We start from the raw sequence: 94,243 nt of genomic DNA, 5'->3' as shown, positions 1-94,243 counted from the left end.
ACCCGCTACGACAAGTTAGCCGTCCGCTTCCAGGCCGTCCTGACCATCACCATCATCTGCGAGTGGCTCTGACCGGCTTATGAAACACGCCCTAGCCCGACAGGCCCGCGCGGACCTCGCAGACCTCGCCGAACGGGCGCTCGTAGACACGAACGGCAGGACCTGCTCCCAACAAGCGAGATCCGCAGGCCACATGACAGGAACTGACGAGATCTTGGTACGAAAGGGCCCCTATGGGGCCGTTTCCTACCAAGATCTGCGGGCTGGCTCCGGAGCGAGGCGGTCACGCGGTCGCGGTCCGCCGGAATGGGCGGCGGGTGGAGTGCATCCCGGGTGGGGCGGGACAGGGGCGGTGGCCGAGAGTGGAGCGGTGCGATATCTGCGCAGCGACGGCCGCGTCGCCATCCGCCGTCCCCGCCCCGCCGACGAGGCGGAGTTCGTCGCCGCCGCCCGGCGCAGCCGCGACCTGCACCATCCGTGGCTGTCAGCGCCGGACGACGCGCAGATGTACGCGGCGTACCTGCGTAAGATCCGGCGGCGGGACAGCTCCGGGTTCCTGTTCTGCGACCGGGAGAGCGGCGAGATCGCCGGGTACGCGAACATCAGCGGCATCGTGCTGGGCGCGCTGCGCGGCGGCTACCTCGGGTACGCGGCGTTCCGCCCGTACGCCGGGACCGGGCACGCCTCGGCCGGGGTGCGGCTGGTGATCGGGTACGCGTTCGGGCCGCTGGGGCTGCACCGGCTGGAGGCGAACATCCAGCCCGGCAACGAGCCGTCGAAGCGGCTGGCGCGACGGCTCGGCTTCCGGCTGGAGGGGTTCTCCCCGGACTATCTGTTCATCGACGGCGCGTGGCGCGACCACGAACGCTGGGCGATCACCGCCCCGGACCGGGCGGACCCGGCGCCGGGACGGTGACCGAGCGGCCTCAGCTACCGGGCTTCGGGAAGGCGACCGGGCTGCGGTGCCCGGCCCGGTCGACCGCGCGTACGCCGAAGAACACGTTGTCCTTGGACAGGTCGATGGTCACCTCGGTGACGTCGCCGACCGGCAGCACCTTCTGCCGTCGGCGCCGGGTGCGTCGCTGACCGCGTCCATCACGTCGGTGGCACGGGAGTCGTAGTGGCCGGTGATGACGTACACCCGCTCTGGTGTGACGTCGCCGCGCAGGGTCGCCACCACGTTGGTGATGGTGGTCGGCTCGGGAATGCGGGAGGCGGGCTGCTGCACGTACGACTGGAGTTCGACAGTCATCCGGCCGCCGGACGCGGCCGCGTACCCGGACAGTTGGGCGTGGATCCAGTCGCGGGCGGCGCCGATGCCGCGTACCGGATCGGTCTGGCTGGACAGGGTGTGGCGGGTGCCGAACGCGGCGAGCCGGCGCACGACGGCCTCGATCCGGCGGCTGTCGATCTCGCGCAGCAGCGCGGTCAGCTCGCGGCCGGGGCGTTGCGGCCGGGCGGGGCGGCCCGGACCCGGGGGAGCGCCGGTCGCGGCGGCGGCCGGGGCGGCGGTGAGCGGGGTCGCGACGGCGGCGGCGGTGGCCGCCGCTGAGGCGGTGAGGAAGGTACGCCGGCTGGGCCTTGTGGGCCGGCCCTCGGCGGTCTCGTGGTTTCCCATCCCGGCATCCTCGCGCCGCTCGCGTGGAATGTCCATATAGCTGCCGATGGATGGATCATGGGCACGTTTGTCGCAGGTCTGCCCGGGAACCGCAGAAGGCATGACGAAACCACGTGTGGTGATCGTGGGGGCCGGGTTCGCCGGGTACCACGCGGCCAAGACGTTGCGCCGGCTGGCCCGCGACCGGGCCGAGATCGTCCTGCTGAACACGACCGACTACTTCCTCTACCTGCCGCTGCTGCCGGAGGTGGCGGCCGGCGTGGTGGAGCCGACCCGGATCGCCGTGCCGCTGGCCGGCACGCTCGACGGCGTTCGCGTGGTGGTCGGCGAGGCGGACCGGGTCGACCTGCAGAACCGGTGGGTCGGCTACCGCTCGGTCGAGGGCGAGCACGGGCAGCTCGCGTACGACCGTCTCGTGCTCAGCGTCGGCAGCGTCAACAAGCTGCTGCCCATCCCCGGCGTGACCGAGTACGCCCACGGCTTCCGTGGCCTGCCCGAGGCGCTGTTCCTGCACGACCACGTGGTCCGGCAGATCGAGCTGGCCGAGCTGACCGAGGACCCGGCCGAGCAGCGGGCCCGTGCCACGTTCGTGGTGGTCGGCGCCGGCTACACCGGTACGGAGGTGGCCGCGCACGGGCAGCTGTTCACCGACCGCCTGATGGCCCAGCGCCCGCACCTGAAGGTCCGGCCGCGCTGGATGCTGCTGGACGTGGCGCCCCGGGTGCTGCCCGAACTGGACCGGCGGATGTCCGTCACCGCCGACCGGGTGCTGCGCAAACGCGGTGTTGACGTGCGGATGGGCACCTCCGTCGCCGAGGCCACCCCGGACGGCGTGATGCTCACCGACGGCGAGTACGTCCCGACGTGCAGCCTCATCTGGTGCGTCGGCGTACGCCCCGACCCGTTCGTGGCCGAGCTGGGCCTGCGCACCGAGAAGGGCCGGCTGGTGGTCGACGAGTTCCTCAACGTCCCCGGCTACCCGGATGTGTTCGCCTGCGGCGACGCCGCCGCCGTGCCCGACCCGACCCGCCCCGGGCAGGTGTGCGCGATGACCGCGCAGCACGCCCAGCGGCAGGGCAAGCTGGCCGCGCACAACATCGCCGCCTCGTACGGCCAGGGCGAGCGCAAGTCGTACAAGCACCACGACCTGGGCTGGGTGGTGGACCTCGGCGGCAAGGACGCGGCGGCGAACCCGCTGAAGGTGCCGCTCGCAGGGCTGCCCGCCAAGGCCGTCACCCGGGGCTACCACCTGCTGGCCATGCCGGGCAACCGGCCCCGCGTCGCGGCGGACTGGGCGCTGGACGCGACGTTGCCCCGCCCCGCCGTGCAACTCGGCCTGGTGCCCGCGAACGCGGTGCCGCTGGAGAGCGAGTCACCGGAACTGGCCCGCCGCCACTGAGCGCCGCCCGTACGCCGGCCGGCTCTCACCCGCCGGCCGGCGGCCGTTCGGGTGTTCTGGCGCTACCGGCCGGACCTGTGTCGGGCGGCTCGGCCGGATCGCCGTCGGCGGGCTGCGGCAGGGCCTGCCGCCCGGCCGGGACGAACTCACGCAGCAGCACCTGGACGATGCCCGCCGCCGGGATCGCCAGCAGCGCGCCCACCAGGCCGGCCAGCTCGACCGACAGCAGGACGCTCACCAGCACCGTCAACGGGTTCAGCCGGACCGCGCGGGCCATGATGACCGGTTGCAGCAGATGGTTCTCCACCTGCTGGTAGACCACGAAGAAGACAAGCACGACGAGGCCGGCGGTGGGGGAGTGCAGGAACCCCGCGCCGGCCGCGACGGTCGCCCCGAGCGTGGCGCCGACCAGCGGGATCAGGTCGAACACGGCCACCGCCAGCGCGATCACCGCGGCGAACGGCACACCGAGCAGGAACAGCACGAGGAACGTCAGGCCGCCGCAGATCACGCTGATCAGCAGGTTGCCGCTCAGGTAGCCGGTGACGATCCGGGACGAGTCACGCCCGATGCGCCGCAGCCGCGCCGCTGTGCCGTCGCCTGTCAAGCGCAGTGTGGCGGCCACGATCCGCGGCGCCTCCAGGACCATCAGGTATGCCAGCACCACCACGGTGACCAGGGCGGCGACTGCCTGCACCACGCTGCGGACCACCCCCACCGTGGGGTCGCCGAGCCGGGCGCCGTACCGGCGCAGCCGGCCGGGTTCGGCGTACCGGAGCAGGTGGAAGCGGTCCAGCAGCCGCCCGACCGGCCCCTGCCCGGCCTGCGCCTCGCGCACCAGGTCCGGCACCCGGTCGGCGAAGCGGCCCACCTCGTCCACCAGCGGCACCACGATCAGCGCGCCGAGGGCGGCGAACAGCGCGAACGCGGCCAGGAAGACGAGCAGGGTCGCCAGCGCCCGGCGGCGTACCCGGCGTTCGAGACGGTCCACGAGCGGTTTGAGGGCGACCGCGAAGAACACCGCCACCAGCCCCCACACCAGCACCCGGCGGGTGGCCCAGACCAGCGCCAACGCGACCACCGTCGCGAGGACGAGACCGATCACGATCAGCGTCCGGCGCGCGGTGGACCGGTCGTCGGCGGCGCTCATCCGGCGCGGCTACCCGCCGCACCCCAGGGGAAACCGGCTCAGCCCAGGTCGGCGTCGGTGACCGGGTGGGCGCCGGCGGCGAACGCGTCGAGCGTCGCGGCGTGCAGCACGGTCCCGGGCACCGGGTCGGCGGCGACGCGGTTGGCGAGCCGGCGTACCGGGAGACGGTCCGGCGCGGGCGAGGCGGCGAGCACCACGTTGCCGTACCGCCGGCCGCGCAGCATCCGCCGGTCGGCGATGAGGCAGACGTCGGCGAACACCGCGCGCAGCGTGGCCACCTGCGCCCGGGTGTGCGCCAGCGGCGGCAGGTCGGTGAGGTTGATCAGGTAGAGGCCGTCCGGGCGCAGCACCCGGGCCACCTGCGCCGCGAACTCGACCGCCGCCACCTGAGGCGGCATCCGGGCCGCCCGGTAGACGTCGGCCACCACCACGTCGTACGTCCCGGACGGTGCCTCGGCGACCGCCTCCCGCGCGTCGCCGAGCGCCACCACCACCGCGGGCGGCAGGGGCGGCAGCTTACGCCGGACCAGCTCGACCACGCCCGGATCGCGCTCGATCACCCGCTGCGCCGAACCGGGCCGGGTGCTCGCCATCCAGCGCGGCAGCGTGAGCGCGCCGCCGCCGAGGTGCAGCGCGCACAGCGCCGCGCCACGCGGGGCGGCCACGTCGATCGCGGCGGCGATCCGCCGCACGTACTCGAAGTGCAGGTACCGGGCGTCGGCCACGTCGACGTACGACTGCTCGACCCCGTCGGCCAGCAGCGTGCGCCCGGACGGACGGGCCGGGTCCACCACGATCTCCAGGGTCTCGGTGTCGTCGTGATCCACGGCGGGACACGGTACCGCGCGGTCGCGGGCGGCCCCGGCCCGCGTGGGACCGGGGCCGTTCCGCCGCCGGCTCAGCCGGCCGCCATCCCGGCGCCGGCCTCGTCGATCGCCGCGTCCACCCGGTGCGCGAGGTCCACGTCCGCCGCGGTCACGCCGTCGACCTGCTGGGTCCGGACGGTCAGCACGGCGTTGTCCGGGTCCGGCCGCCCGATCTGCGGCGACCGTCCGACGTCGGACTTGAGCCGGTCCAGCCGGTCGAGGACCCGGTCCAGGTTGCCGCCGGGCAGCTCGATCGTGCGCACCAGCGACCGCCTGTCGCTGGACCAGTAGGGCAGCGTGGCGAGCGCGTCACGCAGCTCCGCCTCGGTCAGCGGCGCGGTGGCCGAGGACGCGCCCACCAGGCCGCCGCCGAAGTCGGTCGGCCCGAGCAGGTCGCGCAACCCGTCGGGTACGCGCAGCGACTCGACCAGTTCCGCGTCGGCCTCGGCGAGCGCGGCGAGCGTCGCCTCGGCCTGGTAGCGCGCCTGCTCCGGGGTGAGGCGGCTGTACCGGCCGACCTCGGCCAGGAAGCCGGGCAGGTCGCGGCGGCGTTCCATGCCGTGCACCGGCACCACGTCGTGCAGGGTCAGCGGCACCGCCTCCAGCAGCCGCTCCCGTTCCGCCTCGTCCAGCGCCCGCGCCAGGGCCAGCACGGTGGCCTCCGCCGCTACCTTGGCTTCGCGGAAGTCCACCCCGGCGCGCCGGCTCACGTCGTCGACGAGATCCCGGTAGCCCATCGAGACTCCGGGTGACGGCACCGGGTCCGGCAGCGGGCGCGGACGCTCCGCGACGGCGACCGGCGGCGGCGCGGGACCACCCCGGGTGCTGTCCGGCTTGTGCCGTCCGGCCGGCGGCGGGCCGGACCGGTCGTGCTGGTCCAGCGAGGTGACCTGCTTGGACGCGCTCAGGCTGGCGCCGGTCTGGCTCGGCCGCCGCCCTCGCTCGCGGGCCTCGCGGGCCAGGGTCCGGCGGCGCTGGTTGTCGCCCTCCATCTGCTTGCGCATCGTCGCACCTCGTTCCTGGGTCGGTTGCGCTTGCGCCGATCGCGTTCCCGGCGCTGGCGGGAAGGTAACGGCGGACCGCCCGGCGGACGCTTCACTCGCTGCGGGTGAGGAGTGCTCACCCTGGCGGGCGGCAGGCTCGGACGGACCGGACAACTTCCGACGCACGCGGAAGGGCAGGTCGACATGAAACGGATCGTGGAGATCGTCCCCGCCCGTCCCGGCTGGTACGCCCGCTGGCGGATCGGCCCGGACGCCACCCGCTCGTACCCGGTGACCCTGTGGGCGCTGCTGGAGCAGCACGACGGCAGCGGACGCGAGGTCGTCGGCGTCGACTGTGTCGGGCAGTGGCCCGGAGCGGACGACGACGACATGAGCGGGGACTTCGTCCGTTATCTGTTCCAGACGCCCGATTCCGGTGCTCCGGAGGACGTCGAGGCGCCGGTCACGCCGCACCGGCAGGCCGCGCCCGCCGCCTGAGCCTTCCTCCCGGCCCCCGGCCCCTGGTCCCAGGGTCGGGGGCCACCCCTGTCCACCGGCTGGTCAGCCCGCTTCGCGGGGGTCAGCCGACCTCGCGGGCGCCGCGGGTCAGGTCGCGCGGCGGGGCGGCCAGCAACTCGGCCAGGCCGGTGCGGTCCAGCAGGTGCTTGATCTGCGGGTTCAGGTGCAGCAGGCGGATCGCCCCGGTGCCGGCGCGGTGGATCACCACGAGCGCGCTCAGGCCGGAGGAGTCGCAGAGGTCCACCCCGGCGAAGTCGAGTTCCAACTCCTGGTGACCCTCGCGGCGCAGGTGGGCCACGGCGTCGACGAGCTCGGGCGCGGTGTCGAAGTCCAGTTCCCCGGCCAGCCGCACCCGGGCGGAACCGGCGCCGAGCCGGTCCACCTCGATGGTCAACATCTGGGAGGGCACATGTCCATGTTCCCAGCCGGGCCCGGCCGGGAAACCCCCGGGGTCACGCGGACGCGGTCGATCCCGGCGCGGGACGGCCGGGCGCGTCGTCGACCGGCGAACGCTCGAGCAGGCCGGTGACGCCGGTCAGGTCGAGGATGGTCTCCAGGAAGCGCGGGACCGCACGCAGCTCGATGGCGGTGCCCGCCTGCTGGCCCTCCCGCCAGGCGTGCACGATCACGGACAGGCCGGTGCTGTCCATGAACTGCAGGTCGCCGAAGTCGAACACCAGCGTCGCGGGGCACCCGGCGAGCAGCCGGTCGATCTCGGCGCGCAGCGGGGCCGCCGTGGCGTACGCCAGGTCGCCGCCGACGACGACGACCGGGACGGCCGGGTCGGAGCGGTCCACGGAGACGCTCAGCGGGCTCGCCTCGGGCCTTCTCCGTTGAGGAACCACGTCACGCCTTTCCGCGGGCTGCCGGCCGGGCCGGGATTGACAGGATCGTAACAACAGCGGCCTCACCTCGCTGGACGCGCGAGCCGGCCGGCAGCGCCGCGGGGTGGCGGTCCCGGCACACCGGCGTAGGGTGGTCGGTGAGACGTGACCACAGGCGCCAGGTCCGGCGCCCCCGGGTGTCGACGAGGAGAGTGGGGCTCAGCTGGTGACTGCTGCCGACGTCAGGGGTGCCGACCCGGGCGACGGACGGATCTCCACGCCGAGCGCCGCACGGGCCCCGGCGTGGTCCTCCGCCGCGCCGGTGCCGTCCGCCCTGCCGCCGCTGGCAGCCGACCGCGACCTCACCGTGCCGAACTGGTCCGAGGTGGTCGAGCACTTCCGCGAGGGCCTTGTCGTGTGCGACGCCGACGGCGTCGTCCAGCACGTGAGCCCGGTCGCGGAGCGGCTGATCCCCGAGGTGACCCCCGGCGAGCTGCTGGCCGCAGCCGGGCCGGCCCCGCTGCGCGGCGACAGCCCGGCCGAGTTCACCCACCACGGGCGCCGGCTGCGCGTACGGCCGGTCGCGCTGTCCCACCGCCGCCGCTGCTGGTACGTCGACGACGTCACCGAGATCGTCAGCCGGGCCGACGCGCTGCTCGCCGAGCGGGCCCGATCCGCCTTCCTCGCCGTGGTCGGCGAGAAGCTCGGCAATCCGCTGCACCCGGATCGCGCCGCCGCCGCCGTGGTGCGCCTGGCGGTGCCCACCGCTGCCGACGTGGCGGTCCTCGTGCTCGCCCCGCGCTCCGGCCGGGCACGCTGGTGGCGGGCGGTACGCGCGGACGACCGGGCGCCGGTCGTGGACAGCGGGATGCTGGCCGCCCCGGCGCTTCCCGCGGCCATCGAGGCGGGCCTGGCCGGCACCGAGCCGCACGAGCTGGACTGGCTGGTCGAGCAGGCCGCCGAGGCGGGCTGGCTGCCCGGCCTGGACGCCTCCGGCGCCACCGCGCGGGTGGTGCCGCTGCCCGGCCGGGAGGCGCCGGCCGGTGCGCTGCTGGTGGTCCGGCGTGCCGACCGCTGGTACGACGAGGCCGACGTGGACCTGGTCCGCGCGTTCGCGGCCCGGGCCGGCGCGGCGCTGACCACCGCCATGCTCTACCGCGACCAGGCCGAGGTCGCCGACACGTTGCAGGCCAGCCTGCTGCCGGTCGAGCCGGCCGCCGCGACCGGCGTGCAGTGGGGCACCGCGTACCGGCCGGCGCAGGCGGGTCTGCGCATCGGCGGCGACTTCTACGGCTCGCACCGGCTCGCCGACGGCGGCTCGGTCTTCTTCCTCGGCGACGTGTCCGGCAAGGGCGTGGAGGCGGCCGTGTTCACCGGCCAGCTGCGTCAGTGCCTGCAGGCGCTGCACCGGGTCGAGACCCAGCCGGGGCGGCTGCTGAAGCTGCTCAACGACGCGCTGCTGGAGACCACGCAGGCGCACGGGCAGGGCCGGTTCGCCACCATGGTGCTCGGCGTGGCCCGGCCGCAACGCGACGGCGGCCTGACGCTCACCCTGGCCGGCGGCGGGCACCTGCCGCCGCTGGTGCTGCGGGAGTCCGGCGACGTCGAGGTGGTGCCGCTGCGCGGCATGCTGATCGGCGTGGTGCCCGATCCCCGCATCGGCGAGGTGACGGTGCACCTGGCGCCGGGGGAGACCTGCCTGTTCTACAGCGACGGGGTGACCGAGGCGCGCGGCGGCCGGCGCGGTGACGAGCAGTTCGGCGCCGAGCGGCTGCTCAACGCCGTGACCGGTTGCCACCGGATGCCCGCGCCGGCGCTCGCCGAGCGGATCGAGCAGGTGACCTGCGACTGGCTCGCGCACGGCGACCACGACGACATCGCGGTGCTGGCGCTGCGGGCCACCGGTCCGGCCGGTCGCGCGCCGCGACACCTGCACGCTGTGCCGGATCCGGCCGGGACCGAACGACCGAGGGAGTTGTCCGCGTGACAGTGCCGACCGTGGAGGCCGACCCGGGTCACGCCTTCGCCAGCTACCTGGAGTGCCTGGCCGACGCCGACGAGGCCGCCGCCGTGGCGGTGGCGCGTGGGCTGCTGGAGGCGGGCGTGCCGGCCGAGCGGGTGCTGCTGGACCTGGTCGCCCCGGCCCAGGCCGAGGTGGGTGAACGCTGGGCCCGCAACGAGTGGAGCGTCGCCCAGGAGCACGCCGCGACCCACATCAGCGAGCGGGTGGTGGCCGCGGTGGCCGCGTACGCCGATCCGCGCCCGACCCGGGGGCGGATCGTGATGGCCTGCATGGACGGGGAGTGGCACGCGTTGCCGGCCCGGCTGGTGGCCGAGGTGCTGCGGCTGCGCGGCTGGCAGGTGATCTTCCTGGGCGCCAGCGTCCCGGCCGCGCACCTGGTGTCCTACCTGCACCGCTACGACGCGGAGGCGGTCGCGCTGGCCTGCGCCCTGCCGATGCGGCTGCCGCACGCCCACCGGATGGTGGAGGCGTGCCGCCGCTCCGACGTGCCGGTGGTGGTCGGTGGCCGGGGCTTCGGCGACGACGGCCGCTGGGCGCGCGTGCTCGGTGTGCCCTGGGCGCCCGACGCGCCGGCCGCGGCGGATCTGGTGGCCGACGAGCGGGCGCTGCGCGAGACACCGCCCGCGCGGCTGGACCACCTGGCCGACGACGAGTACGCCAGCCTGGTCAAGCGGCGCGGCGAGCTGATCGACAGCGCCCTGGCCGATCTGCGGGAGCGGGTGCCGTCGACCGCCGACTACACCCCCGCGCAGCTCGACTCCACGATCAGCGACCTCGGCTACATCGTGGACTTCCTGGCCGCGGCGCTCTACGTGGACGACGCGACGCTGTTCACCGGCTTCGTCGAGTGGCTGGTGGAGATCCTGGTCAGCCGCGGGGTGCCGGCCGGCGCGGTGGGGTTGACGCTGGAGCACTATGGACACCAGCTTCGCGACTTCCCGCGCGCGGCCGCCTTCCTCGACCGGGGCCGGGCCCTGGTGGGCGGGTTGTCGGCGGCGGGCCGCTGACGGGCCCGCGGCTGGCCGTCGCATATACTTGCACCACTGCAAGGGTTCGCCTGCGGTGGGAGCGAGAGGGGCCACTGTGACGTTCACCGTCACGTACGCCCAGCGGGACGGGGGCGGCGCCCGCCTCCTGCTGGCCGGCGAACTCGATCTCAGCACGGCCGGCGAGCTGAACTCGACGATCGACCGGCTGGTCGCCGAGGGGCGGCGCGAGCTGCTGCTCGATCTCACCGGCCTGACGTTCTGCGACTCCACCGGCATCGCGGCGTTCGTCCGCGGGGACAACCTCGTCGCCGCCGACGGCGGCTGGCTGCGGCTCACCGGGGCGACCGGCCGGGTCGCCCGGGTGCTCCAGGTGACCGGGCTGGCCGAGGTGCTCCACCACGACCGCGACACGGTCGACCCGACCGCGTCGGCCGCCTCCTGATCCGGTACATTTCCCCGCCAGCAGCCGGCCGTGTGCCGGGCGCCCTCCTCACCACGAAGCAGGTAACCCGATGGGTCAGACCAGCCCCAGCCCCGTTCGCATCCTCGTGGTGGACGACGACCCGGGTGACGTCCTGATGATCGAGGAGGCGCTCGCCGACTCGGACGTCGACAAGGTCATCGACGTGGTCGCCGACGGCCAGGAGGCGATGGAGTTCCTCCGCCGCGAGGGCCGGCACGCCGAGGCGCAGCGCCCGGACGTGATCCTGCTCGACCTGAACATGCCCCGGATGGACGGGCGGCAGGTGCTCGGCGAGGTCAAGGGTGACGAGAGCCTGCGGACCATCCCGATCGTCGTGCTGACCACCTCCAACGCCGACACCGACGTGGTCAGCAGCTACACGTTGCAGGCGAACGCGTACGTGACGAAGCCGATCGACCTGGACGACTTCAACGACGTGGTGCGCCGGATCGACGAGTTCTTCGGCCGGGTGGTCGTGCTCCCGAAGCACCAGTAGGGGCGCGGAGTCCGGGCCCCCGCATCCTGAACATTTTGCGGGAACGGCCGCGCCGGGCGCGTACCGACCCGCAGGATCGGCAGGTGGGGGACGTACCGGCTGCCTGGGGGGCGACGCATGAGGTTCTCGGTGGTGGAGGCCGGCTACGACCGGCGGCAGGTCGACGCCTGCCTGGACGAGCTGAGCCTGCGGCTGGGTCGGCTGGCGGCGCGAGCGGAGGGCGCCGCCGGGGCCGGCCGGGAGTGGGACCAGATCCGGTCGGACGCCCTGCACCTGTGCGACTTCCTGCACCGTCGTACCGCCCCGGTCGAGGAGGGCGCGTCGCGCCCCTCGCCGGCCGAACGGGAGGCCGCCGAGCTGCTGGCGGCGGCCCGCGCCGAGTTGGAGGCCGCCCGCGAGGAGGCCCGCCGGTTGCGGGAGGAGGCGTACGCCGAGGCGGTGCGCGCGCGCCGCGAGTTCGAGGCGGCCCTGCTGGCCCGCCGCCGCCGGGAGTCCCGGATCGACGAGATCCTGGCCGGTGCGCGGGGCGAGCGGGTGCCGGTGGACACCCCGGCCGCCGCGGCGAGCGTGCGGCCCGCCGGCACCGGGCGCAGCGCCGCCTGACCCGGGTCAGACCAGCGCCGCCACCACCGTCGAGGCGCGCTTCTCGTGCCGGGCGTACGCGTCCGGGTAGGCGGACACCTGCACCGCCTGGGCGGCGGCGGTGACGCTCATGTCCTCCCAGCCCGGCACCTCGCGAAGCGCGGCGTAGAAGGCGCGGGCGGCGTACGCCGGTCGCATGAGCTGGGCGACGGTGCCCCAGCCGCTGCTGGGCCGCTGCTGGAACAGCCCGACCGAGTCGTGGTCGGAGCCGCTGCCCTGGTGCGGGTGGTCGAAGGACTGCGGCAGCGCGTCGCTGGCCAGGTTGTAGAGGTCGCTCTCCTGCATGGCGGTGGCCACCGCCACGACCATGGCCCGGCGGGGCATCCTCATGTCCCGTCCCACGTCGACGATGGCCTTGGCGTTGTCCATCTGCCGCTGGTCCAGGCCGGCGACCGGGCGGGGGCGCTGCGCGCGTACCGGCTTCTGCGGCGGCTTCGTCGTCGCCGGGGCCGTGCTGGGCGTGGGAGCCGGCGGCGGCAGGGCCGCGGCGGCCGGTGGCGCGACCCGGGTGAAGTCGCGGGAGGCCCGCTGCTCGGCGGCGGCCCGGTCGGCGACCGCCTCGCGTACCTCCAGGTGCGCCGGGCCGCTCTCGCCGACGCCCGCCACGCCGATCAGGCCGAGGCAGCAGGTGACGCCGGTGGCCACCGCGACCCGGCCGGACACGGTCCGGGACGGGCCGCGCCGGGGCGGTTCCGGGGCACGGTGACGTCCCACCCGCCGTTCGGCTGATGCCGGGTCAATCGTTCGGCGAACCGGGCGGTTGGCGGGCAGCGGCTGATGATCGGACTCGTCGGGATGCACCCGCCGAGGCTAGAAAGCCTGCGGGCCGTTGCCATCGGGGTGATTGGTGGCATGCGCCACAATCCGCCGCATTGGCGGGCGACATTAGGTACTGCCGATCATGAGAAGCGCTAATGGTGCGTACCCGAAAGAATGCCTATGTCGGTTTCGGCAGTACGAAACGGGCGTTCGGCGGCGCCGGTGGCGACTGACGCGCACCTCCACCGTTCGGCCGACGGTGCCGTGGTCGGCCGGCCCGCGCCCGCCGGCGGTCCGCCGACCCGCCGGATCGACCCCCGGCGATCCGGCGGCGCCCGCACCGGAGCCTCGTGGATCATGGCACGCCGCCGCGCGGCGTCCCGGGCGCTCGCTACGATTCCGACGGTGACGCAGCGGATGGCCGACGAGCGCCCGCCCGGCCCCCGCAGCCGGCGCGGCGCCCTCGTCATCGCCTGCGCCGTGCTGCTCGCGCTGCTGCTGGCCGGGCACCGGGCGGTGCCGAACGTACACGGCCTGGGCAGCCTGGTGGACAGCGTCACCCCGCTGCTCGGCGTCGCCGTACCGCTGCTCGCGCTCGTGGCGCTGCTGCGCCGCTCCCGGGCGGCGTTGCTGGCGGTGCTGCTGCCGGCCCTGGTGTGGGCGGCGCTCTACGGGCGCGCGTGGCTGCCCCCGGCGGCCGCCGCGGACGGCGTCACGGTCCGGGTGGCCAGCCAGAACCTGCGTGCGGGCAACCCCGACCCGGCCGCCACGCTGGGCGCGCTCACCGGCGAGGCCCCGGACCTGATCGGGCTCCAGGAGGTCGCCGACGGCGACCGGGTGGCGTCGGCGCTGGCCGGGCGCTACCCGCACCGGGCGGTGGTGTCGACTGTCGCGCTGTGGAGCCGGTGGCCGATCCGTGAGGCGCACGGCGTGGACACCGGGCTGGGCTGGGACCGCGCGCTGCGGGCCGTGGTCGCCGGGCCCCGGGGCGACCTGACCGTGTACGTGGTCCACCTCGGGTCCGCGCGGGCCGGGCACACCGCCACCCGGGACCAGACCGTCGCCGCGCTCGCCGACGCGGTGCGCGCCGACCGGTCCGACCGGCTGGTGGTGCTCGGCGACCTGAACACCGCCACCACCGACCGGGTCTTCGACCCGCTGACCCGGCTGCTCGGCGACGCGCAGGCCGAGGCCGGGCAGGGATTCGGCTTCACCTGGCCGGCGGAACTGCCTGTCACCCGGCCGGACCACGTCCTCTACCGGGGGCTGACCCCGGCCACCGCCGGGGTGCTGCACACCCCGGCCAGCGACCACCGCGCGGTGACCGCCGGCTTCCGCTGGTGAGCGCTCAGTGCCGGCCGTTCTCCGCCGGGGTCACGGTGAGCCGGTGCCGGCTCGGGTCGCCGCTGGAGAAGGGCCAGAGCCGGTCGGCGTACGCGACCAGGTCGGCCAGCTGTTCGCGGGTCAGTCCCGCCGAGGAGATCTCGGCGTGCACGTCGGCCCGGTAGCGGCCGTCGTCGTCGCGGCCCAGCTTCGCCTCGGCGGTCACCTGCACGGTGTGCGCCTCGTCGGTGATCTCCCCGGCCGCCTCCACCGCCGCGTGGTGCAGGCAGGAGGCGAACGCCGCGGCCAGGAGCTGCTCCGGCGTCAGGCCGGTGCAGTGCGGCGCCAGCGGGGACGCCAGGGCGGAGGAGAGCCCGCCGTCATCGGTGCGTACGTGACCGCCCGCCGCGGTCGCCGTGGCCGTCTCGGCCAGCCAGGAACTCGGATCCGGCATCGCGTTCCTCCCGTCACTCACCGGCCCGCGTTCCCGGACCCGCGGCGGCGAAACCGTGCCCGGGCCGGCAGTAGGAGCGCTCAGCCGACCCGGCCGCTGGTCGCGGCGTCGACGGCCATCGCCTCGGTGGCCTCGGCGGCGGCCCGGCTGGTCCACGGCGACACCTGCGGGACGCGCTGCCGGGGCAGGATCGCCGTCATCGGCACGTAGACCCGGGCGTCCACGGCCTCGGCCAGCAGCAACGCGGCCATCGGGCTGGTCGGCCGGGCACCCGGGTCGGCGTCGAGGCAGCTCCGGCACAGCTCGGCCACCTCGCCCGGCAGGCCGGGCACGTCGGGCAGCGGGCGGGGCGGCCGGCGGCGGCGCGACCCGAGCAGCTGTGTGGTGCTGGCGGCCTCGTACGGCAGTTCACCGGTGAGGCAGTAGTACAGCAGCACGCCGAGGGCGTACATGTCCGCGGCCGGGGTGGCCGGCTGCCGGTCGAGCTGCTCCGGAGCCAGGTACGCGGGGGTGCCCACCACGACGCCGTCCGGGGTGTGGTCCGGTGCGCCGGCCGGGGTGGCGATGCCGAAGTCGAGCACCTTCACCCCGCACGGGGTGAGGATCACGTTCGCGGGCTTCACGTCCCGGTGCACGATGCCGTGGGCGTGCGCGGCGGCCAGCGCGGCGCACACCTCGGCGCAGACCCGTACCGCGATGCGCCAGTCCAGCGGCCCGCCACGCAGGTGCGCGGCGAGGGTCTCGCCCTCGGCCAGCTCCATCACGATGTACGGCACCGGCCGCCCGTCCGGCAGCGTCGCGGTGCCGAAGTCGTGCACGCTGGCCACGTTCGGGTGCACCAGCCGCGCCGCCGAACGCGCCTCGGCCCGGATCCGGTCCACCGAGCCGGCGTCGCCGTCCAGCGCGGGGGAGATGAGCTTCACCGCGACGGTACGGTCCAGCACGCGGTCGTGCGCGCGCCACACCTCCGACATGCCACCCAGGCCGGCTCGCTGTTCGAGCTCGTACCGCCCGCCCAGCGTCCTCATCGCCCACTCCTCGCCTCGTCCGGTGTGCCCTCCGGTCCCGCTACCCGGCCCCGGAGCTGTGCAAACCGCCGGGGGCCGCCGCTCCGGCGGGGTAGCTTCGCGGCGGGGGACTCGACGGACGGAGGGCGGCGGTGGCTCTGGTGCGCGTACGGTTCGTCGGCGGACCGGCCGACGAGCTGACCCGGGATCTGCCAGCCGGTCCGGGCGGCGCGCCGCCGCCCCGGTGGGTGCTGCGGCATCCGGAGGAACCGGCCGAGGGTGTGGCCGACCATCTCTACGAGCGCGACGACCACGCGTCGCCCGGTGGCTGGACGATGCGGTACGTGCACACGTTCCCGTTCGGCGCGACCGAGTGAGGCGGCACGGCGGCGCCGCCCGGGACGTCAGGCCGGCCGGACACCTGTGGTGCCGAGGATGACCGAGGCGACCAGTTCCGGATCGTCGTGCATCGGCACGTGCCCGCAGCCGGGCAGGTCCAGGTGCCGCGCGGCGGGCAGCCGGGTACGCGCCAGCGCCGCCTGCCGGTAGGGCAGTATCCGGTCCCGCGTACCCCAGGCCACCGTGACCGGCACCGTGGGCGCGCCCGCGTAGGCGTACCCCCGGCCCGCGCGGGCGACGGCGCGGAACGCCCGTGCCTGGCGCAGCGCGCGGGCGTCGGCGAGCGCGTCGTCGAGCGCCATCCGGTTCGGCCGGGCCAGGATCATGCCCATCGCCAGCATCCGCAGCGCGGGCGCGGCGAACAGGCGGCGCAGCACCGGCTCGGGCAGCCGGGCCGCGTTGCGGTGCAGGGACAGCACGGTCAGCGCCCAGCGCAGTTCGCGTGCGGTGCAGAAGCCGGCCGGTGACAGGGCGGTCGCGGAGGTGACCGCGCCGAGCGCGGCCAGCTCCAACGCGATCGCGCCGCCGAGGCTGTTGCCCGCGACGTGCGGGCGTTCCAGCCCGAACGCGGCGAACAGCTCGGCCATGGCGGCGGCCAGGCCGGACATGTCGGCGGGCAGCCCGGCGGCGGGCACCGGGGAGCGGCCGAAGCCCGGCAGGTCGACGGCGATGACGTCGTGCGCCTCGGCGAGGCGGTCCAGCACCGGCCGCCAGGCGCCACAGTGGTGACCGATGCCGTGCAGCAGCACCAGCGGCGGTCCGGCGCCCCGCCGCTCGTAGACGACGTCCACCGGCGTGGTCACGACCGCGCCCGCGGGGTGCTGGCGCCGAAGCCCCGGCCCAGCGCCCGGGACTGTTCCTCGATCAGCGGCACGGTGGCCCGGGCGGTCCGGCCCACCAGCCGGTCGGCCAGCGGGCTGACCAGCACCGACCGCACGGCCTGCACGCCCGCTACGGCGCGCGGCACGTACACCCGGCGGCTGCGGCGCTCGATCGCCCGGACGAACGCCTCGGCGCACTCGGTCACGGTGGTGGTGCGGCGCAGCGGCCACGGCAGCTTCGCCAGGGCCGTGGAGAAGGCCGGCAGATCGGCGCGCGCCTCGCGGACCAGGTCGGTGTCCACCCACGACGGATGGGCGGTGCCGACCGCCACCCCCCGGTGCGCCAGCTCCAGCCGGACCGCGTTGCCGAACTGCTCGACGCCCGCCTTGGAGGCGCAGTACGCGGCCATGCCGGGCAGCGCGGCGAACGCCGCCGCCGAGGAGACGATCAGCAGGTAGCCGCCCCGGTCGACGAGCGCCGGCACGGTCGCCGCGGCGGTGCGCATCACCCCGATCAGGTTGACCTCGACGGTACGCACCAGCGCCTCGACGTCGCCGACGGCGATCGTGCCCCGGTTGGCGACCCCGGCGTTGGCGACCACCGCGTCGATCCCGCCCAGTGCCGCCACGGTGCCGTCGACCGCCTCGGCCAGCGCCTGCTGGTCGGTGACGTCGGCGGCGAACCAGGCGTGTCCCGGGCCCAGCTCGGCGGCGAGCGCGGCGAGCCGGTCGGGTTCCAGCCCGACCAGTGCCAACCGGGCGCCGCGTGCGGCGGCGAGGCGGGCGGTGTGCTCGCCGATGCCCCGGGCCGCCCCGGTCACCAGCACCACCTTGCCGGCCAGCCGGCCGGACAAACGACCGTCGATGGACATGCCGGGAAGTTACCACTGGGTAGCCGGGGTGCGGAAGACCTCGCCGGACCTGGCCGGAACGCCGCCGCGCGGCGCGCACAGCTGGTACACAGGATCGGGACAGCCCGGCGACAGCGGGTCCGCCCACGATGGGGGCATGGTCATGAACGCGCAGTCCGCGCAGGGTCGCATCGAGCTGCGCCGACCGGACGGCGAACCGGTGCGGGTGCTTGTCGTCGACGACGAGCCGACACTCACCGACCTGCTCTCGATGGCCCTGCGCTACGAGGGCTGGCAGGTCGCCACCGCCGGCAGCGGCATGTCCGCGGTCACCACCGCCCGCCAGTTCCGCCCGGACGCGGTGGTGCTCGACGTGATGCTGCCCGACCTGGACGGCTTCCAGGTGCTGCGCCGCCTGCGCGAGCAGTTCCCGAGCGTGCCGGTGCTGTTCCTGACCGCCCGCGACGCCGTGGAGGAGCGCGTCGCGGGGCTCACCGTCGGCGGCGACGACTACGTCACCAAGCCGTTCAGTCTGGAGGAGGTGATCGCCCGGCTGCGCGCGCTGCTGCGCCGCTCCGGCTTCGCGGTCGCCGCCCGCGAGGAGGCGGTGCTCACCGTCGGCGACCTCACGCTGGACGAGGACAGCCACGAGGTGCGCCGCGGCGACGACCTGATTACGCTCACCGCCACCGAGTTCGAGCTGCTGCGCTACCTCATGCGCAACCCGCGCCGGGTGCTCAGCAAGGCGCAGATCCTCGACCGGGTCTGGAACTACGACTTCGGCGGCCAGGCCAACGTGGTCGAGCTGTACATCTCGTACCTGCGCAAGAAGATCGACGCGGGCCGCGCGCCCATGATCCACACATTGCGCGGGGCGGGTTATGTCCTCAAGCCCGCCGAGTGACGGGCGCGGCCGGCTGCGCAGCCGCCTGGCCGGCTGGTCGCTGCGCCGCCGCCTGGTGCTGTCCGTGGTGGCGCTGCTCGCGCTGGTCAGCGTCGGCATCGGCGGCCTGACCACAGTCGCGCTGCGACACTTCCTGATCGACCAGATCGACAACCAGCTCAGCTTCGGCGACCGCCGGCCCGACGACCTCGAACGCTGGGCCCGGCGGGGCATGGACCCGCCGCGCCCGGGCCAGCGGCCCGGCCAACCGGACTCCGACGAGGTGGCGCCGGACCCCCCGGGCGGCTTCCCGCCGGGCTCGATCGCGGTCCGGGTGCCGGTCACCGGAGAACCCGTCGGCCGGGTCCGGTCGGAGAACGGCGACAGCGAGGAGGTGCCCAGCGCCGACCTGGCCGCGCTGGTCCGCGTACCCGTCGGCGAACGCCCGCGCACGGTCGTCGTCGGCGGCGACCGGGGCGAGTACCGGGCGGTCGCGCTGCGGTCGCCGCGCGGCGACGGCGACGTGCTGGCCCTCGCGATCCCGCTGGCCCAGGTGGACGACACGGTCATGTGGATGCTCGTCGCGCAGGCCGGGGTCATCGGCGCCGGACTGGTCATCGCCGGGGCCCTCGGCATGCTCATCGTCCGGGTCACGCTGCGCCCGCTCAACCGCGTCGCCGCCACCGCCGCCCGGGTCACCGAACTGCCGCTCGACCGCGGCGAGGTCGCCCTGTCCGTGCGGGTGCCGGCCGCCGACACCGACCCCCGCACCGAGGTCGGGCAGGTCGGCGGCGCGCTCAACCGGATGCTCGGCCACGTGGACGCCGCGCTCGCCGCCCGGCAGGCCAGCGAGACCCGGGTACGCCAGTTCGTCGCCGACGCAAGCCACGAGCTGCGCACCCCCCTCGCGGCCATCCGCGGGTACGCCGAGGTGGCCCGCCGGGGCCGCCAGGAGGTGCCGCCCGACGTGGCGCACGCGCTGCGCCGCGTCGAGTCGGAGAGCACCCGGATGACCAGCCTCGTCGACGACCTGCTGCTGCTGGCCCGGCTGGACTCCGGCCGTCCGCTCGCCGCCGAGCCGGTCGACCTGACCGCCACGGCGGTGAACGCGGTCAGCGACGCGCACGTCGCCGGACCCGACCACCGCTGGCAGCTCGACCTGCCCGACGAACCGCTCACCGTCACCGGCGACGCCCACCGGCTGCACCAGGTGCTGGCGAACCTGCTGGCGAACGCGCGGGTGCACACCCCGGCCGGAACCACTGTCACCGTCCGGCTCGCGCCCGCGCCCGGCGGCGTCGAGCTGCGCGTCACCGACGACGGGCCGGGCATCCCGGAGCAGCTACAGCCGGAGGTCTTCGAGCGGTTCGCGCGCGGCGACAGCTCCCGCTCCCGCGCCCAGGGCAGCACCGGCCTGGGGCTGGCCATCGTCGCCGCCGTGGTGGAGGCGCACCACGGGCGCGTCGACGTGGTCAGCCGGCCCGGCCACACCGCATTCACCGTCTGGCTCCCCGGATCCACAGCAGACGCATAGGCCACGCATGGCAGCGGGTCAGCGGGCGCTCCGAGGCTTGCCGGCATGGACAGAACCGAGAGCCTGCCGACCGCGCCCACGGCCGATCCACCCGGCGTCGAGCCGGCCCCCGCGCCCGTACCCCTGGAGACCCGCGCCGGCCGCGACCCGCGCTGGGCCCGGCCGGCCCTGCTCGGCCTGCTGGTCGTGACCACGCTGCTCTACCTGTGGGGACTGGGCGCCTCCGGCTGGGCCAACGCGTTCTACTCCGCCGCCGTGCAGGCCGGGTCGCAGAACTGGACCGCGTTCTTCTACGGCTCGTCCGACGCCGCCAACTCGATCACCGTGGACAAGACCCCGGCCTCGCTCTGGCTGATGGCGCTCTCGGTGCGCATCTTCGGCCTGAGCAGCTGGTCGATCCTGGTGCCGCAGGCGCTGCTCGGCGTCGCCTCGGTCGGCGTGCTGTACGCGACGGTCCGCCGCTGGCACGGCCCGGCCGCCGGACTGCTCGCCGGGGCGGTGCTCGCGCTCACCCCGGTGGCGACGCTGATGTTCCGGTTCAACAACCCGGACGCGCTACTGGTGTTCCTGCTGGTCGCCGCCGCGTACGCCACGGTGCGCGCGGTCGAGACGGCGAGCACCCGGTGGATAGCGCTGACCGGCGTGCTCGTCGGCTTCGGCTTCCTCACCAAGATGCTCCAGGCGTTCCTGGTGATCCCGGTCTTCGCCGGGGTCTACCTGCTGGCCGCGCCGACCGGCCTCGGACGGCGCATCCGCCAGCTCCTGCTGGCCGGGCTCGCCGTGGTCGTCTCCGCGGGCTGGTGGGTGGCGATCGTCGAGCTGGTGCCGGCGAGCGCCCGCCCCTACATCGGCGGCTCGCAGAACAACAGCATCCTGGAGCTGACGCTCGGCTACAACGGCCTGGGCCGTATCACCGGCGACGAGGTGGGCAGCGTCGGCGGCGGTGGTGCACGGCCCGGCGGCGGTGGACCGTTCTCCGGTCAGGCCGGGCTGCTGCGGATGTTCGACACCGAGGTCGGCGGGCAGATCTCCTGGCTGCTGCCCGCCGCGCTGATCCTGCTGGTCGCCGGGCTGTGGCTGGCCGGGCGGGCGCCACGTACCGACCGGACCCGGGCCGGTCTGCTGCTCTGGGGCGGCTGGCTGCTGGTTACCGGGCTGATCTTCAGCTTCATGTCCGGCATCTTCCACGCCTACTACACGGTCGCCCTGGCTCCGGCGGTCGGCGCGCTGGCCGGCATCGGCGTCACCGGGCTGTGGCGGGCCCGTTCCGGTGCGGCTTCGGCTGCGCTCGGCCCGGCCGCGCCGGCCCGGTGGCGTGGGTTCGCCGCCACGCTGGTCCTGGCCGCCACGCTCGCGGTCACCGCCTGGTGGTCCTGGCGCCTGCTCGGCCGCACCCCCGACTGGCATTCCTGGCTGCGCCCCACGGTGCTGGCCGTGGGCCTGACCGCAGCCGTCTTCCTGGCCGCGCCGGCGTTCCTCACCCGCCCCCACCGGCCCGTTCCGCCGTCTCCCACCTCCCCGCCGTCTCCCACCTCCCCGCCCTTGCCCGGCTCCCCGCCCTCCTCGTTGATCAAGGAGTCTATGTCCGGGAGCGGCGATCACGATGACGCGAACTCCTTGGTCAACTCGGGGGCAGGGGAGGGGGCGGCTGGGCCTCGGGGAGGGTTTGCCGGGCGGGTTGTGCGGTGGGTGGCGCCGGTGGTGTCCGTCGCCGGGATCGCGGTGGCGCTGGCCGGGCCGGCCGCGTACGCGATGCAGACCGCCGCCACCCCGCACAGCGGCTCCATTCCGAGCGCGGGGCCGGCCGGAGCGGGTGGCCTCGGTGGCCCGGGCGGCCCGGGCGGGCGGATGCCGGGCGGCGGGAACGGGCAGTTCCCCGGTGGCCCGGGCGGCGGGAACGGGCAGTTCCCGGGCTTCCCTGGCGGCCCGAACGGCACCGGCTCCAGCGGCACGGGCCCGGACGGCGGGGCGAACGCCGGTGGATTCCCCGGATTCCCGGGCGGTGGTTCGGCTCCGGGCGCGCCCGGCGGCACCGGCACCGGCACCGGCACCGGCGGCGCCGGTCCGGAGCGTGGCACGGGCCCGGACGGCCGGGGCCAGCGCGGCGGGGGCATGGGCGGGCTGCTCGACGCCCGCGAGCCGAGCGCCGAGATGACCGCGCTGCTCACCGCCGACGCGGACCGCCACACCTGGGTCGCCGCCACGGTCGGCTCGAACAACGCCTCCGGCTACCAGCTGGCCACCGGCCGGCCGGTCATGCCGATCGGCGGCTTCAACGGCAGCGACCCGTCGCCGACGCTGGCCCAGTTCCAGCGGTACGTCGCCGACGGGCGGATCCACTACTTCCTCGGCGGCGGCGGGTTCCGCGCCAACGGCGGCAGCAACGCCTCGGCCGAGATCGCCGCGTGGGTCGCCGACAACTTCACCGCGACCACCGTCGACGGCGTGACCGTGTACGACCTGAGCAGCGGAAAGCAGGGCTGAGCGGTGGCGGAGACGTACGCGCCCCGGGCGGCTGTGCAGGCCCGGCCCGCCGCTGGCAGCGCGGTGCTCGACGTGGTGGTTCCGGTCTACAACGAGGAGGCCGACCTCGGGCCCTGTGTCCGGCGGTTGCACGCGCACCTGACCGCGCACTTCCCGTACCCGTTCCAGATCACGGTGGCCGACAACGCCAGCGTGGACGGCACCCCGGCGGTGGCGCGGGCGCTCGCCGACGAGCTGCCCGGGGTGGGGGTGCTGCGCCTGGACGAGAAGGGACGCGGACGGGCGCTGCGCGCCGCGTGGTCGGCGTCGCCCGCGCCGGTGCTCGCGTACATGGACGTGGACCTGTCCACCGACCTGGCCGCGTTGCTGCCGCTGGTGGCGCCGCTCATCTCGGGGCACTCGGACCTGGCCATCGGCACCCGGCTGGCGCGGACGAGCCGGGTGGTCCGGGGCGCGAAGCGGGAGGTGATCTCGCGGGGCTACAACCTGCTGCTGCGGGGTGCGCTCGCGGCGCGGTTCTCCGACGCGCAGTGCGGGTTCAAGGCGATCCGCGCCGACGTGGCCGCCGGGCTGCTGCCGCTGGTACGGGACACCGGCTGGTTCTTCGACACCGAGCTGCTGGTGCTGGCGCAGCGGGCCGGGCTGCGCATCCACGAGGTGCCGGTGGACTGGGTGGACGACCCGGACAGCCGCGTCGACATCGTCGCCACCGCGCTGGCCGACCTGCGGGGCATCGGCCGGCTGGGCCGGGCGCTGGCCACCGGGGCGCTGCCGCTGGCGCAGCTACGCGCCCAGCTCGGCCGGGGACCGTTGTCGGCGCCGCCCGCGCGCGTGCCGGCCGGTCTGCCGCGCCAGCTCGTGCGGTTCGCCGCGGTGGGCGTGGCGAGCACGCTCGCGTACCTGCTGTTGTTCCTGCTGGCCCGCGGACCGCTCGGGGCGCAGCCGGCGAACCTGCTGGCGTTGCTGCTCACGGCGGTGGCGAACACGGCGGCCAACCGGCGACTCACGTTCGGGGTCAGCGGGCGGCGGCACGCCGGCCGCCACCACCTCCAGGGCCTGCTGGCGTTCGCGCTGGGCCTGGCCCTGACCAGCGGCTCCCTGGCCGCGCTGCACGCCGCCATCACCACCCCGAACCGCGCGCTGGAGCTGACCGTCCTGACAACGGCCAACCTGGCCGCGACAGCCCTGCGCTTCCTCCTGCTCCGCCTGGCCATGCACCACCGCCGGTAACCCCTTCCAGCCGTCGATCATGAGGTTGACGGCGCGACACGCCGGGCGCCGACACGGTCAACTTCATGATCGACGGGCGGGTGGCAGGGTTGGGGCGTGTACCGGGAGTGGGCGGCAGTGGGGGTTCCGGACGGGGTGCTGTGGAGCAGCGTGTCCGGCGGCAGCGAGACGCGGGTGCTGCCGGACGGGTGCGTCGACCTGCTCTGGTCCAGCCGGTCCGGGCTGCTGGTCGCCGGTCCGGACCGCACCGCGCACCTGTCGCGGTCGGCGCCGGGGGACCTGTGGATCGGGCTGCGCCTGCCGCCGGGCACCGGCCCGGCCGTGTTCGGGGTGCCGGCCGAGGAGCTGCGGGACCGCCGTGTACCGCTGGCCGACCTGTGGGGCCGTGCCGCCGCCGAGGTGACCGAGCGGGTCGAGGCGGCGCTGGCCGCGCCGGGCGGCGAGGCCGCCGGGGTGCTGACCCGGGTCGCCCGCGACCGGCTGCGCGCGGCCGGCGGCCCCGACCCGCTCGGCGCGCGGGTCGCCGCCCGCCTGGCCGCCGGGGCCACTGTGGCCGCGACCGCCGCCGAGGTCGGCCTCGGCCCGCGCGCCCTGCACCGGCGCAGCCGGGCCCTGTTCGGGTACGGCCCGAAGACGCTGGCCCGCATCCTGCGGATGCGCCGCGCGCTGGACCTGGCCCGCGCCGGTGCGCCGCTCGCCGAGGTGGCGGTGCGCAGCGGGTACGCCGACCAGGCCCACCTGACCCGCGAGGTACGCGAGCTAGCCGGGGTGCCGCCCACCCGGCTGCTCGGCCGCGACTGAGCGCCGGTCAGCCGGCGGCGGGCAGCGGGGCGAACAGGTCCACCCCGTTGCCGTCCGGGTCATGCAGGACCGCGTACCGCTGGCCCCAGAACGCGTCCCACGGCGGCAGCTCACCGTGATGCCCCGCGCCGGTCAGCTCGGCGTACCAGCGGTCCACCTCGGCCGGGTCGGCGCAGCGGAAGGCCAGGCTCATCCGGTTGTTGCCGCCGGACGGGTCGAAGTCGGGGTGGAAGCTGCGGATCACCTCGACCGTGTCCCAGGCCAGCCGTACGCCGTTCGGCAGGGTGACCTCGACGTGCCCTTCCGTCTCGGCGCCGGCCGGGATCGGCAGCCCCAGCCGCCGGTAGAAGTCGAGCGTGCGGGCCATGTCGGTGACCACGGCCCCGATCAGATCGAACTGCGGTGTCATGCCGGCCACGGTAGACACGACCGGCCCGGCCCGTCTTGAACGGATCGGACGGGGGACGAGTGGCCGGTGTGGCCGCGCGGCCGCTCGCCGAGACGTTACGGTGGGGGACAAGTCCGGCTTAGAGCAATAAAGCTCCCATTCCGGGCGTGCACATGATGACCGGCGACGGAAGGAAAGCAGCCGTGACGCATCTGGCCTACCTGGACGCGGGATCCGGCAGTCTCATCGTGCAGGCGGTGGTCGGCGGGGTGGCCGGGGTGGCCGTGGCCGCCAAGCTCTACTGGCGTCGCCTGACGTCCCGGTTCCGGCGTCAGCCCACCGACCAGGGCCCGGCGGCGTGACGATCCCCGACACCGGCGTCCGCGTCGAACCCGGATCCTTCCGCGACCCCGGCAACCGGGTGTTCCACCGGGGCGAAGAGGTGCTGCGCGGGCTCGACGAGCGCTCCACCCGCGACTGGCGGGCGCTGTCGGTCACCGACTTCTTCCGGCGGGCCACTGCCCGGGGACAGATCGTCGGCACCGAGGAGCTGACCCCGACCCCTGTCGACGCGCCCTGGACCACGATGCTGCGGCACGAGCGGATCCCGTTCGTCTCGCACCCGTACGAGTGGTCGTCAGCAATGCTGCGCGACGCCGCGCTGCTGCACCTGGACGTGCTGCGGGCCGCCCTGGAAGCCGGCTTCACCACGAAGGACGGCTCCGCCTACAACGTGCAGTGGCGCGGCGCGCGGCCGGTCTTCATCGACGTCGGCTCGTTCGAGGCGCTGCGTGACGGCGAACCCTGGGCCGGCTACCGGCAGTTCTGCCAGACGCTGCTCTACCCGCTGCTCATCCAGGCCCACCTCGGGCTGGACTTCCAGCCGTTCCTGCGCGCCCGCGTCGACGGCGTCGAACCGGACCAGATGCGCCGGCTGTTCGGCGGCACCCGGCGCTGGCGGGCCGGCGTGCCCACCCACGTGCACCTGCACGGGGCCATGCAGGCCCGCAACTCCGCCGCGAGCACCACCGACGTCCGCGCCCAGCTGCGCGCCGCCGGGTTCTCCCGCGAGCTGGCCCTGACCACGGTACGCGGACTGACGAAGCTGGTCCGCCGCCTCGACCACCGGCCCGGCGGCAGCCACTGGTCGGACTACCAGCGCACCTGCGCGTACTCGGTGCCGGACCGCCAGGCCAAGGAGGAGTTCGTCGACCGGGCGGTGGCCGCCGTCGGTGGCGGCTCGGCGCTGGATCTGGGCGCCAACGACGGCCGGTACGCCCGTATCGCCGCCCGGCACGCCGCGCACGTCGTCGCCGTCGAGCAGGACCCCGCGGTCGTCGACACGCTCTACCGCGCGCTGCGCGACGAGGGCGAGACACGGATCCTGCCGCTGGTGATGGACCTGGCCGACCCGTCGCCGGGCGGCGGCTGGCGCGGCGTCGAGCGGGCCGCGTTCGCCGACCGGGCCCGCGCGGACACCGTCCTGGCCCTGGCCGTCGTGCACCACCTCGCGATCGGGCGCAACGTGCCGCTGCCCGAGGTGCTCGACCAGCTCACCGCGCTCACCGCCACCGGCGGCAGCCTGGTGGTGGAGTTCGTCCACCCGGACGACCCGATGGCCCGTCGGCTGCTGGCCAACAAGCCCGACGGCCTGTTCCCGGACTACCGGCGCGACGCCTTCGAGACGCTGCTCGCCCGCCGGGGCCGGGTGGTCGCCCGCACCGAGCTGCCCTCCGGCACCCGCACGCTCTACCAGGTGGTGGTGGGTGGCTGAGGACACCCTCGCACCACCCCGGGACCACGCCGCCGTCCAGGTCCGGCGGGAACGCCGGCAGTGGTGGCGGGCCGAGGCGGCCCGGCTGGCCGAGGTGGTGGCGCTGGCCGGGCTGGTGGTCACCCAGCCGCTGCTCGACGTGCTCGGCCGCAGCCCCGACTTCTTCCTGTTCCACCGCGCCTCCCGGACCGACGTGCTGCTGCTTGTCGCCCTGATCACGCTCGCGCCGACGATGGTGCTCGCGCTGCTGGGCGCGCTGGCGCTGCTCGGCACGCTCGCGCTGCCCGCCGGGCGTCTCATCCGGGCCGCCGTGCACTCCGCGTTCGTGGGCCTGCTGCTCGCCGCGCTGGCGGTCCAGGTCGGCCGGCACGTCACGCCGCTTCGGGGCGTACCCCTGCTCGTCGTCGCCGGTGTGGCCGGTGCCGCCGGGGTGGCCGCGCACCGGCGGTGGCGGGCCCTCCGGCGGGTGCTGCGGGTGGCCGCCGCCGGGCCGCTGGTGTTCGTCGGGTTGTTCCTGTTCGCCTCGCCCGCCTCGGCGGTGGTGCTGCCGCGCGGCGAGGGCGGCGCGGCCGGTGTGGCCGGCGCGGGCGCGCACCCGCCGGTGGTCATGATCGTGCTGGACGAGCTGCCGCTGGTGTCCCTGCTCGGCCCGGACGGACGGATCGACGCCACCCGCTACCCGAACTTCGCGGCGCTGGCCGGCGGGTCGACGTGGTACCGCAACGCCACCGGCGTCAGCGGCTGGACGCCCTACGCGCTGCCCGCGATGCTCACCGGACGCTACCCGGAGCGGGGCGTGGCGCCGCACTACTCGCAGTACCCGGACAACCTGTTCACCGCGCTCGGCGGCCTCTACCGGATCAAGGCCGAGGAGAGCATCACCCGGCTCTGCCCGCCGAGCCGCTGCGAGCAGGCCACCACCCCGGAACAGGGGCTCGGCGTGCTGGTCCGGGAGAGCGGCAGGCTGCTGGGCCGGATCGCCGCGCCGGTGGACAGCCGGATCGACCCCGAGGACTCCTACCGCGAGCGGACCGCCGCCGAGGCCGGGCTGGACGCCGCCGAGCCGGTGCCTGACGACCCGAAGTTCCGCTGGGACACGCTCGACGACAACCAGCCGGCCCGGTTCACCTCGTTCCTGGCCGGGCTGCGCCCCGACAGCCGGCCCACGCTGCACTTCCTGCACCTGCTGATGCCGCACTCGCCGTGGGCGTACCTGCCGTCCGGGGCGCACTACACGGCGCCGGAGGACCTGCCGAACGACGGCGCCGGCTGGGTCGACCTGGCCCGTGCCCGGCACCTGGCCCAGCTCGGCTACACCGACCGGCTGATCGGCGAGACGCTGCGGACGCTGCGCGCCTCCGGCCTCTACGACAAGGCGCTGGTGGTGGTCACCGCCGACCACGGGGTGAGCTTCCGCCGCGACTGGCAGGGGCGGGGGATGGACGCCATCGACCACGCGGCGAACGAGGTGGCCTGGGTGCCGATGTTCGTCAAGGAGCCCGGCCAGCGCGCCGGACGCGTGGACGACCGCAACTGGGAGCACGTCGACCTGCTGCCCACCATCGCCGACGAGACGCACATGCGGGTGCCCTGGCGGATGGACGGCCGGTCGGCCAAGGCGGCCCCGCGCGAGCGGGCCGACAAACGCTTCTACGACCGCCCCGGCCAGCCGGTCACCGTCACCGGCGGTGTGCCCGCCCCGCTCCCGCCGCTTCCCGTCGACCCGCTCGTCGGCACCCGGGTCGGTGACGTACCGGTCGGCGGGACCGCCACGGTCGCGAACCGGGACGCATTCGACGCTGTCGACCCGGCCCGTGGCGGGCTGCCCGCGCTGGTCTGGGGCACCGTGCCGGACGGCGTACCCGACGGCACCCGGCTCGCCGTGGCGGTCAACGGGACGGTCGGCGCGGTGGTGCCCGTGGTGCCGCCGGACGCCGGTGGGCGGCGGTTCGCGGCACTGCTCGCCGACGACCGTCTCTTCGCCGCCGGAGCCAACCGGCTCGACCTCTACCGGGTCGGTGACGGCGGGACGCTGCGGCGGCTCACGCTGTCGTGACGGACCTCCCGAACGTGCCCATGGCCGCGCTCCCAACCGGTTTCCGAACCGGCTGGCCGGGAAACAGGTGACGCACACCTCACCCTCAAACCATGACGAGCGGTGTTCTCCGCGCCGTGATTACGGTAGAAGCGAAGGCAATTCAACGAAGATCTTGCCGGCGAAGCGAGGAACAGATGACGGAAGTCAAGCTCGACCACCCCGGTGGGCAGCTGTCGATGCCGGTGCAGTCCGCGGTTGAGGGCCCCGCCGGGATCGGGGTGAGCAAGCTGCTCAAGGAAACCGGGATGACCACGTACGACCCCGGTTTCGTGAACACCGCGTCCTGCTCGTCCGCCATCACCTACATCGACGGTGATGCCGGCATCCTGCGGTACCGGGGTTACCCGATCGACCAGCTGGCCGAGAAGTCCTCCTTCCTGGAGGTCTCCTACCTGCTGATCTACGGCGAGCTGCCGTCCCAGACGCAGCTCACCGACTTCAGCGAGCGGATCCGGCGGCACTCGCTGCTGCACGAGGAGATGCGCCGCTTCTTCGACGGCTTCCCCCGCGACGCGCACCCGATGGCCGTGCTCTCCTCGGCCGTCAGCGCCATCTCCACCTTCTACCAGGACAGCCTGGACCCGTTCGACTCCGAGCACGTGGAGATGTCCACGGTGCGCCTGATGGCGAAGGTTCCCACCATCGCCTCGTACGCGTACAAGAAGTCGATCGGGCAGCCGCTGCTGTACCCGGACAACTCGCTGGGCTACGTCGAGAACTTCCTGCGCATGACGTTCGGCGTACCGGCCGAGCCGTACGAGGTCGACCCGGTGGTCGCCCGGGTGCTGGACATGCTGTTCATCCTGCACGCCGACCACGAGCAGAACTGCTCCACCTCGACCGTGCGGCTGGTCGGCTCCAGCAACGCCAACCTGTTCGCCTCGGTCTCGGCCGGCGTGAACGCGCTGTTCGGGCCGCTGCACGGCGGCGCCAACCAGGCCGTGCTGGAGATGCTCCAGAAGATCCAGGCCGACGGCGGCGACGTCCGCTCCTTCGTGCAGAAGGTGAAGGACAAGCAGGACGGCGTGAAGCTGATGGGCTTCGGGCACCGGGTCTACAAGAACTACGACCCGCGCGCCGCCATCGTGAAGAAGGCCGCCCAGGACGTGCTCGGCCGGATGGCCAAGCCGGACCCACTGCTGGACCTCGCGGTGCAGCTGGAGGAGATCGCGCTCGCCGACGACTTCTTCGTGTCCCGGCGGCTCTACCCGAACGTGGACTTCTACACCGGCCTGATCTACAAGGCCATGGGCTTCCCGACGAAGATGTTCACGGTGCTGTTCGCGCTCGGCCGGCTGCCCGGCTGGATCGCGCAGTGGCGCGAGATGATCAACGACCCGGAGACGAAGATCGGCCGCCCGCGGCAGATCTACACCGGTGCCGCCGAGCGGGACTACGTCCCCGCCGCCCAGCGCTGAGGTGCAAGGAAGGGCCCCTTCTTAACGCCTCCGGTAGAGGAGGGGCCCCCTTTTAACACGCGGACGACGAAGGCCGCCGACCCTGCTCGGGTCGGCGGCCTTCGTCCTGTGCACCGGGGTGCGGGGCGTTAACAAGGTGCCCTTCCTCTACCCGGGGCGTTAAGAGGGGGCCCTTCCTTACCGCAGGCCGGCGGCGGTGAGGAGGTTGCCCTCGGGGAGGGCCGGCACTGGGTGGCCGTGGGCCATGCGGTGCTGGGCGCGGGCGGCGGTGAACGCGGGGTCGCCGGCGATGGCGGCGGCGTACGCGGCGGCCGTGCGGGACGCGATGGCCGCCCAGCCGTACTGCTCGTGCACCATGGCGCGGGCCCGACGGGCGAGCGCGCGGGCGTGGTCCCGGTCGGACAGCAGCGTGTGCACCGCCTCGGCCAGCCCGTCCGGGTCGTGCGGGGCGAATGTCATCCCGGTGACGCCCGGCTCGACGATCTCGGCCAGCCCGCCGGTACGGGCGACGGCGAGCGGCGCGCCCGCGGCGGCCCCCTCCAGCGCGACCATGCCGAACGGCTCGTAGATGCTCGGCACCGCGAAGCAGTCCGAGGCGGCCATCACGGCGGGCAGCTCGGTGCCGCCGAGGAACCCGGGCATGCTCACAGTGCCGCCGAGCCCGAGGCGGTGCACCTCGCGCTCCAGGTCGGCCTTGTACGGCCCGTCGCCGACGATCACCGCGCGCAGGCCGGGGTGCCGGTCGCGCAGCCGGGGCAGCCCGGCCAGCAGGTGCTGCACGCCCTTCTCGTACACCAGGCGGCCGGCGAACGTCACAAGCGGGCCGTCGGCGGCGAACCGGGCCCGCGCGGCGGCGACCGCCGAGGCGGGCACCCGCCAGCGGTGCGGCTCGACGCCGTTGGGCACCACGTCCACCCGGGCCGCGTCCACCCCGAACAGCGCGCCCACCTCGTCGCGCATGTAGCCGGAGCAGACGATCACCCGGCCGGACTCGCCGGCCAGCCAGTGCTCGACACCGTGGATGGTGCGGTTCATCTCCTCCGGCAGCCAGCCCTGGTGCCGGCCCGCCTCGGTGGCGTGGATGGTGCTGACCAGCGGCACGTCCAGGTGCTCGCGCAGCGTCATCGCGGTGTGCGCGACGAGCCAGTCGTGGGCGTGGATGACGTCGTACGAGCCGGACTCGGTGGCACGCAGGGCGGCCCGGGTGAGCGTGTGGTTGAAGGCCATGGTCCAGGCCAGCAGCGAGCCTGTGGCGAGCGGGAACCGGACCGGGTCCTCGGCGGCGCGGACGACGCGTACGCCGTCGGCGTACTCCTCCAGGGGAGCGCCCTCGGCGTGGCGGGTGACGACTGTGACCTCGTGCCCGGCGGCGGCCAGCGCCACTGACAGCGCGTGCACGTGGCGGCCGAGCCCGCCGACGAGCACCGGCGGGTACTCCCACGACAGCATCAGGATGCGCCGGGACCGGGGCGCGGACCCGACCGGCGACGGGGGCGCCGGGCGGGAGGTGAGGGTGGGCCGGTGGAGCCGGTCCGTCGCGGTGGCGGGCTGCGCGCCGACCCGCAGAGTGGTCACGTGGATCTCCGTCCATGCATGGTGAGGCACGCCGGCTTCGGTGGCGGCGTCGAGCGATGGTGAGGGGTGGCCGAACGGCCGGGCGGGCCCGCGGGCGCAGGTCCGGATCCAGGAAAGTCCATCCGCGGCCGGCGCGCATCTCGAAAGGGGCGATCGTGACGGATGACACCCGAACGTCTATCCGTTCTCAGGAGGGTGGATTCGGTTACGGTCCGAACGGATGGATTGGTCGTGGCGACGACTGGGCATCACCGGCGTGCGCATCGGCGGTCTCCCCTGTCCGGTGCGCTCACGATCATGGGCCGAAGGAGCGACATGCAGGTCTGGCCGGGCGAGAGCTACCCCCTCGGCGCCACGTACGACGGGATGGGCACCAACTTCGCGATCTTCTCCGAGGTGGCGGAGAAGATCGAGCTCTGCCTGTTCGACGAGTGGGACATCGGCACCGAGCGCCGGGTGGAGCTGCGCGAGGTCGACGCGTACGTCTGGCACGCCTACATCCCCGGCGTCGAGCCCGGCCAGCGCTACGGCTACCGCGTGCACGGGCCGTGGAACCCGGCCGAAGGGCTGCGCTGCAACCCGCACAAGCTGCTGCTCGACCCGTACGCGAAGGCGGTCGACGGGGAGGTCACCTGGCACCCGTCGGTCTACGACTACGAGGTCGGCGGCGACCCGGACCGGATGAACACCGTCGACTCGGCGCCGTACATGCCGAAGTCGGTGGTGGTGAACCCGTACTTCGACTGGGGCAACGACCGGCCGCCGCGCACCCCGTACCACCACTCGGTGATCTACGAGGCGCACGTGCGCGGGCTGACCATGCGCCACCCGGGCATCCCGGAGGAGCTGCGCGGCACGTACGCGGCGATCGCCTCACCGGTGATGATCGAGCACTTCAAGCGGCTCGGCGTGACGGCTGTGGAGCTGATGCCGGTGCACGAGTTCGTGCACGACCACCGCCTGGCCGACCTGGGGCTGCGCAACTACTGGGGCTACAACACCATCGGCTTCTTCGCCCCGCACCACGGCTACTCCGCGCTGGGCCGCCTCGGCCAGCAGGTGCAGGAGTTCCGGGGCATGGTCAAGGCGCTGCACGCCGCCGGCATCGAGGTCATCCTCGACGTGGTCTACAACCACACCGCCGAGGGCAACCACCTCGGGCCGTCGCTGAGCTTCAAGGGCATCGACACACCCAGCTACTACCGGCTCTCCGAGTCCGACCGGCGCTACTTCGTCGACTACACCGGCACCGGCAACAGCCTCAACGTGCGCAGCCCGCACTCGCTGCAACTGATCATGGATTCGCTGCGCTACTGGGTGACCGAGATGCACGTCGACGGCTTCCGGTTCGACCTGGCGGCCACGCTGGCCCGCGAGTTCTACGAGGTGGACCGGCTGTCCACGTTCTTCGAGGTGGTGCAGCAGGACCCGGTGGTCGGCCGGGTCAAGCTCATCGCCGAGCCGTGGGACGTCGGCCCCGGCGGCTACCAGGTCGGCAACTTCCCGCCGCAGTGGACCGAGTGGAACGGAAAATACCGCGACACGGTCCGTGACTTCTGGCGCGGCGAGCCGGCCACGCTCGCCGAGTTCGCCTCCCGCATCTCCGGCTCGGCCGACCTCTACCAGGACGACGGCCGACGCCCGTTCCACAGCATCAACTTCGTCACCTGCCACGACGGGTTCACGCTCACCGACCTGGTCTCCTACAACGACAAGCACAACGAGGCCAACGGCGAGGACAACCGGGACGGCGAGAGCCACAACCGGTCCTGGAACTGCGGCGTCGAGGGGGAGACCGACGACCCGGGCGTACGCGCGCTGCGTGCCCGGCAGCGGCGCAACTTCCTGGCCACGCTGATGCTGTCCCAGGGCGTGCCGATGCTCGGCCACGGCGACGAGCTGGGCCGCACCCAGCGCGGCAACAACAACGCCTACTGCCAGGACAGCGAGATCGCCTGGGTCGACTGGGACCGGGCCGACGACGAGCTGCTGGACTTCGTCCGCCGGCTCACCGACTTCCGCAACCGGCACCAGGTGTTTCGCCGCCGCCGGTTCTTCACCGGCCTGCCGGTGGGCGGCCGGGCCACCGGTTCCGGGCTGCCGGACCTGGCCTGGTACACCCCGGACGGCCGGGAGATGACCGGCGAGGACTGGGGCAACGACTTCGGGCGTTCGGTGGCCCTGTTCGTCAACGGCGACGGCATCGGCGAGCGCGGTCAGTACGGCCAGCGCCACCGGGACGACTCGTTCCTGCTGCTGTTCAACGCGCACGACGCGCCGCTGGACTTCACGCTGCCGGGCGAGGAGTTCGGCAGCGGGTGGGAACTGGTGATCAGCACCGCGGAACCCGACCCGGAGAAGACGACGCTCGTCGAGGCGGGCGGCACGGTCTGCGTGCCGGACCGCTCGCTGCTGGTCCTGGAGAGGACGGCCTGACCGATGCCCGACACCCCTCGCTCGACCTACCGGGTCCAGGTGCGGCCCGGCTTCGACCTGGACACCACCGCCGAGCTGACGGGCTACCTCGCCGCGCTCGGCGTCACCCACCTCTACACCGCGCCCCTGCTCACCGCCACCCCTGGCTCCACGCACGGCTACGACGTGGTCGACCACCGCGCGGTCAACCCGCAGCTGGGCGGCGAGGCCGCGCGGGCGCGGCTGGTCCGGGCGCTGCGCGCGGCCGGGCTGGGCCTGGTCGTGGACATCGTGCCCAACCACGCCGGGGTGGCCCGGCCGGAGGCCAACCCGGCCTGGTGGGACGTGCTGCGGCGGGGACGCGACTCGGCGTACGCGCGCTGGTTCGACATCGACTGGGACCGCGGGCGGCTGCTGCTGCCGGTGCTCGCCGACACCGCCGACGCGCTCGACGACCTCAAACTCGTCGGCGGGGAGCTGCGCTACCACGAGCACCGCTTCCCGGTCGCCGACGGCACCGGCGACGGCACGCCCCGCCAGGTGCACGACCGGCAGCACTACGAGCTGGTGAACTGGCGGCGCGGCGACGCCGAACTGACGTACCGCCGGTTCTTCGCCGTGTCCGACCTGGCCGGCCTGCGGGTGGAGGACCCGGAGGTGTTCGACGCCACCCACGCGGAGATCCTGCGCTGGGTCGACGCCGGGGAGGTCGACGGCATCCGCGTCGACCACCCGGACGGGCTGCGCGACCCGGCCGGCTACTTCGCCCGGTTGCGCGCCGCCGCGCCCGGGAGCTGGCTGGTGGTGGAGAAGATCCTGGAGTACGGCGAGGACCTCCCGGACTGGCCGGTCGACGGCACCACCGGCTACGACGCGCTGGCCGCCGTGTCCGGGTTGTTCGTCGACCCGGACGCCGAGGCCGACTTCACCGCGCTGGACGGCCGCCTCACCGGGCGGCACACCTCGTGGGAGGACCTGACGCACGCCACCAAGCTGGAGGCCGCCACCCGGCTGCTCGCCGCCGAGCTGACCCGGCTGGCCGCGCTCGTGCCCGAGGTGCCCGGCGAGCAGGTCCGCGCCGCCCTGGCCGAACTGGCCGCGTGCTTCCCGGTCTACCGCGGCTACCCGCCCTCCGGCGCCCGGCACCTGGCCGCCGCCCGCAGCGAGGCAGGCCGCCGCCGTCCCGACCTGACCGGCGTGCTGGACGCGGTCACCGCCCGGCTACGCGACCCCGGACACGAGCTGGCCGCCCGGTTCCCGCAGCTCACCGGCGCGGTGATGGCCAAGGGCGTGGAGGACACCGCCTACTACAGGTGGAGCCGGTTCGTCGCCCTCAACGAGGTCGGCGGCAGCCCGGCCCACTTCGGCGTGCCAGCGGCCGAGCTGCACCGCTTCGCCGCCGCCCGGCACGTGCGCTGGCCGGCGAGCATGACCGCGCTCTCCACCCACGACACCAAACGCGGCGAGGACGTCCGCGCCCGCCTCGCGGTGCTGTCCGAGCTGCCCGGCCGCTGGGCCGAGCGGGTCGCCGACTGGATGTCCCGGGCGCCGCTGGCCGACCCCGCGCTGGCCCACCTGCTCTGGCAGACCGCCGTCGGGGCGTGGCCGATCGAACGGGACCGGCTGCACGGGTACGCCGAGAAGGCCGCCCGGGAGGCGTCGGTCGCCACGAGCTGGGCCGATCCGGACCCGACCTTCGAGCACGAGCTGCACGCCCTGGTCGACCGGATGTACGACGACCCGGAACTGCACGCGCAGATCACCGCGTTCGCCGCCGAGATCACCCCGCCCGGCTGGTCGAACGCGCTCGGGCAGAAGCTGGTGCAGCTCGCCATGCCCGGCGTGCCGGACGTCTACCAGGGCACCGAACTGTGGGAGAACTCGCTCGTCGATCCGGACAACAGGCGGCCGGTCGACTTCGCCGTACGCCGGGACCTGCTGGCCCGGCTCGACGCCGGCTGGCGGCCCGCGGTGGCCGCCGACGGCGCGGCCAAGCTGCTCGTGGTGTCCCGGACGCTGCGGTTGCGCCGAGACCGCCCGGACCTGTTCGGCGGCTACCGGCCGGTGCCGGCGCGCGGCCCGGCCGCCGCGCACGCGGTGGCCTTCGACAGGGGCGGCGCGGTGGCGGTGGCGACCCGGCTGCCGCTGCGGCTGGCCCGCTCCGGCGGCTGGCGGGACACGGCGGTGTCACTTCCCGTTCACGAGTGCACCGACTTGTTCACCGGACGGGTCTACAGTGGTTCTGAGCTGCTCCTGGATGATCTGCTGAGCACCTACCCCGTCGCCCTCCTCGCACCCACCGACTCTGTGGAGGCCGCCGCATGACCGAGTTCACGGTATGGGCGCCCGAGGCCACCCGGATGCGGCTGCGCCTGCCCGGCGTCGCCGACCACGAGATGCGTCAGGGGCCGGACGGCTGGTGGCGGGCCGAGGTGCCCGACGCCGGGCCGGGCACCGACTACGCGTTCCTGCTCGACGACGACGAGCAGGCCCTGCCCGACCCCCGCTCGGCCTGGCAGCCGGCCGGGGTGCACGGGCCCAGCCGGCTCTACGACCACGCCGCGTTCGCCTGGACCGACGCCGGCTGGACCGGCCGGCAACTGCCCGGCAGCGTGCTGTACGAGCTGCACATCGGCACGTTCACCCTCCAGGGCACGTTCGACGGGGCGATCGCGAAGCTCGACCACCTGGTCGACCTCGGCGTGGACATGGTCGAGCTGCTGCCCGTCAACGCGTTCAACGGCGAGTACAACTGGGGTTACGACGGCGTCTGCTGGTACGCCCCGCACGAGCCGTACGGCGGACCGGACGGCCTGAAACGGTTCGTCGACGCCGCCCACGCCAAGGGCCTGGGGGTGATCCTCGACGTCGTCTACAACCATTTCGGGCCCTCCGGGGCCTACGCGCCGCGATTCGCGCCGTACCTCACCGAGCAGAGCAACACCTGGGGACGCACCGTCAACCTGGACGGCCCGCACTCCGACGGGGTACGCCGCTACATCGCCGACAGCGTGCTGGGCTGGCTGCGCGACTACCACGTCGACGGGCTGCGGCTGGACGCCGTGCACGCCATGCCGGACGGCCGGGCCGTGCACTGGCTGGAGGAGGTCGCCGCCGAGGTCGAGGCGCTGTCGGCGCACCTGGGCCGGCCGCTGTCGCTGATCGCCGAGAGCGACCTCAACGACCCGCGCCTGATCACGCCCCGCGAGGCGGGCGGGTACGGCCTGCACGCCCAGTGGAACGACGACGCCCACCACGCGCTGCACACGCTGCTCACCGGCGAGCGGCAGGGCTACTACGGCGACTTCGGCTCCCTGGAATGCCTCACCGACGTGCTGACCGGCGGGTTCTTCCACGCCGGCACCTGGTCCAGCTTCCGGGGCCGCAGTCACGGCCGCCCGGTCGACAGGCAGCGCACGCCCGGCCACCGCTTCGTGGCGTACCTGCAGAACCACGACCAGATCGGCAACCGGGCCACCGGCGACCGGATCTCCGCCACGCTCTCGCCCGGCCTGCTGCGCGTCGGCGCGACGCTACTGATGACCGCGCCGTTCACGCCGATGCTGTTCATGGGGGAGGAGTGGGCCGCCGCCACGCCGTGGCAGTTCTTCACCAGCCATCCCGAGCCGGAACTGGCCGCGGCGGTCGCCACCGGCCGCCGGCGGGAGTTCGCCGACCACGGCTGGGCCACCGACGACGTGCCCGACCCGCAGGACCCGCAGACGTTCCTGCGGTCCCGGCTGGACTGGGCCGAGCTGGACAAGCCCGAACACCGCGAGACGTACGACCTCTACCGGCGGCTGATCGCGCTGCGCCGCTCCCGGGCCGACCTGTCCGACCCCCGGCTGGACCGGGTCGACGTCCGTCACGGCGACCGGTTCCTGGTGATGCGGCGCGGCGACACGCTCGTGGTGGCGAACCTGGCCGACCGGGCGCAGCGGATCAACCTGCCCGGTGTGGTACGCCGCGTGCTGCTCACCACCTCCGAGGGCGTCACGGTGATGCGCGACGGCATCGAGCTGCCGCCCGAGTCGGCAGCCATCGCGGCGCTCTGACCGCTCACCGGTGAAGTTTGCGCCGTACCGCCTCGGCGTCGGCGTGACCGAGCTCCTCGTACAGCGCGAGTGACCGCCGCCAGGCGTCCCGGGCCGCGTCCGCCCGCCCGGCCGCGGCCCATGTGTCGCCGAGGTGGTCCAGCACGATGCCTTCGGCGTGCCGGTCACCGATCCCGGCGAACAGGGCGAGGGCCTGCTGGTAGCAGTCCACGGCGTGCTCGTACTCGCCCAGGTGGTGGTGGGCGAAGCCGATGCTGTCCCACGTGTTCGCCTGCCCGTACGCGCTCCCTGCCTGCTCGGACAGGGCGAGCGCGCGGCGGCAGAAGGTGATCGCGTCGTGGTGCTCGCCGAGCTGCGAGTGGTACCAGCCGATCGCGTTGAGCGCGACCGCCTGCTTGAGCGGGCTGCCGACCCGTTCGTAGAGGGCGAGACTTCGCCGCGCGTGCGGCAGGGCCTCCCGGGGCTGCCGCTGCCGGTCGTGCAGCATGCTGAGGTCGAAGTGGGTGTGCGCCCGCCCCTCGTCGTCGCCCAGCGCGGCGAACAGATCCAGCGCGGCGAGCAGGTTGCGCTGCGCCTCGGCGTACCGGCCGAGGTTGGAGCAGGCCCCGGCCAGGAGCCGGTGCGCCTGGGCCTGGGCCGGGCGGTCGCCGGACCGCCGGGTCGACTCGACCGCCCGGCGGGCCACCGCGGCCCAGTCGTGCCAGTGGCCCTGCCTGTCGAAGTAGGTCGCCAGGGTCCACGAGAGCTGACCGGTGGCGACGTCGAGGCCGGCGCCGGCGGCGTACTCGATGGTCGCGAGGAGCACCTGATGTTCGCCGGTGAACCAGGCCAGCGCCGCCGCCAGGTCGTCGAGCCGTTCGGCGGTCACCCCCGGCGCGGCGGGGGCCAGGGTCAGCGGATCGCGCTGCGGGGACAGCAACAGCGCGGCCGCGTGCGCGGTGTGCAGGTGGTGGTCGACCAGCCGGCGCAACGCGGACCGGGAACCGGCCGGGTCGCCTCTCGCCCGCTCGACCGCGAAGCTCCGGACCAGGTCGTGCATGCGGTACCGGCCGGCGACGTGTTCCTGCACCAGGTGCGCGTCGAGCAGTTCGCGCAGCGGCCGGCGCAGCTCGTCGGGCGTACGGGCGGTCAGGCTGGCCGCCGCGGCCCGGCCGATGTCCGGGCCCGGGGCGAGGCCGAGCAGCGCGAACACCTCGGCCGCAGCCGGGGTGAGCGCCGCCAGCGATCGGGACAGCACCACCCGCAGGTTCGTCGTCACCTCGTCGCCGGCCAGCACGTCCAGCGGGCTGACCGCTGTGGTCAGCTCGGCCGCGACGGACGACAGGGCCAGTTCGGGGTTGAGTGCGGCGCGGGCCGCCACGATCCCGAGCGCCAGGGGCAGACCCCCGCAGAACCGCAGGATGTCCGCGACGGCGTCCGGCTGTCCCGCCACCCGCGTGGCGCCCACCTGCCGGACGATCAGCTCGCGGGCCTCGTCGTCGGGCAGCACGTCCAGCGGCAGCGGTCGCGCGCCGTGGGTGGTGACGAGACCGGCCAGCTGCCGTCGGCTGGTCACCAGGACCGCGCTCGTGGGGGTGCCGGGCAGCAGCGGGATCACCGTGGCGGCGTCGCGGGCGTCGTCGAGGACCACCAGCAGCCGGCGGCCGGCGACGAGCGTGCGGTACAGCGACGCCCGGGCCTCCGGATCGGCCGGGACACGCGCCGGCTCGACGCCGAGCGCCTCGAGGAAGCCGCGCACCGCGACCGGCCACCCCACCGGGTCCGAGGTCGGGTCGAAGCCGCGCAGGTTGACGTAGAGCTGCCCGTCGGGGAAGCGATCGGCGTTGGCGTGCGCCCACCGCAGGGCGAGCCAGGTCTTGCCGACACCACCGCCGCCACCGATGGACGAGATCACCACCGGGGGCGCGGCGCCGTCCGGGCGTCCCGCGTCGCCGAGTTGTTCGTCGAGGCGCGCGAGCTGGGCGGTCCGGCCGGCGAAGACGCCTGGTGACGCGGGTAGCTGCCGGGGCACGGTGCCCCCACCCCGTGCCGTGCCGGTCGGGCCGGTGGCCGTCGCGCTCGGTTCTTCGCCGCCCGCCGGCTCCGGCGGTGCGACCGCCGTGTCGGCGGTGAGGATCTGCTGGTAGAGCTGTGCCAGCGGCGGGCTGGGGTCGGCGCCGATCTCGGCGGCCAGCCGGCGGCGCAGCCGGTGGAAGTGTTCGAGGGCGTCCGCCTGCCGCCCGCACCGGTACAACGCGAGCATCGCCTGCGCCGCGAGGCGCTCGTCCCACGGGTGCCGGCCGCTCAGATCCAGCAGGTCGGGGAGAAGGCGGGCGTGCGCGCCCCGGCGCAGCGCGATGTCGTTGCGGTCCAGCGCGGCCGCGAGCCGCTGCCGGTCGAGGGTCTGCCGGTAGGCCGTCAGCCACGGCGTGGTCAGCCCGTCGAACGCGTCGCCGCGCCAGAGCCCCAGCGCCCGCTCCAGGCAGCCGATCGCCGTCGCGTCGTCCGCGGCGCGCCGGGCCCGCTCGGTCAGCGCGCGGAAGCGGTGCAGATCGACGCGGTCCGGATCGACGGCGAGCAGGTAGCCGGGATGGCGCCGGACGATACGGACCTCGTCGGCGCCGGCCAGCGCCTGCCGCAGCCGGGACAGGTAACCACGCAGCGTGGCGGCGGCCCCGTCCGGCACCTCGTCGCCCCAGACCCGGTTGATGAGCTGTCCGGTCGGGACGACACGGTTGGGCTCGACCAGAAGAGCGGCGAGGACGCACTGCTGACGGGCGTGACCGATCCGGACCGTCCGGCCGTCGACCCGGACGTCCAGGTCGCCGAGCACCCGGAACTCCACCGCCACGGGCTGTCACGGTAGCCGCGTGCGGTCATGGTCGGACCGGGCTTGACGACGATCCGACAGGCGGGGGCGCGACGGTGCGCGGGGCCCGTTCTCCGAGCCCCGCGCACCGCCGTGCCGACGGGATCACGGGCAGTTGACCACGATTTCCACACTGGGCCGGCAGTCGTCGAACACCACGTCCGGGCCGCCGTCACCGTCGTCCACGCCGGGACCGCCGACCAGGGTGTCCCCGCCCTTGTCGCCGAAGAGGTGGTCGTCGTTGCTGCCGCCGTCCACGCGGTCGTTGCCGTCCAGGGCGCTGGGCCCGATGAACCGGTCCCCGTGGATGGTGTCGGCGCCGCCGTCGCCGTGGAGGTTGTCGTCACCCAGGTCGCCCCAGATGTCGTCGCCGTTCAGCCCGCCGTAGACGATGTCGTCGCCGGTGTTGGCCTTGATGTCGTCGTTGCCGGCGAGGCCGCAGATGATGTCGTCGTAGACGCTTCCGACGATGACGTCGCGAAGGGTCGTGCCGATGATGAACTCCGGGCCGTTGGTGTTGGGGCTGACGTAGCGCCCTCCGGCGACGACGTACACCGTGGTGTACCCGGCCGGCACGGGCGCCCCGGAGTACGGGCCGCAGTCGGCGGGGACCACATAGGCCGCCGACGCCGGGGTGGCGCCGCCGGCCAGGCCCGCGGCGGCCAGGCCGAGCGCCCCGATCACCGAAGCGACGGTACGCGGGGTGAAGAGGTGATTGTGTGACATGACGCTTCTCCTTGCGGTTGTTGTGTACGAGAAGCGTCACCGGCGAGCGTTCAGCGGACGTGCAGCAAACGTGCAACCGGGGCGGGGAGCGGTGAGTTCGTCCGGGGGGCGTGGTTCCATCTCTGACGACCCGACCCTGGAGGCTTCATGTCCGACACGCTGACCCGCCGTGAGCTGTGGGCGCTCGCGCACGCCGAGCGCGCCGCACTCGCCGACGACCTCGCCGGACTCGACGCGGCTCAGTGGGCGCGGCGCTCGCTGTGCGGCCGGTGGACGGTGCAGGAGGTGGTCGCGCACCTGACCGCGGCGGCGAGCGTCGGCCGCGCCCGCTGGGTCGCCAGCGTGGTCGGCGCCCGGTTCGACTTCGACCTGCACAACGACCGCCGGCTGGCCGAGCACCGGGGCGCCGGCCCGGGGGAGACGCTCGACCGGTTCCGCCGGATCATCGGCAGCACCACGTCGACGTTCGGCCCGACCGAGGCGTGGCTCGGTGAGGTGGTCGTGCACGCCCAGGACATCCGGCGTCCGCTCGGCCTGGCAGGGACGCCCTCGGTCGAGGCGGTCACGCCGGTCGCCCGGTTCTACGCCGGGCGGGACTTCACAGTGAACGGTCGCAGCGCCATCGACGGCCTGCGGGTGGAGGCGACCGACGGGCCGTTCACCGCCGGCACCGGTCCGTTGGTCAGCGGCACCACCCTCGCGCTGACGATGGCGATGGCCGGGCGGGCCGCCTATTGCGACGACCTCACCGGGCCGGGCGTGCAGACGCTGCGGGAACGCTGCACGCCTGCCTGACGACGGCCGGCGGCGTCGGGAACGCGGGAGAGCCGCCGGTCGGGTGCTTGCGGCGGGTCCGGTCGGCGCGGCGGATCCCGATCACCGCGGGCGAGACCGATCGGCGCGGGCAGGGTGCCAGGGCGTCGGCGGCCCGGGTCACGACCTCGGCAGTGTCAGGATCTCCGCGCCGTCGTCGGTGATGGCGATGGTGTGCTCGCTGTGCGCGGTGCGGCAGCCGGTCGCGCTGCGCAGCGTCCACCCGTCGGCGTCGGTGACCAGCGTGGCGGTGTCCGCCATCACCCACGGTTCCAGCGCCAGCAGCAGCCCGGGGCGCAGCGGGTAGCCGCGCCCGGGCCGGCCGGTGTTCGACACGTGCGGGTCCTGGTGCATGGTCGAGCCGACACCGTGACCGCCGAACTCGGTGTTGACCGAGTAGCCGGCTTCGGTGAGGACCGAGCCGATGGCGTACGAGAGGTCGCCGACGCGCGCGCCGGGACGGGCCGCGGCGATCCCGGCGCGCAGCGCCCGCTCGGTGGCGTCGATCAGCGCGACGCTCTCCGCGGGCCGGGCCTCGCCGACGAGGAAGCTGATCGCGGAGTCGGCCACCACCCCGCCCAGCGAGACGGCCAGGTCGAGGCTGAGCAGGTCGCCGTCGGCGAGCGCGTAGTCGTGCGGCAGCCCGTGCAGCACCGCGTCGTTCACCGAGGTGCAGATGTAGTGGCCGAACGGTCCGCGCCCGAACGACGGCTCGTAGTCGACGTAGCAGGACTGCGCCCCGGCCTCGGTGATCATGCGCTGTGCCTGCCTGTCGATGTCGAGCAGGTTCGTGCCGACGGTGGTGCGGCTGCGCAGCGTCCGCAGGATGTGGGCGACCAGGGCGCCGGTGTCCCGCGCCCGCCGTACGTCGGTGGGGCTCAGGATCTCGATCATGCGGGCGCCTTCCTCGCGCGACCAATAAGTATCCCGGTCATGTTATCCCGGTATTAGAATCCTGGCATGGTCCGGTTGCCCCTCACCCCCGCCGAGGTCGAGCGCGGGCAGCGTCTGGGCGCGCTCCTGCGCCGTGCCCGTGGGGAGCGCTCGATGCTGCTCACCGCGCTCGACGCCGGCGTGTCGCCGGAGACGCTCCGGAAGATCGAGTCCGGCCGGGTCGCCACGCCCGCGTTCCCCACCATCGCGGCCATCGCCGACGTCCTCGGTCTCTCCCTCGACGAGGTGTGGTCCGAGATCAACCGATCCGACGCCGCGGTGCGTCTCGCGCCGTCCGAGCGGCGGCTGGCCTCGTAGGGCCGCCCCGTCGACGGGGGAGCATACCGAGTATGTATGCTCCCGGCATGCCACCCTCGCGTCGCGCCGTCACCCTCGTCGTCCCCGTCGCCGGATTCCTGCTCGGCTTCCTGGACTTCGTCTGGATCAAGTGGGTGCCGTACCCGTTCGCCGAACTCGGCAACTCCACAGCCACCTGGGCCGTGGCCGCGTTCGCGCTGGGCTGGTGGATCCGGTCGGGCGCGGTACGCGCCGCCGTCGCCGCCAGCATCCTGCTGATCGTCGCGGTGCCCAGCTACTACCTGGCGGCGACGCTGCTCCAGGGCGACGACCTCGCGATGATCTGGGCGCTCACCTCGTTCGTCTGGATGGCTTTCGGCGTGGTGGCGGGCGTGGTGTTCGGTGTCGCCGGGATCTGGGCGCGGACCGACGGGTGGCGGCGCGTCGTGGGGGTCGCGCTGCCGGTGGCCGTGTTCGTCGAGGAGGCGCTGCGGTTCGCGCTGAAGTCCGGGTCCTATCCCGGAGCCTGGTGGAACGTGGCGATCGACCTCGGACTCGCCGCGTTGCTGGTGGTGCTGATCGGCCGGTCCGCCCGGGTGCGGCTGCTGGCCGCCGCCACGGCGCTCCCGCTGGCCGCGCTCGGCGCGCTCACGTTCACCGTCGTCGCCGGCTGACTAGACTCGCAGGCCATGGGATCGCTCGTCTTCAGCCTCAACCTCACACTGGACGGTTGCGTCGACCACCGGGAGGGGGTCGTCGACGACGAGTCGCACGCCTATTTCACCCGCCTCATGGACGAGTGCGGGGCGGTGCTGTGGGGTCGCGTCACCTACGAGTTGATGGAGGCCTACTGGCCGGCCGTCGCCCGCGGCGACCGGGAGGCGGCGCCGGCGATGCGTGAGTGGGCGGCCAAGCTGGAGGCCAAACCCAAAGTCGTGGTGTCGGCGACGCGCACGGACTTCCCGTGGGCCAACAGCCACCACATCGCCGGCGACCTGCGCGAAGGGGTGCGGAAGCTGAAGGACGCGACCCCGGCCGGCGTCCTTCTCGGAAGCGGCGGGCTCGCGGCCGAGCTCGACCGGCTGGACCTGATCGACGAGTACAGGCTGCTCATCCATCCCCGGATCGCCGGTCACGGCCCGACGCTGTACGAGGACGGGCTGCCCGGCACACGCCGGCTCGAACTGCTCTCGGCGCAGCCGTTCCGCAGCGGCGTGGTGGCCATGCACTACCGCCGCGCGTGCTGACCCACCGGAGTCCGTCGCCGTCAGTTCGCCATCGGCCGCGACCGGTGACGACGACGCCCGGCCGGGGGAGAGGCCGATGAGGCGACGGCAGGCGATCGCGGCGGTGCTCACGACGGCTCTGGCGGCCGGCTGCACGACGGACCGGCCCGCCCCCGCGCCCCGGACCACCGCGTCGGCCGCATCGACCACCTCGGCGACGCAGAGCCCCTCGCCGGTGCCCGCGCCGCCGGAACTGGCGGCCCTGGAACGGCGCTCCGGCGCCCGGATCGGCGTCTACGCCGTCGACACCGGCACCGGCCGCACCCTGGCGCACCGCGCCGACGAGCGGTTCGCGTACGCGTCGACCTGCAAGGCGCTCGCGGCGGGTGCGATGCTCGCCGCCACGTCCGACGCCGAGCGGGACCGGGTGGTCCGCTACCGGCGCGCCGACCTGGTGGCGCACTCGCCGGTGACCGAACGGCACGTGGACACCGGGATCACGCTGCGGGACGCCGCCGAGGCGGCGGTGCGGTACAGCGACAACACCGCCGGCAACCTGCTGTTCGACGCGCTCGGCGGTCCGGACGGCTTCGCGCGGGCGCTCCGCGACGTGGGCGACCGGGTCACCCGGCCCGCCCGCACCGAGCCGGAGCTGAACGCGGCCACACCGGGCGACGAGCGCGACACCAGCACGCCCCGCGCGCTGGCCGGTTCGCTGCGCGCGTACACGCTGGGTGACGCCCTGCGGCCCGCGGACCGCGACCTGCTGCTGGGCTGGATGCGGGCCAGCACCACCGGGAGTGGCCTGGTCCGGGCCGGCGTGCCGGACGGCTGGCAGGTGGCGGACAAGTCCGGCACCGGCGGGTACGGCACCCGCAACGACATCGCCGTGATCTGGCCGCCCGGCCGGGCGCCGATCGTGCTGGCCGTCCTGTCGAGCCGGGACGGCCGCGACGCGAAGCCCGACGACGCAGTGGTCGCCGAGGCCGCGAAGGCGGCAGTGACGGCGCTGCGCTGACCTCCCGCCCGGTCAGGGGATCGGCCACTCGTGCACCGGCCGGTTGCTGTGCATCAGGTCGACGTAGTGGCGGACCACCTCGCGCAGGGCCGCCGGCCGGTCCATGTGGTCGGCCGACTCCAGCCGGTGCAGCGTCTCCACCTGCCACGTCGCGCCGTTGCGGCCGGTCAGGCAGCGCTGCTCGACGATGCCGAGCAGCCGGTCCCGTTCCGCCGGGTCCAGGCCCCACCGGTCCAGTCCCAGATGGGCCAGCGGCAGCAGCCGGCGCAGCACCAGCTCGGTCACCGGCAGGTAGCCCAGCCCGGGCCAGAACACCTGCGCGTCGATGCCGTGCCGGGCGCAGGCGTGGAAGTTCTCCTCGGCCGCGCTGAAGGACATCTGCGACCACAGCGGACGGTCGGCCTCGGCGAGCGCCCGTACCAGGCCGAAGTAGAACGCGCCGTTGGCGACCGTGTCCAGCACGGTCGGCCCGGCCGGCAGCACGCGGTTCTCCACCCGCAGGTGCGGCCGGCCCTTGGGCGCGTCGTACACCGGGCGGTTCCACCGGTAGACGGTGCCGTTGTGCAGGCGCAGCTCGGCCAGCTTCGGCACCCCGCCGCTGTGCAGCGTGGCCGCCGGGTCCTCCGGGTCGCAGACCGGCAGCAGCGCCGGGAAGTAGCGCACGTTCTCCTCGAACAGGTCGAACACCGAGGTGATCCAGCGCTCGCCGAACCACACCCGCGGGCGTACGCCCTGGGCCTTGATCTCCTCCGCCCGGGTGTCGGTGGCCTGCTGGAACAACGGCACCCGGGTCTCGCGCCACAGTTCCCGGCCGAAGAACAGCGGGGAGTTCGCGCCGAGCGCCACCTGGATGCCGGCTATCGCCTGGGCCGAGTTCCAGTAGTCGGCGAACTGCGCCGGGCTGACCTGGAGGTGGAACTGGGTGCTGGTGCACGCCGCCTCCGGCGTGATCGTGTCGGCGGTGGTGGCCAGCCGCTCGACCCCGCTGATCGCGATCGGCAGGTCCTCCCCGCGGGCGGCGAAGATCTGCTCGTTGAGCAGCGCGTACCGGGGGTTCGCCGACAGCGTCTCGGCGGTCAGGTGCTCGGGACGCAACGTCGGCAGGATCCCGATCATCACCATGTGCGCGCCGACCGTGCGGGCCTTGGACTCGGCGGCGTTCAGGCTGGCCCGCACGTGCTCCTCGAACGCGGCGGTGCCGGTGCCGGCCAGCCGTCGCGGCTCGACGTTGATCTCCACGTTGAACTGGCCCAGCTCGGTCTGGAACGCCGGGTCGGCGATCGCCTCCAGCACGTCGGCGTTGCGCATGGCCGGGTCGAAGCCGTCGTCGACCAGATTCAGCTCGATCTCCACGCCGGTCATCGGCCGCTCCACGTCGAACCGGGACTCGCGCAACATCTCGGCGAACACGTCCAGGCACCGCCGGACCTTCTCGCGGTAGCGGGCCCGATCCTCCCGGCTGAAGGTCCGCACGCCGACGTCCTCGCCCATGGTCACCACCCTGTCACAGTTGGTTCTTCCCAACCTCGCACGGAGCGGCGGATCAGGAAAGGCCCGGGGCCTTTCTGTACCCCGTGTCGGCCCCGGTGACCCCCGTCGCGGCGGCCCGGGTTGCGTCCGGCCGAACCGGTCCGGGCGGCTAGCATGGGCGGCCGACGGCGAAGGGAAGTGGCTGATGCGCGACGGGTGGACCCGGGCGTTCGTGGTGGTGGCGTTCGCCGAGGCGTGCTCCTGGGCGGCGCTGCTGGCCGGCATGGCGGTCAAGTACGGCCCGCCCGGAAACGAGATCGGCGTCAAGATCTTCGGGCCGATCCACGGCGGGCTGTTCGTGCTCTACGGGCTGCTGACGCTCCTGGTGGCCCGCCGGCGCCGCTGGACCCTCGTGCAGACCGGGCTGGCCCTGGCCGCAGCCGTGCCGCCGTTCGCCACAGTGCTGTTCGAGCGCTGGGCGCAGCGCCGGGGCCTGCTCGACACGCCCGCCGCGGCCGAGCGGCCGCTCACTCCCGCCGGTCGCTGAGCGCGGCCGCTCACCCGCGCCGGTCGCTGCGCGCGACAGGCTCCTCGGTGAGGGAGGCGGCGAGCTCCGGGCGGATCACCTGTGCCGCGACACGCCCTACGTGAGCGCCGAGCAGGCGGCCACGCCGAACAGCAGCACGGCACCCAGCGTCGCCTGCAGCAGCAGCGCCGGCCCCAGGTGCGACCAGAGCGTGGCCGTACGCGGGGTCAGCAGTTGCCCGGTGGTCAGGTTGACGATCCGCTCGATCCGCGGCGGCAGGTCCTCGTCGCGCTGCCCCCGCAGCGTGAGCTGGACGTGGTCGCCCGGGTGCAGCGCGCTCTGCGGCAGGTGGCCGTGCAGCTCGACCTCGACGAGCCGGCCGGTGGTGTCGCGTACCCGGACCGGGGTGACCAGGAACTCCGGCCCCTTCTTCAGGTCCTTGAAGCTGCGCCGGGCCCCGCCGCCGCCACTGCTGAGCAACGCGCGCACCACCTTCAGCAGCAGCCCCACCACTCCCGCGGCGGTGAGTACCGCGACCAGCACGGGCTGCCCGACCCGGACCTCCCGGGCATAGCCCTCCAGCAACCGGACCAGACGCCCGGTGACGACGCGTTCCGTCGGGTGGACGACGCGTCGGTCGTACAGCTCCGTGCCCATGTTCACCACCGAGAGTCCCGTTGCGTGCACAGATGGTATCGATCCTTCGGGTTGAACGACGTGAATGAACAGCGGTCACGCCCGGGCCGCCGGCAGGTGAACTCCGCCGGGGCGCGGGTATGCGTGCGGCCGAGCCGGAAAGGGGTCGAGCATGCAGCTGTCCTTCCTGCGCCCGCTCTACGACCGTCCCGGGCCGTGGTGCTCGGTCTACATGGACGCCTCCCGCGACACCCAGGACGCGCGAGCGCAGGTCGACCTGCGCTGGCGGGCCCTCAAGGGCGACCTGCTGGGGCAGGGCGCCGACCCGGTCACCGTCGAGGCGGTGGAGGAGGTCGTCCGCCGGCACCAGCCGATGCCCGGCGACTACGGCATAGCCGTGTTCGCCAGCCGGGGTCGCGTGGTGCTCACCGAGTACCTGTCCGCGCCACCGCTGCGCGACCTGGCCAGCTGGTCGGCGCTGCCGCACACCATGCCGCTGGTGGCCCAGCGCGGCGAGCAGGTGGCCTGGGTGCGGGTGCTGGCCGACCGTACCGGCGCGGACGCGATGGCGGTCAGCGCCGGCGGGGTGCCCCGGCGGGCCCAGGTGCGGGGCGGGCAGAGCCGCCAGCTGCGCCGGGTGCAGCCGGGCGGCTGGTCGCAGTCCCGCTACCAGCGTGCCGCCATGGAGGCGTGGCACCAGAACGCCGGTGACGCCGCCGCGGCCACCGCCGACCTGGCCGAGCGGGTCGGTGCCGACGTCGTCGTGGTGGCCGGGGACGTCCGGGCCACCGGCATGATCGCCGCCCAGCTGCCCGCGCGGTGGCAGGACGTGCTGGTCCGCACCGACGCCGGCGCCCGCGACGGGGGCGCCGACGACACGCTGATGGACGACATCACGGTGCAGACCGTCGCCGAGGTCGCCGACCGGCGGATCGCCGCCGCGCTGGACCGTTTCGGCGTTCAGGAGGACGTCGGCGCCGGCCTGGACGCCGTGGTCTCCGCGCTGCAACGCAACCAGGTCGACACCATGCTCATCGTGGACGACGCGTCGGCCGACGGCGAGCTGTGGGTGGGCCCCGAGCCGACCGAGATCGCCACCGACCGGGCGCAGCTGGCCGACATGTCGGTGGCCGACCCCCAGCGGGTACGCGCCGACGCGGCGCTGCTGCGCGCGCTGATCGGCACCGACGCGGACCTCACGGTGCTCGCGCCGGAGGAGGCGCCGGAGCTGACCGACGGGGTCGGCGCGGTGCTGCGCTACGTCGACGCGGGCACGCCGGGGCGCGGCAATGGCTGAGCGGATCGTCGCCGACCTGGTGGTCGAACGCCTGCGGGCCTGGCGGGTACCGCGGGTGTTCGGCTGTCCGGGCGCGGCGGTCGCCCCGCTCGTGGGCGCGCTCGACGACGCGGGCGGGGATCCGGCGTTCGTCCCCGCCCGGCACGAGGAGACCGCCTCGTACATGGCCACCGGGCACGCGAAGTTCACCGGCGGCGTCGGGGTCTGCCTGGCCACCCAGGGGCCCAGCGCGGTGCACCTGCTCAACGGCCTCTACGACGCGAAGCTCGACAGCAAGCCGGTGGTCGCGATCGTCGGCGAGGACGTCACCGGTCCGCTCGGCGGCGCGCACGAGGAGATCGGGCTGAGCCGGCTCTTCGGCGACGTGTGCAACCAGTTCGTCCGCTACGGCCGCCGGCCCGAACAGGTGCCGGCGCTGCTGGACCAGGCGTTCCGTACCGCAGTGGCGACCCGCAGCCCGACCTGCGTGGTGCTGCCGCGGGCGTTGCAGGTCACCGCCGTGCCGGACCTGCTGCCGCAGGCCGCCGGGGTGGTCACCGCGACGCCCGGCGAGCCGCTGGCCCGGGTCATGCCGCACGACGCCGACCTGGATGCCGCCGCCTCGCTGCTCGGCAACGGGCAGCGGGTGGCGATGCTGGTCGGGCAGGGCGCGCACGGCGCGGCCGGGGAGATCGTCGCGCTCGCCGACCGGCTCGGCGCGGGCGTGGCCACGTCGCTGCTGGGCAAGCCGGTGCTCGACGAGCGGCTGCCGTTCCACACCGGCGTGCTGGGCGAGGTCGGCACCACCGCCGCCGCGCAGCTCATGGGCGCCTGCGACACACTGCTGATGATCGGCACCAACGATCCGTGGACCGACTGGTTCCCGATGCCCGGCCAGGTACGCACCATCCAGATCGACATCGACGGCCGGCGCATCGGCACCCGCTACCCGGTGGACGTGCCGCTGGTCGGCGACGCCGCCGAGACGCTGCGGGCGCTGCTGGCCCGGGTGCCGGAGCATCCCGGCCGCGAGTGGCGCGGCACGGTGGAGAAGATGGTGGACCGGTGGCGGGGAGCCGCCGCCGAACGCGCCGCCTCGCCCGCCGAGCCGGTGGACCCGCGGCTCGTGCTCCGCGAGCTGTCCGCCCGGCTGCCCCGGCGCGCCGGTGTCGCGGTCGACGTCGGCTCGGTCGTCTACTGGTACGCCCGGCACCTGGAACTGCCACCGGGGGTGCAGGCCCGGCTGTGCGGCACGCTCGGCTCGATGGGCTGCGCGCTGCCGTACGCGGTAGCGGCCAAGCTGGCCCGCCCGGACGAGCCGGTGATCGCGCTGCTCGGCGACGGCGCGATGCAGCTCAACGGCCTGGCCGAGCTGATCACGGTGGCGCACCACTGGCCGCAGTGGCGCGACCCCCGGCTGATCGTGCTGGTGCTGAACAACAGGGACCGGTCCGGCGTCGGTGGCGGCCGGTCACCGGGAGAGCGGCGGCCCGAGGTGCCGTACGCCGGGTGGGCCCGCCTGCTCGGGCTGCACGGCGTACGGGTGGACCGGCCCGACCTGGTCGGAGCCGCCTGGGACGAGGTGCTGGCGGCCGACCGGCCCGCCGTCCTGGAGGCGGTGGTGGATCCGGCCGTGCCGCTGGACGCGCCCGAACCGGCGCTGGCCGACCTGCGCGGCCTGGTGGCCGACGGGGACGCCGCCCGCCGGGTACGGGAGCGGGTGATCCAGACCGAGGCCATCGCGGCCGACGAAGTCGTTTAGCGGCATCCGGGCGGGGCACTGCGACCGGGCGCAACCGTCCCGGGAGGTCACATGTCAGTCGCCGCCGTCAGCCGATACGGCCCCGCGCCGCTGCCCGCGGCGCGCGGGCCGGTCTCCGCCGCGCTGCTGACCGCGCTGCGCGGGGCGCCGGGGGAGCTGCCGGCCGGGCTGGGTGCCGGGTTCGGCGCGGTGGCCGCGCCGCTGACCGACGAGGATCTCCAGCTCACCCTGTTCCTCTGCTACGAACTGCACTACCGGGGGCTCTGCGGCGTCGACGAGGAGTGGGAGTGGGAGCCGTCGCTGCTGGCGCTGCGCGCCCGTGCCGAGCGGCCGTTCGAGGCGGCGCTGCGCGAGCTGGCCGGCCCGCTGCCCGCGGTGCTGCCGGCCGCCGTGCCCGGCGCGCTGGCCGACCTGGTGGCCGCCGACGACGGGCCGCCGCTGGCCGCGACGCTGCAACGGCGGGCCGACCTCGGCCGGTTCCGCGAGTTCGTCGTCCACCGCTCGATCTACCACCTGCGCGAGGCCGACCCGCACAGCTGGGCGCTGCCCCGGCTCGGCGGGCCGGCGAAGGCGGCGCTGGTGGAGATCCAGACCGACGAGTACGGCAACGGCCGGCTGGACCTGATGCACGCCGAGCTGTTCCGCACCACGATGGACCGGCTCGGCCTGGACACCGGCTACGCCGCCCACCTGGACCGGGTACCGGCGGTGACGCTGGCGACGAACAACCTGATGTCGCTGTTCGGCCTGCACCGGCGGCTGCGCGGGGCGCTGCTCGGGCACCTGGCCGCGTACGAGATGACCTCGTCGTTGCCGAACCGCCGGTACGGCAACGGACTGCGCCGGCTCGGCTTCGACGCGGTCGCCACGCGCTTCTACGACGAGCACGTCGAGGCCGACGCCGTGCACGAGCAGATCGCCGCGTACGACATGTGCGGCGGGCTGGTCCGGGCCGAGCCGGCGCTCGCGTCCGACGTGCTGTTCGGCGCCGCCGCCGCGCTGGCGCTGGACGGCCTGTTCGCCGCGCACCTGCTGACCGCCTGGTCGGCCGGCGGGTCGTCCCTGCGCCCGCCCCAGCGCGCCGTGGCCGCCGCCTGACGCGATCTTGCACTTCGGGCCCTCTGCGTGCCCGGTTCGGGAGATTTGCCGGGGCCCGAAGCGCAAGATCGGCGAGGGTGGGGGTCAGGGCTCGCGGTCGCTGCCCGCCCGGAAACCGGTCACCTTGTGCGTGCCGTCGCAGAACGGCTTGATCGCGCTCTTGCCACATCGACACAGCGCCACGGTGCCCCGGCGCGTCTCGATCGGCGTGCCCTCGGGCGTGACCAGCGCGAAGTCGCCGCGTACCAGCAGCGGTCCGTCCCGGTACGGGGTGATGGTCGCCGCCGGGGTGCTCTCGTCGTCGGGCATGCGCGGTGCAGTGCCCGTCCCCGTCCGGCCCAAACCCGCACCCGAGCGCCGTTGCGCCCGCGACGGCGGGCACGCGGCGCGACGGCGTACCTGGGTGTGGCGGGCGCTGCCGTTACCGGGCGGGCCTTGGTCCTGACCCGTGGGGAGATGCCCCGTTTAGACCCCAGAGGGACGGGAAGCCGGGCCGCGTGGTGAGCGAACGAGTCGAACGGGTCAGCGGCGCCGGCCTGCCCGCGGAGCGGGTGGTGGCCGCCGGTAGCGCCGCCCGGATCCTGGTCGCCGCGACCGTCCGGGCGCTGCGCGGCGACGACTGCGCCGACCTCGGCCACCCGGGCGCGCTGTCCCGCCTCACCGGCGCGCCCGAGCCGGTACGCCGCGCCGCCGCCGTCCGGTCCGCCGGGCGGGCGGCGCTCACCGCCGGTCAGATCGCCGCCGTGGACGCCGAACGGGTGGCCGGGTGGTTCACCGGTCAGTACCCGGACCGGCGCTGGCCCGGCGTGGTCCTCGGCTCGCCGCACGGCGCCGCCGCCCACCTCGCGGTGGCGCTCGGCGTGCCCTGGCTGCCGGCCGGATTCGAACTGGCCGGGCAGTGGAGCAGGGGGGCGGTGGACCGCCCGGACGCCGCGCTCGCGCACGGGGCCACGCTCGCCGCCCGGCTGCTCGACGGCAACCCGCGCGTGCACGTCCGCCAGGTGCACTGCCCGGCCAGCCGGGGCGCGGCGGCCGGCGCGGCGGTCACGTTCGCGGTGCGCTGGCGCACGCTGCCGAAGGCGTACGCGCGCTTCCTGGCCGACCGGCTGGAACCGGCCGCTCCGGTGCTGCTGCTGCACGACGCCCGGACCTGGCCGGTCCGTGACGGCGGCGACGGGCACAGCTTCCAGTCCGGCTGCCCGGCCGGCGGCCTGGACCCGGTCGACTTCCACCCGGACGCCCACGCCCTCGGCGCGGTGCTGCGCGCGGCCGGCGGGGACGAGACGCGCTGGACCGCGCCGGAGGTCACGGTGGCGGGCGCGTTCGCCGAACACGGCGTGGAGCCCGGTTTCGAGAACGACGCCCGCTCCTTCGGCGACCGGCACGGGCATCCGCTGCACCGGGTGGTCGTGCCCCAGCCCGACGCGCTCAGCGCGGTGACCGCCGACCTGTACCGGCGCTGGCTGCGCCGGGCCGGCAAGACCGGGGACCGGCTGGTGGTGGAGTGCGGCCGGCTGCTCGACCCGGGGCAGGTGCTGCGGGCCGGGCTGGTGCCCTACTGGTGCGAGAACGCCACCGCGCGCCGGGTCGCCGGCGTCGAGTGGTGGCTGGCCGGCAGCGAGCCGTTCAGCTCGGTGGACGTGCTGCCCGAGCCGCCCGGTCTGCGCTCGCCCGCGTACGCGGGACTGCCCCAGTGGCTGGCCGTGGCCGGCTTCGGGCGGCGTCGGCGGGCAGTGGACCGGGGCGCCGCCCGGGGCTACCCGGTCGCCTCGGTACCCACCCGACGTGCCACGGAGGTGTTGCGCAACCAGCCCTGCGACCTGCCCGTGCCGCCGCCGCTGCGGATGGCCGAGGCGCTCACCGTGCTGCGTGACGCGGGCGCCCACCAGGGCCTGCTGGTCTGCTGACCACCGCCAGGCGCGGCTGCCCGGCCAACCTGGCGAAACATCCTCGCGATCCTGCGGTCCGTGATTGAGTACCTACGGAGCGGGAAGACCGCTCGCCGCGAAACGGCCCACGACGCCGTGCGGCGGGTAGCCGCCGCTCTCGACGTAATCCGTCACGTAACCCAACTTCCTCACCCGGAGCGTGGTCCGACCACGCGCACGACCGGTTCCGACCGGGCGGGGGCTCTTTGGCGAGGGGGCGCGGATGTTCGGACAGACCACCACACCCACACCACCGACCACCGACCGGGGTCTGGAGGACCTGGACGCCGCGGCGCTCGCGTACGCGGCCCGGATCGAAGGGCTGCCACCGGAGCGGCGGCAGGAGGCGCGGGACGACCTGGTCCGGTTCGCGTTGCCGTTCGCCGGCCGGCTCGCCCGCCGCTACCGGGGACGCGGCGAGCCGCTGGAGGACCTGGAGCAGGTGGCGCGTCTCGGCCTCGTCAACGCCGTCGACAGGTACGACCCGGAACGCGGCTCGTTCACCGCGTACGCGGCCATCACGATCGTCGGCGAGATCAAACGGCACTTCCGCGACCGCACCTGGGGCGTGCACGTGCCGCGCCGGCTGCGGGACCTGATCCTCGAGGTGGGACAGGCGACGGCGACGCTGACCAGCGAGCTGTCCCGCGCTCCCACGGTGGCCGAGCTGTCCGCCCGGCTGGAGACGCCGGAGGAGGAGATCCTGGCCGCGCTGGAGTCGGCCGCCGGCTACAGCCCGGCGTCGCTGAACGCGCCGGTGGGCGGGGAGAGCTCGGCCGAGTTCGGCGACCTGGTCGGCGAGTCCGACCACGCGCTGGAGTCGGTGGACGACCGGGTCACCGTCAGCGGCCTGCTGCACCGGCTGCCCTGGCGGGAGCGCCGCATCCTGGCGATGCGCTTCTACGGCAACCAGACCCAGGCGGAGATCGCCGCCCGGTTCGGCATCTCGCAGATGCACGTGTCCCGGCTGCTGTCGCGGGCGCTGACCTGGCTGCGCCAGGCGATGCTCGCCGACGCGCCGCCGCCCTGGCAGAACGGCACGGCCGAGGCCGAACCGGCGAAGGCCCGGATCTCGGTGAGGCAGAACGGCGACCGGGTGGTCGTCGAGGTCGGCGGCGAGGTGGACCGGGCCGGCGCGGACCAGTTGCGCCGGGCCGTGCTCCAGGCGGTCACCGGGCAGCCGCGCGAGGTGGTGGTCGACCTGGTCGGGGCCGGTGGCTTCGACGCCGGTGGAATCGCCGCGCTGATGGCCGGCCGGGACGCCGCCGCGCGTACCGGTGTGCCGCTGCGGCTGACCCGGGTGCAGCCGGCGGTGCGCCGCTCCCTAGTCGCGGCCGGACTGCCGCCCGCCGACTGACCCGCCGCACGCGCGTACCGCGCCGGCCTCCCGCCTCGGGGAGCCGGCGCGAGGCGTACGACGAGAGGGCCGGCGCCGTGCGGCGCCGGCCCTCTGGCGGTGTCCTCAGTTGTCCGGCGTGTCCCCGTGCCCGCGCGGGTGCCGCCACCTGTCGTCCGGCTGGTCGCCGCGTTCGGCGTTGAGCGCGCTGCCCTCCGGTTCGTCGGTCTCCTCGAAGCTGGGCCGGCGCACCTCCTCCGGCTCCGGCACCTCCACCGGCCGGGCCCCGGACTGCGGCGCCGGCTGGTAGTCCACCGCCTCGGGCGCCCCGTACGCGCCGCCGAGCGACGGCGCCTGCGGCACGTCCCGCTCGTGGTGCAGCTCCTCGCGGAACGTCTGCGGCGGCTTGGTGGTGCGCTGCGGCAGGTCCCGGCCCAGGTCGGAGACGAGCGGGCCGTACTTGAGGTCGAACGCCGGCCGCTCGGAGCGGATGCGCGGCATCCGGTCGAAGTTGCGCAACGGCGGCGGGCAGCTGGTGGCCCACTCCAGCGAGTTGCCGAAGCCCCACGGGTCGTCAACGGTGACCACCGCGCCGTACCGCCACGACTTCCAGATGTTCCAGATCACGAACAGGGTGGACGCGCCGAGGACGAACGAGCCGATGCTGGAGATCGTGTTCAGCGTGGTGAAGCCGTCGCCGGGCAGGTAGTCGGCGTAGCGGCGGGGCATGCCCTCGTTGCCCAGCCAGTGCTGCACCAGGAAGGTGGCGTGGAAGCCGATGAACATGGTCCAGAAGTGCATCTTGCCCAGCCGCTCGTCGAGCAGCCGCCCGGTCATCTTCGGGAACCAGAAGTAGAGGCCACCGAACGCGGCGAAGACGATGGTCCCGAACATCACGTAGTGGAAGTGCGCCACCACGAAGTAGCTGTCGGTGACCTGCCAGTCCACCGGCGGGCTGGCCAGCAGCACCCCGGTCAGGCCGCCGAGCAGGAACGTCACCAGGAAGCCGACGGCGAACAGCATCGGTGTCTCGAAGGTGATCTGGCCCTTCCACATGGTGCCGATCCAGTTGAAGAACTTCACCCCCGTGGGCACCGCGATCAGGAAGCTCAGGATGCTGAAGAACGGCAGCAGCACCTGCCCGGTGGCGAACATGTGGTGCGCCCAGACCGTCATCGACAGCACGGTGATGGCGACGGTCGCCAGCACCAGGCCGGTGTAGCCGAAGATCGGCTTGCGGGAGAACACCGGGATGATCTCGGTGATGATGCCGAAGAACGGCAGCGCGATGATGTAGACCTCGGGGTGGCCGAAGAACCAGAACAAATGCTGCCAGAGCATCGGCCCGCCGGTCGTCGAGTCGAACACGTGCGAGTGCAGCAGCCGGTCCGAGGCCAGCGCCATCAGCGCGGCGGCCAGCAGCGGGAAGACGAAGATCACCAGGACGCTGGTGAGCAGCGCGTTCCAGGTGAAGATCGGCATCCGGAACATGGTCATGCCGGGGGCGCGCAGCGTCACGATCGTGGTGATCAGGTTGACCGCGCCGAGGATCGTGCCCAGACCGGACACGGCCAGGCCGACCACCCACAGGTTGGCGCCGACGCCGGGGGAGTGCTGCGCGGTGCTCAGCGGCGTGTACGCGGTCCAGCCGAAGTCCGCCGCGCCGGCCGGGGTGGCGAACCCGCCCACGACCATCAGCGCGCCGAGGAAGTAGAGCCAGTACGCGAACGCGTTCAGCCGGGGGAACGCCACGTCGGCGGCGCCGATCTGCAGCGGCACCAGGTAGTTGGCGAACCCGAAGAAGAGCGGGGTGGCGAACAGCAGCAGCATCACCGTGCCGTGCATGGTGAACATCTGGTTGTACTGCTCGGGGGAGACGATCTGCATCCCCGGCCGGGCCAGCTCCGCCCGGATGATCAACGCCAGGACGCCGCCGACGATGAAGTAGGCGAACGACGTCATCAGGTAGAGCATGCCGATCTGCTTGGCGTCGGTGGTGCGCAGCAGACGCCACAGCGCGTTGCCCTTCACCGCCTCCCGCGTCGGTCCGGGGAACCCCCCGAACCGGGCCGGCGCCAGGATCGCGGGCCCTCGGTCTCGTGCCGGTTCCGTGACTACCCGCTTGGGCATGGCATCTCACCCCGTGGTGACGACAGACAGGACGGGCGGGCGTACCCGGCCCTCTGCCCATGTAACCAGGCGAGAGCGGAGAATTCGGTCAATTAGCCGGGAGCATGGCCCAGACGACCTTGCCGGCGCCGACCGGAGTGCTGCCCCAGCGCTGGGTCAGCTCCCGCACCAGCATCAGCCCGCGGCCCCCCTCGGCGCGCGGGTCACGGCTGGTCGCCGCGCGGGCGTCGGCGGGGTTGCCGTCCATCACCGCGACCCGCAGGTACGGCCGGCGCAGCGTCAGCGTCACCTGCATCGGCGTGCCGGCGTGTCGCACCACGTTGCCGACCAGCTCGCTGAGCACCAGCGAGGCCGGACCGGCCAGCTCGGGCACGTTCCACCTGCCGCACGCCTCGGTGACCAGTTCCCGGGCGCGCCGGCAGGCGCCGGTGACCGGCTCCAGCCGGACCCGCAGCCGGGGCGCCGCCGCCGCGCCGGCCAGCGCGGTCGCCTCGGCGCAGTCCCGGCGGACCGGCACGACCCGGCAGGCGGTGGTCTCAGCCAGCCAGGCCGCCGTCTCGGCGCAGGGAGCGGCGAGCACCATCGGCACCGCCGGCCAGTCCGCGGCCCGCCGCGCCGCGGCGGCGAAGACGGACAGCGCCAGCGGTTCGCCGACCTCGATCTCCTCCAGGTCGACCACGAGGGCGTCCGGCTGCGCCGCGAGGCAGCGGTCCAGCACCTCGTGGACCGCGCGCATCGTGGTCAGGTCGAGCGCTCCGGCCAGCCGTACGACAGTGACCGGCGACTCGTCGCGGACCTCGCACCTGATCCGGGTCACCATCGCCGCCTCGTTTCCATCTCGTCGGGGAGGGTCGCCCTCGCCGGGGAGGGCCGCCCGGTCGGGGTCGGTCGCCGCCGTCCCGCAGCCGGAGGACTACGGACGTACCCGGGCCCCGGACCGGCGAAACCGGGCGTCCGGGGCCGCCGGTGGGCAGGTCAGTGACGGTCCCCACGGCGTGCCGCGAACAGCCCCAGCGCCAGCATGGCGGCGCCCAGCAGCAGGTGCAGCCACGAGTCGGCGCGGTTGACCGCGAGCGCGTTCGCCGCGTCGCGGCGGTCGACGGCCAGCCCGTAGAGCCACAGCGCCAGATAGACCGCCCCGGCGCCGACCAGGAACGCGCGGGCCCCGGCCACCGTGCGGGCCAGCACCAGCCCGGCCGCACCGAGCACCAGGTGCACCAGGTTGTGCACGGCCGAGACCTGGAACACCCCGAACAGCCGGGCGCCGGAACCCGGCCCGGCGAAGCGCAGATCCGCGAAGTCGCCGGTGATGCCCGGCACGAAGCCCAGCGCGCCGAGCAGCAGCAGGAGCACGGCGAACCCGGAGGCGATCCGGCGTACCGGCGCCCGCCCGTCGGCCGGGTTGCGCCGCGCCCGGGAGTGCGCCATCGAGTTCGTCACGCCGGCCTCCTCGCCACCGCGGGATGCGCCGGTTTCCCGCGCCCGGCGGGGGCAAACGCCGGCCCGGCCACGCGGGGCGGCCGGGCCGGTGGACGTGGTCGACCGGGTCAGGCGGGCTGCAACGGCATCGCCACGCCCGCCCGGACCCGGTCGTACAGCTCGACGTACCGCTGCGCCATCCGGGCCGGGGTGAACCGCCGGGCCGCCTCTCGCCGGCACTCGGCCGGATCCAGCCCGGCGGCGGCGAGCACCAGGTCACCCAGCTCCTGCTCGTCGCCGGTGAGCAGGCCGGTACGGCTGTGCTCGATCAGCTCGGGCAGGCAGCCGCGGGCGGTGGCGACCACCGGCGTGCCGAGCGACAGCGACTCGACCACGGCGGTGCCGCCCGGTTCCTCCCAGCGCAGCGGGAACAGCGACGCGCGCGCGGAGGCGACCAGGCCGTCGCGCTCTCGCCCGGCCACCGTGCCGACCCAGCGCACCCGGTCGCCGTCGACGTGCGGCGCGACGTGGTCGTAGAAGAAGCGCACGTCCGGGTTCTGCCGCGCCTCGTCGCCGGCCGCGGCCAGATCCTCCGGCCGGTGGTACGGGCCGACCGGCCCGGCCAGCACCAGCCGGAAGCCCGCCTCGTGGGCCAGCCGGGCGCCCAGGTCCTGCCCCTTGCCGGGGTTGATCCGGCCGAGGATGACCACGTGGTCGCCCTTGGGCACCGGCGGCTGCCGGTCCGCGTCCACGGCGAGGGGGGTGGACAGGTGCACGTGCCCCACCGAGTGCGCGCGCAGCGCCTCGGGGGCGCGCGCCAGCTGCGACGCGGAGACGCCGTTCACCCGTACCCGGTCGCCGCCGTCGAGGTTGCCGTACAGCTCGGGGTGCTTGGCGAGGTCCCAGTGCAGCGTGTGCAGCACCGGCGGGGCGTCCGGGCCCATCGCGGCGAGGGTGGCCAGCCCGACCGCCTCCACGTGGTCGTGCACCAGGTCGATGTCGTCGCGGGCGTGCAGCGTGCGCACCACGCCGGACAGGTGCGCCTGGGAGACGCCGCAGACCTGGTTGTACGGCCGCTGCAAGGCGTGGAACTGGCCGTCCGGGAAGACGGCGATCTTCTCGTCGACCGGCAGCGTGCTGCTCTCCACCGAGGCCAGCACCACCCGTACGCCCAGCCTGCGCAACTCCGGCACCAGGGTGGCGATCACGTTCTCGATGCCGCCGTAGCCGGGTGGCGGCACGGACAGCCACGGCCCGGCGTTCATCAGCACGGTGAGCGTCATGTGCTTTCCTCTCCCGGGCTCGTCCCGCTCACGCGGCGACCCGGCGACGGGGGAGACGGTGCCGCAACTGCGCCAGCGGCGGGCGTTCCTGCACTGACACGTCGTTCACCACGATCTCGCGGTCCAGGTTGGGCAGCGCCTCCGAGCCGCCCCGGCGGAACTGGGTCAGCAGCGCGGTCGGCGCCGTCCCGGGCGCGGCCCACCCGCGTCGTTGCAGCCGGGACCAGGCGGTCAGCATGATCTGCGCCGACATCCGGCCCAGCGCGGCGGTGTCCTGGTGCCGGTGCTTGCGCTCACCCAGGTCGACCTGGGCCAGCGCGTCGAGCCCGACCAGTTCCAGCAGGTCGATCAGCATGGCCGTCTCGACGCCGTAGCCGGTGACGAACGGCACCCGCTCCAGCACCTCCCGGCGGCCGGCGTACTCACCCGCCAGCGGCTGCACGAAACCGGCCAGCTCCGGCCAGAACAGGTTCAGCAGCGGCCGGGCCATCAGCTCCGTCACCCGCCCGCCGCCGTCGGGCTCCACGCTCGTCGCGCCGACCAGCGGCCGGTGGTAGAAGCCCTTCACGAACTCCACGCTCGGGTCGGTGAGCAGCGGGCCGAGCAGCCCGGTCACGAAGTGCGGCCGGAACTCGCGCAGGTCGGCGTCGACGAACGCGACCACGTCCCCCTCGGCCGCGGCCAGGCCGGCCCAGAGCGCGTCGCCCTTGCCGGTCAGCCGGGGCAGCCCGCTGGTCATCGCGTCCTGGCTGACCACCTCGGCGCCGGCCGCGCGCGCGACCCGGGCGGTCCGGTCCGTGGACCGGGAGTCGACCACGATCAGCTCGTCGACAAGCGGTACGCGGTCCATCAGGTGTTCCCGGACCGTCGACACGATCGCGCCGACCGTCGCCTCCTCGTTGCGTGCCGGCAGCACGACGCTGACCCGGCTGTTCCCCTTGGCCCGCACCAGTAGTTGCGCCGGCCAGTCGGCGGCGGTGCTGGTGCGGTACGTGGCCCACGCCTCCACCACTGGTGAGACGGTCGAATCTGACTCCCGCACGGGCACCCCCATCGATGGTGGAATCGCTGACCTGGTTTTCCCAATCCCGCATCCGCGCTAACCGGATCTTGCCCAACAACCTGATCACCTGGCGCGTACCGGGAGGTTCCGGGCGGATGAACGTTACGTTGCGCCCCCCGGCGGCGTTTGGCGCGACGCCGTCGGGGGGAGTGGTGACCCCAGTCTCTGGAGTCGTGGCGAGAGGTTGTGGTCGATGCGTGCCTGCCGGGTGGGACTTGTCGGAGCCGGCGGGGTGGCGCAACGCCACGCCCGGGTGCTCACCGGCTTCGAGGACGTGGAACTGCTCGGCGTGACCGACGTCGCGCCGGACGCGGCGCGGTCGCTCGCCGGCACGTACGGCGGCCGGGTGTTCCGCGACGTGGACGAGCTGCTCGCGGCCGGCCCGGACGCGGTGTACGTGTGCGTGCCGCCGTTCGCGCACGGACCGGCCGAGGAGGCGGTGGTCGCCGCCGGGGTGCCGATGTTCGTGGAGAAGCCGGTGGCGCTCGACCTGGACACCGCCGAGCGGATCGCGGCCCTGGTGGAGCAGCGGGGACTGCTCACCGGCGTCGGGCACCACTGGCGCTACCTGCACGTGGTCGAGGAGGCCCGGCGGCTGCTCGCCGGCCGTCCGGTCCGGATGGTGAACGGCGCCTGGCTGGACAAGGTGCCTCCGGTGGCCTGGTGGGCGCGGCGGGACCGCTCCGGCGGCCCGGTGGTCGAGCAGGCCGCGCACGTGCTGGACCTGATCCGGCTGCTGGCCGGCGAGGCGGTCGAGGTGAGCGCGTACGGCGACGGCGCCCCGCCGCCGGTCGACGGCGCCGACATCGACTCGGTGACCGCTGCCACGCTGCGCCTCGGTTCCGGCGCGGTCGGCACGCTCGCCGCGTCCTGCGTGCTCGGCTGGAAGCACCGGGCCGGCGTGGAGGTCCTCGCCGACGGGCTGGCGCTGTGGCTGTCCGAGGACGGCCTGACAGTGCGCGACGGCGACGGCGAACGGCACCTGCCCGCCGATCCGGACGCCGCGCGGGTGGCAGTCGACCGGGCGTTCGTCGACGCCGTGTGCGGCCTCGGCGACGACGTCCGGGTGCCGTACGCCGAGGCGCTGCGCACCCACCGGCTCGCGCTCGCGGTGGCCGAGTCGGCGCGTACCGGGCGGCCGGTGGCGCTGCCGACCGGCCCGTCGGCCCGGCTCACCGCGGCGGTCGCGGACGCGGGGGTGAGCGTCGATGCGTGACCGGGTGGTGGTGGTCCCCGGCCCCGGCCGGGTCGAGCTGGCCGAACTGGACGCCCCGGAGCTGCGCGACGGCACGTTCCGGGTGGAGACGCTCTACAGCGGCGTGTCCGCCGGCACCGAACTGAGCTTCGTCAAGGGCACCAACCCCTACCTGCACGTCACCTGGGACGCCGCGCTCGGGCTGTTCCGGCCCGGGGAGGCGGCCACGCCGTACCCGGTGACCCGGCTCGGCTACATGCAGGTGGGGCGCGTGGTGGAGAGCCGGACCCCGGCCGTCGCGGTGGGCGAGGTCGGCGCCATGACGTACGGGCACCGCAGCGGCTGGGTCGCCGACCCGCTCGCCGAGCGGTTCGTGCCGCTGCCCGACGACCTGGACCCGCTGCTCGGCGTGTACGTGGCGCACATGGGCCCGATCTGCGCCAACGGGCTGCTGCACGCCGCCGCCGACCTGTGCGGCACGGACGTGCGCACGCTCGGCGACGGCGTACGCGGCCGCCGGGTCGCTGTGGTCGGGGGCGGCGTGGTCGCGCTGCTGACCGCGCTGTTCGCCCGCCGGCACGGCGCAGCCTCGGTGGTGGTGGTCGACCCGACGCCGGCCCGGCGGCAGGTCGCCGAGGCGCTCGGCCTGGACACGCTCGACCCGGACGCCGACGACCCGGCAGTGGTGCTCAAGACACGGTGGAACCACGCCGCCGGGGACCGGGGCGCCGACGTGGTCTTCCAGTGCCGTGGCCAGGACTGGGCGTTGCAGCTCGCGCTGCGCCTGCTGCGCCCGCAGGGCACGGTGATCGACCTGGCGTTCTACCAGGCGGGCGCGGACGCGGTGCGGCTCGGCGAGGAGTTCCACCACAACGGGCTGTCGCTGCGCTGCGCGCAGATCGGCCGGGTGCCGCGCGGGCTGGCCCCTACCTGGGACCGGGAGCGGCTGTCCGCGGAGACGGTGGAGCTGCTGCGCCAGTACGGCGACGTGATCCGCAAGCACCTGATCTCGGCCGTGGTCCCGCTGGACGAGGCCCCGGCCCTGCTGACCGACCTGGCCGAACGCCGCCGCACCGAACTCCAGGTGATCCTCACCCCCTGACGGGCCCTCGCCCGAGCGCGTCGATCATGAGGTTGGCGGCGACAAAACGGACACGAAACGCCGTCAACCTCATGATCGACGGAAGCGGACCGGAAGGGGTGGACCCGGCGCGCGGCGGGCGGGGGTCACAATCGGCTCCGGTTCGCGTACCGTTGCGGCTCATGGGTGTGTCGCAACGGTTGAAGACCAGGTTCCGTCGATTCCTCCAGCGCCCGGGGACGACAGTCGACCTGGCTCCGCTGGAGAAGCTGCTGCCGGCGATCGAGGCGCGCGAGGCGGACCTGGAGCAGCTGTCCGACGCCGAGCTGACCGAGGCCGCCGGCCAGGCGTCGGGTTACGAGGAGATCTGCGCGATCGGCCGCGAGGCGGCCCGGCGCGGGCTCGACCAGCGCCCCTACGACGTGCAGCTGCTCGGCGCGATGGCGCTGCTGTCCGGCAAGGTCGCCGAGATGGCCACCGGTGAGGGCAAGACGCTCACCGCCACCGTCGCCGCGTACGGGCACGTGCGGCTGGGCAACGGCCCGGTGCACGTGCTCACCGTCAACGACTACCTGGCCCGCCGGGACGCCGAGTGGATGACTCCCGTCTACGACCTGCTCGGGCTCACCGTCGGCTGGGTGAACGAGGCGTCCACGCCCGACGAGCGGCGTGCCGCGTACGCCTGCGACGTCACCTACGTCTCGGTCAGCGAGGCCGGCTTCGACTTCCTGCGCGACCAGCTCGTCACCGACCTGGCCGACCGGGTGCAGCCGCCGCTGAAGACCGCGATCGTGGACGAGGCCGACTCGATCCTGATCGACGAGGCCCGGGTGCCGATGGTGCTCGCGGGCGCCGTCGGCGGCGAGCAGGACCCGGTGCACGCCGCCGCCGCGCTGGTGCGCGGGCTGCGCAAGGGCAAGCACTACACGGTCGCCGACGACGGCCGCAGCGTCGCCTTCACCTCGGTCGGCCTCGCCACCGTCGAGGCCAAGCTCGGCGGCATCGACCTGTACGACGAGGAGCACGTCGGGCAGCTCTCCGCGGTGAACGTGGCGCTGCACGCGCACGCCCTGCTGCACCGCGACGTGGACTACATCGTCCGGGACGACTCGGTCGAGCTGATCGACGAGATGCGCGGCCGGGTCGCCCAGCGCCGCCGCTGGCCGGACGGGCTCCAGGCCGCGGTCGAGGCGAAGGAGGGCCTGGACGCCACCGCCGAGGGCGAGGTGCTGGGCACGATCACCGTGCAGGCGTACATCGCGCTCTACCCCACTGTCTGCGGCATGACCGCCACCGCTGTGCTCGTCGGTGACCAGCTCCGCGAGTTCTTCGGCCTCGAGGTCGCGGTGATCCCGCCGAACACCCCCTGCGTCCGCGAGGACGAGCCGGACCGGATCTACGCCACCCGCGCCGAGAAGGAGGAGGCGCTGGTCGACGAGATCACGCGCTGCCACCAGGCGGGGCGGCCGGTGCTGGTCGGCACGCTCGACGTCAAGGAGTCCGAGGGGCTGGCCGCCGCGCTCGAGGCCGCGGGGGTGTCCTGCGTGGTGCTGAACGCGAAGAACGACGACGAGGAGGCCGGCATCATCGCCGAGGCCGGCGCGTACGGCGCGGTGACGGTCTCCACCCAGATGGCCGGCCGGGGCGTGGACATCCGGCTGGGCGGCAGCGACCAGGCCGACCGGGACCGGGTGGCGGAGCTGGGCGGCCTCTACGTGATCGGCAGCGGCCGGCACGACAGCCGCCGGGTCGACGACCAGCTCCGCGGCCGGGCCGGCCGGCAGGGCGACCCGGGCGGGTCGGTGTTCTTCGTCAGCCTGGAGGACGACCTGGTGGTCCGGCACGCCGGCGACACCGTGCCGCCCTCACCCCGGATGAACGCCGACGGCCTGGTCACCGACCCGCAGGTCGACTACGCGGTCGAGCACGCCCAGCGGGTCGCCGAGGGCGTCAACCACGAGATCCACCGCAACACGTGGCGCTACAGCCAGGTGATCGAGCAGCAGCGCAAGGCGCTCGCCGAGCGCCGCGAGCGGCTCCTGACCAGCGACATCGCCGCGCTGATGCTGCTGGAGCGGGTGCCGGAGAAGGCCGGCGAGATGGACGAGGACCTGCTCGCCGACGTGGCCCGCAAGATCGCCCTCTACCACCTGGACCGGCTCTGGGCCGACCACCTGGCCGAGCTGTCCGAGGTACGCGAGGGCGTGCACCTGCGGGCGCTGGGCCGGCTCGACCCGCTCGACGAGTTCCACCGCAGCGCGGTGCCGGCGTTCAACGCGCTGGTGCCCGAGATCGAGACGCGGACCGTGGCCACGTTCGAGGAGACCGAGTTCGACGAGGGCTGGGAGCCGGACTCGTCGAAGCTGGTACGGCCGAGCGCCACCTGGACGTACCTCGTGCACGACAACCCGTTCGGCTCGGAGCTGGACCGGCTGATCGCCTCGGTGGGCCGCCGGCTCATCTCCGGGTCGCGCTGACCGTCGCGAAGGGCCCCTTCCCGGTCCCGGGAAGGGGCCCTTTTTGCGCGGTTTCGCGCGCGGTCTGCGAGGGTAGTAGGCCGGGGCCCGGCCACAGGAGGGACGGACATGGGACAGGCAACGGTGCCGAACGGGGAGACCGCGTGGACGGTGGGTGCCACACCCCGATGAACCTCGACACGCGCCAACCCATGATCGACAACCTCAACGTGCTGGAGACGGCCGCGCTGCTGCGTGAGCTGACGGCCGGCCTGATCGGTGCGGCCGGGTTCGACGAGGCGCTGGACCGCCTGGTCCGGATCGCCCGCGACGCCGTGCCGGGCGTGGACTGCTGTGGCTTCACCGTGCTGCGCGCCGGTGAGCCGGCCGGGGTGGCCGCCTCCGACCCGGACCGCGCCGAGCTGGACGACCTGCGGCACGGTCCGGACACGCCGGCGATGGCCGCGATCCGCCGCCGGGAGATGATCATCTCGGCCGGGCCGCCCGGCGAGACGCGCTGGCCGGCCTGGAGCGAGCGGGCCCGGGCGCTCGGGGTGCACGGGGTGATCTCCGCCCCGGTCGACGTGGACGAGCAGGTGATCGGCGCGATCAACCTGTACGCCGAGTCGCCCGGCGCGCTCACCCCCCGGCATCAGCTCACCGCCATGCTGCTCGCCGAGCACGCCGGGCTGCTGCTCGCCGCCGCGCGGGACCGCGAGCGGGCCGCCACCCGGGCCGGCCAGCTCGACGACGCGCTGCTGGCCGAGGGGGTGGTCGGGCAGGCCGTGGGCGTGATCATGACGCAGCGCGGCTGTCCGGCACCGGAGGCCCTTCAGGTGCTGCGCAGCGCCGCGTCCTCGCTGGACATCCCGCTACGCGAGGTGGCCGAGCGGCTCGTGCTCACCGTCTCCCGGCCCCGGGACAACTGAGCGACAGTCGTTTCACCTCGCGGCGCCTCGGGTAGCACTCTGGACTGGTGAGCTGCGCCGACCTGGGGAGGAAGCGATGCAGAGCCGGCTGCGGGTGCAGGGGCATCCCATCCAACCGATGCTTGTCACGTTCCCGTTCGGCCTGTTCGTCTGCGCCGTGGTCTTCGACCTGGCGGATGTGGCCGGTGGTCCGGCGTTCCTCGGTGAGGTGGGCTACTGGACCGCCGTGGCCGCGCTCGTCGCCGCCGGCCTCGCCACCGTCGCCGGCCTGGTCGACCTGTGGGACGTCCGCGCCGGGCGGACCAGCCGGACCGTGCTGACGTTCAACCTGGTGAACGCCGTCATGGCGGCGCTGTTCCTGCTCTCCTGCCTGATCCGGGCGAACGCGCCGCAGCGGGGCGCGAACGGCGCCCTGCTCGCCGCCGAACTCGTCGCGCTCGCCGTCGGCGCGGTCGGCGTGGCCCTGGGCGCGCGGTTGATGCAGCAGTTCGAGCGGGTCACCGAGCCGAGCGGCTTCGAGACGTTCGGCGACGTGCCGGCCGGGTCCACCGTCGAGATCGCCCGCCCGCGCCCGTTCTGACCCGGCCGGCACCGACGAGCTGCGTCGCCCGGACGGGCGGATCAGCGCCGGGGGAGCGTTCGTCGCGTCTCCCTCATCGAGGCCCGCCGGGCCGGTGGGCCACGGCGTGGTGCGCGGCCAGCACGTCGGCGCCGAAGTCACCGGCCGGGCGGCGCAGGACGGTGTGCGCGTGGTTGCCGTCGTCTGTGGTGTTGTCGTACTCGATCAGCAGGTCCTCGCCCTGCACCCGGTAGTAGTGCCGCCGGCCCGGCTCGACCGGGCCGGCCCAGGCGAAGTGCAGCTCGCCGCCGCCGAGCCGGTCGGCCTCCCGGGCCGCCAGCTCGGGCGGCAGCCGGTCCAGGTAGAGCGCGACCAGCCGGTCGAGCAGCGCCCGGCCGGTCGGCCGCAGCCGCCCCCGGGGTACGCCGAGCGGGTCGAGCCGGTCCGGTGCGGTGGCCCGGGTGGCGCTGATGATGTCGGCGGGCGCCTCCGCGGCGATGATCGCGGCGGACCGGCCGCCGGGACCGAGCGCGTCGAGCAGCTCGCGGGCCAGGTCCTCCTCCGGGCCCAGCGGCCGGGTGACCGGGCGGCCGGCGTGCCGGACGGTGGCCGGGTTGGCGCCCAGGAAGATCGGCGCGGGGGAGACGCGGTCGTCGGCGACCGTCATGCTCACCGACAGGTGGTGTCCCTCGAACCGCCAGCCCCAGCTGTCGTCGCGGGCCGGGTCGCCGAAGACGGACACCCAGTAGTCGCCGCTGTGCCGGCCGCGCCGCCAGTCCTCCGCCCGGTCCAGCACCTCTTCGAGGGCCATCACGCTCATGGCCTGCGCGTACGCGGCCGGGCTGAGCGCGGTGGCGAGCAGCCGGTGCGCCGCCTTGCGGGCGGTGACGTCCAGGCCGGCGAGCGTGACGCCGGGCCGTGGCCGGGGCCGGTACTCCAGCCACCGGCGGGCCGGCTCGTCGTCGAGGGCGTGCCGGGCGGCATGGCGGGCCGGTTCGTCCAGCGCGGCCAGGAACGCCGTCGCGGCGGTGCGCATCTGCTCGGGTACGGGATCGTCCACGGTCCCTGTATACCGCTCGCCGGTCACGCGCGGCCGAGCAGCGCCAGCATGTCGGGCAGCTCGAAGAACCGCGCGGTCTCGACGGCGGACGGGCCGCCGTGGTCCGGGTCGGCGCCGGCGTCGAGCAGCGCGCGGACCGCCGCCTCCTGGCGCCGGAACACGGCCGCGGCGAGCGCGGTCTGTCCCCTGTCGTTGACCCGGGCCGGGTCGGCACCCCGGGCCAGCAGCGCGGCCACCGTCTCCGGGTGGGCGTGGTACGCGGCGAGGATCAGCAGCGTGTCGCCCTTGGCGTTGGTGAGGTTGACCGGCAGCCCGGCGTCCACGTTGGCGGCCAGCTCCTCGGTGGCGCCGGCCCGGGCCAGGTCGAACATCCGGTGGGCGAAGGCGATGGTCTCGTCGTCGAGTTCGTCGGGCATCCGCCCAGGCTATGGCGTCGCGGCCGGACGCGCCTGGTAGCTTCGCCAGCCGGGCACGGGAGGCGCGGGCATGGACGATCGGGTGTACGTGGGCAACGCGGCGGTGGACGGCGCGACCGACGCGGGCTGGCTGCTGGGCCACTTCAAGCCGGCCGGGGACGTGCGGCACAGCACCGACGTCGAGGTGAAGTGGGGCCTGCACCCGGCGGGGGAGACCCGGTCCCGGTGGGCCACCGGTGAGCGGCGTACCGCCCTGCTGGTGCTGATCAGCGGCGCGTTCCGGATCGAGTTGCCGGACCGGACGGTGGTGCTGCGCGCGCCCGGTGACTACGTGGTGTGGGGGCGAGGCGTGGACCACTCCTGGTACGCCGAGCGGGAGTCCACGGTGCTCACCGTCCGCTGGCCGTCGGTGCCGGGTTACAAGGTGGATCCGCCGGTCCTCCGCTGAGCGCGACCGGCGTCCCAACATCTGGTATTACCTACTAAACCGATAGGCTTTACCGTCTAAGCTGTGCGGGTACATCCGCTCCGCACCGTGAGGACGCACCGCCGATGACCAGCACCGCTCCCGCCGACCTGCTCGCCGTCGCCGCCCGCTGGGCCGACCCGCACGCCTGGCCGGTGCCGCTGCGGTTCGAGGCGTCCGACCGCTGGTACGCCCGGCTGGACGCCGACGACGAGCACGAGGTGTGGGCGTTGAGCTGGCTGCCCGGGCAGGGCACCGACCTGCACGACCACGGCGGCTGCGCGGGCGCGTTCCTGGTCGTGGCCGGCGTGCTCACCGAGGAGACGGTCGGCGGCGGCCGGCTGCGCCCGCACCGGCTCGCCGCCGGAGCCGGCCGGCGCTTCGGCGTACGGCACGTGCACCAGGTCACCAATCACGGCGACGCGCCCGCCGTCAGCGTGCACGTGTACCGGCCGGCGCTGACCCGGATGACCCGCTACCACCTCGTCGCCGGCCGGCTCCGGGTCGCCGAGGTGGCCCACGCCGGCGTGGCCTGGTGACACCCCGCAACCCCGACGAACGGAAGGACGCCCCGATGGCGCAGACCCCCACCCGCACCGAGCGCTGTCCGGTCCCACCGCCCGGCTCGCGCGGCATCGACGAGATCCTCGCCGCCGCCCGGGCCCGCCTGCGCCGCCTCGACCCGGAGCGGGCCCACCTGGCGTGCCGGGGCGGCGCGCTGCTGGTGGACATCCGCCCCGCCGCCCAGCGTGCCGCGCAGGGCACCGTGCCCGGCGCGCTCGTCGTCGAACGCAACGTGCTGGAGTGGCGCTTCGACCCGCGCTGCGCGGCCCGGCTGCCGCAGGCGACCGGCTACGACGTCCCGGTGATCGTGCTCTGCCAGGAGGGCTACACCTCGTCGCTGGCCGCCGCCGCGCTCCAGGACATCGGCCTGCGCCGGGCCACCGACGTCGTCGGCGGCTTCGCCGCCTGGCAGATCGCCGGCCTGCCCACCCTCGGTCCCACCCCGCCGACCCGACCCTCGTCCGCCGCGCCCCCGGTCACCGCCGGCGGGGCGCTCCGCTGACCGTCCCGCCACGACCGGCGGGGCGGGGCGACCGCCCGCACAGGAGGCTCCCATGTCCGTCGTCGCCCTCACCACCCGTCCGGCCCGCTCGGGCCGCCCCGACCGGGCCGGGCCGCCCCGGCCGCGTACCGCACCGACGCTCACCATCACGCTCGACCTCGGCGCCGGGCCGCTGACGCCGGGCCTCGCGCGCCTGGTCGACCTGCTCGACGAACTCGCCGCCACCGGCGAGGGACTGGCCGCTCCCGACGGCCCGGCCGGCCGTACCGTGCTCGACCTGCGCCGCGGCGAGGCGCCGGCGCTCGCCCCCGGCGGCGTGCGCATCCTCACCGGCACCCGGCGGGTCCGGCACGGTGGCACCGAGGTCATGCTCACCCGCATCGAGTACGACCTGCTGCTGTTCCTCGCCGAACACCCGCGCCGGGTGTTCACCCGCCTGCAACTCCTCGCCAACGTCTGGGGCTACGAGCACGCGGTGGCGCGCACGGTGGACGTGCACGTCCGCCGGCTGCGGGCCAAGTTCGGGCCGGACACGCCGCTGGTGACCACCGTGTACGGCGTGGGCTACCGCCTCGCCGACGACGCCGCGATCACGGTGGACCGCGACGCCTGAGCCCGGCCCGGCCGGCACGCGGCGCACCCGGATCCCGGGTGCGCCGCGTTGACCTCGCCGACGCATCCGGCATTGTGAACCCCGGGGCAGACCCCCCTACCAGAGGCGATCCGGCGCTCTGCTGTAATCAACGGGCCTCGCACGCAGAGCGAGCACGCGGCTCCGATGTGTTCGTCAAATGTCACATTCACGCAACGCAGCCGCCCCTTGACCCTCGCGGAGACGCCGGGAAGCATCGATGCAGCGGCGTCCCGGGCCGTGGGGAGATACCCGGACCAGCCCAAGGAGGACCATGTCGGTCAGCCCCGCCTCGTCGCGCGCCGGATGGCATACGTCCCAACCCGCGGTCCCCGGTCGGCCCCCCGGCGGCCAGCGTCGTCCCGCGAACACCGCCGCGCCCATGCTCACCGTCACCCTCTCCATCCCCCTGGCGTGCGAGGAGTCGCTGACCCCAGCCGCCCGCCGGCTGCTCGACGCCGCCCGCGAGATGCTCGAACACGGTGACGCGGTGGTCAGCGCGGCCACGGTTCCGGCCGAGCGCCGGCCCGACGGCGTCCCGGCCGGCCGCGCCCCCGCGCGTCCGCTCGCCCCGACCATCCCGGCCCTGCACATCCTCGCGTCGTCCCGGTCGGTGCTGCGCGACGGCGAGCCGCTGCCGCTGACCCGCCTGGAGTTCGACCTGCTGCTGCACCTGGTCGCCCACCCGCGCCGGGTGTTCACCCGGCTGCAACTCCTCAACGCGGTCTGGGGGTACGAGCACGCCGGCGTCCGCACCGTCGACGTGCACGTGCGCCGGCTGCGCGGCAAGGTCGGTGTGGACGTCCCGCTCGTCACCACCGTCTACGGCGTCGGCTACCGGCTCGCCGACGACGCCCGCGTCACCATCGACCGCACCGGCTGACACCGGGGACACCACCCGCCGATCGCCGCCGGACGGAGCCCCGACCGCCCGGAGCAGATCATGTGGTGACCCGCCCGCCCGCGCGGCACGATGGTCCGATGCGCGTCCGCCCGATCAGCCCCGACCGGCTCGTCAGCGAGCTGGCCGAGCGTCTCGCCCGCACCGGGACACCCGGCCGGCTGCGGGTCGCCGTGGACGGCCCGCCCGCCGCCGGGCCGGACGCGCTCGCCGGAGCGCTCGTCGACCCGCTGCGCGCCGCCGGCCGGCCCGTGCTGCACGTCCGCGCCGGCGACTTCCTGCGCCCGGCCTCGGTACGCCTGGAACACGGCCGCACCAACCCGGACGCGTACTACGAGAGCTGGCTCGACGAACCGGGACTGCGCCGCGAGGTGCTCGACCCGGCCGGTCCGGACGGCTCGGGCCGGCTGCTGCCGTCGCTGTGGGACACCGCCGCCGACCGGGCCAGCCGCGCCGCGTACGTCGAACTGCCGCCCGGCGGGGTGGTCCTGGTCAGCGGCGCGCTGCTGCTCGGCGGCACGCTGCCGTTCGACCTCACCGTCCACCTCGTGCTCTCCCCGGCGGCGCTGGAAAGGCGTACCGACGCCGCGCTGCGCTGGACCCTGCCCGCGTTCGCCCGCTACGCCGGCGAGGTCGACCCGGCGTCCTTCGCCGACGTGGTGGTCCGGGCCGACGACCCGCGCCGCCCGGCCCTGGTCGAACCCGCCTGACCAGCCCCTACCGACTCACGGGAAACACTCAGGAAACAGGCGGTTTGGTCCGCTGAGGGGACGGGTAATCGCCCGGCTCACAGAGCACGGGTGATCTCGTCGCCCGCGCATCCACAGTCGGACCGGATCCGGGGCGCTGGCCGCCCCGGTCCGGTATGAGGACGTAGGAAAGGCAGGCAGCGATGCTCGTCCACGACACGACAGCCACCGGCCGCTCCCAGGCGGAGGTCGACCAGATCCGGCAGTCCCTGCGGTCGCGGTACGACGAGCTGACCGCCGAGTACGAGCACACCATGGCGCAGAGCCAGGTGCTGCGGCTGGTGGAGGTCGGCGACACCGCCGGCGACGACCAGGCCGACAGCGGCACCAAGACCGCCGAGCGGGACACCGCGCAGTCGCTGCTGCGCACCATCCTGGACCGGCGGGCCCAGTTCGAGCACGCGCTGACCCGCCTGGACGAGGGCACCTACGGCTTCTGCGAGGGCTGCACCGCCCCGATCCCGGTGGAACGGCTGGAGATCTTCCCGTCCGCCACCTCCTGCGTGGCCTGCAAGCAGACCCGGGAGCGGCGGGCGGCCTGAACGCCGTTCCGGTTGCCGGTCGGTCCTGCTGCGCGGTGAACTCCCGCGATGGGTGAGATCAGGGTGGGCACCGCCTCGTGGACCGACCGGACGCTGCTCGACTCCGGCTGGTACCCGGCGAGCGCCGACACGCCGGAGAAACGACTGGCCTACTACGCCCGGCAGTTCCCGCTGGTCGAGGTGGACGCCACCTACTACTCGCCGCCCGCCGAGCGGACCGCCCGGCTGTGGGCCGAACGCACACCGGCCGGGTTCACCTTCAACGTCAAGGCGTTCAGCCTGCTGACCGGCCACCCCACCCGCGTCTCCGCACTCTACAAGGACCTGCGCCCGGAGACCGGCAAGCGCAACGTCTACCCCGGCGACCTGCCCGCGCAGGCGTACGAGGAGGTCTGGACCCGGTTCCTGTCCGCCCTCGACCCGCTGGTCGACGCGGGCAAGCTGGGCGCGTTGCTGTTCCAGTTCCCGCCCTGGTTCACCATCAAGCGGGACAACAAGCAGTACCTGCTGGAGGTGGCCCGGCGGTGCGCGCCGCTGCGCCCGGTCTTCGAGTTCCGCCACGCCTCCTGGTTCGACGGCGACAACGCCGAGGAGACGCTCGGTTTCCTGCGCGAGCACGACCTGCCGTTCGTCTGCGTGGACATGCCGCAGGGGCACAAGTCGTCCGTCCCGCCGGTGCTCGCGGCCACCGCCGACCTCGCGGTGGTCCGCTTCCACGGCCACAGCGACAAGTGGACCAGCAAGGACATCCACGAGAAGTTCGGCTACGACTACTCGAAGCGGGAACTGCGCGACTGGGCGCCGAAACTGCGCGAGCTGGCCGGCGACGCCGAGCAGACGCACGTCCTGATGAACAACTGCTACCGGGACTACGCGCAGCGCAACGCCGCCACGCTCGCCGGCCTGCTGGACGCCTGAGCGTCTCACCCGATCCGGGTGAGGCCCGCTCACCCGCCCCCGCCGCAGCATGGACAGTGGCGCCGCCAAAGGCGCCGCGACGAGGAGGTGGGTCATGACGGTACGGGTGGTGGCGGACCGGCGCCGCGGTGGCGTACTGCACGTGATCGGCGGCTCCGAGGCACCCCGGCGGGGCGAGCGGCCCGGCCGGTTCAGTCCGACCCGGCTGTGGCGGGGCCCCAGCGGCCCGCCGCGCCGCGCCGACGACCGACGCTGGGAGACCGACGCACGGGGGTGATCCCGATGGCCGAGCAGTTGTTGTCCGCGTTCGAGTCCTCGCTGGACAAGACGAACGTGATCCTCAAGGAGATCGAGTCCGCGTACGGCTGGCCGAAGGAACGGCGCAACCAGTCCTACGCCGCGTTGCGTACCGTGCTGCACCTGCTGCGCGACCGGCTGCCGGTGCGGGAGAGCGCCGAGTTCGCCCAGCAGTTGCCGGTGCTGGTGCGCGGGATCTACTTCGACGGCTGGCAGCCGGAGAACGTGCCGATCAAGCTCAACCGCGACGACTTCCTGTACGAGGTGCGCCAGGGCTTCCCGTACGACGTCGAGGGCGGCGCGCAGCGGGTGGCGCAGGTCGTGCTGGACACGTTGCGCCGGCACGTCACGCAGGGGGAGTGGCAGGACGTGAAGGCCACCCTGCCGCAGGACCTGCGTCAGCTCATTCCCTGACCGGCACCCGGACCGGCCCGTCCCCTCGGCGGGGCGGGCCGCCGGCGTGCCGACCAGGAACATCGCCGCGCCCTACTGGAGGTTGATCGGGAAGACCTCGAACGTGGCGCCGAACCGCGCGCCGAGCCGGCTGCCGGCCGGCCGGGCCATGCCCTCCAGGAACTCCTCGGCGTCGAAGCCGCCGTCGCCGAGCCCGCTCAGGTACGCCCCGTGCGCCCGCAGCGAGGCGACACCCTTGTCGAACGTGTCGGTCACGTCCACCCCGTGCCGGGCCACCGGCGACCCGGCCGCCCACACCTCGCGGACCCGCGACCACGGCTGGACGCCGTCGGTGAGCTGCTCCGGGAAGATCCACCGGTTGCCGGCGTCGCGGACCGCGTCCAGCGTGGCCCGGCCGCAGGCGATGTGGTCGGCCTGGTTCAGCGCGTACGCCCCGTCCCAGGTCTCCCGGAAGTTGTTCGTCAGCACCACGTCCGGCCGGTGCCGGCGCACCACGGCGGCGATGGCCCGGCGCAGCGGCACGCCGTACTCCAGCAGCCCGTCGGGCAGGCCGAGGAACTCGACGACGGACACCCCGACCACCGCGGCGGAGGCGCGCTGCTCCTCCTCGCGCACCACCCGGGCGCGCTCCGGCGTCATCCCGTCGATGCCCGCCTCGCCGCTGGTGAGCAGGCAGTACACGACCTCCTTGCCCTGCCCGGTCCAGCGCGCCACAGCGGCTGCGGCGCCGAACTCCAGGTCGTCGGGGTGGGCCACCACTGCCAGCGCCCGCTGCCAGTCCTCGGTCAGCGGGGTGAGCGGTTCCGGCTGCGTCACGTGCGTCTCCTCGCCTGTCGTCCTCCCGCCATCCTGGCATCCGGCCCTCCCGGCCGCTTGCCCCGCGAACCGTCCGTACGACGGCGTCCGGGCGTCTACGGTGTGGTTAGAGAAGATCGGGCGTGGGGTACCACCCGCTGCACACGGACCCCGGCACGACGCGGGGCGGCACACCGAGGGAGCACCCATGGCATTGAACGACGACGACATCCAGAGCAGCGGCGGCAGCGGCCTGGAGGGCCCGGCCGACGGCGGTGCGACCCCGGGTCAGCACGACGGTGGCGCGGACGGCGGCGCGGAGGGTCCCGCTGACGGCGGTGCGACCCCGGGTCAGCACGACGGTGGCGCGGACGGCGGCGCCGAGGGCCCGGCCGACGGCGGAGCGACGCCGGGTCAGCACGACGGCGGCGCCGACGGCAGCGCCTGACACATGAGCACCACGCACGTCGACCCGCCGGGTGGCCACGGCCGCCCGGCGGTTGCGTTCTCCGCGTCCGAGGCGCTGGCCCGGTGCGTGGCGGTGGATCCGGCGAAGTTCGCCGCCGACCACTGGGGGCGCAGCCCGCTGCTGTCCCGCGCCGCCGAACTGCCCAACCCGCACGGCTTCACCGACCTGCTCAGCCCCGCCGACGCCGACGAGCTGCTCAGCCGCCGCGGCCTGCGTACCCCGTTCCTGCGGGTCGCCAAGGACGGCCAGCTCGTGCCGGCGGCGCGGTTCACCGGCGGCGGTGGCGCGGGCGCCGAGATCGGCGACCAGGTCCTCGACGAGAAGGTGCTGGCGCTGTACGCCGACGGCGCGACGCTGGTGCTGCAGGGCCTGCACCGCACCTGGCCGGCGATCGTCGACTTCACCCGCGACCTGGGCACCGCGCTGGCCCAGCCGTTGCAGGTGAACGCCTACCTGACCCCGGCCGGCAGTCAGGGCTTCGCCACCCACTACGACACCCACGACGTGTTCGTGCTCCAGGTGGACGGGCGCAAGCACTGGCGGATCCACCCGCCGGTGCTGGCCGACCCGCTGGAGCGCCAGCCCTGGGGCGGCCGGGCCGACGAGGTCTCCGCCACCGCCGAAGGACGCCCCGAGCTGGACGTGGTGCTCGAGCCGGGCGACGCGCTCTACCTGCCGCGCGGCTGGCTGCACAGCGCCCAGGCGCAGGAGTCCAGCTCGCTGCACCTGACAGTGGGCATCCGGGCGCTGACCCGGTACGCGGTGGTCGAGGAACTGCTCGCGCTCGCCGCCGAGGACGCGCGGCTGCGCGCGAGCCTGCCGTTCGGGCTCGACCTGGCCGACCCGGACGCGGTCGAGCCGGAGCTGACCGAGACCGTCGAGGCGCTGCGCGACTGGCTGCTGCGGGCCGACCCGGCGGCGGTGGCCGGTCGGCTGCGGGCCCGGGTCTGGCCGGCGTCCCGACCGGCGCCGATCCGGCCGCTGGCCCAGGCGCGGGCGCTGGCCCGGCTGACGCCGGACAGCGAGGTCACGGCGCGCGGCGGCCTGCGCTGGCAGCTCGCCCCGGCCGCCGACGGCCGGATCACGCTGCGGGTGCCGGACCGGACGCTCACCCTGCCCGGCACCTGCGAGGCGGCGCTGCGCGCGCTGCTCACCGGCGAGGTGACGCGGGTCGGCGACCTGCCCGGCCTGGACGACGACGCCGATCGCCTGGTGCTGGCCCGCCGCCTGCTCAAGGAAGCGGTCCTGGTCCCCGCCTGACGGGCGCGATCATGAGGTTGACCGGCGGCGCGACGGCGTGTCGCGCCGCCAACCTCATGATCGACGCGGCGGGGCCGGCCGGGGGTCAGCGGGCGTATGTCGCCGTCAGCAGGAGCAGGGTCGTCACCAGACCCGAGGCGGCCACCAGGATCATCGGGCGCGGGGTCAGCACCGCGTGCCGCCGGTCGGCCAGCAGCCGGGCCGGCGCCAGCCCGATCACCGGGCCGAGCAGCGTCACCACCAGCGCCAGCACCGGCAGGCCCACCGCCAGGTCGCCGCTGGACCCGGCGCCCAGCGCCCGCGCACCCACCCCCAGCGCGTACGCCACCAGCGCGCCGCCGATCCCGCACGCGATCAGCAGCGGGTTCACCGAGCCGGGCAGTTCGCCCGGCGCCCCGGTGCGCTCCAGCAACTCCCGGACCGCGCGCAGCAGCGGCACCGGATCACCGGCGGCGCTGCGGACCGGGCCGGGCGGGTCACCCAGCCGCCGGGCGCTCACGCCCAGCCGGGCCCGCAGCTGCGTCCACAGGTGAGCGACCTCGCCGTCGACGCGCTCCACCAGCCGGGCCGCCTCGGCCACCTCCTCCTCGGCCTGCCGGACCTGCTCGTCGGCCCGCGCCACCGCCAGGTCGGCGGCGGCCACCTGCTCGGCGTACCAGGTGTGCGCCTCGGCCCGCTGAGCGGTCACCCGGGCGGTCAGCTCGGCGAGCCGGCGGATCTGCGCGCTGTACGTCTCACTGGCAACCGGTTCGTTCATCGGGAGGGACCATAAGGGATGATCACCTGTCCGGTGCGGTGCACCGCCCGGTCGAAGTAGAGACCGCGCCACGGCCGGGGATACCAGTCCGGGCCGCCGCTGCCCGGATAGAGCGAGGAGCCCAGCTCGCCGCCCTGCACGTCCAGCGCCACCCAGGCGCCGATCTGGTCCGTGCGCGCGCCCGCGCCGCCCAGGTCGACGCGCATCCGGGCCACGCCACGCCACCACGCCAGCACGTGCGTACGCCGTTCCGGCCCGTCGTGCAGGATCCGGCGCAGCTGCTCCAGCCCGGTGCGCGTACCGGCCTTGCCGGCCAGCGCCGCGGCCGCCGCGTCCACCGCGTACAGCAGCAGGAAGTGCGGGGTACGCGCCGCACCCGGCGCGCCCAGCCCGTCGCCCACCTCGGCCATCAGCTCCGGCACGGTCTCCTCGTCGTACCAGGAGGCGTCGCCTTCCAGGTCCTCGTACAGGGCACGGGCGGCCGGGTCGGCGTCCGGGTCCAGGCAGGCGATGGAGAACCGGGCGGTGCCGCGCCGGTACTGCCGGGCCAGCGAGCGGGCGGCGGCGTCGAGCACCGCGCACGCCTCGTCCACCCGGGTGCCCAGCACGGCCAGATTGCGGCCCGGCGCGCGGGGCAGCCGCAGCGCCGCCGAGCGGGACTGCACGTCGATGATCTCGCCGAGCAGCGCCACCGGGCTGCGCGGCACGCCCTGCTCCGGCGCGCTCAGCGCGCGGAAGTCCGGCGCGTCGGCGAGCTTCGGGATCGCCTCGCCGTCGAACAGCCGGGCCGGCGCCGCGTCCTGCGGGCGCATCCGCCACAGCCGGTGCTGAAGTTCGCTCCACGTCTCCCAGTCGCTGGCCGACGGGATCCGGGCCACCTCGTTCCCCTCGGCCAGGCCCGACTCGGCGTTGATCACCGCGTGGTGGCGGGGCAGCGACTGCGCGGCGTCGTTGCGCTCGGCCAGGATGCGCAGCGCCTTGGGCAGCGCGATCCGCAGCGTGAACTGGGCGACGAGCGCGGGCCGTCCCCACAGCGCCTCGATGCCGCGCACGTCCTGCGACGCGAGCACCAGGTGGATGCCCTGCGACCGCCCCCGCCGGGCCAGGTCCTCCAGCAGGTCGGCGGCCTCCCGGGCGACCACGTCCCGGCCGGCCAGCAGCGCCTGGAACTCGTCGACCACCGCCACGATGCGCGGCCAGTGCCCGTCCGGGTCCACCGCGCGCAACTCGGCCAGCTTGGTGACCTCGTGCTTCTTCGCCGCGTCGGCGCGGCGGCGCAGCTCCTCGGCGAGGAAGCGCAGCAGCGCCAGGCCGAACTCCCGGTCGGTGTTGACGTTGATGCCGACCAGCCGCATGTGCGGCAGCCAGCTCGGATCGCGCCGGCCCTGCGCGAACCGGGCGAAGGACACGCCCTCCTTGAAGTCCAGCAGATAGAACTCCAGCTCGGCGGGGGAGTAGCGGGCGGCGAGCGCGCCGATCCAGGCGAAGATCAGGTTGGTCTTGCCGGTGCCCGACGGGCCGCCGATCAACGCGTGCGGCGGGTAGTCGCCGAGGGTGAGCAGCACCTGCCGCCCGTGCGGGCCCTCGCCGACCGGCGCGGTGAGCCCGTGCGCCGAGTCCTCCCGCCAGTACTCCTCCGGCGGCGGGAGCAGGTCGGTGAACGGTGTCGGCGGCGGGCCGGCGGCCACCCGGGACGCCACGGTGCGGCACGTCTCGGTGACCAGGGCGGGCGGCGGCGGCGCGTCGAGCACCACCGGCAGCCCGCCGATACGGGCGTCGTCCGGCTCCACCGTGATCCGGGTGACCGTCGGGTCACCGGGCAGTTCGATGCCGCGGACCACCAGGTGCACGCCGCACGCCGCGCCGGTGCGTACCACCCGGTCGAGCTGGCCGCGCTCGTGCCGGGACAGCTCGTCGCCGCCGAGCAGCACCGCCACCCGCCACGGCTCCGGGCGGCGTCCGGTGGCGGCGGCCAGCTCACGCAGCGAGCCGTACTCACCGGCGAGCACCGTGGCGTTGATCCGGCGGATCTGCTCCACCAGGTCGTCAAGCAGCCGGCCCAGCCCGCCCGGCCCGACGAACGTGAGCAGCCCGGCAGTGCCCAGCGGCGCGAACCCGGCCAGGCCGCCGCCCAGGTGTTCCGGGTCGTATCCGTACAGCCGTACCGCGCCCGGGTCGGCCCGCCCGACCGAGCGCAGCAGCAGCGCCGGCACCACCGCCGCGAGGCCGTCCCGATCGCCGCCGGCCAGGTGCGCGTGCCCGGCGTCCAGCAGCGGAACCAGCGCCGGCACCGGTTCGGCCCCGTCGAGGCGTACCGTGCCGATGCGCGACGCGCCCGGCGGCTCGGACCGTCCGGCGGGCGTGGCCTGCCAGCGGTCCCAGGGCGCGGAGGCCGCGCCGGGCGCCTCCCGCTGCGCCGCGGCGGCGGCCCGCCGGGCCAGCTCGGCCAGGCGGGCGGTGTGCCGGGCGTCGATCTCGGCCAGGCGCCGGTCGCGCGCGGCGCCCACCCGGGCGGGCACCGCCGCCGCGGCCCGGCGGGTACGGGCCAGCCGCTCCCGCCCGGCGGCCAGCTCGGCCTCGGCGGCGGTGAGGCGGGTACGGGTGGCGCCCAGGGCCTCGGAGAGCATCCCCCGGACCCGCGTCACCAGTTGAGCGCGGACGTCAGGCACGGGGCGGCTCCGGTTCGTCGGTGTCCTTGGGCAGGTCCCGGCCGAGCCGGTCGAGCAGCACGCCGGTGAGCACGCCGGCGGTGACCGCCGGGTCGGCCGCGTGCGGCTGCTCCGCGTCGTCGGCGCGGCGCGGCGGGGGCATCCGGCAGACCCGGGTCAGCAGCGTGTCCAGCACCGGCGGCGGCAGCCCGGGCAGCAGGTCACGGACCCGCGAGTCCAGCGCGCCGCGCAGCCGGGGCAGGTCGTCCGCGCGAGGCGGATGGCCGAGCAGCTCACCGGCCAGCTCGCGCAGCAGCGGCGGGGTGATCGCGGCCAGCCCCAGCCCCACGTCGGCGTGTGCCCGGCGCAGCTCGCGGTGCAGCCGGTCCCGGTCGCCGGAGCGGACCCCGGCGGCCACCCGGCGCAGCAACTCGTGGGCGTCCCCGACGCGCTCGTCCGGCTCGTCCGCCGCCGGATCCCGGCCGCCGGTCAGCTCCGCCACCCGCACCGCCCACCAGCGCCGTACCGCCGGTTGCTCACCCGGCTCGGCGGCCGGGCCGGGCGCGGGCGGTTCCTGGCCGCGCGGCGTGTCGTGCTTCGGCCGCGCCTCGCCCGGCGGCGCCGGGCGCGCGCCGTCGGGGGCCAGCCCGATCGCGGCCAGGTACGCGGTGAGCTGCTCCTGTGCCACGCGCAGCGCGTAACCGGCGGTCTCGGCGTGCTCGGTGGCCGAGGACAGCTCCGGCACCCCCATCGGGTCGGACGACTCCTGGCGCACCCAGCGCAGCCGCTCCTGCGCCTGACCGAGCTTCTCCAGCGCGACGGCGAGCTGCGCCAGCGGCAGTTCCTCGGCGGCGGCACGGACCTGCGCGCCGATGTCCTCGACGATGGACACGGCCGGGCCTCAGAGCGTCGCGACGTAGAGCTGTGCCTGCTCCACCGCGACGAGTGTCGCGGCCAGGCACTCCTCCAGCTCCTGACCGGCCTGTGTCAGCGAGGCCTGCGCCGCCTCGACCGTCTCGTGCCCGCTGCCCTCCAGCGCGCCGGCCAGCGTCTGCTGCGCCTCGGCCAGCTTCTCGCCGGCTGCCTGCACCGCTGTCTGGCCGTCACCGATCTGCTGGAGAGCGACATCGATGGCTGCCTTCAGCTCGGCAACGCTCGCCACGGGGACCTCCTGGGGGCGAAAGAGATCTCCATTACAACCCATCGGAACGGGTGGACGAACATCCACCCTCGCGGCGTGACGACCCGCGTGTCCGGTTGCCGCCCTGACGTGCGTGAAGATCCGGCCGGGCGGCATCCCGCGGTCCCGTCGCCGGTCCCATCGGCGGGACCAACGGCCCAGCCAGCGCGGGCCGCGCACCTCCGCGCCGAGCGCGGTGACCCGCTCGCGCAGTTCGCGGTCGGCCGTGACCACCACCCGCCGCCGGTCCGGCGCGGCGGCGACCAGCTCGACCACCGTGTCGTCGCCGGAGCCGGGCGCGGACACCACCTCCACGCCGGGCGCGGGCGGTGTGTGCCGGGCCGCGCCCTCCACCACCAGCACCACCTGCACCGGTGGCGGCAGCTCCGGCGGCACGCCAGCCTGGCCGACCGGCGCCAGCGCGTCGCGCAGCCGGGCCGCCGCGCCGGCCCGGTCCCGCCACCAGCCGTCCGGGCGCGAACCCACCACGTTCGCGCCGTCCACCACCAGCAGCGCTCTGCTCTCCATGCCCCCCAGCCTGCCATCCGGTCGCGTTTGTCGCGCCGACCGCCGGGTAGCCACCGCCGACCGTGCCGCGCGTGCCGGGCGCCGGTCGTGCCGACTGACTGCGGAGGACGATGATGATGGGACCGGGCGACTTCGGCAACGACCCCTGGGACGAGTTCCTGGCCCGATACTTCGGCCGGGGCGAGGGGGGACGCCGGCCGGCGCACCGGGTCGACATCACCCGCCTGATGACCGCCGACGCCCGGGAGATGCTCGCCGACGCGGCCCGCCGCGCCGCCCAGAAGCACAGCAACGACCTGGACACCGACCACCTGCTCTGGGCGGCGTTGCAGCGGGAGCCGCTGCGCGACCTGGTCCGCCGGGCCGGCGCCGACCCGGACGCGCTGCTCGGCGCGCTGGGCGGCCGCGGCGAGGGCGCGCCGCGCGGCGAGGTGCCGCCGAACCTGTCGCTGACCCCGGCGGCGAAGCGGGCGCTGCTCGACGCCCACCAGCTGTCCCGCGCGATGGGCGCCAACTACATCGGTCCCGAGCACATCCTGATGGCGCTGCCGCTGAACCCCGAGTCGCCGGCCGGCCGGATGCTCGCCGCGGGCCGGATCCAGCCCGAGTCGTTGCAGGCGGCCAGCGCCGAGCGCGGCGCGGCGACCGCCCCGCGCCCCGATCACGGCACCCCCACCCTCGACCAGTACGGCCAGGACCTCACCGAGCTGGCCCGGATGGACCAGATCGACCCGGTGATCGGCCGGGCCGACGAGATCGAGCAGGCCGTCGAGATCCTGTCCCGGCGTACCAAGAACAACCCGGTGCTGATCGGTGAGGCCGGCGTCGGCAAGACCGCGATCGTGGAGGGCCTTGCGGAGCGGATCTGCGACGGCGACGTGCCGCAGACGCTGATCGGCAAGCGGGTGATCCAGCTCGACCTGGCTGGCCTGGTCGCCGGCACCCGCTACCGGGGTGACTTCGAGGAGCGGCTGAAGAAGGTGATCGACGAGATCCGCGCCCACCGTGAGGAGCTGATCATCTTCCTGGACGAGATCCACACGCTGGTCGGCGCGGGCGGCGCCGGCAGCGAGGGCGGGATGGACGCCTCGAACATGCTCAAGCCGGCCCTGGCGCGCGGCGAGCTGCGGGTGATCGGCGCGACCACGCTCGACGAGTACCGGCGCAGCATCGAGAAGGACGCCGCGCTGGCCCGCCGGTTCCAGCCGGTGCTGGTGCCCGAGCCGGGCGTGGAGGACACCGTCGCGATCCTGCGCGGCCTGCGCGACAGGTACGAGGCGCACCACCAGGTCCGGTTCACCGACGAGGCGCTGGTCGCCGCCGGTGAGCTGTCCGACCGGTACATCACCGACCGGTTTCTGCCGGACAAGGCGATCGACCTGATCGACCAGGCCGGCGCACGGGTGCGGCTGCGCACGCGTACGCCCGCCGAGGACGTGCGTGAGCTGGAGCAGCAGCTCGACGAGACCCGCCGGGACAAGGAGCAGGCGGTCTCCGACGAGCAGTACGAGCGCGCCTCCGCGCTGCGCGACCGGCTCGCCGAGTTGGAGGACCAGGTCCGCCGGGCCCGCGGCGACGAGGGACCCAACCACGTGCCCGAGGTCGGTCCGACGGAGATCGCCGAGGTGGTCTCCCGCGCCACCGGCATCCCGGTCACCCAGCTCACCGAGGAGGAACGCGACCGGCTGCTGCGCCTGGAGGGCCACCTGCACGAGAAGGTGATCGGCCAGGACGACGCGGTCAGCGCCGTCGCCGAGGCGGTACGCCGGTCCCGTACCGGGCTGGCCGACCCGGACCGGCCGATGGGCAGCTTCCTGTTCCTCGGCCCGACCGGCGTCGGCAAGACCGAGCTGGCCCGCGCGCTGGCCGAGGCGCTGTTCGGCGAGGCGGACCGGATGGTCCGGGTCGACATGAGCGAGTTCCAGGAGCGGCACACGGTCAGCCGGCTGGTCGGCGCACCGCCCGGGTACGTCGGCTACGAGGAGGCCGGCCAGCTCACCGAGGCGGTACGGCGCCGCCCGTACGCGGTGGTGCTGCTGGACGAGATCGAGAAGGCGCACCCGGACGTGTTCAACATCCTGCTCCAGGTGCTCGACGACGGCCGGCTCACCGACAGCCAGGGCCGTACGGTGAACTTCAAGAACACCGTGCTGATCATGACCAGCAACCTCGGCTCGGAGCTGATCACCGGCACCCAGCGCACTGTCGGCTTCGCCACCGGCGCGCCCGGGGAGCGGGAGGGCGACGAGCTGCGGGAGCGGCTGATGCGCCGGCTCCAGGAGAACTTCCGCCCGGAGTTCCTCAACCGCATCGACGAGGTGATCGTCTTCCAGCGGCTGGAGGCCGAGCAGCTGCGCCAGATCACCGGGCTGCTGCTGGAGGAGACCCGCCGCCGCATGCACGCCCAGGACATCCAGGTCGACTTCAGCACCGCGGGCGTCGACTGGCTCGCCGAGCACGGCTACCAGCCCGAGTTCGGCGCCCGCCCGCTGCGCCGGGTGATCCAGCGCGAGGTCGACAACCGGCTGTCCCGGATGCTGCTGGAGAACGAGGTCTCCCCGGGGCAGAAGGTCACCGTGGACACCCGCGACGACCAGCTGGTCTTCGACGTCACCGCAGGTGAGCGGGGCTACAGGCCGGCCACCACGTCCCATCCCCGATGACCGGGCGGGGCCCGTCCCGGCCGGGCCGGGACGGGCCGTCACCGAAGGACCGGAGGGCGGACATGACCGAACCCGAGGAAGTCACCGACGACGACACCGGGGCCGGCGAACCGATCGAGGCGACCCCGACGGCGAACCCGTCCCGGGTGCGGGTGCCGCCGGAGGGCCTGAGGCAGCACACACCGGACGAGGGCGAGACGGCACCCGGGCCGCCGCCGGCAGAGGAGGCGTGATGGTACGCGAGGCGCGACTCGACCCCGAGGCCGAGGTGATCTGGGACGACTTCCACGCCGAGGTGAACGTGTCCTCCGAGACGCTGCGGCAGTGGCTGCTCACCCGGGGCTCGGGGGAGGAGGCGTTCGGCCCGAACCCTGACCTCGACCTGCCCGAGCCCGGCCGGCAGATCCTCGCCGTGCTGCGCAAGCGCAAGGTGGACCTCACGCCGGAGGACATCGAGGTGATGCGGGAGGCGATCACCCGGATCCGGGAGCTGACCGCGCAGCGGCCCCGCCGGGGCAACGCCGACGACGAGTGGCGTCACGCCCTGCTCGACCTCGGACACGACGTGCTCGCCGAACGCTGAGCCGGTACGGCGGCGCCCGGGCGGACCACCCGCCCGGGCGTCACCGGCTACTCCGACTCCAGGCTGGGCAGCCGCAGCCCGGCCGCGTCCGCCGCGGCCTGCCGGTCGGCGTGGGCGCGTTCCTCGCGGCTGAGCAGGTTGGCGTACTCGGTCACGTCGGCCGGGCCCGGCACCTCCGGCAACCGGCGCAGGAACGCCTCCACCTCGGCGGAGGCGGTGGTGTGCGCGGTGGCCGCCTGGCGCAGCAACTCCCGCTGGTCGGCGGCCGGATACAGATCAGTCATGTCGCCGGTGATACCCGGGTTCAGGCGATTCGCACCCCGCCCGAGCCGTTGGGCTGCACGCCGAACTCCGGGTGCGCCAGCAACCAGCCCAGGTACTCCGGATGGTTCGCCAGCGCGTCGGTGTACGCCGCGACCGCCGCCACCAGCACCGGCTCGGCCACCGCGGCGGCCGGCACGTCCGGGTGCCAGCCCAGCAGCAGCCGCCAGCGCAGCGGCGTGCCGGCGAGCCGGCGGGTGACCAGCCCGGCCACCGGACGGAACGTGGCCTGGCACAACGCCACCGCCTCACCGGCGTCCACCAGGTCCAGCGCGGCCCGCACGTCCGCCTCGTACACCTTCTTCGGGGTGAAGCCGGAACGGGCGCAGGCGGCGGCGAAGCAGTCGCCGAAGCAGCCGTCGCCCGGCGCGGCCACCCACCGCTCCCGCCGCAGGTCGACCAGGTCGACCTCGTCGCGGCCGGCCAGCGGGTGGGTCTGCGGCAGCAGCACGCAGACCGGCTCGACCGCCACCTCCCGCCAGCTCAGCCCGAACCCCGCCGACGGCGTCGAGTCGCCGCACACGCCGGTCAGGGCGAAGTCGAGCCGCCCACCGGCCACCATCTGCGCCAGCTCGTCCACCGACCAGGAGCCGTACGTGGTGATCTGCGCGTCCGGCCGGTCGGCGGCGAGCCGGTGCACCAGCCGCCCGAGGATCGGGCTGTTCACCCCGCCGAAGCGGTAGCGGCGCAGCGGATCACCGGCACCGGCCATCCGGGCCGCCTCGTCCCGCAGGCCCTTCATCGCCGGCAGCAGCACCCGTGCCCGGTCCAGCACCAGCTCACCCAGGGCGGTGGGACGGGCACCGCGGCGGTCCCGCTCGAACAGCGGCCCGCCCAGCGCCCGTTCGATCCGCTGAAGCTGGGCGGTCAGCGCCGGCTGGGCCAGGCCGAGCGCCGAGGCGGCCTTGGTGACGCTTCCCGTCTCCGCGATCGCGCAGACCACACGCAGGTGTCGCAGCTCCAGATCCATACCGTGACGGTAGGACCACGAACCGATGCGCGGAAGGGGCGATCGGCTCACGCCTGGCGGCGGTGCTCCAGGTCACTCAGCCGGGTACGCCGTCCGGTGACCGCGTCGCGCACCTTGTCGAGCACCCCGACGGCCGGTTCGACGATCTTGTTCCAGGGTGGGGTGGCGGGCGTGCCGGGGTGCGGGCGGGTCGGTGCCGCCTCCTCGGCGATCTCCCACCGGTTGCCCAGCCGGATCAGCTCGGCGTCGCTCGCCACCTCGCGCAGCGGCGTGACCAGCGCGGCGACGCGGCTGACGTGCCGGCGTACCCGCTCGGCCACGTCGTCGACCGCCGGGTCGTCGGCGCCGGACAGCTGCTTGAGGGCGGTCAGCAGTCCCGCGTCGGCCTCGATCTCCCGCTCGACCAGCTCGGTGGCGTCCGGCATGGCGGCCCGGGCCGCCGGGAACAGGTACTGCTCCTCGGCGGACAGGTGCCGGGACACCGCGGCGGTCAGCACGTCGAGCACCTCGCGCCGGGCGGCGGCGTCCAGTGCCGGGTCGGTCACCCGGTCGGCCAGCCCCAGCAGCGCCCGGTGCTCGGTGTCCACGAGGTCGGCGACGCTGCGCCCACCCGGCCGGTACGCGTCGTCGGCGGCGGGCGGCAGCGGCGGCAGGGGGACGGTCATGGTGCCCTCCTCGTGACGGCCGGAGTCGATGTCCGGGCGGTCCGGCGGTACCCGGCCGGGCGGTCCGCGAAACCGTCGCCGGAGCACCGGCGGCCCGCGCCCACCCCACCTGCTGGTATAAGGAAGCGATGACGAGCGACGCCCTCCCCGCCCGGCCCGACGCCACCGACGAGGTCGTGGACCTCTGCCGTGACCTGCTGCGCATCGACACCACGAACACCGGCGACAACGACACCAGCGCGGGAGAGCGGCGTGCCGCCGAGTACGTCGCGGAGAAGCTCGCCGAGGTCGGCGTCGACGCCGAGATCCACGAGTCCGCGCCCGGCCGGGCCAACCTGGTCGCCCGGATCCCCGGCACCGAGCCCGGCCGCGACGCGCTGCTGGTGCACGGCCACCTCGACGTGGTGCCCGCCGACCCGGACGAGTGGTCGGTGCACCCGTTCTCCGGCGAGATCCGCGACGGCTACCTGTGGGGCCGCGGCGCGATCGACATGAAGGACTTCGACGCGATGGTGCTGGCGGTGGTCCGCGACTGGCAGCGCACCGGCGTACGCCCGCGGCGCGACGTCGTGCTCGCGTTCACCGCCGACGAGGAGGCCGGCAGCGACTACGGCGCGCACTTCCTCACCCAGCGCCACCGCGACCTGTTCGACGGCTGCACCGAGGCGATCGGCGAGGTCGGCGGCTTCTCCTACTCGGTCGACGAGCAGCGCCGCCTCTACCTGATCGAGACCGCCGAGAAGGGCATCGACTGGCTGCGCCTGCACGCCAAGGGGCGGCCCGGCCACGGCTCGATGGTGCACGACGACAACGCCGTCACCGCCCTGGCCGAGGCGGTCGCCCGGATCGGCCGGCACCGCTTCCCGGTGGTGATGACCGACACCGTACGGGCGTTCCTGGCCGAGGTCTCCGACGTGCTCGGCATCGAGATCGACCCGGACGACCCGGAGACCGCGATCGCCAAGCTGGGCCCGATCGCCAACATCATCGGCGCGACCATCCGCAACACCGCCAACCCGACCCGGCTGGCCGCCGGCTACAAGGACAACGTCATCCCCGGCCGGGCCACCGCCACCATCGACTGCCGCAGCCTGCCCGGGCAGAGCGAGGAACTGGAACGGCAGCTGCGCGAGCTGGTCGGGCCGGACATCGCCATCGAGTACGTCCAGCGCCAGCCGGCCCTGGAGACCACGTTCGACGGTGACCTGGTGGCACGGATGTCGGAGGCGCTGCGCGCCGAGGACCCGGGCGCGCACCCGGTGCCGTACATGCTCTCCGGCGGCACCGACGCCAAGGCGTTCTCCCAGCTCGGCATCCGCTGCTTCGGTTTCGCGCCGCTGCGGCTGCCCGCCGACCTCAATTTCTCCGGCCTGTTCCACGGCATCGACGAGCGGGTTCCGCTGGACGGACTACAGTTCGGCGTGCGGGTTCTGGACCGCTTCCTCCGTACCTGCTGACCGCGCCCGCCGCGGCGCCGCCGGCGCGGAACCTCCCCCCATCGCGAAGGGACTGCCACACATGACCGACCAGCACGGTGAGCTGGACGCCGCCCTCGAGCGGGTGATCGACGCGGCCCGCGCCCACCTGGCCGCCGTCCGGGCCGCCCAGGGCCGGATCGACGACGACGCCGTCTGGCAGGCGTACGTCGCGTTGAACAACGCCTCGTTCGCCTACGACGAGCAGCTGCTCGACGCGTTCGGCGAGGTGACGCCCTGGGACGTGGAGTCGATCGACCCGGACGAGGCCGACGAGCGCTTCGGCTCCGTGGAGGGCGGCGAGCCCACCGACCCGCACCCGCGGGTGATCTCGGTGCGGCAGCGGCGCGACTACCGGGTGCCGAGCGTCGCCGCGCTGCTGCGCGCGGCCGAGGCGGCCCGCCGCGAGGGCACCCCGGAGGACGACGAGCCGGCGCCGGTCGAGGGGGTCGGCGAGGCGGTGCTGGAGCTGCTGCAGAGCGGCGACGGTTCGCTGTCCGCGCTCGACGTGCCGGAGCTGGAACCGCTGGACGGGGTGGTGATGGTCAGCGAGGTCGGCACCCCCGTCGACCTGGAGTCGTTCGACGACGACGACCCGGTCGGCCCGTTCCAGCCTGCTGCCGACGACCGGCTGGTCGGCCGGCTCGACGAGCACCCGTTCATGGAGCTCGACGAGGAGCACGACCACGCCCACTAGGCCGTGCGCGTCCCCGGGGCCGCGCCACGCGTGCCCCGGGGACGGGCCTGCTCAGTACGACAGGCCCGGCTGCGACTGGTTGACCAGGCGGCGCCGCAGCACCACCTGCCGCGTGCCGTCCCGGTAGAGCCGCACCCGGGCCAGCTCCCAGCCGGAGAACTCGGCCTGGATCGCCAGCTGCGCCGCGGCGGTCAGCCGATCGACGTTCGAGGGCAACCGCAGCGGCGCGTATTCGTAGTCCATGCCCCTATGCTGCCCAGCTCGCGGACCCTCCGCCACCCCTTGCGGGTGACCCCGGTCGCCCCCGCGGCTCAGCCGTCGCGCTCCGGGTAGCCCACCGGCACCGCCGACACGTCGTCCAGCGCCGTGACGATCTCCTCCGGCAGCGTCATCCGCTCCACCTGCAACGCGCCGAGCAGCTGCCCGACGGTCCGGGCGCCAAGGATCGGCGCGGTCACGCCCGGCCGGTCCCGCACCCAGGCCAGCGCCACCTCCAGCGGCGACACGCCGAGCCCACCGGCCGCGATGGCGACCGCCTCCACGATGCTGGAGCAGCGCGGTTCCAGGTACGTCGCGACGAACCGCTCGAAGTGCGGCGACACCGCCCGTGAGTCGGCCGGGCGGCCGTTGCGGTACTTGCCGGTGAGCACGCCCCGGCCCAGCGGCGACCAGGGCAGCACGCCCAGCCCCATCCCGGCGCAGGCGGGCAGCACCTCCCGTTCCACACCGCGCTCCAGCAGCGAGTACTCCACCTGCGCGGCGACCACCGGGGCACGCCCCGGCCAGGCGGCCTGCCAGGCGGCGGCCCGGGCCGTCTGCCAGCCGGAGAAGTTCGACACGCCCACGTAGCGGGCCTTGCCGCTGGACACGGCGTGGTCCAGAGCCGAGAGCGTCTCCTCCAGCGGGGTGTCCGGGTCGTAGCCGTGCACCTGCCACAGGTCGACGTGGTCGGTGCCGAGCCGGCGCAGCGAGGCGTCGAGCGTACGCAGCAGGTGCCCCCGCGAGCCGTCCCGCCGGCGGGCGCCCGGCCGCAGGCCCGCCTTGGTGGCGATCAGCAGCTCGTCGCGGTCCACCAGGCTGCCCAGCAGTGAGCCGATCACCGACTCGGCGTCGCCGTCGGCGTACACGTCGGCGGTGTCGACGAGGTTGCCGCCCGCGTCGAGGAAACTCTTCAGCTGGGCGGCCGCGTCGTCGGCATCGGTGTCCCGTCCCCAGGTCATGGTGCCGAGCGCGAGCCGCGATACCGCCAGCCCGCTTCGGCCGAGCGGTCGCTGTTGCATGGGTGAACCTTATTTCGAACCCGGCGTCACGGATATCCTCGCCGCAGTCAACTTCCCGCGCGACCTCCACCCGGTGTGACATGTTCGGGGCGAGCCGGACGTCGAGGGCGCCACGCTCATTGCGTAACCTGATGCGACCTGTGGTGCGGACGGTGGGAGGATCAGTGCGACTCGGGCTCAACCTCGGATACCAGACGGCGTGGAGCACACCGTTTGATCACCTGGCGCTGGCCCAGGAGGCGGACCGGCTCGGCTACTCGGTGGTCTGGGCCGCGGAGGCGTACGGCTCGGACTCGCCGAGCATGCTGGCCTGGATCGCCGGGCAGACGGAGCGCATCGACGTGGGCTCCGCGGTGATGCAGATCCCGGCCCGTACCCCGGCCATGACCGCGATGACCGCCGCGACCATCGACACGCTCTCCGGCGGCCGGTTCCGGCTCGGCCTGGGCGTGTCCGGCCCGCAGGTCTCCGAGGGCTGGCACGGCGTGCGGTTCGCCAAGCCGCTGGCCCGCACCCGGGAGTACGTCGACATCGTCAAGCTCGCGATGGCCCGCAAGGAGGTCGCGTACGACGGCGAGCACTACACGCTGCCGCTGCCCGACGGCCCCGGCAAGGCGCTGCGGCTGGGCTTCCACCCGCCGCGCGAGCACATCCCGATCTACCTGGCCGCCGTCGGTCCGAAGAACCTGGAGCTGGCCGGCGAGATCGCCGACGGCTGGCTGGCCGTGTTCTACTCCCCGGAGTTCGCCGATGAGCACCTCGCCTCGGTGCGGACCGGCCGTGCGGCGGCGGGCAAGGAGCTGGCCGGCTTCGACGTGGTGCCGTCCGTGCCGGTCGTGGTCGGCGACGACATCGCCACCTGCGCCGAGCTGGTGCGCTGGTACGCCGCGCTGTACGTCGGCGGCATGGGCAGCCGCAAGCAGAACTTCTACAACCAGCTCGCCACCCGGATGGGCTACGGCGACGCGGCCCGCGAGGTGCAGGACCTCTACCTGGCCAAGCGGCAGCGCGACGCGGCCGCCGCCGTACCGATGGAGTTCATCGACCGCACCTCCCTGCTCGGCCCGAAGGAGCGTATCGCCGAGCGGATGCGGGAGTACGCCGCCGCGGGCGTGACCACGCTGTCGGTGTCGCTGTTCGTGGCCGACCGGGAGAGCGGGGTGCAGACCCTGCGTACCGTCGCCGAGGCGCTGGAGCTGTCCGGAGTCGGCGAGTGACCTGGATCGAGGCCGTCGTCCTGGGCCTGGTCCAGGGACTGACCGAGTTCCTTCCGGTGTCCTCCTCGGGGCACCTGCGGATCACCTCGGCGCTGTTCTTCGGCCGGGACGCGGGCGCGTCGTTCACCGCGGTGACCCAGCTCGGCACCGAGGCCGCCGTCCTGATCTACTTCGCCAAGGACATCTGGCGGATCGTCCGGACCTGGTTCGTCGGCCTTGTCGACCGCTCGGTGCGGTCCAGCCTCGACTACCGGATGGGCTGGTACGTCATCGTCGGCACCATCCCGATCGGCATCTTCGGGCTGATCTTCAAGGACCAGATCCGCACCGCCGGCCGGAACCTCTGGCTGATCTCCTGCACCCTGATCATCGGCGCGATGCTGCTGGCCTTCGCGGAGTACTGGGGCCGGCAGACCCGTACGCTGGAGAACTTCCGGATGCGCGACGGCGTCGTGATGGGCTTCGCCCAGGCGGCGGCGCTCGTGCCCGGCGTCTCCCGCTCGGGCGGCACCCTGACCGCGGGCCTGCTGCTCAACCTCACCCGGGAGACCGCGGCCCGCTACTCGTTCCTGCTGGCCATCCCCGCAGTCGTGATCTCCGGCGTGTTCAGCCTGCCGGACGTCTTCGAGCCGTCCGCGCCGGGCACCGCCGCGCCGAGCGTGGCGCAGATGGTGATCGCGACGCTCATCGCGTTCGCCGTCGGGTACGCGGCCATCGCCTGGCTGCTGCGCTACGTCGCCCACCACACGCTGTACGTCTTCGTGCTCTACCGGGTGGCGCTGGGCAGCCTGGTGATCTGCCTGCTGGCCACCGGCACGATCAGCGCCACCTGACGCTGTTTCCCGGTACGCGAAAAGGCCGGCACCCCGTTGGTTCGGGGTGCCGGCCTTTCGCTGTTTGTTCGTCTTACTTGTTCCAGTGCTGGGCGACCAGGTCGGCGGCCTGCTGTTCCCACTGGGCGTAGTGGTCGGGGTAGGCCGACACCTGGACGGTCTGGGCGGCCTTGGTCAGCGGCATGTCGCGCCA

At 74.4% G+C, this 94,243-nt stretch carries 92 protein-coding genes and 2 pseudogenes; 57 read left to right on the top strand and 37 right to left on the bottom strand.

What is annotated here, in order from left to right:
- The first annotated feature begins 370 nt into the window (after positions 1-370).
- Positions 371-916 carry a GNAT family protein gene (locus AB0B20_RS25220; RefSeq protein WP_357384070.1) on the top strand — a complete coding sequence of 182 codons (546 nt, stop codon included), beginning with the start codon at positions 371-373 and terminating at the stop codon, positions 914-916.
- A 108-nt stretch (positions 917-1,024) separates the two neighbouring features.
- On the opposite strand, the gene AB0B20_RS25215 is transcribed toward AB0B20_RS25220, so the two are convergent.
- Positions 1,025-1,618: a hypothetical protein gene (locus AB0B20_RS25215; RefSeq protein ID WP_357473949.1), complete on the bottom strand. Its 594-nt coding sequence runs from the start codon at positions 1,616-1,618 to the stop codon at positions 1,025-1,027.
- A gap of 100 nt (positions 1,619-1,718) precedes the next feature.
- On the opposite strand from AB0B20_RS25215, the gene AB0B20_RS25210 reads away from it, so the two are divergent.
- Positions 1,719-3,017, top strand: coding sequence for an NAD(P)/FAD-dependent oxidoreductase (locus AB0B20_RS25210; protein ID WP_357384074.1), 1,299 nt, complete (start codon positions 1,719-1,721; stop codon positions 3,015-3,017).
- Positions 3,018-3,042: 25 nt separating this feature from the next.
- Here the strand turns inward: AB0B20_RS25210 and AB0B20_RS25205 are convergent, their stop codons facing one another.
- The 3 genes from AB0B20_RS25205 to AB0B20_RS25195 all read right to left on the bottom strand — a co-directional run bounded on the left by AB0B20_RS25205 (position 3,043) and on the right by AB0B20_RS25195 (position 6,037).
- Positions 3,043-4,167, bottom strand: coding sequence for an AI-2E family transporter (locus AB0B20_RS25205; RefSeq protein ID WP_357384076.1), 1,125 nt, complete (start codon positions 4,165-4,167; stop codon positions 3,043-3,045).
- A gap of 38 nt (positions 4,168-4,205) precedes the next feature.
- Positions 4,206-4,994: a fused MFS/spermidine synthase gene (locus AB0B20_RS25200; RefSeq protein ID WP_357384078.1), complete on the bottom strand. Its 789-nt coding sequence runs from the start codon at positions 4,992-4,994 to the stop codon at positions 4,206-4,208.
- Positions 4,995-5,065: 71 nt separating this feature from the next.
- Positions 5,066-6,037, bottom strand: coding sequence for a DUF2267 domain-containing protein (locus AB0B20_RS25195; RefSeq protein WP_357384080.1), 972 nt, complete (start codon positions 6,035-6,037; stop codon positions 5,066-5,068).
- Between the two features lie 183 nt (positions 6,038-6,220).
- On the opposite strand from AB0B20_RS25195, the gene AB0B20_RS25190 reads away from it, so the two are divergent.
- Positions 6,221-6,514, top strand: a complete 294-nt coding sequence (locus AB0B20_RS25190) for a hypothetical protein (protein ID WP_357384082.1) — start codon at positions 6,221-6,223, stop codon at positions 6,512-6,514.
- Positions 6,515-6,596: 82 nt separating this feature from the next.
- On the opposite strand, the gene AB0B20_RS25185 is transcribed toward AB0B20_RS25190, so the two are convergent.
- Together AB0B20_RS25185 and AB0B20_RS25180 are read right to left on the bottom strand one after the other, a co-directional pair.
- On the bottom strand, positions 6,597-6,944 hold the full coding sequence (locus AB0B20_RS25185; RefSeq protein ID WP_357384084.1) for an STAS domain-containing protein: 348 nt from the start codon (positions 6,942-6,944) through the stop codon (positions 6,597-6,599).
- Between the two features lie 43 nt (positions 6,945-6,987).
- Positions 6,988-7,332, bottom strand: a complete 345-nt coding sequence (locus AB0B20_RS25180) for an STAS domain-containing protein (protein ID WP_357384086.1) — start codon at positions 7,330-7,332, stop codon at positions 6,988-6,990.
- 253 nt (positions 7,333-7,585) lie between these two features.
- Between AB0B20_RS25180 and AB0B20_RS25175 the strand changes: the two genes are divergently transcribed.
- From AB0B20_RS25175 to AB0B20_RS25155, 5 genes are all read left to right on the top strand, one after another.
- Positions 7,586-9,346: a PP2C family protein-serine/threonine phosphatase gene (locus AB0B20_RS25175; RefSeq protein ID WP_357384088.1), complete on the top strand. Its 1,761-nt coding sequence runs from the start codon at positions 7,586-7,588 to the stop codon at positions 9,344-9,346.
- Positions 9,343-10,389 (top strand): cobalamin-dependent protein, encoded by a 1,047-nt coding sequence (locus AB0B20_RS25170; RefSeq protein WP_357384090.1) that lies wholly within the window; start codon positions 9,343-9,345, stop codon positions 10,387-10,389. The genes AB0B20_RS25175 and AB0B20_RS25170 overlap by 4 nt, the downstream gene beginning before the upstream one ends.
- Positions 10,390-10,465: 76 nt before the next feature.
- Complete coding sequence (locus tag AB0B20_RS25165; protein WP_357384092.1) at positions 10,466-10,813, top strand: STAS domain-containing protein; 348 nt, start codon at positions 10,466-10,468, stop codon at positions 10,811-10,813.
- 70 nt (positions 10,814-10,883) lie between these two features.
- Positions 10,884-11,330, top strand: coding sequence for a response regulator (locus tag AB0B20_RS25160; protein ID WP_357384094.1), 447 nt, complete (start codon positions 10,884-10,886; stop codon positions 11,328-11,330).
- Positions 11,331-11,447: 117 nt separating this feature from the next.
- A complete protein-coding gene (locus tag AB0B20_RS25155; protein ID WP_357473944.1) occupies positions 11,448-11,933 on the top strand; it encodes an ATPase in 486 nt (161 codons plus the stop codon).
- 6 nt (positions 11,934-11,939) lie between these two features.
- On the opposite strand, the gene AB0B20_RS25150 is transcribed toward AB0B20_RS25155, so the two are convergent.
- Positions 11,940-12,686: a hypothetical protein gene (locus AB0B20_RS25150; RefSeq protein WP_357384098.1), complete on the bottom strand. Its 747-nt coding sequence runs from the start codon at positions 12,684-12,686 to the stop codon at positions 11,940-11,942.
- Positions 12,687-13,136: 450 nt separating this feature from the next.
- Between AB0B20_RS25150 and AB0B20_RS25145 the strand changes: the two genes are divergently transcribed.
- A complete protein-coding gene (locus AB0B20_RS25145) occupies positions 13,137-14,075 on the top strand; it encodes an endonuclease/exonuclease/phosphatase family protein (protein ID WP_357473941.1) in 939 nt (312 codons plus the stop codon).
- A 4-nt stretch (positions 14,076-14,079) separates the two neighbouring features.
- On the opposite strand, the gene AB0B20_RS25140 is transcribed toward AB0B20_RS25145, so the two are convergent.
- Both AB0B20_RS25140 and AB0B20_RS25135 read right to left on the bottom strand, forming a co-directional pair.
- Positions 14,080-14,508: an OsmC family protein gene (locus AB0B20_RS25140; protein ID WP_174531207.1), complete on the bottom strand. Its 429-nt coding sequence runs from the start codon at positions 14,506-14,508 to the stop codon at positions 14,080-14,082.
- Positions 14,509-14,588: 80 nt separating this feature from the next.
- Positions 14,589-15,536: a serine/threonine-protein kinase gene (locus AB0B20_RS25135; protein ID WP_357384103.1), complete on the bottom strand. Its 948-nt coding sequence runs from the start codon at positions 15,534-15,536 to the stop codon at positions 14,589-14,591.
- Between the two features lie 131 nt (positions 15,537-15,667).
- On the opposite strand from AB0B20_RS25135, the gene AB0B20_RS25130 reads away from it, so the two are divergent.
- Positions 15,668-15,892, top strand: a complete 225-nt coding sequence (locus tag AB0B20_RS25130; protein WP_357384105.1) for a hypothetical protein — start codon at positions 15,668-15,670, stop codon at positions 15,890-15,892.
- Between the two features lie 27 nt (positions 15,893-15,919).
- On the opposite strand, the gene AB0B20_RS25125 is transcribed toward AB0B20_RS25130, so the two are convergent.
- Entirely contained in the window at positions 15,920-16,717 is a 798-nt protein-coding gene (locus tag AB0B20_RS25125; RefSeq protein ID WP_357473938.1) for an alpha/beta fold hydrolase, read from the bottom strand.
- Positions 16,714-17,607 carry an SDR family oxidoreductase gene (locus AB0B20_RS25120; protein WP_357384109.1) on the bottom strand — a complete coding sequence of 298 codons (894 nt, stop codon included), beginning with the start codon at positions 17,605-17,607 and terminating at the stop codon, positions 16,714-16,716. The genes AB0B20_RS25125 and AB0B20_RS25120 overlap by 4 nt, the downstream gene beginning before the upstream one ends.
- A gap of 142 nt (positions 17,608-17,749) precedes the next feature.
- On the opposite strand from AB0B20_RS25120, the gene AB0B20_RS25115 reads away from it, so the two are divergent.
- The 5 genes from AB0B20_RS25115 to AB0B20_RS25095 all read left to right on the top strand — a co-directional run bounded on the left by AB0B20_RS25115 (position 17,750) and on the right by AB0B20_RS25095 (position 24,518).
- Positions 17,750-18,490, top strand: a complete 741-nt coding sequence (locus AB0B20_RS25115) for a response regulator transcription factor (protein ID WP_357384285.1) — start codon at positions 17,750-17,752, stop codon at positions 18,488-18,490.
- Positions 18,468-20,003: an ATP-binding protein gene (locus AB0B20_RS25110; protein ID WP_357473935.1), complete on the top strand. Its 1,536-nt coding sequence runs from the start codon at positions 18,468-18,470 to the stop codon at positions 20,001-20,003. Before AB0B20_RS25115 ends, AB0B20_RS25110 begins: the two co-directional genes overlap by 23 nt.
- Positions 20,004-20,048: 45 nt before the next feature.
- Positions 20,049-22,487, top strand: coding sequence for a glycosyltransferase family 39 protein (locus AB0B20_RS25105; RefSeq protein ID WP_357473930.1), 2,439 nt, complete (start codon positions 20,049-20,051; stop codon positions 22,485-22,487).
- A 3-nt stretch (positions 22,488-22,490) separates the two neighbouring features.
- Positions 22,491-23,717: a dolichyl-phosphate beta-glucosyltransferase gene (locus tag AB0B20_RS25100; protein WP_357384115.1), complete on the top strand. Its 1,227-nt coding sequence runs from the start codon at positions 22,491-22,493 to the stop codon at positions 23,715-23,717.
- A gap of 96 nt (positions 23,718-23,813) precedes the next feature.
- Positions 23,814-24,518, top strand: coding sequence for a helix-turn-helix transcriptional regulator (locus AB0B20_RS25095; RefSeq protein ID WP_357473928.1), 705 nt, complete (start codon positions 23,814-23,816; stop codon positions 24,516-24,518).
- A 7-nt stretch (positions 24,519-24,525) separates the two neighbouring features.
- Here the strand turns inward: AB0B20_RS25095 and AB0B20_RS25090 are convergent, their stop codons facing one another.
- Positions 24,526-24,927 (bottom strand): VOC family protein, encoded by a 402-nt coding sequence (locus AB0B20_RS25090; RefSeq protein WP_357473926.1) that lies wholly within the window; start codon positions 24,925-24,927, stop codon positions 24,526-24,528.
- A gap of 182 nt (positions 24,928-25,109) precedes the next feature.
- Between AB0B20_RS25090 and AB0B20_RS25085 the strand changes: the two genes are divergently transcribed.
- From AB0B20_RS25085 to AB0B20_RS25070, 4 genes are all read left to right on the top strand, one after another.
- Positions 25,110-25,268 carry a hypothetical protein gene (locus tag AB0B20_RS25085; protein WP_354871788.1) on the top strand — a complete coding sequence of 53 codons (159 nt, stop codon included), beginning with the start codon at positions 25,110-25,112 and terminating at the stop codon, positions 25,266-25,268.
- A complete protein-coding gene (locus AB0B20_RS25080; RefSeq protein WP_357384121.1) occupies positions 25,265-26,680 on the top strand; it encodes a methyltransferase domain-containing protein in 1,416 nt (471 codons plus the stop codon). The genes AB0B20_RS25085 and AB0B20_RS25080 overlap by 4 nt, the downstream gene beginning before the upstream one ends.
- Positions 26,673-28,736: a sulfatase-like hydrolase/transferase gene (locus tag AB0B20_RS25075; RefSeq protein WP_357384123.1), complete on the top strand. Its 2,064-nt coding sequence runs from the start codon at positions 26,673-26,675 to the stop codon at positions 28,734-28,736. The genes AB0B20_RS25080 and AB0B20_RS25075 overlap by 8 nt, the downstream gene beginning before the upstream one ends.
- A gap of 176 nt (positions 28,737-28,912) precedes the next feature.
- Positions 28,913-30,196 (top strand): citrate synthase, encoded by a 1,284-nt coding sequence (locus tag AB0B20_RS25070; RefSeq protein ID WP_357384125.1) that lies wholly within the window; start codon positions 28,913-28,915, stop codon positions 30,194-30,196.
- 177 nt (positions 30,197-30,373) lie between these two features.
- Here the strand turns inward: AB0B20_RS25070 and AB0B20_RS25065 are convergent, their stop codons facing one another.
- A complete protein-coding gene (locus AB0B20_RS25065; RefSeq protein ID WP_357473921.1) occupies positions 30,374-31,771 on the bottom strand; it encodes a glycosyltransferase family 4 protein in 1,398 nt (465 codons plus the stop codon).
- 315 nt (positions 31,772-32,086) lie between these two features.
- On the opposite strand from AB0B20_RS25065, the gene glgX reads away from it, so the two are divergent.
- From glgX to treZ, 3 genes are read left to right on the top strand one after another with little or no spacing between them, the layout of a single operon-like run.
- Positions 32,087-34,207, top strand: coding sequence for a glycogen debranching protein GlgX (gene glgX, locus AB0B20_RS25060; RefSeq protein ID WP_357384129.1), 2,121 nt, complete (start codon positions 32,087-32,089; stop codon positions 34,205-34,207).
- Between the two features lie 3 nt (positions 34,208-34,210).
- Positions 34,211-36,511: a malto-oligosyltrehalose synthase gene (treY, locus tag AB0B20_RS25055; protein WP_357473918.1), complete on the top strand. Its 2,301-nt coding sequence runs from the start codon at positions 34,211-34,213 to the stop codon at positions 36,509-36,511.
- Positions 36,508-38,241, top strand: coding sequence for a malto-oligosyltrehalose trehalohydrolase (gene treZ / locus AB0B20_RS25050; RefSeq protein WP_357384133.1), 1,734 nt, complete (start codon positions 36,508-36,510; stop codon positions 38,239-38,241). The genes treY and treZ overlap by 4 nt, the downstream gene beginning before the upstream one ends.
- Positions 38,242-38,245: 4 nt before the next feature.
- Here the strand turns inward: treZ and AB0B20_RS25045 are convergent, their stop codons facing one another.
- Positions 38,246-41,071: a BTAD domain-containing putative transcriptional regulator gene (locus tag AB0B20_RS25045; RefSeq protein ID WP_357473915.1), complete on the bottom strand. Its 2,826-nt coding sequence runs from the start codon at positions 41,069-41,071 to the stop codon at positions 38,246-38,248.
- Between the two features lie 123 nt (positions 41,072-41,194).
- Positions 41,195-41,815 (bottom strand): hemolysin, encoded by a 621-nt coding sequence (locus AB0B20_RS25040; protein WP_357384137.1) that lies wholly within the window; start codon positions 41,813-41,815, stop codon positions 41,195-41,197.
- A 147-nt stretch (positions 41,816-41,962) separates the two neighbouring features.
- Here AB0B20_RS25040 and AB0B20_RS25035 point away from each other — a divergent pair, with 147 nt between their 5' ends.
- Positions 41,963-42,610, top strand: coding sequence for a maleylpyruvate isomerase family mycothiol-dependent enzyme (locus AB0B20_RS25035; RefSeq protein WP_357384139.1), 648 nt, complete (start codon positions 41,963-41,965; stop codon positions 42,608-42,610).
- A 138-nt stretch (positions 42,611-42,748) separates the two neighbouring features.
- Here AB0B20_RS25035 and map read toward each other — a convergent pair whose 3' ends face one another.
- Positions 42,749-43,522: a type I methionyl aminopeptidase gene (map, locus tag AB0B20_RS25030; protein ID WP_357473912.1), complete on the bottom strand. Its 774-nt coding sequence runs from the start codon at positions 43,520-43,522 to the stop codon at positions 42,749-42,751.
- 66 nt (positions 43,523-43,588) lie between these two features.
- Here map and AB0B20_RS25025 point away from each other — a divergent pair, with 66 nt between their 5' ends.
- The 4 genes from AB0B20_RS25025 to bla all read left to right on the top strand — a co-directional run bounded on the left by AB0B20_RS25025 (position 43,589) and on the right by bla (position 46,102).
- Complete coding sequence (locus AB0B20_RS25025; RefSeq protein ID WP_357384143.1) at positions 43,589-43,879, top strand: helix-turn-helix transcriptional regulator; 291 nt, start codon at positions 43,589-43,591, stop codon at positions 43,877-43,879.
- 47 nt (positions 43,880-43,926) lie between these two features.
- The gene (locus AB0B20_RS25020; protein WP_357384145.1) at positions 43,927-44,532 is read left to right on the top strand and encodes a DUF6518 family protein; all 606 of its coding nucleotides are present in this window, start codon (positions 43,927-43,929) and stop codon (positions 44,530-44,532) included.
- Between the two features lie 15 nt (positions 44,533-44,547).
- Entirely contained in the window at positions 44,548-45,105 is a 558-nt protein-coding gene (locus tag AB0B20_RS25015; protein WP_357384147.1) for a dihydrofolate reductase family protein, read from the top strand.
- A 76-nt stretch (positions 45,106-45,181) separates the two neighbouring features.
- Entirely contained in the window at positions 45,182-46,102 is a 921-nt protein-coding gene (bla, locus tag AB0B20_RS25010; protein ID WP_357473909.1) for a class A beta-lactamase, read from the top strand.
- Between the two features lie 12 nt (positions 46,103-46,114).
- On the opposite strand, the gene AB0B20_RS25005 is transcribed toward bla, so the two are convergent.
- Positions 46,115-47,593 (bottom strand): glutamate--cysteine ligase, encoded by a 1,479-nt coding sequence (locus AB0B20_RS25005; protein ID WP_357384151.1) that lies wholly within the window; start codon positions 47,591-47,593, stop codon positions 46,115-46,117.
- 184 nt (positions 47,594-47,777) lie between these two features.
- Here AB0B20_RS25005 and AB0B20_RS25000 point away from each other — a divergent pair, with 184 nt between their 5' ends.
- Positions 47,778-48,119 (top strand): DUF3817 domain-containing protein, encoded by a 342-nt coding sequence (locus AB0B20_RS25000; RefSeq protein WP_357384153.1) that lies wholly within the window; start codon positions 47,778-47,780, stop codon positions 48,117-48,119.
- 96 nt (positions 48,120-48,215) lie between these two features.
- Here AB0B20_RS25000 and AB0B20_RS24995 read toward each other — a convergent pair whose 3' ends face one another.
- Positions 48,216-48,764: a hypothetical protein gene (locus AB0B20_RS24995; RefSeq protein ID WP_357384287.1), complete on the bottom strand. Its 549-nt coding sequence runs from the start codon at positions 48,762-48,764 to the stop codon at positions 48,216-48,218.
- Between the two features lie 142 nt (positions 48,765-48,906).
- Between AB0B20_RS24995 and AB0B20_RS24990 the strand changes: the two genes are divergently transcribed.
- Genes AB0B20_RS24990 through AB0B20_RS24980 form a run of 3 tightly spaced genes read left to right on the top strand, consistent with a single transcriptional unit; the run spans position 48,907 to position 52,870 of the window.
- Positions 48,907-50,031: a Vms1/Ankzf1 family peptidyl-tRNA hydrolase gene (locus AB0B20_RS24990; RefSeq protein WP_357473904.1), complete on the top strand. Its 1,125-nt coding sequence runs from the start codon at positions 48,907-48,909 to the stop codon at positions 50,029-50,031.
- Positions 50,024-51,772 (top strand): thiamine pyrophosphate-binding protein, encoded by a 1,749-nt coding sequence (locus AB0B20_RS24985; protein WP_357473901.1) that lies wholly within the window; start codon positions 50,024-50,026, stop codon positions 51,770-51,772. Before AB0B20_RS24990 ends, AB0B20_RS24985 begins: the two co-directional genes overlap by 8 nt.
- A 51-nt stretch (positions 51,773-51,823) precedes the next feature.
- Complete coding sequence (locus AB0B20_RS24980; RefSeq protein ID WP_357473898.1) at positions 51,824-52,870, top strand: iron-containing redox enzyme family protein; 1,047 nt, start codon at positions 51,824-51,826, stop codon at positions 52,868-52,870.
- Between the two features lie 84 nt (positions 52,871-52,954).
- Here the strand turns inward: AB0B20_RS24980 and AB0B20_RS24975 are convergent, their stop codons facing one another.
- Entirely contained in the window at positions 52,955-53,179 is a 225-nt protein-coding gene (locus AB0B20_RS24975) for a CDGSH iron-sulfur domain-containing protein (protein ID WP_357473894.1), read from the bottom strand.
- 188 nt (positions 53,180-53,367) lie between these two features.
- Between AB0B20_RS24975 and AB0B20_RS24970 the strand changes: the two genes are divergently transcribed.
- Positions 53,368-54,777, top strand: coding sequence for a hypothetical protein (locus tag AB0B20_RS24970; protein WP_357473891.1), 1,410 nt, complete (start codon positions 53,368-53,370; stop codon positions 54,775-54,777).
- 244 nt (positions 54,778-55,021) lie between these two features.
- A complete protein-coding gene (locus AB0B20_RS24965) occupies positions 55,022-56,155 on the top strand; it encodes a SigB/SigF/SigG family RNA polymerase sigma factor (RefSeq protein WP_357384165.1) in 1,134 nt (377 codons plus the stop codon).
- A gap of 105 nt (positions 56,156-56,260) precedes the next feature.
- Here AB0B20_RS24965 and ctaD read toward each other — a convergent pair whose 3' ends face one another.
- From ctaD to AB0B20_RS24940, 5 genes are all read right to left on the bottom strand, one after another.
- The gene (ctaD, locus tag AB0B20_RS24960) at positions 56,261-58,264 is read right to left on the bottom strand and encodes a cytochrome c oxidase subunit I (protein WP_357384167.1); all 2,004 of its coding nucleotides are present in this window, start codon (positions 58,262-58,264) and stop codon (positions 56,261-56,263) included.
- Between the two features lie 88 nt (positions 58,265-58,352).
- Positions 58,353-59,084 carry an ATP-binding protein gene (locus AB0B20_RS24955; protein ID WP_357384169.1) on the bottom strand — a complete coding sequence of 244 codons (732 nt, stop codon included), beginning with the start codon at positions 59,082-59,084 and terminating at the stop codon, positions 58,353-58,355.
- A gap of 155 nt (positions 59,085-59,239) precedes the next feature.
- Positions 59,240-59,692 (bottom strand): DUF4383 domain-containing protein, encoded by a 453-nt coding sequence (locus tag AB0B20_RS24950; protein ID WP_357384289.1) that lies wholly within the window; start codon positions 59,690-59,692, stop codon positions 59,240-59,242.
- A gap of 119 nt (positions 59,693-59,811) precedes the next feature.
- Positions 59,812-60,966 (bottom strand): glycosyltransferase, encoded by a 1,155-nt coding sequence (locus AB0B20_RS24945; RefSeq protein WP_357473886.1) that lies wholly within the window; start codon positions 60,964-60,966, stop codon positions 59,812-59,814.
- A gap of 28 nt (positions 60,967-60,994) precedes the next feature.
- Positions 60,995-61,975: a glucosyl-3-phosphoglycerate synthase gene (locus AB0B20_RS24940; RefSeq protein WP_357473956.1), complete on the bottom strand. Its 981-nt coding sequence runs from the start codon at positions 61,973-61,975 to the stop codon at positions 60,995-60,997.
- A gap of 247 nt (positions 61,976-62,222) precedes the next feature.
- On the opposite strand from AB0B20_RS24940, the gene AB0B20_RS24935 reads away from it, so the two are divergent.
- The 5 genes from AB0B20_RS24935 to AB0B20_RS24915 all read left to right on the top strand — a co-directional run bounded on the left by AB0B20_RS24935 (position 62,223) and on the right by AB0B20_RS24915 (position 68,270).
- On the top strand, positions 62,223-63,245 hold the full coding sequence (locus tag AB0B20_RS24935) for a Gfo/Idh/MocA family oxidoreductase (protein WP_357473882.1): 1,023 nt from the start codon (positions 62,223-62,225) through the stop codon (positions 63,243-63,245).
- Positions 63,238-64,326: a zinc-binding dehydrogenase gene (locus AB0B20_RS24930; RefSeq protein ID WP_357384177.1), complete on the top strand. Its 1,089-nt coding sequence runs from the start codon at positions 63,238-63,240 to the stop codon at positions 64,324-64,326. Before AB0B20_RS24935 ends, AB0B20_RS24930 begins: the two co-directional genes overlap by 8 nt.
- A gap of 161 nt (positions 64,327-64,487) precedes the next feature.
- On the top strand, positions 64,488-66,782 hold the full coding sequence (gene secA2 / locus AB0B20_RS24925; RefSeq protein WP_357384180.1) for an accessory Sec system translocase SecA2: 2,295 nt from the start codon (positions 64,488-64,490) through the stop codon (positions 66,780-66,782).
- A 167-nt stretch (positions 66,783-66,949) separates the two neighbouring features.
- Positions 66,950-67,690 carry a GAF and ANTAR domain-containing protein gene (locus AB0B20_RS24920; RefSeq protein WP_357384182.1) on the top strand — a complete coding sequence of 247 codons (741 nt, stop codon included), beginning with the start codon at positions 66,950-66,952 and terminating at the stop codon, positions 67,688-67,690.
- 76 nt (positions 67,691-67,766) lie between these two features.
- A complete protein-coding gene (locus AB0B20_RS24915; RefSeq protein WP_357473879.1) occupies positions 67,767-68,270 on the top strand; it encodes a DUF2231 domain-containing protein in 504 nt (167 codons plus the stop codon).
- Positions 68,271-68,343: 73 nt separating this feature from the next.
- Here AB0B20_RS24915 and AB0B20_RS24910 read toward each other — a convergent pair whose 3' ends face one another.
- The gene (locus AB0B20_RS24910; protein WP_357384186.1) at positions 68,344-69,309 is read right to left on the bottom strand and encodes a DUF3500 domain-containing protein; all 966 of its coding nucleotides are present in this window, start codon (positions 69,307-69,309) and stop codon (positions 68,344-68,346) included.
- A 23-nt stretch (positions 69,310-69,332) separates the two neighbouring features.
- The gene (locus tag AB0B20_RS24905) at positions 69,333-69,725 is read right to left on the bottom strand and encodes an ankyrin repeat domain-containing protein (protein WP_357384188.1); all 393 of its coding nucleotides are present in this window, start codon (positions 69,723-69,725) and stop codon (positions 69,333-69,335) included.
- 70 nt (positions 69,726-69,795) lie between these two features.
- On the opposite strand from AB0B20_RS24905, the gene AB0B20_RS24900 reads away from it, so the two are divergent.
- The 10 genes from AB0B20_RS24900 (at position 69,796) to AB0B20_RS24855 (ending at position 75,709) form a co-directional block, all read left to right on the top strand.
- Positions 69,796-70,173, top strand: a complete 378-nt coding sequence (locus tag AB0B20_RS24900) for a signal peptidase I (RefSeq protein WP_357473876.1) — start codon at positions 69,796-69,798, stop codon at positions 70,171-70,173.
- A gap of 104 nt (positions 70,174-70,277) precedes the next feature.
- The gene (locus AB0B20_RS24895) at positions 70,278-70,730 is read left to right on the top strand and encodes a cysteine dioxygenase family protein (RefSeq protein WP_357473873.1); all 453 of its coding nucleotides are present in this window, start codon (positions 70,278-70,280) and stop codon (positions 70,728-70,730) included.
- A gap of 35 nt (positions 70,731-70,765) precedes the next feature.
- On the top strand, positions 70,766-71,257 hold the full coding sequence (locus AB0B20_RS24890) for a rhodanese-like domain-containing protein (RefSeq protein ID WP_357473870.1): 492 nt from the start codon (positions 70,766-70,768) through the stop codon (positions 71,255-71,257).
- 52 nt (positions 71,258-71,309) lie between these two features.
- A complete protein-coding gene (locus AB0B20_RS24885) occupies positions 71,310-71,870 on the top strand; it encodes a winged helix-turn-helix domain-containing protein (RefSeq protein ID WP_357473867.1) in 561 nt (186 codons plus the stop codon).
- Positions 71,871-72,162: 292 nt separating this feature from the next.
- A complete protein-coding gene (locus AB0B20_RS24880; RefSeq protein WP_357384197.1) occupies positions 72,163-72,771 on the top strand; it encodes a winged helix-turn-helix domain-containing protein in 609 nt (202 codons plus the stop codon).
- A gap of 98 nt (positions 72,772-72,869) precedes the next feature.
- Entirely contained in the window at positions 72,870-73,499 is a 630-nt protein-coding gene (locus AB0B20_RS24875) for a uridine kinase (protein ID WP_357473864.1), read from the top strand.
- Positions 73,500-73,681: 182 nt separating this feature from the next.
- Positions 73,682-74,080: a TraR/DksA C4-type zinc finger protein gene (locus tag AB0B20_RS24870; protein WP_269706492.1), complete on the top strand. Its 399-nt coding sequence runs from the start codon at positions 73,682-73,684 to the stop codon at positions 74,078-74,080.
- Positions 74,081-74,128: 48 nt separating this feature from the next.
- The gene (locus AB0B20_RS24865) at positions 74,129-74,998 is read left to right on the top strand and encodes a DUF72 domain-containing protein (protein WP_357384202.1); all 870 of its coding nucleotides are present in this window, start codon (positions 74,129-74,131) and stop codon (positions 74,996-74,998) included.
- Positions 74,999-75,092: 94 nt separating this feature from the next.
- Positions 75,093-75,275 carry a hypothetical protein gene (locus AB0B20_RS24860; RefSeq protein ID WP_357384204.1) on the top strand — a complete coding sequence of 61 codons (183 nt, stop codon included), beginning with the start codon at positions 75,093-75,095 and terminating at the stop codon, positions 75,273-75,275.
- A 5-nt stretch (positions 75,276-75,280) separates the two neighbouring features.
- A complete protein-coding gene (locus AB0B20_RS24855) occupies positions 75,281-75,709 on the top strand; it encodes a DUF2267 domain-containing protein (protein WP_357384206.1) in 429 nt (142 codons plus the stop codon).
- A 72-nt stretch (positions 75,710-75,781) separates the two neighbouring features.
- Here the strand turns inward: AB0B20_RS24855 and AB0B20_RS24850 are convergent, their stop codons facing one another.
- Positions 75,782-76,525, bottom strand: a complete 744-nt coding sequence (locus AB0B20_RS24850; RefSeq protein WP_357384208.1) for a PIG-L deacetylase family protein — start codon at positions 76,523-76,525, stop codon at positions 75,782-75,784.
- A 187-nt stretch (positions 76,526-76,712) separates the two neighbouring features.
- Here AB0B20_RS24850 and AB0B20_RS24845 point away from each other — a divergent pair.
- Both AB0B20_RS24845 and AB0B20_RS24840 read left to right on the top strand, forming a co-directional pair.
- Positions 76,713-76,949: pseudogene (locus AB0B20_RS24845) on the top strand (hypothetical protein); the annotation flags it as partial.
- Positions 76,950-76,955: 6 nt separating this feature from the next.
- Positions 76,956-78,233 carry a cupin domain-containing protein gene (locus AB0B20_RS24840; protein ID WP_357473861.1) on the top strand — a complete coding sequence of 426 codons (1,278 nt, stop codon included), beginning with the start codon at positions 76,956-76,958 and terminating at the stop codon, positions 78,231-78,233.
- A gap of 85 nt (positions 78,234-78,318) precedes the next feature.
- Here AB0B20_RS24840 and AB0B20_RS24835 read toward each other — a convergent pair whose 3' ends face one another.
- The 5 genes and pseudogenes from AB0B20_RS24835 to AB0B20_RS24815 all read right to left on the bottom strand — a co-directional run.
- Positions 78,319-78,990 carry a hypothetical protein gene (locus AB0B20_RS24835; protein ID WP_357473858.1) on the bottom strand — a complete coding sequence of 224 codons (672 nt, stop codon included), beginning with the start codon at positions 78,988-78,990 and terminating at the stop codon, positions 78,319-78,321.
- The gene (locus AB0B20_RS24830; RefSeq protein WP_357473855.1) at positions 78,987-81,659 is read right to left on the bottom strand and encodes an FtsK/SpoIIIE domain-containing protein; all 2,673 of its coding nucleotides are present in this window, start codon (positions 81,657-81,659) and stop codon (positions 78,987-78,989) included. The genes AB0B20_RS24835 and AB0B20_RS24830 overlap by 4 nt, the downstream gene beginning before the upstream one ends.
- Positions 81,652-82,530 (bottom strand): hypothetical protein, encoded by an 879-nt coding sequence (locus tag AB0B20_RS24825; RefSeq protein ID WP_357384217.1) that lies wholly within the window; start codon positions 82,528-82,530, stop codon positions 81,652-81,654. The genes AB0B20_RS24830 and AB0B20_RS24825 overlap by 8 nt, the downstream gene beginning before the upstream one ends.
- Positions 82,531-82,539: 9 nt before the next feature.
- Complete coding sequence (locus tag AB0B20_RS24820) at positions 82,540-82,800, bottom strand: hypothetical protein (RefSeq protein ID WP_013286060.1); 261 nt, start codon at positions 82,798-82,800, stop codon at positions 82,540-82,542.
- A gap of 177 nt (positions 82,801-82,977) precedes the next feature.
- Positions 82,978-83,346 (bottom strand): annotated as a pseudogene (locus AB0B20_RS24815) (hypothetical protein); the annotation flags it as partial.
- A 113-nt stretch (positions 83,347-83,459) separates the two neighbouring features.
- Between AB0B20_RS24815 and AB0B20_RS24810 the strand changes: the two are divergent.
- From AB0B20_RS24810 to AB0B20_RS24800, 3 genes are all read left to right on the top strand, one after another.
- On the top strand, positions 83,460-86,009 hold the full coding sequence (locus AB0B20_RS24810; RefSeq protein WP_357473952.1) for an ATP-dependent Clp protease ATP-binding subunit: 2,550 nt from the start codon (positions 83,460-83,462) through the stop codon (positions 86,007-86,009).
- Between the two features lie 62 nt (positions 86,010-86,071).
- Positions 86,072-86,242, top strand: coding sequence for a hypothetical protein (locus AB0B20_RS24805; protein WP_357384221.1), 171 nt, complete (start codon positions 86,072-86,074; stop codon positions 86,240-86,242).
- A complete protein-coding gene (locus AB0B20_RS24800) occupies positions 86,242-86,592 on the top strand; it encodes a DUF3140 domain-containing protein (protein WP_357384223.1) in 351 nt (116 codons plus the stop codon). Before AB0B20_RS24805 ends, AB0B20_RS24800 begins: the two co-directional genes overlap by 1 nt.
- A 47-nt stretch (positions 86,593-86,639) precedes the next feature.
- On the opposite strand, the gene AB0B20_RS24795 is transcribed toward AB0B20_RS24800, so the two are convergent.
- The 3 genes from AB0B20_RS24795 to AB0B20_RS24785 are packed head-to-tail and all read right to left on the bottom strand — an operon-like array spanning position 86,640 to position 88,548.
- On the bottom strand, positions 86,640-86,876 hold the full coding sequence (locus tag AB0B20_RS24795) for a hypothetical protein (protein ID WP_357473852.1): 237 nt from the start codon (positions 86,874-86,876) through the stop codon (positions 86,640-86,642).
- 20 nt (positions 86,877-86,896) lie between these two features.
- Complete coding sequence (locus AB0B20_RS24790; RefSeq protein ID WP_357384227.1) at positions 86,897-87,883, bottom strand: LysR family transcriptional regulator; 987 nt, start codon at positions 87,881-87,883, stop codon at positions 86,897-86,899.
- Between the two features lie 47 nt (positions 87,884-87,930).
- Positions 87,931-88,548, bottom strand: coding sequence for a hemerythrin domain-containing protein (locus AB0B20_RS24785; protein WP_357384229.1), 618 nt, complete (start codon positions 88,546-88,548; stop codon positions 87,931-87,933).
- Positions 88,549-88,676: 128 nt separating this feature from the next.
- Between AB0B20_RS24785 and AB0B20_RS24780 the strand changes: the two genes are divergently transcribed.
- Positions 88,677-90,005: a M20/M25/M40 family metallo-hydrolase gene (locus AB0B20_RS24780; protein ID WP_357384231.1), complete on the top strand. Its 1,329-nt coding sequence runs from the start codon at positions 88,677-88,679 to the stop codon at positions 90,003-90,005.
- 61 nt (positions 90,006-90,066) lie between these two features.
- Positions 90,067-90,720, top strand: coding sequence for a hypothetical protein (locus AB0B20_RS24775; protein WP_357384233.1), 654 nt, complete (start codon positions 90,067-90,069; stop codon positions 90,718-90,720).
- 51 nt (positions 90,721-90,771) lie between these two features.
- Here the strand turns inward: AB0B20_RS24775 and AB0B20_RS24770 are convergent, their stop codons facing one another.
- Together AB0B20_RS24770 and AB0B20_RS24765 are read right to left on the bottom strand one after the other, a co-directional pair.
- Positions 90,772-90,963 carry a DUF5703 family protein gene (locus AB0B20_RS24770; RefSeq protein WP_030274256.1) on the bottom strand — a complete coding sequence of 64 codons (192 nt, stop codon included), beginning with the start codon at positions 90,961-90,963 and terminating at the stop codon, positions 90,772-90,774.
- 68 nt (positions 90,964-91,031) lie between these two features.
- A complete protein-coding gene (locus AB0B20_RS24765; protein ID WP_357384235.1) occupies positions 91,032-92,000 on the bottom strand; it encodes an aldo/keto reductase in 969 nt (322 codons plus the stop codon).
- Between the two features lie 164 nt (positions 92,001-92,164).
- On the opposite strand from AB0B20_RS24765, the gene AB0B20_RS24760 reads away from it, so the two are divergent.
- A complete protein-coding gene (locus tag AB0B20_RS24760; RefSeq protein ID WP_357384237.1) occupies positions 92,165-93,217 on the top strand; it encodes an LLM class F420-dependent oxidoreductase in 1,053 nt (350 codons plus the stop codon).
- Entirely contained in the window at positions 93,214-94,050 is an 837-nt protein-coding gene (locus AB0B20_RS24755; RefSeq protein WP_252453980.1) for an undecaprenyl-diphosphate phosphatase, read from the top strand. Before AB0B20_RS24760 ends, AB0B20_RS24755 begins: the two co-directional genes overlap by 4 nt.
- The last annotated feature ends 193 nt before the right edge of the window (positions 94,051-94,243 follow it).

It is taken from the genome of Micromonospora sp. NPDC049151, from assembly GCF_040648395.1.
GTDB lineage: Bacteria > Actinomycetota > Actinomycetes > Mycobacteriales > Micromonosporaceae > Micromonospora.
This window is presented reverse-complemented; position numbering and strand designations above follow the sequence as displayed.

What these genes read in the sequence shown, in the direction of transcription:
- AB0B20_RS25105 (WP_357473930.1), top strand. Translation starts at nt 20,049, where the DNA reads ATGGACAGAACCGAGAGCCTGCCGACCGCGCCCACGGCCGATCCACCC.
- AB0B20_RS25195 (WP_357384080.1), bottom strand. Translation starts at nt 6,037, where the DNA reads ATGCGCAAGCAGATGGAGGGCGACAACCAGCGCCGCCGGACCCTGGCC.
- AB0B20_RS24860 (WP_357384204.1), top strand. Translation starts at nt 75,093, where the DNA reads ATGACGGTACGGGTGGTGGCGGACCGGCGCCGCGGTGGCGTACTGCAC.
- AB0B20_RS24840 (WP_357473861.1), top strand. Translation starts at nt 76,956, where the DNA reads ATGAGCACCACGCACGTCGACCCGCCGGGTGGCCACGGCCGCCCGGCG.
- AB0B20_RS24805 (WP_357384221.1), top strand. Translation starts at nt 86,072, where the DNA reads ATGACCGAACCCGAGGAAGTCACCGACGACGACACCGGGGCCGGCGAA.
- AB0B20_RS24980 (WP_357473898.1), top strand. Translation starts at nt 51,824, where the DNA reads ATGTCAGTCGCCGCCGTCAGCCGATACGGCCCCGCGCCGCTGCCCGCG.
- AB0B20_RS24985 (WP_357473901.1), top strand. Translation starts at nt 50,024, where the DNA reads ATGGCTGAGCGGATCGTCGCCGACCTGGTGGTCGAACGCCTGCGGGCC.
- AB0B20_RS24875 (WP_357473864.1), top strand. Translation starts at nt 72,870, where the DNA reads ATGCGCGTCCGCCCGATCAGCCCCGACCGGCTCGTCAGCGAGCTGGCC.
- AB0B20_RS24915 (WP_357473879.1), top strand. Translation starts at nt 67,767, where the DNA reads ATGCAGAGCCGGCTGCGGGTGCAGGGGCATCCCATCCAACCGATGCTT.
- secA2 (WP_357384180.1), top strand. Translation starts at nt 64,488, where the DNA reads ATGGGTGTGTCGCAACGGTTGAAGACCAGGTTCCGTCGATTCCTCCAG.
- AB0B20_RS25015 (WP_357384147.1), top strand. Translation starts at nt 44,548, where the DNA reads ATGGGATCGCTCGTCTTCAGCCTCAACCTCACACTGGACGGTTGCGTC.
- AB0B20_RS25000 (WP_357384153.1), top strand. Translation starts at nt 47,778, where the DNA reads ATGCGCGACGGGTGGACCCGGGCGTTCGTGGTGGTGGCGTTCGCCGAG.
- AB0B20_RS25070 (WP_357384125.1), top strand. Translation starts at nt 28,913, where the DNA reads ATGACGGAAGTCAAGCTCGACCACCCCGGTGGGCAGCTGTCGATGCCG.
- AB0B20_RS24990 (WP_357473904.1), top strand. Translation starts at nt 48,907, where the DNA reads ATGCAGCTGTCCTTCCTGCGCCCGCTCTACGACCGTCCCGGGCCGTGG.
- AB0B20_RS24765 (WP_357384235.1), bottom strand. Translation starts at nt 92,000, where the DNA reads ATGCAACAGCGACCGCTCGGCCGAAGCGGGCTGGCGGTATCGCGGCTC.
- bla (WP_357473909.1), top strand. Translation starts at nt 45,182, where the DNA reads ATGAGGCGACGGCAGGCGATCGCGGCGGTGCTCACGACGGCTCTGGCG.
- AB0B20_RS25215 (WP_357473949.1), bottom strand. Translation starts at nt 1,618, where the DNA reads ATGGGAAACCACGAGACCGCCGAGGGCCGGCCCACAAGGCCCAGCCGG.
- AB0B20_RS25005 (WP_357384151.1), bottom strand. Translation starts at nt 47,593, where the DNA reads ATGGGCGAGGACGTCGGCGTGCGGACCTTCAGCCGGGAGGATCGGGCC.
- AB0B20_RS24785 (WP_357384229.1), bottom strand. Translation starts at nt 88,548, where the DNA reads ATGACCGTCCCCCTGCCGCCGCTGCCGCCCGCCGCCGACGACGCGTAC.
- ctaD (WP_357384167.1), bottom strand. Translation starts at nt 58,264, where the DNA reads ATGCCCAAGCGGGTAGTCACGGAACCGGCACGAGACCGAGGGCCCGCG.
- AB0B20_RS24955 (WP_357384169.1), bottom strand. Translation starts at nt 59,084, where the DNA reads ATGGTGACCCGGATCAGGTGCGAGGTCCGCGACGAGTCGCCGGTCACT.
- AB0B20_RS25155 (WP_357473944.1), top strand. Translation starts at nt 11,448, where the DNA reads ATGAGGTTCTCGGTGGTGGAGGCCGGCTACGACCGGCGGCAGGTCGAC.
- AB0B20_RS24945 (WP_357473886.1), bottom strand. Translation starts at nt 60,966, where the DNA reads ATGACGCTCACCGTGCTGATGAACGCCGGGCCGTGGCTGTCCGTGCCG.
- AB0B20_RS25040 (WP_357384137.1), bottom strand. Translation starts at nt 41,815, where the DNA reads ATGTCACACAATCACCTCTTCACCCCGCGTACCGTCGCTTCGGTGATC.
- AB0B20_RS25110 (WP_357473935.1), top strand. Translation starts at nt 18,468, where the DNA reads ATGTCCTCAAGCCCGCCGAGTGACGGGCGCGGCCGGCTGCGCAGCCGC.
- AB0B20_RS25205 (WP_357384076.1), bottom strand. Translation starts at nt 4,167, where the DNA reads ATGAGCGCCGCCGACGACCGGTCCACCGCGCGCCGGACGCTGATCGTG.
- AB0B20_RS24905 (WP_357384188.1), bottom strand. Translation starts at nt 69,725, where the DNA reads ATGCCCGACGAACTCGACGACGAGACCATCGCCTTCGCCCACCGGATG.
- AB0B20_RS24895 (WP_357473873.1), top strand. Translation starts at nt 70,278, where the DNA reads ATGACCAGCACCGCTCCCGCCGACCTGCTCGCCGTCGCCGCCCGCTGG.
- AB0B20_RS25090 (WP_357473926.1), bottom strand. Translation starts at nt 24,927, where the DNA reads ATGACACCGCAGTTCGATCTGATCGGGGCCGTGGTCACCGACATGGCC.
- AB0B20_RS24930 (WP_357384177.1), top strand. Translation starts at nt 63,238, where the DNA reads ATGCGTGACCGGGTGGTGGTGGTCCCCGGCCCCGGCCGGGTCGAGCTG.
- AB0B20_RS24775 (WP_357384233.1), top strand. Translation starts at nt 90,067, where the DNA reads ATGACCGACCAGCACGGTGAGCTGGACGCCGCCCTCGAGCGGGTGATC.
- AB0B20_RS25210 (WP_357384074.1), top strand. Translation starts at nt 1,719, where the DNA reads ATGACGAAACCACGTGTGGTGATCGTGGGGGCCGGGTTCGCCGGGTAC.
- AB0B20_RS25020 (WP_357384145.1), top strand. Translation starts at nt 43,927, where the DNA reads ATGCCACCCTCGCGTCGCGCCGTCACCCTCGTCGTCCCCGTCGCCGGA.
- AB0B20_RS25120 (WP_357384109.1), bottom strand. Translation starts at nt 17,607, where the DNA reads ATGTCCATCGACGGTCGTTTGTCCGGCCGGCTGGCCGGCAAGGTGGTG.
- treZ (WP_357384133.1), top strand. Translation starts at nt 36,508, where the DNA reads ATGACCGAGTTCACGGTATGGGCGCCCGAGGCCACCCGGATGCGGCTG.
- glgX (WP_357384129.1), top strand. Translation starts at nt 32,087, where the DNA reads ATGCAGGTCTGGCCGGGCGAGAGCTACCCCCTCGGCGCCACGTACGAC.
- AB0B20_RS25135 (WP_357384103.1), bottom strand. Translation starts at nt 15,536, where the DNA reads ATGAGGACGCTGGGCGGGCGGTACGAGCTCGAACAGCGAGCCGGCCTG.
- AB0B20_RS24770 (WP_030274256.1), bottom strand. Translation starts at nt 90,963, where the DNA reads ATGGACTACGAATACGCGCCGCTGCGGTTGCCCTCGAACGTCGATCGG.
- AB0B20_RS24780 (WP_357384231.1), top strand. Translation starts at nt 88,677, where the DNA reads ATGACGAGCGACGCCCTCCCCGCCCGGCCCGACGCCACCGACGAGGTC.
- AB0B20_RS24870 (WP_269706492.1), top strand. Translation starts at nt 73,682, where the DNA reads ATGCTCGTCCACGACACGACAGCCACCGGCCGCTCCCAGGCGGAGGTC.
- AB0B20_RS24795 (WP_357473852.1), bottom strand. Translation starts at nt 86,876, where the DNA reads ATGACTGATCTGTATCCGGCCGCCGACCAGCGGGAGTTGCTGCGCCAG.
- AB0B20_RS25160 (WP_357384094.1), top strand. Translation starts at nt 10,884, where the DNA reads ATGGGTCAGACCAGCCCCAGCCCCGTTCGCATCCTCGTGGTGGACGAC.
- treY (WP_357473918.1), top strand. Translation starts at nt 34,211, where the DNA reads ATGCCCGACACCCCTCGCTCGACCTACCGGGTCCAGGTGCGGCCCGGC.
- AB0B20_RS24885 (WP_357473867.1), top strand. Translation starts at nt 71,310, where the DNA reads ATGTCCGTCGTCGCCCTCACCACCCGTCCGGCCCGCTCGGGCCGCCCC.
- AB0B20_RS24855 (WP_357384206.1), top strand. Translation starts at nt 75,281, where the DNA reads ATGGCCGAGCAGTTGTTGTCCGCGTTCGAGTCCTCGCTGGACAAGACG.
- AB0B20_RS24965 (WP_357384165.1), top strand. Translation starts at nt 55,022, where the DNA reads ATGTTCGGACAGACCACCACACCCACACCACCGACCACCGACCGGGGT.
- AB0B20_RS24900 (WP_357473876.1), top strand. Translation starts at nt 69,796, where the DNA reads ATGGACGATCGGGTGTACGTGGGCAACGCGGCGGTGGACGGCGCGACC.
- AB0B20_RS24810 (WP_357473952.1), top strand. Translation starts at nt 83,460, where the DNA reads ATGATGGGACCGGGCGACTTCGGCAACGACCCCTGGGACGAGTTCCTG.
- AB0B20_RS24890 (WP_357473870.1), top strand. Translation starts at nt 70,766, where the DNA reads ATGGCGCAGACCCCCACCCGCACCGAGCGCTGTCCGGTCCCACCGCCC.
- AB0B20_RS25190 (WP_357384082.1), top strand. Translation starts at nt 6,221, where the DNA reads ATGAAACGGATCGTGGAGATCGTCCCCGCCCGTCCCGGCTGGTACGCC.
- AB0B20_RS24950 (WP_357384289.1), bottom strand. Translation starts at nt 59,692, where the DNA reads ATGGCGCACTCCCGGGCGCGGCGCAACCCGGCCGACGGGCGGGCGCCG.
- AB0B20_RS24835 (WP_357473858.1), bottom strand. Translation starts at nt 78,990, where the DNA reads ATGAACGAACCGGTTGCCAGTGAGACGTACAGCGCGCAGATCCGCCGG.
- AB0B20_RS24790 (WP_357384227.1), bottom strand. Translation starts at nt 87,883, where the DNA reads ATGGATCTGGAGCTGCGACACCTGCGTGTGGTCTGCGCGATCGCGGAG.
- AB0B20_RS24800 (WP_357384223.1), top strand. Translation starts at nt 86,242, where the DNA reads ATGGTACGCGAGGCGCGACTCGACCCCGAGGCCGAGGTGATCTGGGAC.
- AB0B20_RS25115 (WP_357384285.1), top strand. Translation starts at nt 17,750, where the DNA reads ATGAACGCGCAGTCCGCGCAGGGTCGCATCGAGCTGCGCCGACCGGAC.
- AB0B20_RS24865 (WP_357384202.1), top strand. Translation starts at nt 74,129, where the DNA reads ATGGGTGAGATCAGGGTGGGCACCGCCTCGTGGACCGACCGGACGCTG.
- AB0B20_RS25035 (WP_357384139.1), top strand. Translation starts at nt 41,963, where the DNA reads ATGTCCGACACGCTGACCCGCCGTGAGCTGTGGGCGCTCGCGCACGCC.
- AB0B20_RS24920 (WP_357384182.1), top strand. Translation starts at nt 66,950, where the DNA reads ATGAACCTCGACACGCGCCAACCCATGATCGACAACCTCAACGTGCTG.
- AB0B20_RS25025 (WP_357384143.1), top strand. Translation starts at nt 43,589, where the DNA reads ATGGTCCGGTTGCCCCTCACCCCCGCCGAGGTCGAGCGCGGGCAGCGT.
- AB0B20_RS25140 (WP_174531207.1), bottom strand. Translation starts at nt 14,508, where the DNA reads ATGCCGGATCCGAGTTCCTGGCTGGCCGAGACGGCCACGGCGACCGCG.
- AB0B20_RS24935 (WP_357473882.1), top strand. Translation starts at nt 62,223, where the DNA reads ATGCGTGCCTGCCGGGTGGGACTTGTCGGAGCCGGCGGGGTGGCGCAA.
- AB0B20_RS24880 (WP_357384197.1), top strand. Translation starts at nt 72,163, where the DNA reads ATGTCGGTCAGCCCCGCCTCGTCGCGCGCCGGATGGCATACGTCCCAA.
- AB0B20_RS24975 (WP_357473894.1), bottom strand. Translation starts at nt 53,179, where the DNA reads ATGCCCGACGACGAGAGCACCCCGGCGGCGACCATCACCCCGTACCGG.
- map (WP_357473912.1), bottom strand. Translation starts at nt 43,522, where the DNA reads ATGATCGAGATCCTGAGCCCCACCGACGTACGGCGGGCGCGGGACACC.